The organism is Salinibacter altiplanensis (assembly GCF_002894645.1).
Classification (GTDB): domain Bacteria; phylum Bacteroidota; class Rhodothermia; order Rhodothermales; family Salinibacteraceae; genus Salinibacter; species Salinibacter altiplanensis.
The window spans coordinates 533,183-643,385 of the sequence record NZ_NCQY01000020.1 but is presented as its reverse complement, the minus strand read 5'-3'; the positions used below and the strand labels follow the sequence as shown (position 1 = coordinate 643,385).

At 64.6% G+C, this 110,203-nt stretch carries 84 protein-coding genes; 25 read left to right on the top strand and 59 right to left on the bottom strand.

Annotated features, from left to right (window positions below):
* The 4 genes from secG to B7R93_RS10075 form a co-directional block, all read right to left on the bottom strand.
* The coding region (gene secG, locus B7R93_RS10090) for a preprotein translocase subunit SecG (RefSeq protein WP_103020617.1) at nt 1–313 on the bottom strand (313 nt) is incomplete at its 3' end.
* 69 nt (nt 314–382) lie between these two features.
* On the bottom strand, nt 383–940 hold the full coding sequence (locus B7R93_RS10085) for an NUDIX domain-containing protein (protein ID WP_232798294.1): 558 nt from the start codon (nt 938–940) through the stop codon (nt 383–385).
* Between the two features lie 338 nt (nt 941–1,278).
* Nucleotides 1,279–1,998 (bottom strand): RsmE family RNA methyltransferase, encoded by a 720-nt coding sequence (locus B7R93_RS10080; protein WP_103020615.1) that lies wholly within the window; start codon nt 1,996–1,998, stop codon nt 1,279–1,281.
* An 89-nt stretch (nt 1,999–2,087) separates the two neighbouring features.
* A complete protein-coding gene (locus B7R93_RS10075) occupies nt 2,088–3,806 on the bottom strand; it encodes a BamA/TamA family outer membrane protein (RefSeq protein WP_232798293.1) in 1,719 nt (572 codons plus the stop codon).
* 67 nt (nt 3,807–3,873) lie between these two features.
* On the opposite strand from B7R93_RS10075, the gene B7R93_RS10070 reads away from it, so the two are divergent.
* Both B7R93_RS10070 and mutY read left to right on the top strand, forming a co-directional pair.
* On the top strand, nt 3,874–4,302 hold the full coding sequence (locus B7R93_RS10070; RefSeq protein WP_103020665.1) for a hypothetical protein: 429 nt from the start codon (nt 3,874–3,876) through the stop codon (nt 4,300–4,302).
* The gene (gene mutY, locus B7R93_RS10065; protein ID WP_232798292.1) at nt 4,289–5,479 is read left to right on the top strand and encodes an A/G-specific adenine glycosylase; all 1,191 of its coding nucleotides are present in this window, start codon (nt 4,289–4,291) and stop codon (nt 5,477–5,479) included. Before B7R93_RS10070 ends, mutY begins: the two co-directional genes overlap by 14 nt.
* An 11-nt stretch (nt 5,480–5,490) precedes the next feature.
* On the opposite strand, the gene B7R93_RS10060 is transcribed toward mutY, so the two are convergent.
* Both B7R93_RS10060 and B7R93_RS10055 read right to left on the bottom strand, forming a co-directional pair.
* On the bottom strand, nt 5,491–6,015 hold the full coding sequence (locus B7R93_RS10060) for a hypothetical protein (RefSeq protein WP_103020614.1): 525 nt from the start codon (nt 6,013–6,015) through the stop codon (nt 5,491–5,493).
* A gap of 120 nt (nt 6,016–6,135) precedes the next feature.
* A complete protein-coding gene (locus B7R93_RS10055) occupies nt 6,136–6,612 on the bottom strand; it encodes a DUF2085 domain-containing protein (protein WP_232798291.1) in 477 nt (158 codons plus the stop codon).
* Nucleotides 6,613–6,915: 303 nt separating this feature from the next.
* Here B7R93_RS10055 and groES point away from each other — a divergent pair, with 303 nt between their 5' ends.
* Both groES and groL read left to right on the top strand, forming a co-directional pair.
* Nucleotides 6,916–7,206, top strand: coding sequence for a co-chaperone GroES (gene groES, locus B7R93_RS10050; protein WP_103020612.1), 291 nt, complete (start codon nt 6,916–6,918; stop codon nt 7,204–7,206).
* Nucleotides 7,207–7,301: 95 nt separating this feature from the next.
* Nucleotides 7,302–8,984, top strand: a complete 1,683-nt coding sequence (gene groL, locus B7R93_RS10045) for a chaperonin GroEL (RefSeq protein WP_103020611.1) — start codon at nt 7,302–7,304, stop codon at nt 8,982–8,984.
* Nucleotides 8,985–9,149: 165 nt separating this feature from the next.
* On the opposite strand, the gene B7R93_RS10040 is transcribed toward groL, so the two are convergent.
* Nucleotides 9,150–11,900 (bottom strand): bifunctional acetate--CoA ligase family protein/GNAT family N-acetyltransferase, encoded by a 2,751-nt coding sequence (locus B7R93_RS10040; RefSeq protein ID WP_103020610.1) that lies wholly within the window; start codon nt 11,898–11,900, stop codon nt 9,150–9,152.
* Nucleotides 11,901–12,359: 459 nt separating this feature from the next.
* Between B7R93_RS10040 and B7R93_RS10035 the strand changes: the two genes are divergently transcribed.
* Nucleotides 12,360–12,572, top strand: coding sequence for a hypothetical protein (locus tag B7R93_RS10035; protein WP_103020609.1), 213 nt, complete (start codon nt 12,360–12,362; stop codon nt 12,570–12,572).
* An 86-nt stretch (nt 12,573–12,658) separates the two neighbouring features.
* Here the strand turns inward: B7R93_RS10035 and B7R93_RS10030 are convergent, their stop codons facing one another.
* The 3 genes from B7R93_RS10030 to rlmN form a co-directional block, all read right to left on the bottom strand.
* Nucleotides 12,659–14,344, bottom strand: coding sequence for a helicase HerA domain-containing protein (locus B7R93_RS10030; RefSeq protein ID WP_103020608.1), 1,686 nt, complete (start codon nt 14,342–14,344; stop codon nt 12,659–12,661).
* A gap of 116 nt (nt 14,345–14,460) precedes the next feature.
* Entirely contained in the window at nt 14,461–14,712 is a 252-nt protein-coding gene (locus B7R93_RS10025; RefSeq protein WP_103020607.1) for a hypothetical protein, read from the bottom strand.
* A 261-nt stretch (nt 14,713–14,973) separates the two neighbouring features.
* Nucleotides 14,974–16,083 carry a dual-specificity RNA methyltransferase RlmN gene (rlmN, locus tag B7R93_RS10020; RefSeq protein WP_103020606.1) on the bottom strand — a complete coding sequence of 370 codons (1,110 nt, stop codon included), beginning with the start codon at nt 16,081–16,083 and terminating at the stop codon, nt 14,974–14,976.
* Nucleotides 16,084–16,262: 179 nt separating this feature from the next.
* On the opposite strand from rlmN, the gene hisD reads away from it, so the two are divergent.
* From hisD to B7R93_RS09995, 5 genes are all read left to right on the top strand, one after another.
* Nucleotides 16,263–17,576, top strand: coding sequence for a histidinol dehydrogenase (hisD, locus tag B7R93_RS10015; RefSeq protein ID WP_103020605.1), 1,314 nt, complete (start codon nt 16,263–16,265; stop codon nt 17,574–17,576).
* Nucleotides 17,577–17,655: 79 nt separating this feature from the next.
* Nucleotides 17,656–18,780, top strand: coding sequence for a histidinol-phosphate transaminase (hisC, locus tag B7R93_RS10010; protein WP_103020604.1), 1,125 nt, complete (start codon nt 17,656–17,658; stop codon nt 18,778–18,780).
* 81 nt (nt 18,781–18,861) lie between these two features.
* Entirely contained in the window at nt 18,862–19,464 is a 603-nt protein-coding gene (locus tag B7R93_RS10005; protein ID WP_103020603.1) for a bifunctional nuclease family protein, read from the top strand.
* Nucleotides 19,465–19,625: 161 nt separating this feature from the next.
* Nucleotides 19,626–21,269, top strand: coding sequence for a bacillithiol biosynthesis cysteine-adding enzyme BshC (gene bshC, locus B7R93_RS10000; protein ID WP_103020602.1), 1,644 nt, complete (start codon nt 19,626–19,628; stop codon nt 21,267–21,269).
* A gap of 50 nt (nt 21,270–21,319) precedes the next feature.
* A complete protein-coding gene (locus B7R93_RS09995) occupies nt 21,320–21,985 on the top strand; it encodes an HD domain-containing protein (RefSeq protein ID WP_103020601.1) in 666 nt (221 codons plus the stop codon).
* A gap of 54 nt (nt 21,986–22,039) precedes the next feature.
* Here B7R93_RS09995 and B7R93_RS09990 read toward each other — a convergent pair whose 3' ends face one another.
* The 7 genes from B7R93_RS09990 to B7R93_RS09960 form a co-directional block, all read right to left on the bottom strand.
* The gene (locus B7R93_RS09990; RefSeq protein ID WP_232798290.1) at nt 22,040–22,882 is read right to left on the bottom strand and encodes a purine-nucleoside phosphorylase; all 843 of its coding nucleotides are present in this window, start codon (nt 22,880–22,882) and stop codon (nt 22,040–22,042) included.
* Nucleotides 22,883–23,002: 120 nt separating this feature from the next.
* Nucleotides 23,003–24,244, bottom strand: a complete 1,242-nt coding sequence (locus B7R93_RS09985) for an AI-2E family transporter (RefSeq protein WP_103020663.1) — start codon at nt 24,242–24,244, stop codon at nt 23,003–23,005.
* Nucleotides 24,245–24,316: 72 nt separating this feature from the next.
* Nucleotides 24,317–24,985: a RecX family transcriptional regulator gene (locus B7R93_RS09980; RefSeq protein WP_103020599.1), complete on the bottom strand. Its 669-nt coding sequence runs from the start codon at nt 24,983–24,985 to the stop codon at nt 24,317–24,319.
* A gap of 112 nt (nt 24,986–25,097) precedes the next feature.
* Complete coding sequence (locus tag B7R93_RS09975; protein ID WP_103020598.1) at nt 25,098–26,036, bottom strand: DUF4249 family protein; 939 nt, start codon at nt 26,034–26,036, stop codon at nt 25,098–25,100.
* Nucleotides 26,037–26,104: 68 nt separating this feature from the next.
* On the bottom strand, nt 26,105–28,750 hold the full coding sequence (locus tag B7R93_RS09970; RefSeq protein WP_103020597.1) for a TonB-dependent receptor: 2,646 nt from the start codon (nt 28,748–28,750) through the stop codon (nt 26,105–26,107).
* Between the two features lie 371 nt (nt 28,751–29,121).
* Nucleotides 29,122–30,324 (bottom strand): FecR family protein, encoded by a 1,203-nt coding sequence (locus B7R93_RS09965; protein ID WP_103020596.1) that lies wholly within the window; start codon nt 30,322–30,324, stop codon nt 29,122–29,124.
* A gap of 135 nt (nt 30,325–30,459) precedes the next feature.
* Nucleotides 30,460–31,014, bottom strand: coding sequence for an RNA polymerase sigma factor (locus B7R93_RS09960; RefSeq protein WP_103020595.1), 555 nt, complete (start codon nt 31,012–31,014; stop codon nt 30,460–30,462).
* Between the two features lie 292 nt (nt 31,015–31,306).
* Here B7R93_RS09960 and B7R93_RS09955 point away from each other — a divergent pair, with 292 nt between their 5' ends.
* Complete coding sequence (locus B7R93_RS09955; protein WP_103020594.1) at nt 31,307–31,591, top strand: hypothetical protein; 285 nt, start codon at nt 31,307–31,309, stop codon at nt 31,589–31,591.
* A gap of 119 nt (nt 31,592–31,710) precedes the next feature.
* Here B7R93_RS09955 and B7R93_RS09950 read toward each other — a convergent pair whose 3' ends face one another.
* Nucleotides 31,711–32,211, bottom strand: coding sequence for a septal ring lytic transglycosylase RlpA family protein (locus B7R93_RS09950; RefSeq protein WP_232798289.1), 501 nt, complete (start codon nt 32,209–32,211; stop codon nt 31,711–31,713).
* Between the two features lie 289 nt (nt 32,212–32,500).
* On the opposite strand from B7R93_RS09950, the gene B7R93_RS09945 reads away from it, so the two are divergent.
* Nucleotides 32,501–35,008, top strand: coding sequence for a heme lyase CcmF/NrfE family subunit (locus tag B7R93_RS09945; RefSeq protein WP_103020592.1), 2,508 nt, complete (start codon nt 32,501–32,503; stop codon nt 35,006–35,008).
* 21 nt (nt 35,009–35,029) lie between these two features.
* The gene (locus tag B7R93_RS09940) at nt 35,030–35,464 is read left to right on the top strand and encodes an SRPBCC family protein (protein ID WP_103020591.1); all 435 of its coding nucleotides are present in this window, start codon (nt 35,030–35,032) and stop codon (nt 35,462–35,464) included.
* 168 nt (nt 35,465–35,632) lie between these two features.
* On the opposite strand, the gene B7R93_RS09935 is transcribed toward B7R93_RS09940, so the two are convergent.
* The gene (locus B7R93_RS09935; RefSeq protein WP_232798288.1) at nt 35,633–36,106 is read right to left on the bottom strand and encodes a hypothetical protein; all 474 of its coding nucleotides are present in this window, start codon (nt 36,104–36,106) and stop codon (nt 35,633–35,635) included.
* A 100-nt stretch (nt 36,107–36,206) separates the two neighbouring features.
* On the bottom strand, nt 36,207–36,497 hold the full coding sequence (locus B7R93_RS09930) for a DUF2470 domain-containing protein (RefSeq protein WP_262507491.1): 291 nt from the start codon (nt 36,495–36,497) through the stop codon (nt 36,207–36,209).
* Between the two features lie 179 nt (nt 36,498–36,676).
* Between B7R93_RS09930 and trxA the strand changes: the two genes are divergently transcribed.
* Together trxA and B7R93_RS09920 are read left to right on the top strand one after the other, a co-directional pair.
* On the top strand, nt 36,677–37,489 hold the full coding sequence (gene trxA, locus B7R93_RS09925; RefSeq protein ID WP_103020590.1) for a thioredoxin: 813 nt from the start codon (nt 36,677–36,679) through the stop codon (nt 37,487–37,489).
* Nucleotides 37,490–37,520: 31 nt separating this feature from the next.
* Nucleotides 37,521–37,937, top strand: coding sequence for an acyl-CoA thioesterase (locus B7R93_RS09920; protein WP_103020589.1), 417 nt, complete (start codon nt 37,521–37,523; stop codon nt 37,935–37,937).
* A gap of 1 nt (nt 37,938) precedes the next feature.
* On the opposite strand, the gene B7R93_RS09915 is transcribed toward B7R93_RS09920, so the two are convergent.
* From B7R93_RS09915 to B7R93_RS09780, 28 genes are all read right to left on the bottom strand, one after another.
* A complete protein-coding gene (locus B7R93_RS09915; RefSeq protein WP_103020588.1) occupies nt 37,939–39,027 on the bottom strand; it encodes a phosphotransferase family protein in 1,089 nt (362 codons plus the stop codon).
* Nucleotides 39,028–39,079: 52 nt separating this feature from the next.
* Nucleotides 39,080–39,871 carry a phosphorylase family protein gene (locus tag B7R93_RS09910; RefSeq protein WP_103020587.1) on the bottom strand — a complete coding sequence of 264 codons (792 nt, stop codon included), beginning with the start codon at nt 39,869–39,871 and terminating at the stop codon, nt 39,080–39,082.
* Between the two features lie 64 nt (nt 39,872–39,935).
* Complete coding sequence (locus B7R93_RS09905; RefSeq protein ID WP_232798285.1) at nt 39,936–42,962, bottom strand: TonB-dependent receptor; 3,027 nt, start codon at nt 42,960–42,962, stop codon at nt 39,936–39,938.
* A 268-nt stretch (nt 42,963–43,230) separates the two neighbouring features.
* Nucleotides 43,231–43,863: a DUF2064 domain-containing protein gene (locus B7R93_RS09900; RefSeq protein WP_103020585.1), complete on the bottom strand. Its 633-nt coding sequence runs from the start codon at nt 43,861–43,863 to the stop codon at nt 43,231–43,233.
* Nucleotides 43,864–44,117: 254 nt separating this feature from the next.
* A complete protein-coding gene (locus tag B7R93_RS09895; protein ID WP_232798283.1) occupies nt 44,118–45,977 on the bottom strand; it encodes an ABC transporter ATP-binding protein in 1,860 nt (619 codons plus the stop codon).
* 114 nt (nt 45,978–46,091) lie between these two features.
* Entirely contained in the window at nt 46,092–47,057 is a 966-nt protein-coding gene (gene rnz / locus B7R93_RS09890; protein ID WP_103020583.1) for a ribonuclease Z, read from the bottom strand.
* Nucleotides 47,058–47,171: 114 nt separating this feature from the next.
* Nucleotides 47,172–48,971: an ABC transporter ATP-binding protein gene (locus tag B7R93_RS09885; RefSeq protein ID WP_103020582.1), complete on the bottom strand. Its 1,800-nt coding sequence runs from the start codon at nt 48,969–48,971 to the stop codon at nt 47,172–47,174.
* A 186-nt stretch (nt 48,972–49,157) separates the two neighbouring features.
* Nucleotides 49,158–49,757 (bottom strand): Crp/Fnr family transcriptional regulator, encoded by a 600-nt coding sequence (locus B7R93_RS09880; RefSeq protein ID WP_103020581.1) that lies wholly within the window; start codon nt 49,755–49,757, stop codon nt 49,158–49,160.
* Between the two features lie 216 nt (nt 49,758–49,973).
* The gene (locus tag B7R93_RS09875; RefSeq protein WP_232798282.1) at nt 49,974–52,547 is read right to left on the bottom strand and encodes a BamA/TamA family outer membrane protein; all 2,574 of its coding nucleotides are present in this window, start codon (nt 52,545–52,547) and stop codon (nt 49,974–49,976) included.
* A gap of 116 nt (nt 52,548–52,663) precedes the next feature.
* Nucleotides 52,664–53,671: a M23 family metallopeptidase gene (locus tag B7R93_RS09870; protein ID WP_232798280.1), complete on the bottom strand. Its 1,008-nt coding sequence runs from the start codon at nt 53,669–53,671 to the stop codon at nt 52,664–52,666.
* A gap of 346 nt (nt 53,672–54,017) precedes the next feature.
* The gene (gene hprK, locus B7R93_RS09865; protein WP_103020580.1) at nt 54,018–55,034 is read right to left on the bottom strand and encodes an HPr(Ser) kinase/phosphatase; all 1,017 of its coding nucleotides are present in this window, start codon (nt 55,032–55,034) and stop codon (nt 54,018–54,020) included.
* A gap of 37 nt (nt 55,035–55,071) precedes the next feature.
* Nucleotides 55,072–56,067 carry an AAA family ATPase gene (locus B7R93_RS09860; RefSeq protein WP_103020579.1) on the bottom strand — a complete coding sequence of 332 codons (996 nt, stop codon included), beginning with the start codon at nt 56,065–56,067 and terminating at the stop codon, nt 55,072–55,074.
* A gap of 155 nt (nt 56,068–56,222) precedes the next feature.
* Nucleotides 56,223–57,146, bottom strand: a complete 924-nt coding sequence (gene fmt, locus B7R93_RS09855) for a methionyl-tRNA formyltransferase (protein WP_103020578.1) — start codon at nt 57,144–57,146, stop codon at nt 56,223–56,225.
* A gap of 95 nt (nt 57,147–57,241) precedes the next feature.
* On the bottom strand, nt 57,242–58,216 hold the full coding sequence (gene ftsY / locus B7R93_RS09850) for a signal recognition particle-docking protein FtsY (RefSeq protein WP_103020577.1): 975 nt from the start codon (nt 58,214–58,216) through the stop codon (nt 57,242–57,244).
* A 45-nt stretch (nt 58,217–58,261) separates the two neighbouring features.
* A complete protein-coding gene (locus B7R93_RS09845; protein ID WP_103020576.1) occupies nt 58,262–58,864 on the bottom strand; it encodes a CDP-alcohol phosphatidyltransferase family protein in 603 nt (200 codons plus the stop codon).
* A gap of 247 nt (nt 58,865–59,111) precedes the next feature.
* Nucleotides 59,112–59,987: a hypothetical protein gene (locus B7R93_RS09840; protein WP_232798278.1), complete on the bottom strand. Its 876-nt coding sequence runs from the start codon at nt 59,985–59,987 to the stop codon at nt 59,112–59,114.
* A 104-nt stretch (nt 59,988–60,091) separates the two neighbouring features.
* Complete coding sequence (locus B7R93_RS09835; protein ID WP_232798277.1) at nt 60,092–62,359, bottom strand: TonB-dependent receptor; 2,268 nt, start codon at nt 62,357–62,359, stop codon at nt 60,092–60,094.
* 269 nt (nt 62,360–62,628) lie between these two features.
* Nucleotides 62,629–63,204 carry a hypothetical protein gene (locus tag B7R93_RS09830; protein WP_158666499.1) on the bottom strand — a complete coding sequence of 192 codons (576 nt, stop codon included), beginning with the start codon at nt 63,202–63,204 and terminating at the stop codon, nt 62,629–62,631.
* Nucleotides 63,205–63,458: 254 nt separating this feature from the next.
* On the bottom strand, nt 63,459–64,709 hold the full coding sequence (locus B7R93_RS09825; protein WP_103020572.1) for a fasciclin domain-containing protein: 1,251 nt from the start codon (nt 64,707–64,709) through the stop codon (nt 63,459–63,461).
* Between the two features lie 106 nt (nt 64,710–64,815).
* Nucleotides 64,816–66,453, bottom strand: a complete 1,638-nt coding sequence (locus B7R93_RS09820) for a SusD/RagB family nutrient-binding outer membrane lipoprotein (RefSeq protein ID WP_103020571.1) — start codon at nt 66,451–66,453, stop codon at nt 64,816–64,818.
* Between the two features lie 101 nt (nt 66,454–66,554).
* A complete protein-coding gene (locus B7R93_RS09815) occupies nt 66,555–69,833 on the bottom strand; it encodes a SusC/RagA family TonB-linked outer membrane protein (RefSeq protein ID WP_103020570.1) in 3,279 nt (1,092 codons plus the stop codon).
* Nucleotides 69,834–70,509: 676 nt separating this feature from the next.
* The gene (locus B7R93_RS09810; protein WP_157942265.1) at nt 70,510–70,938 is read right to left on the bottom strand and encodes a DUF6174 domain-containing protein; all 429 of its coding nucleotides are present in this window, start codon (nt 70,936–70,938) and stop codon (nt 70,510–70,512) included.
* 153 nt (nt 70,939–71,091) lie between these two features.
* Nucleotides 71,092–71,766, bottom strand: a complete 675-nt coding sequence (locus tag B7R93_RS09805; RefSeq protein ID WP_157942264.1) for a GWxTD domain-containing protein — start codon at nt 71,764–71,766, stop codon at nt 71,092–71,094.
* Between the two features lie 875 nt (nt 71,767–72,641).
* Complete coding sequence (locus B7R93_RS09800; RefSeq protein ID WP_103020567.1) at nt 72,642–74,222, bottom strand: hypothetical protein; 1,581 nt, start codon at nt 74,220–74,222, stop codon at nt 72,642–72,644.
* 95 nt (nt 74,223–74,317) lie between these two features.
* Nucleotides 74,318–77,215, bottom strand: a complete 2,898-nt coding sequence (locus B7R93_RS09795) for a carboxypeptidase-like regulatory domain-containing protein (RefSeq protein WP_103020566.1) — start codon at nt 77,213–77,215, stop codon at nt 74,318–74,320.
* A gap of 594 nt (nt 77,216–77,809) precedes the next feature.
* Nucleotides 77,810–78,178, bottom strand: coding sequence for an MGMT family protein (locus B7R93_RS09790; protein WP_103020565.1), 369 nt, complete (start codon nt 78,176–78,178; stop codon nt 77,810–77,812).
* Nucleotides 78,179–78,551: 373 nt separating this feature from the next.
* A complete protein-coding gene (locus B7R93_RS09785) occupies nt 78,552–80,108 on the bottom strand; it encodes a hypothetical protein (RefSeq protein ID WP_103020564.1) in 1,557 nt (518 codons plus the stop codon).
* 102 nt (nt 80,109–80,210) lie between these two features.
* Entirely contained in the window at nt 80,211–83,111 is a 2,901-nt protein-coding gene (locus tag B7R93_RS09780) for a carboxypeptidase-like regulatory domain-containing protein (protein WP_103020563.1), read from the bottom strand.
* A gap of 1,216 nt (nt 83,112–84,327) precedes the next feature.
* On the opposite strand from B7R93_RS09780, the gene murB reads away from it, so the two are divergent.
* Nucleotides 84,328–85,359, top strand: coding sequence for a UDP-N-acetylmuramate dehydrogenase (gene murB / locus B7R93_RS09775; protein WP_198598636.1), 1,032 nt, complete (start codon nt 84,328–84,330; stop codon nt 85,357–85,359).
* A 383-nt stretch (nt 85,360–85,742) separates the two neighbouring features.
* Here murB and B7R93_RS09770 read toward each other — a convergent pair whose 3' ends face one another.
* Nucleotides 85,743–86,720 carry an ADP-ribosylglycohydrolase family protein gene (locus tag B7R93_RS09770; protein ID WP_103020562.1) on the bottom strand — a complete coding sequence of 326 codons (978 nt, stop codon included), beginning with the start codon at nt 86,718–86,720 and terminating at the stop codon, nt 85,743–85,745.
* A gap of 74 nt (nt 86,721–86,794) precedes the next feature.
* On the opposite strand from B7R93_RS09770, the gene B7R93_RS09765 reads away from it, so the two are divergent.
* From B7R93_RS09765 to B7R93_RS09745, 5 genes are all read left to right on the top strand, one after another.
* Nucleotides 86,795–87,544, top strand: a complete 750-nt coding sequence (locus B7R93_RS09765; protein WP_232798274.1) for a heme exporter protein CcmB — start codon at nt 86,795–86,797, stop codon at nt 87,542–87,544.
* 104 nt (nt 87,545–87,648) lie between these two features.
* A complete protein-coding gene (locus tag B7R93_RS09760; RefSeq protein WP_103020561.1) occupies nt 87,649–88,401 on the top strand; it encodes a cytochrome c biogenesis protein in 753 nt (250 codons plus the stop codon).
* Nucleotides 88,402–88,464: 63 nt separating this feature from the next.
* Nucleotides 88,465–88,746: a CcmD family protein gene (locus B7R93_RS09755; RefSeq protein WP_232798272.1), complete on the top strand. Its 282-nt coding sequence runs from the start codon at nt 88,465–88,467 to the stop codon at nt 88,744–88,746.
* A 25-nt stretch (nt 88,747–88,771) separates the two neighbouring features.
* On the top strand, nt 88,772–89,206 hold the full coding sequence (locus B7R93_RS09750; protein ID WP_103020559.1) for a cytochrome c maturation protein CcmE domain-containing protein: 435 nt from the start codon (nt 88,772–88,774) through the stop codon (nt 89,204–89,206).
* An 11-nt stretch (nt 89,207–89,217) separates the two neighbouring features.
* Nucleotides 89,218–89,655 carry a DUF1499 domain-containing protein gene (locus tag B7R93_RS09745; protein ID WP_103020659.1) on the top strand — a complete coding sequence of 146 codons (438 nt, stop codon included), beginning with the start codon at nt 89,218–89,220 and terminating at the stop codon, nt 89,653–89,655.
* A 32-nt stretch (nt 89,656–89,687) separates the two neighbouring features.
* Here B7R93_RS09745 and mgtE read toward each other — a convergent pair whose 3' ends face one another.
* The 6 genes from mgtE to B7R93_RS09715 all read right to left on the bottom strand — a co-directional run bounded on the left by mgtE (nt 89,688) and on the right by B7R93_RS09715 (nt 97,229).
* Nucleotides 89,688–91,103, bottom strand: coding sequence for a magnesium transporter (gene mgtE / locus B7R93_RS09740; RefSeq protein ID WP_103020558.1), 1,416 nt, complete (start codon nt 91,101–91,103; stop codon nt 89,688–89,690).
* A gap of 68 nt (nt 91,104–91,171) precedes the next feature.
* Nucleotides 91,172–91,975 (bottom strand): 16S rRNA (adenine(1518)-N(6)/adenine(1519)-N(6))-dimethyltransferase RsmA, encoded by an 804-nt coding sequence (gene rsmA, locus B7R93_RS09735; RefSeq protein WP_103020557.1) that lies wholly within the window; start codon nt 91,973–91,975, stop codon nt 91,172–91,174.
* A 76-nt stretch (nt 91,976–92,051) separates the two neighbouring features.
* Complete coding sequence (locus B7R93_RS09730; RefSeq protein ID WP_103020556.1) at nt 92,052–93,158, bottom strand: vWA domain-containing protein; 1,107 nt, start codon at nt 93,156–93,158, stop codon at nt 92,052–92,054.
* Nucleotides 93,159–93,293: 135 nt separating this feature from the next.
* Nucleotides 93,294–94,532, bottom strand: coding sequence for a tetratricopeptide repeat protein (locus B7R93_RS09725; RefSeq protein WP_232798270.1), 1,239 nt, complete (start codon nt 94,530–94,532; stop codon nt 93,294–93,296).
* 30 nt (nt 94,533–94,562) lie between these two features.
* Entirely contained in the window at nt 94,563–95,816 is a 1,254-nt protein-coding gene (locus B7R93_RS09720; protein WP_232798269.1) for a D-alanine--D-alanine ligase family protein, read from the bottom strand.
* Between the two features lie 120 nt (nt 95,817–95,936).
* Nucleotides 95,937–97,229, bottom strand: coding sequence for a dihydroorotase (locus B7R93_RS09715; RefSeq protein ID WP_103020554.1), 1,293 nt, complete (start codon nt 97,227–97,229; stop codon nt 95,937–95,939).
* 460 nt (nt 97,230–97,689) lie between these two features.
* On the opposite strand from B7R93_RS09715, the gene gyrA reads away from it, so the two are divergent.
* Nucleotides 97,690–100,431 (top strand): DNA gyrase subunit A, encoded by a 2,742-nt coding sequence (gene gyrA / locus B7R93_RS09710; RefSeq protein WP_103020553.1) that lies wholly within the window; start codon nt 97,690–97,692, stop codon nt 100,429–100,431.
* Nucleotides 100,432–100,503: 72 nt separating this feature from the next.
* Here gyrA and B7R93_RS09705 read toward each other — a convergent pair whose 3' ends face one another.
* The 3 genes from B7R93_RS09705 to B7R93_RS09695 form a co-directional block, all read right to left on the bottom strand.
* Complete coding sequence (locus B7R93_RS09705) at nt 100,504–103,134, bottom strand: S8 family serine peptidase (RefSeq protein WP_157942263.1); 2,631 nt, start codon at nt 103,132–103,134, stop codon at nt 100,504–100,506.
* A gap of 75 nt (nt 103,135–103,209) precedes the next feature.
* Nucleotides 103,210–105,162, bottom strand: coding sequence for a T9SS type A sorting domain-containing protein (locus B7R93_RS09700; protein ID WP_103020552.1), 1,953 nt, complete (start codon nt 105,160–105,162; stop codon nt 103,210–103,212).
* Nucleotides 105,163–105,253: 91 nt separating this feature from the next.
* Nucleotides 105,254–105,919, bottom strand: a complete 666-nt coding sequence (locus tag B7R93_RS09695; protein WP_103020551.1) for an outer membrane beta-barrel protein — start codon at nt 105,917–105,919, stop codon at nt 105,254–105,256.
* Between the two features lie 187 nt (nt 105,920–106,106).
* Here B7R93_RS09695 and B7R93_RS09690 point away from each other — a divergent pair, with 187 nt between their 5' ends.
* Together B7R93_RS09690 and B7R93_RS09685 are read left to right on the top strand one after the other, a co-directional pair.
* Nucleotides 106,107–107,588 carry a phosphoglucomutase/phosphomannomutase family protein gene (locus B7R93_RS09690; RefSeq protein ID WP_232798267.1) on the top strand — a complete coding sequence of 494 codons (1,482 nt, stop codon included), beginning with the start codon at nt 106,107–106,109 and terminating at the stop codon, nt 107,586–107,588.
* A 27-nt stretch (nt 107,589–107,615) separates the two neighbouring features.
* A complete protein-coding gene (locus tag B7R93_RS09685; protein ID WP_103020550.1) occupies nt 107,616–108,593 on the top strand; it encodes a YVTN family beta-propeller repeat protein in 978 nt (325 codons plus the stop codon).
* A gap of 21 nt (nt 108,594–108,614) precedes the next feature.
* On the opposite strand, the gene B7R93_RS09680 is transcribed toward B7R93_RS09685, so the two are convergent.
* Nucleotides 108,615–109,328, bottom strand: coding sequence for an ABC transporter ATP-binding protein (locus tag B7R93_RS09680; RefSeq protein ID WP_198598635.1), 714 nt, complete (start codon nt 109,326–109,328; stop codon nt 108,615–108,617).
* 134 nt (nt 109,329–109,462) lie between these two features.
* Between B7R93_RS09680 and B7R93_RS09675 the strand changes: the two genes are divergently transcribed.
* Entirely contained in the window at nt 109,463–110,200 is a 738-nt protein-coding gene (locus B7R93_RS09675) for an arylesterase (RefSeq protein WP_103020549.1), read from the top strand.
* Nucleotides 110,201–110,203: the final 3 nt, after the last annotated feature.

Below are 110,203 nucleotides of genomic sequence, written 5' to 3'. Positions count from 1 at the left end.
CGCCACCCCCCTGGCTCGGCGGCGTTTGCCCTTGCTGAGACGGGTTGTCCTGCGCCCGCTGCTGAATCACGCTCTCCTGCTCGCCGGTGTCGATGAAGAAGTTGGTGATGACGCACAGCGAGATGAACACCGCCGCGAGGGTCCACGTCGCCTTTTCGAGCATGTCGGGGGCCTGGCGCGTCCCGAGCACCTGACGCGTGGCGCCTCCGGAGGCAATGCCCGAGAGGCCCTGGCCCTGGCCGCTTTGCATGAGGATCACCAGGATAAGAACGGCCGCGATGAGGGCAATGAGGACGACCATGAATGAAAACATGTCAACCCGTCCGCTTTGTCAAAAAGAAGTCGATGGCAGAACCGTTTAGTTGTCTAAAAAGGAAGTACGCTAGGAGGCCGCGGATGATTCGTTCAGGTGCGCCGCGGCATAGACAAGGGCCGTGACCGTCTTCATGTCCTGTAGGTCCCCGCCGCGGGCCCGGGCGAGGGCCTCTTCGAAGTCCACCGCGACGACCTCCACAAACTCACCGTCCGCAAGGGCCTGGGTGCCTCGCTCTAACCCATGGGCCGTAAAGACATGGATGCGCTCGTTGCTGTAGCCGATGCAGGGATAGGCCGTCCCCACGTGCTCGAACCGCTGCGCGCACCATCCCGTCTCCTCCTCTAACTCTCGCGCCGCCACGTCCTCGGGGGCCTCTCCCGGCGCGTCCATCTTGCCAGCCGGCACCTCCAAGAAGGTGCGACGGGGCGGGTACCGGAACTGACGTACCAGAAGCGTCTGCCCGTCCTCAAACACCGGGACAATGGCCGACGCGCCCGGATGGTCGATCCATTCACGAACCGACGTACGTTCGTCGGGCAGACGCACCTCGTCGCGAAACGCCTTCAGCAGAACTCCATCGACGAGCTGCTCGGTGGAGAGCTGGGCTTCAGTGAGATCACTCATTGGACGTGCGAAGGGGACGTTGCGTAGCATGGAACGAATGGCACACCCGCACAGGCGGCATGCCAGGGCCCAAACCGACGGGTAAGCGCAGGCGGTACACGAGCCGTCGGAAGCGATGCTCCTCTCCGGCGCAATTTTCATACAGAGTCTTCCGACGAAACGCGACGCTGCCCCTCCACGAGCGGCACCGGGCAACCGATTGGAGTCGTCTTTGCCATCGCTTACCCAGAAGGGGTCTTGAGGGACACGTCAAACTTCTCCGGCATCGGACTCCCCGAGGCTGTTCCTCACCGCCTGTTCCGTACGTGTCCTCGGAGGACGCCAGCAGGCGCGCCGGGTCAGTTGCTCTGAGCCGTGATGACAGCGTGGAGCGCCGCGAGGCCCGCCGTCTCAGCCCGGAGCCGGCGCGCCCCAAGCGACACCGGCGTGGCCCCTGCCCGGACGGCCCCCTCTACCTCCGATGGCGCGAAGCCCCCCTCCGGCCCCACGAGCACGAGGGCCGACGCGGCCGCCCCCCCCGGATCCACGACCTGCCGGATTGGCACAGACGCGTCCCCCGCGTGGCACACGAGCCGCCTCTCACTCTCCGACTCGTCGAGCAGATCCGCCGTCGACCGCGGGGCCACCAGCGCCGGCAAACGACTGCGACGACACTGTTTCATCGCAGCCACCATCACGTTGCGGAGTCGCTCTTCCCGAATCGACTCGCGCTCGGCTCGCGCCGTCCGGAGTGGCACGATGCGCCGCACGCCAAGCTCGACGGCTTTTTCCACAAACGTCTCGAAGCGGGATCGCTTCTTGAGAAGTCCGAGGGCCACGGTGACGTCCACCGCCGGCTCGCCTACCTCTTCGCGCTGCTCCACGATTGTCCCCACCACCTGTTCGGGCGCCGCGTGGGTGATTTCCACACGATACCACCCGCCTGTCCCGTCCACCACCGTCATCTCATCCCCCGTTGCGCCCCGCAGCACCGTGTGTGCATGCCGGGCCTCGTCTTCGGGCAGCACCACGCGCCCTCCCCGGATGGCGGCGGGCGGAGCGTAGAAGTTGGTGGTCATCGCGTATGGCAATTGTTTTCGTGACTCTTTCTCCTCCCGCCAACAAATGCAGCACGTTGCAGAACGGTTCGTCGTCGGGGGGCCATGGTTCAGAGCCCTACCGACAGCCCCAGGTGCACCCGCCCATCGGCCGGACTCTGCACCCCCGGATTGAGGGCGTATGTGGCCGAAATGCGTCCGAGGGCCGTCTGCAGCTTCATCCCGAGGCCGTACCCCGGATGCCAGCCCTCTGTGCCCCTCGCGGCGTCCAGCGCCGGACGCGCGGCATACCCGAGGTCGAAGAACGCGTGGGCATAGGAGGCCCGGTCCAGCTGCAGGCGGTACTCAAAAAGCCCTCGCGCCACGACATTCCCCAGGAACCGGTCTTCGTCGTACCCTCGGAGCGACGTGGCCCCGCCGAGCCGAAACAGGTCGCTCCGGTCATGGTCCCGGCTGCGGAGCACCGACCCGTCGCCCCCCACGACGAAAACTTGTCGGTCGAAGAGAGGAAGATACGCTCGCGCACGTCCATGGAGGCGCTCTTGGCGAAAGGAGTCGGCCACCCGAGTCGTATCGCCGGAGGCCGAAACGCGGCGAAGCCGACGTTCCTTGCGCCCCCGTGACAGCTGTACGTTCAGGGAGAGGCCCCGCCGCGGGTTCTGCGAACGGTCGAGCTGCCGGTAGCGCACGCCCACGCCATAGAACAAGGTCGTGGCGCGGGGAATTTGTTGTTGGGAGCCTCGGATCTGCGTGCCCGTCGGCCCGGGCCGCACACTTTCGCGGCTAAGGGTGGCCGTCAGTTCCAGCCCGTTGCCCAACCGGTACCCCCCTTCGAGCTCGTAGATTCGTTTCCCGTACGTCGAGTCTCGCTGCTCTCCCCGGAACCGGCCGGCCACTCGCAGGGGCAGGCCGAGCAGGTACGGATCGGCAATGGAGACGTTGACAATGCTGGTCTGTCCGGGGCGCCGGTCGAGAGTGAATTCGGCCGTTCGTCCGCCCCCGAACAGATGCTTCAGGAGCAGGTGGCCGCTGCCCACGAGCTGCCCCGAATCGCGGGCCCGAGACGGGGGCAGGTAGCCGAGCACGGCGTCGAAGGCCCCTGGGGACGCTTCGTCGATCGGAATGCGGAGCACAGCCCCCCCGTCGTCCACAACCCGAAGTTGGGGCGGGCCTACCTTGTCGAAAAGATCGTGCTCCTGAAGGCGACGCCGGATAACGTCCGGGTCGTAGCCCCGAAGGGACTGCCCTTCCTCCACCCCCGCTAGGTGCGCCAACAACTCCGGGGTGGTGCGGGCGTCGTCCGGCCCCTCAACACGACGGAGCCACAGCGCTGGCCCCTCATCGATCCGGAGGCCAACCCGGAGGGTCGGCGGATTGCCCTTCACAAGGCGGGTCTCCGCTACGCGGATCTGGGCAAGTGGATGGCCGGCCTCCTCGTACCGATCAAGGAGCCGCTGAATGTCCGCCTCCAACTGGTCGGGGCGGAGGAGAGCGCCCTCGTCGGTTTTCATGAGCGTGCGCAGGTCGGTCGCCGGCACGGCGCTGTCCCCTTCGAGACGAAGTGCACCAACCCGCACCCGTGGGCCCCGGCGGGCATAGAATCGGACCTTGGACCGGGCACCGCTCGTGTCGACAGACACTGAGTCGAGTGCTGCGTAGTAGTGGCCCTTCCGACGAAGGTGACGCAACAGGCGCCGGCCGACTGCCTGTACGCGACGGGGAGACGTTGTCGCAACCGTGTCCGGCCACTCCGCGCGCTTCCCATCCAGGACGAGCCGCCACTGCCCTGCACTCTCGCCGGGGCGCAGCGCCGAGGTTTGGGCGCGCACGGCTCGCGGCGGCCCAGCACACAGCAGTTCCCCCAGGACGAGCAACACCGTCCCGACGGTCGGGTATATGACGTGTCGTCGGTATCTGCTCACTGTGGGGCTCTGCATCATGACGCTCCTCCATCGCGTCCTCCTTCCCATTTTGGCGGCCGGCCTGCTGAGCGGGACGGAGCTCGGGGCTGTTTTGGATCCAGTGTTGCTCAAACCCAGTCGCAATGCACGGGTTGCATCGGCTCTCGGGCCTCCGCCCGACACGGTGCACACGTCCGCCGATGCGGGTACGCCCCTTGCTCTTGCACTTCCGGACACCCTGGACAACCGCCCCGTGGCCCGCTACTCTCTTCTCCAGGGCCCCGCCCTAAGCGGCATTGCCGGCCGCTCCTTTGCCTGGATTCCCAAAGGCACAGCCCCCGGCACGCACCACGCACTCCTTCAGGCCGAGTCGACAAACGCTCCCCCCGACACCCTCGTGGTCCAGATTCGTGTCCGGCCGTAGCAGCCGGTGTGAGCCTTCACTCGTCTTCTTCCTCGCACACCCCGCCCTCCCCCTTATTCCCACGCTTCCACTCTCCCCCACCGATCGCCAGTGCCAGGCCTTCCGCACCGACTTGCTCGACTGGTACGACGAGCACAAGCGGTCGATGCCCTGGCGCGAGACGAACGATCCGTATCGCATCTGGGTCTCGGAAATCATGCTCCAGCAGACGCGGGTCAGTACCGTGCGCGACTACTATCACCGCTTCCTGGAGGCGTTTCCCAGCGTCGAGGCGCTCGCGGCGGCCGACCGCGACACGGTGCTCAAGCACTGGGAAGGCCTCGGCTTCTACGCCCGGGCCCGCCACCTCCACGAGGCCGCCCAGCGGGTCGTCGACGAGCACGACGGCGCCGTCCCCGACACGATGGACGCCATCAAGGACCTGAAGGGCGTGGGCCCGTACACGGCGGCCGCGGTGCTCTCGATCGCGTACCAGAGGCCCCACGCCGTCCTCGACGGCAACGTGACGCGTGTGCTGAGCCGCGTGTTCGCGGTGGACGAAGATGCCACCACGAGCGCCGCGCAGGGCCACCTCCGCGACCTTGCCAACGAGCTCCTCGCCCCCGAGCGCCCCGGCGACTTCAACCAGGCGATGATGGAGCTCGGCGCGCTGGTCTGCACCCCCAGCACGCCCCACTGCGATCGATGCCGGCTCAATGCGGTGTGCCGCGCCCACGACGCCGGCACGGAAGAGAGCTACCCCATCACGCCCGAGTCGGACCCGGTGCCGCACAAGGACATCGCCGTGGGCCTCGTGTTCGGCGACCACGACCGGCTCCTCATCCAGCGCCGCCCCGACGAGGGACTGCTCGGCGGCCTCTGGGAGTTTCCCGGCGGGAAGCAGGAGGGCGAGGAATCGATGGAGGCCGCCTGCCGGCGAGAAGTCAAGGAGGAGCTCGGCGTCGGGATGACAGACGTGGAGCCTTTCTACACCCTCTCCCACGCCTACTCACACTTCAAAATCACACTCCACGCCTTCCGCGGCCGCCTCGCCGACGGGCCGCCCGAGGCCCGCGAGGACCAACCGTTCCGCTGGGTGACCGTCGACGAGCTGGACGACTACGCCTTCCCCCGAGCCAACCGGCGGCTGATCGAAGAACTGGAACGGCGGCAGACCGAACCCTCGCTCTTCGATTGAGCGGTACCGGCCTACTCGTCCATTGCTTCGGCCTCCACAACCTGCCCGGGGGCCGCTCCACCGGCGTCCTCCCCCCCAAAGAGCGTAGTCCCCAGGGCGCCCCCAATCGCCCCGAAAATGGCGAACACGACGACGTTCAACAGCAGGAGTGCGATCCCCATTGCGGACAGGAGGCCGGGCGCATCCCCCTGCATCTGCTGCATCATCTCCGGGGACATGCCCTGGCCACCCATATTCTGCATGAGCTGCTCCTGCACCGTTTGTTGGACCGACTGGGAGTCGAGACCGAGCGGGCGCAGCCCCACGTCAAACAGGGCAGAAAGTACGGCCCCGACCGCCCCCGCGGACGCCCCGAGCACCGCTCCGTCCCCGGACGCGATGGCCCCGGGGCTGTAGGCTGCGTACTGCTGCGTGGTAACGATCCCACCGACGATAACGCCGAGGCAACAGATGGTGTTGAGAAGCCCGAGGTAGGACGTGCTCAAAATTCCGGTGACGACGGCACCGACGAGGATCGACTGCTGTCGGGGAGTCATGGATGCTGGAGAGCGATGATGCATAGATGAAGAACGAACGCCCGCGAGGACGCTACACGGTCCCAAGAAAAAGCCATGCGAAAATAAGCACAAGCGGCCCGAACCGAAAGGCAGACGCGCTCACTCGGGACCACCCGTGCCGGAGGCGCGTGCCTTTCGACGGAGCAACTGGGCCGTGACGTAGCTGGCCGCCACGCATCCGAAGAGAAGTCCAGTGAGGATCCGACTCTCGGGTCCATTGTCCCAGAGACGCAACAGAGGCGCGGCCCAGTCGAGCCCCATTGGGACGAGCGCCCCGAGCATGGCATATCGGCCATACGGCCTGAGTACACTCCACAGTCCCCTCTGCCATCCCGTCCCCACGACTCCCACCACGAGCCCAAGGTAAATACCACTGCAACGATCACAGAGTGCCACCGGAACGCCCCCGACGTGGACCGAGCGCCCTGGCACTTGATGACACACCGGCGCAAAACCCTCTCGGACCAGGACCTGAAGCGCGTCCGGCAGAATGGGAGGAAGCATTGCCAGCACGAACACCCCGCCCGTAATCGCAAGCAGGCTGTACCAGACGAGATCTGTGCTGCGACCGTTCATGTCGTATCGGGGGGACTCGGAATCATTTCGAGCAGGAAAATACATACAGGCCACAGGCCCGTCGACGCACACGTTCCGTCCGCCTTGCTCTGCGTCGCGTCCGCCATGTACGTACCGGCGGAATCACACACGCCTACATGCAGTGTCGCTAAAGGATCTTCACCCTGAGGGCTGCCCCGAGGAGGAACACAAAGCAGCCCCTTGTGTTGCCCAGAGTAGAGTTATTATCACTCGCCACTGGTGAGTGATAATAATCTCCAGAGTCTCATCCACACATCCCTCACAAGGCATCCCGAACACATCATGACGAGCATTAAACCTCTCGGCGACCGCGTTGTCGTCCAGCCGAAGCCGGCCGAAGAGAAGACCGAGAGCGGTCTTTACATTCCGGACTCGGCGAAGGAGAAGCCTCAGGAGGGAACGGTCGTCGCGACTGGTCCGGGCCGCGTTGAAGACGGCACCCGGATCGAGATGACGGTGGAGGAGGACGACGATGTCCTCTACGGCAAGTATGCCGGCACCGAGGTGACGCTCGACGGTGATGAGTACCTCATCATGCGCGAGAGTGACATCTTCGGCGTCGTTGAAGGATAACGACCTGGCCGTCCCCGTGGCATCAGACGCTGCGGTTGCACGACCGACGTCCACTCCCGAACGAATTCCCCGAATGAAACCCTCTACACGCAACCATGGCGAAGCAGATTAAATTTGATTCTGACGCACGAAGCGCCCTTCAGTCGGGCGTGGACCAGCTGGCGAAGGCCGTCAAGGTCACGCTCGGCCCGAAGGGTCGCAACGTCGTGCTGGAGAAGTCCTTTGGCGCCCCGTCGATTACGAAAGACGGCGTCACTGTCGCAAAGGAAATTGAGTTGGAGGAGCGCCTCCCCAACATCGGTGCCCAGGTGCTGAAGGAAGCCGCGTCCAAGACCAACGACGACGCGGGCGACGGCACGACAACAGCCACCGTGCTGGCCCAGTCCATCATCAACGCCGGCATGAAGAGCGTGACGTCCGGCGCCAACCCGATGGACGTGAAGCGCGGCATTACCGCGGCGGCCGAGGAGGTCGTGGAGCACCTTCGCAGCCAGAGCGACCCGGTCGAGGGCAAGGACCGCATCTCGCAGGTCGCGACGATCTCGGCCAACAACGACGACGCGATTGGCGACCTCATTGCCGACGCGTTTGAGCGTGTTGGGCAGGACGGTGTGATCACCGTTGAGGAAGCCCGTGGCATCGAAACGCACCTCGACGTGGTCGAGGGCATGCAGTTCGACCGCGGCTACCTCTCGCCCTACTTCGTGACCGACTCCGAGGAGATGGAGGCGGTGCTCGAAGATGCCTACATCCTCATCTACGACGACGAGGTCGGCAACATGCAGGACCTGCTGCCGATCCTCGAGAAGGTCAGCCAGACGAGCAACCCGCTGCTGATCATCGCCGAGGACGTGGAGGGCGAAGCCCTTGCCACGCTCGTGGTGAACAAGATGCGCGGCACGCTGAAGGTGTCTGCCGTGAAGGCGCCTGGGTTTGGTGACCGTCGCCAGTCGATGCTCGAAGACATCGCCGTCCTGACCGGCGGCACGGTGATCAGTGAGGAGAAGGGCTACCGCCTCGAGAACGCCACGCTCGACTACCTCGGGCAGGCCGACCGCATCACCATCGACCAGGACAACACCACGATCGTAGGCGGCGAAGGCTCTGAGGAGGAGATCGAGGCCCGGGTCAACCAGATCCGGCAGCAGATCTCCAACTCGACCTCCGACTACGACCAGGAGAAGCTACAGGAGCGTCTCGCGAAGCTCGCCGGCGGCGTGGCGGTGCTGAACGTGGGCGCCGCGACCGAGCCGGAGATGAAGGCCCAGAAGGCGCTCGTGGAGGATGCACTCAGCGCAACCCGTGCGGCCGTCGATGAAGGCGTGCTTCCGGGTGGCGGTGTGGCCTACCTCCGTGCCCTCGACTCGATCGAAGAGGTTGAGGTTGAGAATGAGGACCAGGAGATCGGGGTCTCCATCGTACGCGAGGCCCTCGAGGCCCCGCTGCGCCAGATCGCCGAGAATGCGGGCCAGGAGGGCTCGATCGTTGTCCAGAAGGTCAAGGAGGGCGACGCCGACTTCGGCTTCAACGCCCGCTCCGAAGAGTACGGAGATCTCCTCGACGACGGAGTGCTTGACCCGACGAAGGTCACGCGGTCCGCGCTCGAGAACGCTGCGTCCGTGGGCGGCATGCTGCTGACCACCGAGGCTGTGATCGCCGACCTCGAAGACGAGGACGACGATGACGGCGGCGGCGGAGGCGGCGGCGGAATGCCTGCTGGCGGTGCCGGCGGCATGGGCGGCATGGGCGGCATGGGCGGCATGGGTGGCATGATGTAACCCCCCTGTCGCGCACGCTGCGCCCTTCCGGCGCACACTGCGCAACACGAAAAAGGCTGCCTGCCCCAAGCGATTGGGGCGGGCAGCCTTTTTTATTTGGTGTCGGTCGTTGTTTGTCCCCCCGGCGCTCCAGCTCGTTCCGACCGGTCGCGCGAGGGGCAGCCGCTAAAGGGTTTTGACGGCCTGCACCATTTCTTGCCCGTCGCCCCGCACCACCTCGAAGCCCAGCTTCTCACAGACCCGCTGCATCGCGTGGTTCTGCTGTAGAATGTCGGCCGTGATGCGGTCGAGGCCTTCATTCTCCCCCACCTCTACAAGGCGGCGCAACAGCTCGGTGCCGATGCCCTCCCCCTGGTATTCGTCAATGACGAGCATCGCGAACTCGGCCTCGTTGCGCCCGGGCTGCTGGGTGAGACGCCCCACACCAATGATGCGGTCCTCCCCATCCTCCGTGGGCCGCTCAGCGACCAGTGCCATCTCTCGGTCGTAGTCGATGAAGCAGATGCGGGCGAGTCGCTCGTGGGCCACCCGCTGCTCCAACTTCATGAGGTTGGCGTAGCGCAGGTACACACTCCGCTCGGACAGCCGCTCATGGAAGGTGACCAGCTTGGGCTCGTCCTCAGGCCGGATGGGACGAATTTTTACCTCGTCACGGTCCTCCATTGCGTGCGTACCGACGTACTGCCGCGGGTAGGGTCGGATCGCAGACGTCGGCAGCTCGTCGTCGTCCTTCGTGTACGAGTGCAGAACCACGCGGGCGTCGAGGGCAAGCAGCCCATCGTCGCCGGGCCGTGCCAGTAGCGGGTTTACATCGATCTCCTTCACGCGCGGTTGCTCCACCACCAGCTGACTGAACCGAACCAGTAGCGTCTCCAGCGCGTCGAGGTCCACCGGCTCGCGGCCCCGCACGCCCTGCAGCGCCTCGTAGATCTGGGTCTGCTCCATCATCCGGCGGGCCAGGGTGCGGTTGAGCGGGGGCAGGCCGAGGGCGCGGTCCTGGTAGACCTCTACCAGCTGGCCCCCAGAGCCGAAGAGGAGCACGGGCCCAAACTGCTCGTCCATGCTGCTGCCGATGATGAGCTCGTACCCGTCGCTCCGGTCGATCATGGGCTGCACCGTCACTCCGTCGAAGCCCTCCGCCACGTTGTCCTTAATTTGGGCGAAGGCAGCCCGGACATCCTCGTCGCTCGTGAGGCCCAGGTGCACCCCGCCCACGTCCGACTTGTGGGTGATGGAGGTCGAATGCAGCTTCACCACCACCGGATACCCAATCTTCCCGGCCGCCATGACCGCCTCGTCGGCGGTTTCGGCCACCGGCGACTCGACGGTCGGGATGCCGTAGGCCGCAAGCAGTTCCTTGGAGGCGTGCTCGGTCATCAGCACGCGGCCGGACTCGTGGGTGTCCTGCACAATGTCGGTGGCCGCCTCACGGTCGGGCAGGCCGGGCTCATCCTCCGGCAGGCTCGGCGTCTCGTAGAGGGCACGTAGGTTGTAGCTGTAGCGCCACATGTGGTTAAACACACGCGCCGCCGTGTCCGGGTACGCAAAGGTGGGCAGGCCCGACTCGTTGAGGATGTTCTCGCCGGTGGCCACGGCATCGCCCCCCATCCAACTGGCCAGGATGGGCTTGTCGTTGTCTCGAGCGTAGGGGCGAAGATGCTCGGCTGTCTTCGTGGGCTCAGTCATGGCCTGGGGCGTCAGGACGACCAGCAGCCCGTCACTGTTCTCGTCATTGGCCGCCACCTCCAGAGACTCCGCGTAGCGCTCCGGGTCGGCGTCTCCCAGGATGTCGACGGGGTTGCCGTGGCTCCATGCCCCCGGCAAGATGCCGTCGAACTCGTCCATCGCCTCCTCCGAGATCGGCGTCAGCTCACCGCCCTCGCCAATCAGGGCATCGGTTGCCAGCACGCCGGGCCCGCCCGCGTTCGTGAGGATGGTGAGGTTGCGCCCCTCCGGACGGGGCTGCTTGCTGAGCACCTCGGCCATGTAGAAGAGGTCGTTGATGTCGTCCACCCGCAGCACGCCGCTGCGTCGAAAGGCCGCGTTGAGAACGGCGTCGCTCCCAGTCAGCGTGCCGGTGTGCGAGGCCGCCGCCTCGGCCGCCGCGTCCGTGCGCCCGGCCTTGATAACGATGATGGGCTTGCTCTGCGCCACATCCCGCGCCGCGGAGAGGAACGACCGGGCGTTGCCGATGGACTCCATGTAGAGCACGATGCTCTCGGTCTTCGGGTCGTCGCCCAGATACTCGATCATATCGCCCCAGTCGACGTCGAGCATCGAGCCGATGGAGACGAACGAGCTGAAGCCCACGTTTTCGCGGAAGCTCCAGTCAAGGATCGACGTGAGGAGCGCGCCGCTCTGGCTGACGAACGCCACGTCGCCCTCGTTGGCCATCGACCCGGCGAAGGTGGCGTTGAGCCCATTGGGGGGACGCATGACCCCCAGGCAGTTGGGGCCCACGATGCGGATGTCATGCTTCCGGGCAATGTCTTTGATCTCACGCTCAAGCTCCGCCCCCTCCTCCCCCACCTCTCGAAACCCAGCGGAGACGATGACGAGCCCCTCGACCCCCGCCTCGCCGCACTGCTCCACGATGCGGGGCACGGTCGGCGCGGGCGTGGCAACCACCGCCAGGTCCACGTCCGCCTCGACCGCCCCAATGTCCGTGTACGCCTCGATGCCGAGCACGCTGTCCCGCTTCGGGTTAACCGGGAAGACGGTGCCCCCGAACGGATTGCTCACAAGGTTCCAGAGCAGGGTGCGGCCCACACTGCCGGGCGATTCGCTGGCCCCAATGACCGCTACATTTTTGGGTTCAAAAATGGCGTCGAGGGGCTGTCGACGGGACCCAACCAGGTCATAGGACGGGTCGCTCGTGGGGGTAGTACCGGAAAAGACATTCGACGGGTCAGGCATGAGATGAGGAGGACCATCGTTGGAAAAGACGTTCTCCCGTACAGGAGAAATGCGCACTACCGAAAGTACGAGGGTGGCCAAGTCGTTTCAATTGAGGGCGCATCCCCCCTTCGATTTTGCTTAAACTCCGCATCCCACAGCCTTCCTTGTTCGCGTCCTCGGACGATCTCGGTACATACCGCACGACGTGATGGGCAACGTGTGCCCCCGTTTCCAATCACCCGAAACGCCCCTGCACCGAGTTCAGGGCAGCGACGGTGCTTTTGACAGGCAACGGACGGTGGCCACTGACGTGTACTTCCGAGACGCTGCACGCCCGTCGTCCTGCGGCACAGGCCGTTTTCAGTGGCTTTGACACTTCTGGCACATTGTTTGCTCCAGAATGATGACAGAGCAAAATTTGTACAAAATCTCAGCCTCAGTGCTGCTTCTCTCTTTCTGACTCAGCCCTTTTTTCCCATGAACGACCGTCTGCCGTCCTTGCCCATCGAGGCCCGCGAGCACGCCCCCTACCGCAGCCTCTACGCTGCCGTCCTCCTGCAAAACGTGGAGGACGCCCTCCGTGAGGCACTCCCCGACGACGACTCACACAGTTCTCGGGGCGGAGAGGGCGTTCCTCGCCCGCAGCATCGCCCGTCCAGCGCCCCCACCACTCCGGCAGCGCGGGTGTAGGAACCTCCGCCACCGCCCCAGGTCGGCACGGTCGCCATGGCGCAGGGACCCAGACAAGACAGGGGCCCGGCCCACGAGATGGGCGTTTAGTAAAACAGGTCCTCCATTTCTTCATCCGGGTCGGTCTCCGCGTCGACGCTGCTCGCCGCGGGGTGGGTGCGGAGCGCGTCGTAGAACTCCTGGTCGTACATCCGCGTCTTGACGACGATGGGCATAGGCACCGCGTGTCCCAGCAGAAGGGCCTGCTGCTGCGCGTCGAGGGAGGCGAGAATTTCGCGAAGGGAGGACGCGTCGCTCGTGCCCACGAGGGCTGCGCCGATGTCCTTGTCGTCGCTCAGCTTGGCCACCATCTTGGTGCCAATCTGACTGAGCACCTCCTCGTCGATTGCGCTGGGCCGCTGGTCCACCACCAGCAGACTCACGAAGAACTTGCGCATCTCCCGCGCAATCTTGCCGAAGGGCGTCTCGTGGGCGATGTCCGGCGACAGGAATTTGTGCGCCTCCTCAATCGTGATCATGAGGGGCTGCGGCTTGTCGGCCTCGTTCTGGGTCTGCCGGTAGCGGTTCGTCTTTGTCTCGTAGGCCCGCCGGATGCGGCGCGTCAGGGCGTTGGCCACGAGCAGGTACACCCGCAGGTCGTCGTACTGTCCGAACTCCAGGACGACCGACGTGCCCGAATCCAGATTTTCAAGCAGCGCGTCGAGCACGTCATAGTCGTCCGGCGAGGGCTGGGTGGTGAAGAAGTCGTACTCCTGGAAGGGCGCGAGCTTGCGGCGCAGCGCCTCGATCGAGCCTTTGTGCGCGCCCGTCTCATCGGCCAGCCGCTCAAAGTCGTCTCCGCTCTGGGCCTCCAGGAGCGTCGTGAGCCAGCGGTCGCCGTACTGGTTCTTGAGGAGATAGCTGCTCTCGGCCGCCGTGGCGTTGAGGTTGAGCGTGTCACGGAGCGGCAGGATGTCGGCCGGCTGGATCTGATCGGCGTGCAGGTGGACCTCGTAGTCCGGCGTGTGCCCGCGGCTACGGGTCGTAGAGGGATCGAGCGAAAAGAGGCTCACGCGACTGGGAAACAGGTCGCGCAGCCCCTTCACAAACTGCGCCCGTCCATCCGTCCCTTCCGCCTGGCTTCCATAGCCGTACTCGGAATGCATGTCGAAGACCAGGTTGACGGCCCGTCCCGTCACGATCGTGCCAGCCAGGAGGAGGCGCGTGAGAAAGGTTTTTCCGGTGCCCGTCTTGCCGAAGATGGCGTTCGAGCGCTCGGCAAACTTCGCAAGGTCGATGCACACCGGGCTCTCCTCCATCCCGATGGGGTGGCCCACGTGAAAGTAGGTCCGCCCGTCGTCCCACGTCTCGTCGCCGAAGACGCGCGCTACGTCGTCGGCCTCCGCCGGCGCCACCGGCGAGAAATGGGCGGGGATGGTCTTGACGGATTTGGGCTCTTCCTCCGTTAGCTCCGGGTGATCCGTGTTCGGCATCATGAGCATCGGCTTCAGCTGCACGGTGACGTACGTGCCGGAGCCCTGCATCACCTCACGCAACAGGTCGTCGGACGGGCCGGGCGGGTTGAGCAGGATCTGCTCGTTGGCCGCCTCAATCTCAATGTCCGTGATCATGCAGAAGAAGTCGTGCTTCTCCCCCTGAATCACGACGAACGTTCCGGCCACCACGTCCTCTACGGACTCTGCCGAGTCGAGCTTCATCTCGATGCCCTCGTTCAGCGACCCGTGGGTGATGACGCCGAGTTGTTCTGCTCGAAAGCCCGTGTCGTCGAACATGGCAGCGGGGGAGGGATGGACGAGTGCTCGAAGAACCGACTGGTCCCGACGATCGGACCGACGGGGGGCAGGATCGAGGGCATAGGATCGAGGGCGTAGGACGCGCCCCCGCTCGACTACCCAGTGCGATCTCTCGTTTCCGTGGAAACGGTATCGTCGGGGCCGGGGCGATCCGTGGCCCGCCGCGTCAGGAAGAGCCCCAGCGCGACGAGCAGAATCTCGCCGATGAGCCCAACAACAAACCGGCGCGTCATGCTCTTCAGTACACGCGGCAGAAGCCGAATCGCAGCGTAGACGCCGAGGAGGCCAAGGAGGCCCTGCACGAAGCGGGTGAGCCAGTTGGGGGCGTCGGGGGAAGAAAGGGCCATCGTCAGGACAAAGTATACACGCGGAAATCCGCTTATTCGAGGGTCATTCTGAGCGACCAGAGTCACTCCGGGGAACCCGCAACCAGAGAGAGAAGCGCGACGAAGGGGGCCTGGAGCGAAAACAAGACGAGACACAGTGGGCAACGCTGCACATGGCACTCGAATGGGTCTCTGTAGCGGGCCGACCGGACGAATGAAGAAGCCATTGTGCACGCGGTCTACGAAGTCGCAGCACTGGGGACACTTCTGCGTCGCGTCGCTCTACGGTTCGTCCTCCTCGTTGGCGAGTTGCCCGCACGCCGCGTCGATGTCCTGCCCTCGGCTCTGGCGCACCGTCACGGTTACCCCCTCTTGCACGAGCACCTGCACGAAGCGGTCGAGCCGCTCTTGGGACGTCCGCTCGAAGTGGAGGCCCTCGACGGGGTTGTACATGAGCAGGTTCACCTTGCTCGGTGCCCAGCGCGTGACCTCGGCGAGGTTGCGGGCGTCCGCCTCGCTGTCGTTCACCCCCTTGAAGAGGCAGTACTCGTACGTAATCTGTCGGCCGGTTTTCTGAAAGTAGTACTGGAGGGCCTCCTTCAGCGCCGCAAGGCTCGTCTTTTCCGCCTCGTTCACCGGCATGATGCGACTGCGCGTCTCGTTGTCCGGCGCGTGGAGGGAGACGGCCAGGTTGGTGCGGAGCCGGTCGTCGGCCAGGTCTCGGATGCGGCGCGCAAGGCCGACGGTGGACACGGTAATCTTCTGGGCCGAGAGGTTGAGGCTGTCCTCGTCGGTCAGGATGGAAATGCTGTTGAGCACCGCGTCGTAGTTGAGGAGCGGTTCGCCCATGCCCATGAACACCACGTTCGTCACCGGCCGCCCGAAGTGCTCGTGGGCCACCTCGTTCATGTGCCATACCTGGTCGAAGATGGCCCCGGGCGTGAGGTTCTCCCGAAAGCCCATGAGGCCGGTGGCACAGAACTCGCACCCCATCGCACAGCCGACCTCGCTGGACACGCACACCGTAAGACGCCGCGCCTCTCCCCGCTCATCAAGGGCGGGGATGAGCACCGTCTCGGCCTCTCGGCCCGACGGCAGCTCGAAAAGTGCCTTCACGGTCTGGTCGGCGGCCTGCTGCTGCTCGACGATCTGGAGGTCCTCGACCGTCGCGTCTCGATGCAGGCCGCGACGCATCCGTTTCGGAAGGTTCGACATCCGCTCGAAGTCGGAGACGCCCTTTCCATACATCCAGTTGAAGAGCTGGTCGCCGCGGTAGCGGGGCGCGCCGTGCTCGGCCACAAACTCCTTCAGGGCCGCACGGTCCATCGTCTTAAGGTCCACCCGGTCTTCGGCGGTGCTAACAGTGTGGGACGCGGTTTTAACATCGGGCATATCGGAAGGACAAACGCCATGCAGACGCTGGACGTTTCAGCCCCGTTGGCACTTCATCCGCCCCGACGAGTTCTGCCGGCGTGCGCGTTCCAACCTTTCAACGTCCACCCCAAAACATTCCCCCGATTCGAAAATAGACGTATGTGTTCTACCAACACACTTCGTGGATCTTCACTTCTATGATTCCCCTGATCACGCCCGACGACACCGCCCGCCTCGACGCCATCATGAGCCGGGGCGGCACCTTTAGCGACGAGGTGGACGCCACCGTCGAGAACATTCTGGGGCAGGTTCGCACGGAGGGCGACGAGGCGCTAATTGAGCTGACGAAAACGTACGACGGGGTGCACCCCGACCCGGTGAAGGTTCCAGCCTCGATGCTCGACGGCGCGGTCGACGCCCTCGACGACGACCTTAAGGGCGCCCTTAAGGAGGCCGCGGCCAACATCCGCCGCTTCCACAACAAGCAGGTGGACGAGTCCTGGTTTACCGAAGACGGGGACGGAGTCATTCTCGGGCAGCGCGTGGTGCCGATGGACCGGGCCGGGCTGTATGTACCGGGCGGCACGGCCTTCTACCCGTCGAGCCTGCTGATGAACGCGATCCCCGCACAGGTCGCGGGCGTCAATGAGATCCACCTTGTCTCTCCCCCGCAGGACGACGGACGCCCCCACCCGCTCGTCCTCGCCACCGCGGCCCTTCTCAACCTGGAGCACGTCTATGCCGTTGGGGGCGCACAAGCCGTTGGGGCGCTCGCGTACGGCACCGATTCGGTGCCCGCGGTCGACACGATCGTGGGCCCCGGCAACGCGTACGTGGCCGCCGCGAAGAAAAAGGTCTTCGGGCACGTGGGCATCGACTCCGTAGCCGGCCCCAGCGAGATCGGAATACTGGCCGACGCTACGGCCGACCCGGAGTTCGTGGCCGCGGACCTTCTCTCGCAGGCCGAGCACGACGAGCGTGCCTCCGCGGTCCTCATCACGCCCCATCGCCCCCTGGCCGAGGCTGTGCAGGATCACGTAGAAGAGATGGTGCCCTCCCTCCCCCGCGCCGACGTGATTGAGCAGGCCCTGGCCGACTACGGGGCGTGTGTCGTGCCCGATACGATGGACGCGGCCGTGGCCCTGATGAACGACCTCGCCGTGGAGCACCTGGAGCTTCACGTGGCCGCCCCGTGGGACACCATGACGCGCATCCGTCACGCCGGAGCCATCTTTTTGGGCGAGTACTCGTCCGAGCCCGTGGGCGACTACTTTGCCGGGCCCAACCACGTGCTGCCCACCGGGGGCACGGCCCGCCACGCCTCGGCGCTCGGGGTCGACGACTTCGTGCGCACACAGTCCGTTCTCTCCTACAGCAAAGAGCGACTGGACGACACCGGGCCGAAGATTGCGGCCCTCGCCGAGGCGGAAGACCTGCAAGCCCACGCCGAGGCAGTCCGGGCGCGGCTCGATCGCAACGACCACGACGGGTCGGGTTCGAAAAAGCCGTGACTCCGGAGACATTGCCCTCGCTCGCTGGTACCTTTCGAGTGTTCTTCCCTTCTCCTTTTCGACACATCCCGCCGGGGCCATGGCCATCGACGCCGACTCTCCGTCTCTCGACGACGTACTCCAGCACGTTCGGCCGGCCGTACGAGCCCGAAGCGAGTACATCGTAGACATGCCGGAGGGGATTGACGTAAAGCTCAACCAGAACGAAAGCCCCTTTGACCTGCCGGCGGACCTCAAGCAGGAGCTGGTGGACGCACACACGCAGGTGGAAATGAACCGATATCCCTCCGAGCAGCCGGAGGCCCTGCGCCACGCGCTCGCCGAGTACGACGGGGTCGATCCCGACCAGATTCTCGTGGGCAACGGCTCCAACGAAATCACCTACACCTTCGGCCTCGCCTTCCTGGACCCGGGCGACCCGGTGGTTCTTCCTCGTCCGATGTTCTCGCTCTACGAGAAGGTGATGCGTCTGCAGGAGGCCGACCTTACCGTCGTGCCGCCCCAGGACGACTTTTCGTTCGACGCGGACGCCCTTGCCGCGGCCGCGGCGGAGACCGACGCCGTACTCACAATTTTGACCACCCCCAACAACCCGACGGGGCTGGCCATGACGCTCGACGACCTTGAGCAGGTCGTGACGGCGAGCTCCGGATTTGTGGTGATCGACGAGGCGTACGTCGAGTTCAATCCGGAAGGCACCGCCCTCGAGCTGCTTGAACGGCACCCAAACGTGCTGATTCTCCGTACGCTCTCGAAGGGGTTTGGGCTGGCGGGCGCACGGCTCGGGTACCTTCTCGCTCATTCCACTGTGGTGACGGAGCTGATGAAGGCCCGTCTGCCCTTTATGGTGGACCGATTCGCCGAGCAAACAGCGCTGGCCGTGCTGCGGCGCCCGGACCTGATTGCGGATCGCGTGGAGCGCATCGGAGCGTCGATCACCCATCTCACCGAGGCGCTGCAGGCCCTGGACGCGGTCGAGGTGGTGCCGTCCGAGGCGAACTTCGTCGTCTTCACCACGCCCGTGCCCGCCGACACGCTGCAGGAGCGCCTGGCCAGCCGCGGCGTGCTCGTCCGAAATATGGGCGGGTACCCGGAGCTAGAAGGGTATCTGCGCGTCAGCGCGGGCACCGAGGAAGAGAACAACGCGTTTCTGGGCGCGTTGGAGATGTCGCTTGAAGAGGCGGGTGCCGTCTCCAATGGGTAGTCTCTTTTTGCAGGTCGGCACGGGGCGCCGGCACATTGCTCTCGGGCACCGAGCACTCTCTCTGAATTCACTGAGCTCGCGATGGATTTTACTCGGGTAGATATTATCGGTCTCTCCACCAGTCCCTCCAGCGGAGGCGCCTACGCCCTTGTGCTCGGAGAGGTCGAGGGCAACCGCCGCCTGCCGATCATCATCGGGGCGTTTGAGGCCCAGGCGATCGCGCTGGAGCTGGAAAAGATTCAGCCCCCACGCCCCATGACGCACGACCTGCTGCGCGACACCTTTGAGGCGGTGGAGGTGGACGTGACGGAGGTGGTGATCGACGAACTTCGGGAGGGCACCTTCTTCGCCAAGATCCGGTACCGCCACGACGGGGAGGAACACCAGCTCGACTCCCGGCCCAGCGACGCCGTGGCGCTCGCCGTTCGCGTGGACGCGCCCATCTTCGTTGCCCCCGCAGTGCTGGACGAGGCCGGCATCGTCGCCGAAGACGACTCGGACATTTCTTCCCTCGCCGAGCAGGCGGAAGAGACGTCCGTGCCGGAAGACGAAGAGGGAACCGAGCTCGAACAGATGCAGAAACAGCTTGAGGAGGCGGTCGAGAAGGAGGACTACGAACGGGCCGCCGAGCTTCGCGACGAAATTCAGCGCCTGGAGCAGGAACAGCAGCAAAACCAGAACTGACGGTCCTCGATCGGACTCCCGATCTTGGCGAAGCCGTGCGGAATTCACGCCCGCGGCTTCGCCTTTTTTATTGCCCGTGGGCGTTAGCCACAGGCCTGTCCCTGCACCAGGAGGGTGCCTTCCGGCTTTTTCACTCCTTCCATGATTTTCGTACCGTCCGCATGTCATCTCCCCCCGAGAGCACTGTGCACCGCACCTCGCCCGCTGCCCTCGGCGCCTTTCCCGATCTATTCGTCGACTACTGCACCAACTTCAGTGCCGTGTCGGAGTTCTACGCGGGCGACTGGCAGTCGCAATCGGCACGCCGAACAGCCGCCACCGCGGCGGCCCAGCGCCCCGCGGACCGCGACGTGCTCGCCGACACGCTGCTCGACCAAAACGAGCGCTGGGGCCTCGACGAACGCACCCGGGCTCACATTGAGACCCTGCGGGACCCGGACAGCATCGCCGTGGTGACGGGCCAACAGGTGGGTCTGTTTACGGGGCCACTCTACACCCTCTACAAGACCATCACCACACTCCAGTTGATCGAGGAGTGGGCCGACCAGACCGGACGCCCCGTTGTTCCCGTCTTCTGGGTGGAGGGCGAGGACCACGACTTTGCGGAGATTGCCGCGGCGCACGTCCTTCACCGCAACGAGGTCGTGCCGCTCTCCTACGACCCCGGCGTGGCCGACAACCCCGGGGCCGTCGGGCGGCTGGCCCTCACCGACGACATCCATGAGGCGGTCGATCGCCTCGATGAGGCCCTGCCGCCCTCTGACTTCAAGCCGGCGGTGATGGAGCACGTCCGCGCCGCCTACGAGCCCGGCACCCGTCTCGAGGATGCCTTCGCCCGTCTGATGCACTCTTTCTTTGGGGACGATGGGCTCGTGTTTGTAAATCCCGACGATCCGCGCCTGAAGGCACTGGCCCGCCCTCTCTTCCGGCGTGAACTTGAGGCCCCGGAGGCCTCTGCCGCCCAGGTCAATGCGACCAGCCAGGCGCTCCGAGATCGGGACTACCACACGCAGGTCAGCGCCCGTCCGACCAACCTCTTCTGGCTCGGCGACGACAGCCGCCGGGCAATCGATTGGACAGACGACGACACCTTTCGGCTCCGCGGCACAAACCGAACCTTCTCCGAGTCCGAGCTCCTGGACCGCCTGGAGGCGGCGCCCGAGCGCTTCAGCCCCAACGTCGTCCTGCGCCCGTTGATGCAGGATCACCTCCTCCCCACGGCCGCGTATGTTGCCGGCCCGGGGGAAGTCTCTTACTTCGCCCAGTACGGGGGGGTTTACGACTGGGCGGGCCTCGACATGCCGCTCATCCATCCACGGGCGAGCGTCTCGTTGGTGGAGGGAAAGGTGCAGAAGGTGCTCGACAAGTACGACCTCACGGTGGCGAACTTCCAGGCCGACCTGGCGCCGCTCTTCCAGGACGTGGTCGTCGAGGCGATGGAGGTGGACGTGGACGCCCTCTTCTCGGAGGCCCTTCCCCAGCTCCACCAGGCCCTCAACGCGTTGAAGCCTAAGGTAGAGACTGTAGACCGGACGCTCGGCGCCTCGACCGAGGCGACACGCTCGGCAATCATGGATGAAATGGAGTCGCTGAAGCAAAAGGTCGTCCGGGCCGAGAAGCGACAGCAGGACGAGGTCCGGGCGCAGCTCCGGAAGGCCCACGTCAATCTGCGCCCAAACGGGACGCTTCAGGAACGCATGGTCAACGTGCTGTACTACCTCAACAAGTACAGTCCCGCCCTGCTCGACGACCTGCGGCACGCACTCCAGCCCGACACCTCCGCCCACCAGGTCGTGGAGATATAGACGGACGACCGCTCACCGCCTGCATCCACCAAACTCGCTGTGCCTTTCTCATGGAGGACGCCCCAGCCCCCGAGGCCCTCTTCAGTCCCCTCATCGAGCACGCCATCGAGCTGTCGTCCCAGTGGCACGACGGCACCTACCGGAAGGGCGTCTGGCGCGATCCGGCATTCGAGGTGCCCGAAGGCGAGGAGATTCAAATTCCGGTCATTGCCCACCTCGCCGCCGTGGCCTCCATCGTGCGCCGGGCAGGGTGGGGCGAGACGACTGTGGCCGCCGCCTACCTGCACGACGCGATCGAGGACATGAATCGACACGGCCAGCGGCTGCGGCGCAAGCAGCTTCGCGACGCCGTGGGGGCGGACGTGGCTCGACTCGTGGTGCACGTTTCCGAACAGAAGCTGGGCGACGACGGGCAGATGCGGCCCTGGCGCGCCCGCAAGGAGGACTACCTCGACAGCATCCGCACAGGCCGCCCGCAGGCCGCCGCCGTCAGCCTCGCCGACAAGATCCACAACCTGTGGTCCATCACCCAGAGCCTGAAGGCGGGAGAGGACATCTTCGCTGTCCTCAGCGGCGACGCCGAGGCCCAGCGGTGGTTTCACGAGGCCGTCCTGGAGGCCTCCACGCCCCACGACGACCCGCGCCTCCCTCCGATGCGCGAGCGCCTGCAGACGGAGCTCAGCCGATTCGATGCGGCCCTCGGCGACACGGAATAGGACGGACCTCTGGTGTGGACAGGGACGGACTCATCGCCTCGCCGAGGCCGTTCCCTACTCGTCGGCCACCCGCACGAGGCCGCGGACAAGCTTCATGAGCCCCCCCCGCACCCGCTCACTGACCTCCAGCACCTCGTCGTGGTCGAGCGTCCCGGCGGCCAGGCCCGCGGCCGGGTTCGTGATCGTGGAGAGGCCGAGCACCGTCATCCCGAGTTTGTGTGCCTGAAGGACCTCCGGCACCGTGCTCATCCCCACCGCGTCGGCCCCGAGGTGCTCCAGCGCCCGCACCTCTGCCTTCGTCTCGTAGTTGGGCCCCAGCGTCCAGGCGTAGGTGCCTCGCCGGGCCTCCAGCCCAAGGTCGAGCGCCACCTGCTCAGCCCGGTTCGTCCACGCCGGGTCGTAGAAGGAATCTGCGGCGTCCGCGTGCGCTCGGTCCGGCACCTCCCCTGCGCCCACCCCCGGACTGGCAAAGGCCATGTTGAGATGCCCCGTGATGAACATGAGCGTTCCGGACTCGAAGGTGCGGTTGATGCCGCCGGCCGAGTTGGTGACCAGCATGCGCTCGGCGCCAAGGGCCCGGACGAGCCGCACCGGCATCGCAATCTGCTGTACCGGGTAGCCCTCGTAGAGGTGGACCCGCCCCTGCACAAAGACGACCCGGGTGTCTTCCAAGGTCCCGAACACGAGCTTTCCGCTGTGCCCCTCCACGGTCGACTCCGGATAGCCCGGAATCTCGGCGGCGGGCACGATCGTCGTCTCGTCCGCCGCCTCCGCGAGGCGTCCCAGCCCCGACCCTAAAATAAGTGCCATCTCCGGGGCCCACCCAACACGCTCTCGAACCGCGGCCACCGCGGCATCAAGGACTTCGTCGTTGTACACGGTGGGGTCGGAACGCATAGACGCAGCGGTTCGGGGCGGCATGGGGAGAACGATGGAGAATGATGAGAACGACAGGGATCACACCTCAATAAACATTTCGGGGGCCTCCTCGATCCGCACGGGGCGGCCTCGGGCAACCTATCCCGCCCACAGGATCCGGTAGTTGCGAAGGCTCCAGAGCAGCTGCTCCACGATCACGCGCAGCGTCGTGGTGAGGGGAATGGCCACCAGCATTCCCAGGATGCCTCCCAACTGGGCGCCCGCCAGCACCACGAAGAGAATGACAAGCGGATGGGTTTGCGCGGCGCGCGAGAAGATGAGGGGCTGGAGCAGCACGTTGTCGGCCAGTTGGGTAAGGGCCATGGCGAGGGCCACCCCCGGCACGAGCGACACATCTCCCATCTGGGCAATGCCCACGAGCGTTCCGGCCAGAAAGCCCAGAAAGGGACCAAAGTAAGGGATCGTGTTGGCCAGGCCCGTGAAGATGCCGATGGCGATGGCCCCCCGCAGGCCCACGATCCACAAGAGGGTTGAGGCAATCACCGCGATGGTCGTCCCCTGGACCAGCAGGGCGCGGAAGTATCGACCAATGCTTCCCTCCACCTTCGCGAGAATGGACAGCGTAACCTCAAAATGCCGGTTCGGCACGAGGCGGAGAAGACTTCGCCGAATTCTGAGCTCGTCTTTGAGCAGGAAAAACGTGACGAAGGGGACGATGACAACAGCGTATACGATGTTCGTGAAGACGCTTACGACCGAGCCAAGGGTCTCAGCCACCTGTTGTCCCTCCACCAGGTCGCCTCGCATGAGCGATTGTGCTACCTGACGCACGTTCTCTTCCAACACCCCTTGCTCCATCGGAATCACGCCCTGGACCCGTGCCTCGATGAGGCTGGCCACGTATGCGGCCGTGTCGACGGTGATGAGCTGCGACAGGTCCTGCACCTGACGCGTAATGAACGGCACCACCGACGTGACAATCACCACAATGACCCCCAGGAAGGCCGCAAATGCCACGAGAATGGCCGGGACCCGCCCCATCCCGAGCCCCTGCATGTAATCGACAGGGGGCCGAAGCAAGTATGCCAGGATCCCCCCAACGATGAGATACACCACAATGCCGGCGAAGTACCAGAGCATTCCCCCAACGGTCACGAGGGCTACGCCCCCGAGCAGGACCCGAACAACCCAATCGAACGTGATTACACTCGGGCCTTCGTTGGGAGGACGGGACATCCGCTCTCGGGCACGGCGTCGCCGAGACGCCGGACTCGCCTGGTTCTGCGCGGACGGGGGGGACTCCGGGGACGACGGCGCTTCCGAATCGGGCACGGGGGACTCATCGGGACCAGAAGGAGACGGATCGGAGCCGTCGGGCATGCGGACAGGCGTACCGTATGGAAGGAAGGCGTCGTCGATCGGGCCGGGGGCCCGCATCGGTTCCGGAGTGGACTATGCGGGGGAGCGCCCTTCATCCTGCTCCAGTTCGTCGAGAATGGGCCGGATGGTCTCAGATGTGAAGCCGCGACGGCGGAGGTAGCGATACATTTTCTGCCGGCGCCGACGCGGGTCGTCCTCGTCGGCCAGGCGGGGCCACCGGGAGTCGGCGTGCTCCCAGGCGGCCGCGGTGGGGTCCTCGTCGGCAAAGAGCGTATCGACCGCGGTGTCGGCCAGGTGCCGGCTGATGCCCCGCTCCTCTAGCTCCCGACGGATGCGTACGGGGCCGTACTTCTTACTGGAAAAGCGGTTGTGGGCGTAGTCATGCGCGTACGCCTCGTCGTCGAGGTATTCCAGCTCGTACAGCCGAGCAATCACGTCGTCGGTCACGAATGCCGGCACGTCCTTTCGTTTGAGCTTGCGGCGCACCTCCGTCTCCGTACGCGGCTTGTGCGCAAGGTAATCGAACGCCGCCTGCTTGGCGTCGATGTACTGCTCGTCGGCCTCGATGTCGCGCACGTCCTCAGGCGTGAGGGTCGTTCCCACCGTCAGCCCATGCTTGACCACGAGGTCCTCGTGGATCCCAAACGCAAACTCTTCATCCAGAAAGACCGACACCCGGTTCTCATTGTTGACTTGGGGGTCCAGGCGCGTAATCGTTCCCTCGGGCATCTCCTCGGACATGTGGCTGCGTCGGTTTGCGATGGAGCGTGCACGTCGGGGGCAACGCCCCCCGTCTCGTTGCGGATCGTTTTATGTCTGGTCTGCGCTCTGGATTCTCCGCGGTCCGTCCCTTCTACGGAGCATAACACCGTTTTTCCCCCGACGCAACCGTGCGGCGCAACGAGTCGAGGGCGACCGCCGTAGCGATGCCGAGCCCCCCGTCCACATTCGAGATGGGCTCGCGGCGGCCCGGGTCTTCTCGGCTTCGGGCAAACGCCGCGAACGCGGTGTCCCCCCGGGCAAGCGTCACGGTGAGGTCGTGGCCGGGGAAGGCCGAGGTGCTGTCCACAACGGGCACCGCGTAGACGCCCCGCCACGTTCGTCGGCCATTTCGAACCCGAAACTGATTCTCACGCCGCACGTCCACTGGCTCCAGAAAAAAGTTGACGACGCGGGAGGAGGACTCGGTGGTGTCGGGACGGAGCTGCGGCCGCACCCAGTGGGGCGTGTCCCCCGTCGAGCGGGCTCCGGCCGGCCATTCCAACGATACGTCTACCGGATAGAGGTACTCCCGCTCCGCGGGAATGTCCAGTGAGTCGCGGCGCAGCGAGTCGACACGGATGGCCCGCACCGGGGAGGACGGCGCTTCCACACACACCTCGCCCAGGCTGATGGGGGGCGGCGTGCGGCCCTCCGCCCGTGCAGCCTCGCCTCGCCACCGAACCGTAAGGGCCCAGGGAACGCCTGCCGGGACCGCCGCAAGGTTGCTTTCAGGGACGTACCGTCCTGAGTCAGCCTCCTCGTAGGCAACAGTCTGCGCGTCCATCCTGAGCTCAACGGTTGCCCCCTGCGCCGCATTCTCATCCCGCCCCCCCGGCACGTCGAGTGGACGTGTCCGCCGGAGCATGATCGCGGGCAGCGGACGGCCGGTTTTCAAAAAGGCCTCCACCACGACCGACTGCGGCTCCGTCGGCTCTGTCAGGTCGCACCGCCCCAGCATGAGGACGAGGCCCACCAGTAGAATCCCTCCCCCGAGGGCCCGCAGCATGTGGTCTCCAGTCTCTCGTCTCATCTCATTTCGTGTCGAGATCCGTACGTTCGACGGGGGTCCCGTCCCTGAGCGCCGCCCCTGCAAACGCCTTACAGGTCCATCTCCAGCTCCACGAGGGGAAGGATCGGCAGCCCCCGCTGCCGATTGATGTTGACGCCGGTCTCGGTGGGCCGGTACGTCTGATCCAGGATGTTGTCCCGGTTGATGACGTTGAACACATCCACCGTGGCGGTCCAGTTTGCGGAGAGCACTCGAAACTGGTACCCCACGGTCAAATCCACACGGAAGTACGGAGGGAGCCGCCCGTTGTGAACCTGCGGGCGGTGCAGATAGGTCGTGGAGCGGGTCGCTGTGGGATCGCCCAGCTGGTAGCGGGCCTCCGGAGTGGTGACGGGATACCCGCTGCGCAGCTCCGCGGCCGCCGTGGCCTGCCAGTGCTCGCCCTCCCAGCCGAGCGTACTGCGGACCGAGACAGGCACGTCTAGCCCCGACGGACGCCATCGTAGGCCCGACCGGGCCGGGGCCCGAACGATCGTGCGGCCCGTGCTCACCACGAGTCGGCCCCGCCACGAACCGTGCTCGTAAAGCGTACTGAGCTCAAGGCCGACGGCCCGTTCGGCCCCGGTCACGTACTGGCCAAGCAGTGCCCCAATTTCAATGCCGGGGCCGTCGATCCCCTCCTTCTCCTGAAGCGCATCGGTCGGGACGAGGGTATGGCGGTTTTCCCGGGCGTAGGCATCGACTTCAAGGGTCCACCCGGGCCGCAGTTGTGTGTATGTCCCCAGTCCCACCTGTCCCCCGATCGCAGGCCGGACCCGATCACTCGCCGGGACCCACCGGCTCGACACCAGGTCGTACGCCAGCGAGTACCGGTCGCGGAGGCGTTGCAGGTACTGCACGTGGAGCCCCCCACTACCCTCGACGACGAGCCATCGCGGATGCACCACGTGCTGCACACTGAGGCGGGGCGCAGCGTGCACGTAGTTGCCCCCACTGAAGTAGCTCGCCCGCACCCCCGACTCCACCGTCCACCGGGGGGTGGGAGTCCAGGTGTCCTGGAGGTACCCAACCACCTTCGCGGCAGAGACTCGGCTTTCCTGGACACGCTGGGTGGCCGTCCGGCTCGACCGCTGCAGGTCACTCTCGAGCGTGCTTTCGAACTGAAGCGAAGACACCTCCAGCCCTCCCGTCAGCTCGTGGCTCACCGAGTGGTGATAGGCGGCCTGCACCCTCACCCCCGCATCGGAGAGCTGCACGCGGTAGTCGGACGTGAGCGACGCGGTCGTGGTCGGTTGCACGAAGGAGGCCTCTTGGGCCCGATACCCGGAGTAGTACCCTGTCGTGGTGACGAACACGTCGTCGCCGACGAGATAGCGGTGCTGGCCGCTGACGACGCGGTTGTCCCAGTTTTGGGACACCTCGAACAAGAGGTCGGCCGGGCGAAGCCAAGAGGAGAAGTCCAATGACAGGTCGAACGGAAGGCGGAGGTCCAGGTCGTCGCGCCCATGGTAGTAGCTAAGGGAGAACCGGTGGTTGGGCCCGAAGCGATGCGTCAGCTTCGCACTGGTGTCGAAAAAGTAATAGCCGGTGCGGAGGGTGTCGCGCCGCCCGTCTTCTCCCGTGACCGGGTGTTGCCGCCCGACGAGTTTGTCCAGGTACGAGCGCCGTCCCGACACCATGAACGAGGTCGAGTTTGTAAGGGGGGACTCGATCCGAAACCGACCGCTGAGCACGCTGAGGCCCACCACCGCCTTCGGCGCCCGTCGGCTTCCATCCTTCATCTGCGCGTCCAGTATGGCCGACAGGCGGCCTCCATGCTTTGCGGGAAAGGTCCCACGGTACAGATCGGTGGACCGGAGCGTCTGGGTCTGGAACGTCGAAATGAGGCTGAAGGCATGCCACGGGTGGTAGACCGGGGCCCCATCGAGAAGGTAAAGATTCTGATCAGGGTTGCCCCCACGCACACTGAGCCCCCCGCTCACCCCTCCCGACTTTCGGATGCCGGGCGTCCACTGGAGGGCACGGAAAAGGTCCGGTTCCCCGAAGGACGGCAGTTGGTCGAGCCGGTTCAGGGCGACCGAGCTCATGCCGGGACGGCGCTCGCTGTCGTCGAGGCGCGTGGATCCGGCCTCCACAACGACCCCCTCCGACTGGATCGAGGTGGCGGCCAGCGAAATGCGGACGGGCCCGGCGCCAGCCGTGAGCGTGGTGTCTGCGGATCGGTATCCAAGGTACGAGATTCGCACCGCATAGTCTTCAGGGGGCAGGCCGGAGAGCACAAAGTAGCCGTCCTGGTTCGTCGTCGCCCCGGCCTTTAGCTGCGTGAGGTAGACGTGCGCGCCCGGCAGTCGTTCGCCCGTCTCTGCGTCCAGCACGTACCCTTTCAGCGAGGTGCGCGGCGAGGCCTCCGCACCAATTTCCTGGTTGGACTTGGACACGAGCACGTACTGCCCCCGGCGGACCCGCTCGGCCTGGACGCCGGTGCCCTCCAGTGCACACATCAGGGCTGCATCCCGGTCGTCCCCCGTATACGAGCAGCTCGTCGTGCGGCCCTGCACGAGTCGCTCGGCGTAGACGAGCTCGAGGTTCGTCTGCACACGCACCTCCTCGAGAACCGCCGTCAGCGGGGCGTCGGTCACGCGTAGATCGATGGGGGCCTGTGCCCGAGCGGCTCCTTCCCCCATGCCCCCCCATCCCACGAGAGCAACAACGACGACATACAGGAAACGCGGCACAGTTCTCACTGACGTGGCCCCGAAGAGTGGATGCGCGTTTTCTAACTCTCAACACGAGGCCTCGTTCAGCGCCCCCCTTCCCCACATGTCTTCCAGAAGTGAGGGCCCGCATACGCTCTGTTCTGAGACTGCGCTGTGCCACGACACGCATCCCGTCCCGCAGGCCCAGTCCCGGGCTCCCATCCCCCAGACTGGACCTGGGCCCCGTCCGTTCGGCAATTGTCCCCAATCCGCTCGGCTAGTGGACCTTGAGTCGGGCTCGAAGCGACGAAGGGGCTTGTGCTGGGCAGAGAAGCCTGTTGGGCAAAGCAGGCCTTTTTCGGGACGCTGCACGCACGTTCCACTGCAGCACAAGCCGTTGTGAAGGGCATTCAGGACGCCGGCTCAAGTCGGTAGCCCTTCTCTCCCCTTCGCACATCTGCCCCCAGCGTGCGGGCAATTGTATTGAGCACCTGCTCGACCGACCGGTCTTGCCTGAACGTTCCCGTCACGGGTTCCTCCGCCAGGGCCGGCGCCACCGAAATGGACACCCTGTAGTGCTCGCGCAACCGCTCTGCAATGGTGCTCACCGGCGTGGCTCGGAAGACAAAGAGCCCAGTCCAGTCCAGCGCCGCGGAAAGATCCACAGGGGCAGGCGACGTGGGGGCCTCTCCCGTTCGGACCATACTGCGCTCGCCGGGAGCCAGCACCACCGGCTCCGCCTCGTCGCTTCCGCCGGGCCCCAGGCGCACGCGTCCGTCCACGAGCACAACCTCCGTGGTGTCGTTGCCGGCCGCAACCCCGAATTGCGTTCCGAGCACCTCGGTGCGGGCCGCAGGCGTGGTTACCACGAAGGGCGCATCGTCCTGGGCGGCCACGTCGAAGTAGGCCTGCCCGCGCGCCAGCGTGACGCGGCGCTTCTCGGCCGTGCTCATTCCTGGTGTGTAGGACAGGGTGGACACGCCTGCCAGCCGAACCGTCGAGCCGTCCTCAAATTCTACGCGACGCTGCTCCCCGGACTCCACCGTTACGGTCGTCCGCTCCGCCCCCTGCGGTCCATAGAGGACAGCCAACGCCGCAGCGCCCAGCAGAAGGGCCGCGACCGTGAGGCGCCACGCCCACTGGTGCCCAGATGTCGCGCCGTGCGGTGCCTCGGGCCGTCGAGGGGGCCGCTCGCCCCGATCCGGCCGCGAACGACGACCGGCCTCGCCCCGCACAGCACGAATCTCTTCGTGGTGCTGCGCCCACACCGTTTCGAAATCGGCCTGCTCGTTCTGGACCCGCGCCACCACCCGGCGGAGCGAGGGAACAGCGTCGATGGCCTGGGCAATGTCGTCGCGCGCCGCCTCAAGGACCTCGGCCTCCTCGGGAGTCAGAAGGTCGCCCCGGCTCGCCCGGTCCAGTGCATACAGGACGAGAAGGCGCCGGTCGGGAAGATGCGTCTGCAAGCGCTCTCGCAGCCGCACACGCACCTGTCGCCAGTTTGCCCATCCATCAGCCAGCGCCGGATCGTCATCGAGCCGCTCCTGCAGCTTTGCGCGCTGCTCAGAAGAGAGATCGTCCTCAAACAAAAGGGGCCCGTACGCGTCGTCCATGGTTCTAGTAGTCGTGTCCGGCAAGAAAGGAACCCGTTCCGGGGCCGGCCGGCCCAGATGGCGTTCCGTGCCCCGAGCGGGTACGGACAGTTGGCCGCCCCCGACGCGAAGAAAGTAACAGTCCCGGAAGCTAGGCTACAGCCCAAAGAACCACACGAGAAGAAGCAGGGCACTGAGCGCGTCCTTCATGGTTTCGAAAGCACGCTTCACCTGCATTTTGACCGCCGCCTCCGTGGTGTTGAGCATCTGGGCAATCTCGCGGTAGAGGTATCCATACTCCCGTAGCTCCATGATGCGCTGGGCCTTCGGCGTCAGGGCATCGAGGGCTTTCTCCACGTCCACCTGAGCGCTCCGGTCCTCCGGGTCCGTCGACTGTCCCAGGGGAAGGTCCGGGTCGTGTAGGTGCTCGTTCATGTCGTAGCGTCCGCGGTAGTAGTCCTGCAGCTCAAACAGGGCGGCCTTCATGGCGAACGACTTCAGGCTGCCCGGCTTCTGAAGGTCATCGAGGCTTTCGTGGACGCGCACCAGCGTATTCTGCACTAAATCATCAACATCGGTTTCGGCCCCGATGCGCTTGATAAAGTAGCCCCGCAGAATGGGCTCCAGGCGACGGAGAAGCCCGTTTCGGGCCTGCTCGTCCCCGTCTTGTGCGTCTCGAACGCGATCCGGATCAAACGCGGACTCAGGCATAACCAACAGACGACACGACGGACGAGCAGGAACGACGGCAGAGCACACCCCTTTCCCTCGGCAAGCTGGGGTCGTTCCGGCGAACCGATGGAGCTTCCCCTCGTATAAGCGATGATTCTGTCGGGATCACGGGAGTCTTCATTCCGCAGTAAATGCCTCAACGTCTGTGCAATGCTGATTGCCTGATCGTGCCGTTGCACGCTCGTCTAGAGTCGTCGCTCGGCCGGGCAGCGCGACGCTCCCACATCGCCCGCCTCGCACACACTGTCCCACCCATACTCTCTGCACGACTATGAGCCTATACGATCTGCACGACGCAACGCTTAACGACATGGACGGGGAGGGGTTCGCCTACTCGGAGAAGACCGTCTACGGCAAGGCGTACAAGGGCGTCTTCTTTGGGGAGAACGAGGAGCAAATTGAGGTCCTCGCCGACGAGGAGGACGAGGCGACCTTCGAAGGCATTCTTTACGACCGGAGTCGTGAGCGCGAGAAGAGCTTCTCAGTCGAGGTGACGGACGTGGTGAGCACTCCGTCCGGCGAGCGGGCCGACTTCGTGGCCACGGAGAAGCCCTAGCGCTCTGTCGTTCTCATTCGCCGTGCAGCGTCCATGTGAGGAGGTCGCGCCTGTCCACCGGGTCGACCTCCTTTTCTGTATATTTCGGCGACCTTCCGGCGCGTCCGGTGGGGCCAGGGCTACCAGCCCACGCTTGATGGGGCCAGCCGCGGTGGGTCCGGCGCCGGAAGCTCGGCCGCGGTGGACGCCGTCCCCGCCGGATACGAGACGACCTCCAGTCGCACCTCTGCGAGCCCGTCGCGAATCATGTTCAGGCGCTCTGCTGCCGTCTTCGTGAGGTCGATGATGCGCCCGTCTTTGAATGGCCCCCGATCATTGATGCGCACGACCACGGACGGGCGGGCGGGCGCGTCGGTGCGCGTGGTGCGCACCCGCGTCCCGAACGGCAGGCTGCGATGGGCGGCCGTACGTCCCTCGTGGTCGTAGATTTCTCCGTTGGCCGTGGTTCGGCCTACAAACTTATCCGCGTAGTAGCTGGCGATGCCTTCCGCGTCGGGAAGGCCCCGCTCCCCTACGTGCTTCGTTGTCCCGCATCCCATCAGCACCCCACACAGTAGAAGCAGGACCCAGCGGCAGCCGGAGCGGGCACTACCCGCAGCCGAGTGGAGTGGAGTCTTCACGGGACTGTGGACGGTGGGGAACCTCGGTGAAAATCGTCGCCCACCGGAAAGCAGGAACGGCCCCAAAGTTCCCCGTCATGTACGAGCCCCCGTCGGGCCGGCGCCCTTGACGCTCGGCACAACGGGCAGGGCATTTCTACCGCCCCTCGGCCTCGAACATCGTGCGTTCGTTGAAACGTTCGCGTACTAATTTGAAGCGCTCCCCCAGACGCCGCGTGAGGCGGAACCGAGCCCGACTCCGCATTTTCAAGGGCCTCCACGCTTTGGCCTGGTTTACTTGCGCGTTCCCATGCTTGGCACAATTGGCGAGGTTCTTCTTCTGAGCGCCTTCGTGGCGTGCGGCGTGTCGGCCGTTGCCTTCTTCTGGGCGGCCCGCACCGGCGAGGAAGACGTGCGCACGGCACGCACCTGGAAACAGGTGGGCCGCTGGGCTTGGGGGGCCATGGGCACGGCGGTGGGCGCCGCATCCGGGGTGCTCTGGTACATGATCCTGACCCACCAGTACCAGTACGCCTACGTTTACCAGCAGTCGTCGAACGACCTTCCAGGACACTACCTCTTCTCCACGTTCTGGGCCGGGCAGGAGGGCTCGTTCCTCTTCTGGGCCCTCATGATGTGTGCCGTGGGGGGGCTCCTCATCGCCTACGTCCAGCGGGAGTACGAGACGCCGGTGATGGCCGTCGTGGGCCTCTGTCAGCTCTTTCTCCTGTCAATGATCGTGGGGCTCCAGGGCGGCCCGGTCGAGATCGGCTCCTCGCCGTTTATGACCCTTCCGGAGAAGTTTGCCGACGCGCCCATCTTCCAGCAAAACCCTGGCTTCGTGCCGGCGGACGGGCAGGGGCTCAACGACCTGCTCCAGAATCCCTGGATGACAATCCATCCGCCAATCCTCTTCCTGGGCTTCTCGGCAATGGTGGTGCCCTTCGCCTTCGCCCTCGCGGCCCTCTGGAAGGAGCGCTACACGCAGTGGGTCCGCCCGGCCCTGCCATGGACGCTCTTTGCCGTGATGGCCTTGGGCGTGGCCATCGCAATGGGCGGGTACTGGGCCTACGTCACGCTCTCATTTGGTGGATACTGGGCGTGGGATCCCGTCGAAAACTCGTCGCTCGTGCCCTGGCTGCTGGGCGTGGCGGCCTTTCACACGATGCTGGTGCAAAAGAAAAGCGGATCGAGCCAGAAGGCCTCGCTCCTCCTCTCCATCGCGGCGTACCTGTTCGTCATCTACTCGACGTTCCTCACCCGGAGCGGCATTCTGGGAGACGTGTCGGTGCACTCGTTCGTGAGCCTCGGGCTCTACAACCAGCTGCTGCTCTGGATCGCCACCCTCGGCGTCCTGGGCATCGGGCTGTTTGCGTACCGCTACGGCGAGCTGCCCGTGCCCGAGGAGGAGCCGCGCACCCTCTCCCGCGAGTTCATGATTCTCTGCGGCGCGGTCCTTCTCACGGCCACGGCCGCCGTCATCATCCTCGGCACCAGCGCCCCCATCTTCGGCCAGATCTTCCGGGACAACCCGTCCGCCGTTCCGCAGTCGTTCTACAACCAGTGGACCCTGCCCCTGGCGCTCGGCTTCGTGTTTCTTGCCGGGCTTGGCCAGCTCTTCTGGTGGAAGAAGATGGACGTGGCGACGGTGAACCGCGTTCTGCTGAAGCCACTCGCCCTGGCGACCGTGAGCACCATTGCCGTGCTCATCCTGACGCCGTTCGCGGAGCAGGCACTCGTCATCCCGGCGGGCACTGGGGCCGCCCCTCAGACGGCCTCCGCCAGCCTCACGGGGAGCCTGGCAAACTTCTGGGCGGCGTACGGCCAGGCCCTGCAGATGCTGCTCCTGCTCTTCGTGGGCTTCTTCTCGCTGTTTGGGAATGGGGCGGTGCTCTGGCGCATTCTGCAGGGCAACCCTCGGATGGCCGGCGGGGCCCTCTCGCACGTCGGCTTTGCCCTCATCATTCTGGGCATCATCGCGTCCAACGGCTTCGATCAGGCCCTCCCCCGCATTGGCGAGCCCACGGCCGCGGACGAGGACAAGATGCCGCGCGAGAACTTCGTGGTGGCGAAGGGCCAGACCCGCGTCGTGAACGGGTACCAGGTCACCTACGAGGGCGAGACGACGACCGACCGAGGACGCGGCCAGTACATTCTCGATGTGCGCGACCCACAGGGACGCACCCACACCTTCACGCCGGTGGCCTACCAGGGCAGCAACGACCAGTGGTTCAAGCACCCGGACGTGAAGGCCTTCCTGGAAAAAGACCTCTTTGTTGCCGTGACCCCCGAAGAGGCGACGGGCATCGCCGAGGACGACGGCCCGCCCGGCGGAGAGTTTCAGCTGGCGGAGAACGACTCGACCACCCTTGGCGACCGGGAGTACGCGGTGGCCTTCCACGGATTCGAGGTCTTGAAGGGGCCGGAGGGCGCCATGGAGACAACCGCCACGGACGAGCGCGTCCCGGACGAGGCACAGATGGCCGTCGGGGCCCGGCTCCGAGTCACAAACCTTGCCACGCAGGAGACCCGGTCGCTCATGCCCATCTACCTCGTGATGAACGACAACTCGCAGCAATACATCGAAAATCGGGTTGCGGACTGGGACCTCCGGATGAGCTTTACCGAGATGGATGCAAACAACGGCGAGGCCACCTTTGCCGTGGAGGGGGTGGATGTCATGCCCGAGAACTGGGTGGTGGTACAGGCCTACACGAAGCCTTTCATCAGCATCCTTTGGGGGGGGATCATCGTTCTCACGATTGGCTTCGTCGTCTCCATCGGACGCCGCATGCAGGACGTCCGGTTCCGCCGCTAGTCGTTCCAGTCGGCCTCCCTTATGGTCAACGTCCGCGAGCACATCGATCTCTCCACACCGGTGGACCGGGTGTTTGACTTCATGGATGCCCCCGCCCACCAGGCTGCAGTCACGCCGAGTCTGTCGGAATCTACACTTCTCGAACGGCTGCCCAACGGGGGAGCCCGGGCCCGCTACACCTACCGAATCCTCGGACTGTCATTCTCCGGCGAGGTCCACGCGACCGACTACGTGCCCGAGAAACGCATCGTGTGGAGCATGACGGGCGATCTTCAGGGCACCATTCGGTGGTACTTCGAGTCCATCGACGGCGGGTGTCGCCTCACCTACGCGGCGACGTACCAGGTTCCGGGGCCGCGTCTCCTTCACCCACTGGCCCGGCCGTTCATCCGGCGCTACAACGAGCGCGAGGTCCACGCCCTTCTACACAATCTAGAGACGCGGGTCGCGTCGTAGTCTCATCCGTCATTCTAGTTGGGGCCAACGAACGACCCGTCCGTAGCAACGACAGTTTTGCCGGCTCCCACCCTGTTGGGGGCCGACCTGGGCCCCTCGCCCCCGCTACGCAGGCGTTCGTCTAGCGTTATCATATTTCCCCACAGTCGTGAATGGCGCGACACTGGGTCACGCCGGTACAGGTTCGGAGAACTCCTCCTCTGCCGCAGCGGTCAGTTCGGGAACGGACTCGCTCCTGTGGCCGTCGCCGCGGTGGTCCGCGACGGTCCGTCTCCGGACGGCCTCACGCCAGGCCGCCGTTAGCAGCTCATAGTCCCGTGCCTTCCCCGCCTCGGAGACCCCTTCTACACACTTGAATCCGTAGGCCACCGGCGAGAGGCTCGCCCGCGGAGCGCTTGACAGGCTCAGCACCTGCGAGCGGCCAAGGCCGACCCGAAACCCGCCGTGAAGCTGGCCCAACACGCATCGCTCTCCGTCCTCTAGTTCCAGCGTCTCGGCATTCACTCGACGATGCCAGCCCGGATCCATGTCGTCGAGGTAGGCGGCCCCTCGGCTCACCCGCTCCTGCACACGCTCTTCTGTAATCCGTCGGGTGCGACGGGACTGCCACCAGCCTCGGAGTTGCTCGATGAGCGCGTACATGGCATTGGATCGTGCTAAGACGACAGAACAGGATTTTTAGACGGTACCATTTCCGACATGCGGGGATCCTCTCGAACGAGACCCGACCGGAGAGATCACGTTATCGTTCCGCGGCGTCCCGGGCCGCCATCGCCATCTCCACGAGCGCCCCTCGGGCCTCGTCGACCGTGTCAAGGGGCGCGTCAAACTCGATGCGCACCGCCACCGTGGCGTGCTCCTGCTCCACCTCGAGGTCGAAGCCCTCCGCGTCGATGCTCGTCATGCGCGCGCCTTCCACTTCAGTCACGTCCGCGTACGCCTCGGCGTATCGGACCAGGTCCTCAGAGTGAGCGTCGTTCATGTGCTCCACGATGCGAGCTACATCCGCAGGCGAAAACACTCGGTTTGCCATGGTAGAGGCTGGCTGGTCACACATAGGATGCACTCATTTGACAGTGTTCGTACGAGAGTCCGCACGAGGTGTTATGTGCATCCGGTGTTCGAAACTCTCGTGGAGTCAGGAAGCATTTCCCAGCGGCGTTCGTGAAATGAAATACGTCATGCATCTTTCCACAGAATCGCGTGTCTCCCATGTCCTACGAGGTCAACGACTTCGAGACCGACGTACTCGACGCCAGTGCGGACGCCCCTGTTCTCGTCGACTTCTGGGCCCCGTGGTGCGGCCCGTGCCAACAGCTCAGCCCGGTGCTCGAGTCACTCGCGGAGGCGGCCGACGACTGGACACTGGTCAAGGTGAACGTGGATGAGAATTCGTCCGCGGCACAGGAGTACGGCGTGCGCGGCATTCCGGCGGTGAAGCTGTTCGTGGACGGGGACGTTGAAGCGGAGTTCGCCGGGGTGAAGCCCAAGCCCCAGCTCGAGAGCTGGCTCGACGAGCACCTCCCAAGCGAGGAGAAGAGCCGCCTCGAAGAGGCAAGAGAGGCCCTCGAGTCGGGCAATCATGCGGACGCCGAGCATCTCCTCTGGCCCGTGCTGGAGGACACCCCCGACCACGATGAGGCACAGGTGCTCATGGCGCGGGCCCTGGCCTTCAAGGACCCGACCCGGGCGCAGGTACTGGCCCAAGAGGCCGAGGTCGCCGATCCCACCCTTCGTCAGACACGGGACAGCGTGGAAGCCATTGCCCGTCTTCTGGAGCTCGCCGAGGACCCGTCCGCCTTGCCCGAGAATGGCGTCAAAGACACGTACGTCACGGCCCTCGACGCGCTCGCCGACCAGGACTTTGGCGCGGCGTTGGAGCGGTTCATTGACGTCGTGCGCACCGACCGCGACTACGACGACGACGGCGCACGAAAGGCGTGCATCGCCCTCTTCACGCTGCTGGGGGAGCAACACCCCATTACCCAGGAGCACCGCCGCACGTTCGACATGGCACTGTACTAGACGCGGCCGTTTCCCAATCTCTCCCCGCTTGATGACCGACACTTCGGAGTCCCTTCCCGCCGGCACCCAGCACGTGCACACGACCGACCTCGCCGTTCGGTGGGGCGATATGGACGCCGTAGGCCACATCAACAACAGCCGCTTCTTTTCTTATTTCGAGGAGGCACGGGTGGAGTGGTTAAAGGCCACGCTCGACGAAGCGACATTCTCGGAGAGCGGACCGGTGTTGGCCCACGCGTCGTGCGACTTTGAGCACCCGGTGCGCCACCCCGCGACCCTTCACCTCGACGTGTACGCCGAGTCCCCAGGACGGTCGAGCCTCGCCACCCACTACACCGCCCGGTTCGACGCTTCCAACGACGCGGTGGCGTCCGGCACTGCGGTTCTGGTGTGGGTGAGTGCGGAGACCGGCGATCCGGTGCCGGTCCCCGACCTGGGCCTGCAGTAGGCTACCGCTCGGTCCCCCCAACGGCCTTCGGGGCCCGGAGGTGCTCGGCCGCCGTCGCCACCGCGGCCTGCACCGCCGGATGATTGACGTCGAGGCCCGCGTAGACGTAGCCGGCCTGGAACGGCCCCACGGCCCGGACGAGGATCTCGGCCCCGAAGTGTATCGCGGCGTCGCGCCGCTCTTCCTCGTCCCACAAGACTTCCTCCTTGTCCCCCAGCCCCTCGGCGTAGGCCTTCAGGAACGCGTCGCGGTGTTCCGCAATGGCCTTCGCGACGGCCGGGGACGGGGCACGCTGGATCTGCATCCACAGGTGCGCACGCCAGTGGGCCACGTCCTGAAGCGGGCGTCCATAGTGGGCCAGCTCCCAGTCGATGATCCGCAGGTCATTGCCGGGCGCGACGAGTACCGAGGGCGGCCAGAGGTCGCCCATTGTGAGGCAGCGGCCCGGTTCCAGCAGGCCCCGGCCCACCGTCTCGGCGTGCCTGCCGAGCGCCTCCGCATCACGGACGCCCGCGTCCCGGAGCATGTCGGCCACCCCTTGGTACTGCACCGCGTGACGCGTCTCCTGCATGGGGCGGTTGTCGAAGGCATCCGCGCAGTGATCGTCGGCGTACGTCGTGGCGTGGAGGCGCCCCAGGAAGCGCCCCAGCCGCCGTCCCTGCATCGCGGCCGAACGGCCCTGCGGCCCTGCGTCCCGAAGCCACGCCCCGAACGACGGCACGGGGCCGACGTCTTCCATGATGAGCACGGGCACCTCGGGATGCAGATCGATCAGCGTGGGTGGGCGCACCACAGCCCCCGTGAGCTCCCCCAGCCGTCCTCCCTCTCCCAAGGCACGCAGGCACCGGGCCTCGATGAGCAGACGAGACGGATCGAGCGGCGTGTCCGGATCAGCCGCGATGTACGGGGGCGCGTACTTGACGATGAGCGACCGCTCCGCACACGACACGCGCCAGACGACATTCAAATTGCCCCCGGGCAATCGCCGCGGCGGGGCTACCGGCACCACGTCGGGGCACCGCTCCTGAACGTAGGGCAGTACGTCGTCGTCAACCACGAGCTGTCGGAGTGTCGAAGAAAGACTGGACACGAAGCAGAGTACAGCTTCCGCACGTCAACGTCTGCGCCCCGAGACGCTCCCCTCACGCCCTGAACCGGTAGATGGTGTTCGGAAAGTCGACCGGCTCGGCCTCCCACAGAAACGCCCGCACGACCCGCTCCTGCTCCTCTCGGGAACGGTCGAGCGTGGCCGACAACGCCTCCTGTTCCGGCGGGTCATGGTCCGGGATGGAGTACTTGTGCCCCACCACAAGCCCCGCACACGGAATTTCCAGCTCGTTGGCCAGCACCACCTCCGGCCCCAGCGTCATGGAGTTGACCTGCGCGCCCATCCGGGGCCACATGCGATTCTCCATCGCGGTCTTGGAGCGGGGCCCCTGCACGTAGGCAAACGTGACCGCGTCCCCGACCGGCGCCTCTGCCGCCGCGGCCTGGGCGCGTACCTGCTCAGCGAGCGGCGTCGCGAAAAGGCCGTCGTTGAGCACAAGGTGCCCGTGGGCCTCCGACGGCTCCGTGAACATGGTGCACGCGCTGCCATCCGGAAGCCGGTTGTCGGGCATGAGCAGATCATCTACGAGCAACGGTCGGTAGAGCGGCACGTCGGGATCCAACACCCCCACCGAGCTGGTCACGAGGAGCGCCCCACAGTCCACGGCCCGGAGCGCCGCGGCCTGGGCGCGGTAGTTGATCTGGTTGGGGAGCCGCCGGTGCGGCAGGCCGTGTCGAAACAGCACATAGGCCGGGCGGTCGGGGCCGCCCACCCGGTACAGCGTCTGGGTCCCCCATGCGGTCTCGATCTCTTCCGGCTCTAGGTCGAGCGCTTCCGGGAAGGACTCGGCGAAGGCGCTTCCGAGGATGGCGGCCACGGCGGGCATGTCGGAGGGAGCGTGTGGAACGAAGTCAGTGGTGGCGGTTGCCGCACGGCACAGCGTCGACGGGCTAGAACTCGTACCGCACGCCGAACTGGAATTGGCGCGGCGACCCGGCATTCTTCTCTTCGATGTCACTTCCGGGCGGCCCCACCTGAATTTGATTGCTCTGCGTGGCGCTGTTGGCGAAGCCACTCAGGTTCTCCGTGTTCAGGACGTTGAATACATCGGCCCGTGCGATGACGCGCCCCCCAGCGACGGACCAGCCGTACTGCAGGCTGAGGTCAAACTGATACGACCACGGCAGGCGGTCGGTGTTGCGGGAGGCCCCCGGGAAGCGGTCACTGTCGCCCACGTATTGCCCCCCCCGGTACGTCCCGTCCCCATTCAGGTCACGGGTGCCGAAGCAGATTTCGCCTTCTTCTCCCTCTTCCGGGTCGCACGCATTGGGCACCCGATTGATGGGCTGCCCACTCTGCAGCAGGCTCGCAAGCGTTACGCGCAGCCGGTCGGTCGGATATGCCGACCCAATGGCGCTAATGACATGCCGGCGATCGTTCACCGAGGGCCCCCACTCGGCCTCAAAATCGTTGGCGTCCTCGGCCCGAAAGTTGATGTCATCGGTGTTGTTGCGCCGGCTCGACAGTGTATAGCTGAGGCGGTACGAGTAGATATCCCCGGCTCGGTCTTTGATCAGGTTGACGTTGGCGGCCCAGTAGCGCGCCTCGCCCTTCATTTCCGTCATCGTAATACGCCGTGCGCCCCCGGGTCTCGGGGCGACCGGTCGCGCGTCGTTGGCCGCCTCCTCACTGCGCACAAGGTCCGAGGGGTCTCGGGTCGGGTCGCTCTGCACCTCTTCCAGGTCGTTTTCGGTGATCTCAAAAGACGTCGGCGCGTTCAGGTCGCGAATGCGGTAGAGGTTGAAGGTCCGCGTGTGGATAAGGTCCACGTACGCCAGCAGATCGTCGCCGAACTGTCGCTGCGCGCCCAGCGAGAACTGGTGGGTCTCTGGGTTCTCGTACCCATTCGGGTTCAGAATCTGGGCCTGACCCAGCACGTCCGTGGGCGTTCCCTCTACGTCCGAGGCCGTCGGCCCCTGCAGGTAGTTCGGGGGCGGGGTCTGGCCGAGCGTGCGATTCCCATTGAAGGTTACCTCCCCTACGGCGGTGTGGGACGGCAGGCGGTCCTTTTTGACAAGGTCACGAACCTGTGCCTGAAACCCCTCCGTGTTCGTGTTCACCTGCAGCGCGTCACTGACCACGGAGTAGACGATCTTGTCGTAGAAGATGCCGTAGCCGCCGCGCAGGGTCGTGCGCTCGTCGAGGGAGTAGTTGAGGCTGAGTCGGGGGGCGATGTTGTCCCAGTCCCCATGCTCACGTCCCAGGGTCGCCTCCGACAGGCTGTCGTAGTCCCAGCGCAGGCCCGCCGTTAGGGTCACATCCGACGCCGGAGAAAACTCGTCCTCCACATAGAGCCCGACGAGATCCTGCCGCACGCCGAACGAGGAGGGACGGAGTTCGACGCGGTAGTTGTCTACCTCGAGGGCTTGCGCATTCGCCCCCAGTACGTCGGGCAGCTCGGAGGGCGTCAGCGACGGGCCAATCTCAGCGCTTCGAAAGCGATCGAACTGCGATTGGCGAAGTCGCACCGTGTAGTTGCCGTTCGGATTGCCCCCTCCCGTGAGGCGATGGTCGGACAACAGGACGTCGGCCCCTGCCTTCAGGCTGTGATCGCCAAGCGGGTACGACACCTTCTGCTGCAGCTGGAACGTGTTCTCGACACTGTCGAACGTAAATCCGGGGTGGCCGAGGGCCGCTCGCAGGGTCCCATCGGGGCCTTCCACGTTCACCCGCGGGCTGTTCGGATTCACCGGATTCCCCGCGTCCCAGTTGAACCGGCTGTACTGGAGGTTGCTCTCGTAGACGAGCTTCTCCCCAACGTAGGTGTTCTGGAGGGCGGCGTGGACGCCATCGCGCTCCTCCGCACTGGCCGCACTGGCGAACGTGACGCCGCCGGTGAGCCCCCCGCCTTGATTGTCGAGGTGGACCCGGTTGGCGTTGAACCGCACGGTGGAGCGCCACTGGTCATTCCAACGGTGATCCACGCGGGCCGAGGCGTACGTGAGGTGATTCTGCCCATCGATTGTCTCCCGCACGCCCGGCGCGTCTAGCAGATTGTCTTTGAAATCGGTCGTGTGCTCCACATTTACGTGAAAGAAGGTCTGGTCCTCCACGATGGGCCCCCCGAGCGTCACGCCGCCCTGCTGGCGCTGAAAGCCGCTCTTTACGGTGTTGCCCGACAGATCACGCTGCGTGGGCGTCTCGTCCCCAAACGCCCCATCGAGCGGCGGGCCGGGCCGGGTGAGGTAGAAGGCCTCGCCCGTCCACTCGTTGCCCCCGGATTTCGTGGTCACGTTGAAAATGCCGTTGCCGGTGCGGCCGTACTCGGCGGAGTAGGTGCTCGTAAGCACCGTCACGTCTTTCACCACGCCCGAGGGCACATCGAACTGCGGCCCGCCCAGAAACTGCTCGTTGTTGTCCATGCCATCGACCAGGTACTGGGTGTAGAGGCCGTTCGTCCCGTTGATGGTGACGTTGGGGGCCTCGGCGAAAAAGCCCGTGGAGGGGGTCACGTTGGGGAGCCGGTAGAGGCTCTGCGTAACGTTGCGGCCCTCCACCGGCAGGTCCTCCAGGGACGCGGCCGACAGGCTCGAAGACACTTCCGCGTTCACCCGGTTGACCTCCGCCACGCTTCGCCCCCCTTCGACCACGACCTCATCGAGCTCGTACGCGGCCACGGGCCGGAGCAGAAGCGTCACGCTCCGGGTCGCGTCTGCCCGCAGCTCGATTCCGGACACCCGCGCCTCGTAAAACTGATCGCTTTCCTCAATAAACACTGAATAGGTGCCCCCCGTGGAGAGTCCCTCCCACTGGGTGGCCCCCTGGTCGTCGGTCCGGCGGGTGGCCTCAACCCCAATGCTCTCGTTCACAAGATGGACGACCGCGCCAGACACCGACGCGTTTGCTTCAACGTCGAACGCGTGCACCTCCAGGGCCGCCTGGCCATGTGATGGAGGGGGCCCGAGACCAGCAAGCACGAGGCACAGGGCCGCAGCCCATAGCCCCTTTCGGCCCCAAGAAGACAGAGAGACAGAGATCCGTAGAGTCATGGAGAACATCGAAGTCAAGTGCGAGAAGCCTACAGTTCGTGAACGGGGTCCATCCCAGGCACACCGGAGGAGGAACATCAGCCGTTCGCATACGCGTCTCCCGGCGGGGGTCTGCGATGCGCCTCGGATGGACGTAGACGGACGGGAACGACGCCCGTCTTCGGCGAGCCGCGTGCGACAAGGGGCGGTGGGCCCCTCAGCGGCCCGGCACAGAACTGTAGGGGGGCGCCCGCGACCGGCGCTCCAGGACCGGGCGGGTTGTACGTCGAGACGAAGAATCAGAGGTGTGGTGGGTGTGTCCCAGCACCCGACGGAGACGGGCCGCAAGGCCCCCGGACCGCCCCCTGCGTACCAGCGCGTGAAGCTCTGCCGGGGCGTTTACATCGTCGCGCACGGCAAGACGCACCGGCGCGGCCCCGGACGCGTCTGCGAGGTGACGGTGCAGGGCCGAAAAGAGAGCAGGGGCCTGCCACGGAAGCGCCGCGAACGCCTCGTGCTCAAACTGGTCACGAGACAGCCCAATCAGGTAGGTCCCGGCGTGGCCCGACGTGGGCCCAAGGACCGGTCGCCCGTCGTCCAGCCGCTCCGTGATCGCTGTCCAGTCGACCTCGTGGAGGGTTGGACAGTCATTGCCCACGGCAATCACGCGGTCGTACCCCGCCGCAAACGCGTCGGCGACGGCGTTGGCGAGCCGCGCCCCGAAGGTCGATCCTCGCTGCTGCGCGTCGGTGACCTCCAGCACCGGCAATCCACTCTCCGTCACGGCTTGCCGCGTGTGCTCGTAGAAGGCCTCCGCGACCCGCCGATTTTTCGCGTAGTCGTCCCGCACGAACTGCTTGTTCAGCCCCTCCCGCTCCGGACGGCGGCTGAAGAACAGAATGGCGGTGTCTGAATCGGGGATGCCGATGGCGGTCCGTCGCGGGGTGGGAAGACGACGCGGGGATCGTGGAGGCTGACGCCAACTTCGGGCGCTACGCCTCGCTGGTGTGGTATGCTTCAGAGCAAGCGCGTTACGGATTGGAGTGTGACCATCTCACGAACCGTTGTGTTCGCCCGTCCAATTTCACCACTGTTCCGTCTTGTTCACGTCTGCACGCGCTGGTCTGTCCGTGCTCTGTCGCCCCGCGGCGCTCCCTGATCCGCATACTGGAGGTCGTACAGCTTGCGGTAGAGGCCGTCCGCCGCCAGCAGCTCCTGATGCGTGCCCCGCTCCCGAATCTCGCCCTTGTGCATCACCAGAATCGTGTCGGCGTCCTGGATGGTCGAGAGGCGGTGTGCGATGGCGAGCGTGGTACGGCCCTCCGTGACCCGCTCCAGGGCCCGCTGGATAAGGGCCTCCGTCTCCGTGTCGACACTGGAGGTTGCCTCGTCGAGCACCATCACGTCAGGGTCGTACAGAAGGGCCCGCACGAACGCCAGGAGCTGCCGCTGGCCGCGCGAGAGCGACGAGCCGCGTTCTTTGACGTCTTGATCGTACCCGTCGGGGAGTCGCTCGATGAGCTGATCGGCCTGCACCGTCTCGGCGGCGCGTCGCATCGTCTCCTCGTCGATGCCGGGGTCGTCGAGCGTCAGGTTGCGCCGCACCGACCCGCTGAACAGAAAGACATCCTGGGGAATGAGGCCAATGTGCTCCCGCAGGGCCCGCAGCCGCAGGTCCCGGATGTCCTGGCCGTCCACCCGAATGTGGCCCCGCTGAATCTCGTAGAAGCGCAGCAGCAGATTCATCACCGTCGACTTGCCCGCGCCGGTCGCCCCCACCAGCGCCGCCGTTTCGCCCGGCTCCACCCGGAACGACACGTCCCTCAGCACCCAGTCCGGCGTGCCCTCGTCGTCCTCCTCGTAGGCAAACCACACGTTTTCGAACTCGATCGTCCCATCGATCTCGTCAAGCTCGGCGGGGGCGCTGGGCGTCTCGATGCCCTCGTCGGTGTCGAGCAGGCTGAAGACCCGCTCGGCCCCCGCCATCGCCTTCTGGAGGGTGTCGTACTGGTTGGACAGATCCCGGATCGGGCGGAAAAACTGCCGCGCGTACTGGATGAACGCCACGAGCACGCCCAGCGTGAGGGCGGACCCACCTAGGGCCCGGAAGCCCCCGAACCAGAGCACCGCCGCCAAGGCCACGCTCGAGATGAACTCGATGGACGGCCAGAAGACGGCGTAGTAGAAGATGGTGTGGAGGTGAGCCGCCCGGTGCTTGTCATTGATCTCCTCAAACCGCTCTTTTTCCTCCTCCTCTCGGTTGAAGAGTTGGACGATGTGGATGCCCGTCACGTGCTCCTGGATGAAGGAGTTGATCCGGGCCATTTGCTTGCGCGTCTCGCGGTATTGCTCCCGCACGTTGCGCCGAAACCAGAACGTGACCCACACCATCAGCGGCATCACCAGCAGCGTCACCGCCGCCAGCATCCAGTTGAGGGTGAACATGAAGTAGGCGATGAAGAAGAGCTTGAAAAGGTCCCCCAGCGCCGAGACGAGCCCCGAGGAAAGGGCATCGCTGAGGGCCTCCACGTCGCTGGTGGTGCGGGTGATAACGCGCCCGACGGGCGTCCGGTCGAAGTATGCGAGGGACTGGCCCTCAACGTGCCGGAAGAGGGTGGTCCGGAGGTCGTAGATGGCCTGCTGCCCGATCCACTGCGTGAGGTAGTTTTCGCCGAAGGACAAGAGCCCCTCCCCCACCAGCGCGAGCATCAAGTACAGGATGATGTACTGCAGGCCCTCCAGGTCTCCCCCCACAATGTAGTTGTCGATGCCCTTCTGCACCAGCCAGGGGCGCAGGGGCCCAAGCACCGATGCCCCAAGCGTAATGAACAGCGCCAGGACGATGTACCCGGTGTAGGGCTTCAGGTACTGACCCAGGCGACGGATGAGACGCCCGTCGAAGGTGTTGACCTCATCGACAGTGTCTTCCGGTTCGAAGTGATCGTCGGACGCGTCGTCAGCCAAGTGAAGCGGAGCGGATGGGGAAGGGAGATCAGAAAAGTGGCAGTCAGGCAACTTGGAGGACACACGCAGTGTTGCGTCCCCCGAAACGACGACACGGCATTGGTCGCCAGCGTGTTACGATTCGTCTGTTGAGTCCACCGGCGGCTCTTTCTCGCGGGGGTCGAGCTCGTAGCGTCGAAGCTCTTCGGCCACCGCCGCCGCGGAGAAAACCGATCGCGCCTCCCGCTCCAGCGGCGTGGGGTCCGGATAGCGCGCACTGAGGTGTCCCAGGAGCAGCCGACCGGCCCCTGCCTCGCGGGCGACCGTGGCCGCCTGTCGCGCCGTCGAGTGGCCCGTCTCGTGGGCCCGGGCCGCGTGATCGTCGGCAAAGGTGGCGTCGTGGTAGAGCAGGTCGGCCTCCTCGGCGAGAACACGCCCCCCGTCGCAGGGGCGCGTGTCGGTCACGTACGCCACCGCGACGCCCGGACGCGGCGGGCCCAGCACCTGCGCCGGGTTCACCGTCGTGCCGTCCGGGGTCGTCACCGGATTCCCGCGCTGCAACCGACCGAACGCCGGCCCCTCCGGCACGCCCAACGCTCCGGCCTGCTCGGGATCAAACCGCCCGGGCCGCATTCGCTCTTCCACCCGGAAGCCCATCGAGACGGCTTCGCCGTGATCCAGCCGCCGGGCATCCACGACCACCTCGTCGGCCTCGTACGCCGCGCTCGGCCCCAGCGCCGCGTCCCCCTCCACCACGTGCACCGGAAAGGACAGGCGCTCCGGCGCGACTCCGGGCACGGCCCGTAGCAGGGCCGCACCTCCGGGGGGGAGCACGAGCGTCACCGGGGCGGTCCGCTGCTGCAGGTCCATTGTTGAGAGCAGGCCCGGCAGCCCGTAGCAGTGATCCCCGTGCAGGTGGGTCACGAAGATGGCGTCGATGCGTGCCCAGCTGAGCCCAGCCTCCCGCAGCCGGTACTGCGTCCCCTCGCCACAGTCGAAAAGCAGCACCTGTCCCTTCCGCTCAATCGCCAGGGCCGAGAGGTGTCGCTCATCCGTCGGCACCGCCGAGGACGTGCCGAGCGGAATAACGTCGGTCGTCATCCAGTGCAGGAAAAGTCAGTCGAGAGGATCTGTCGGGGTGGGAAACGCACTGCGTAGTGCGTATCTCAGGCTGCTTGTCCTAAGAGAGAGGCAACACGGACTACGCAACACGAACTACAGTGCCTGAATCTCCTCCTCCAGCAGCTGCTTTTCGTAGAGGTCCGCGTAGAGACCGTCTTCGTTCACGAGCGTCTCGTGGGGGCCGCGCTGCACCACCCTGCCCTGCTCCAGTACGAGGATGAGGTCGGCCTCCTGGACAGCACTGAGGCGGTGGCTCACGATGACGAGCGTGTGGCGGCCCTGCCGCTCTCGCAGCGAGCGCAGGATGTTGCGCTCCGTCGCCGTGTCGACGGCCGAGAGCGCGTCGTCAAAGACCAAGATGCGGGGATCTCGAATCAGGGCACGGGCGATCGAGGTCCGCTGCTTCTGCCCCCCCGACAGCGTAATGCCCCGCTCGCCCACGTATGTGTCGAAGCCATCCGTGAAATTCTCGACGTTCTCCATGAGATCCGCCTCCGCGGCCGCCGCCCGGATTTCTTCACGATCGGCATCGAGGTCGCCAAACGCGATGTTGTTGGCGACGGTGTCGCTGAACAAAAACACGTCCTGCGGCACGTACCCCATGTGCTCGCGCAGTGTCCGCAGCGGAACGGTCTCGATCTCGGATCCGTCGACGGCAACCGTGCCGGCGTCCGGCTCCAGAAGGCGGGGGATCATGCGGACGAGCGTACTCTTGCCGGAGCCGGTCCGTCCGACGATGGCGAGGGTCTGGTCGGCCGGAAGATCAAAGCTGACCCCCCGCAGGGCCGGTTCGTCCTCGTCCTCGTACTGGTACCACACGTCGCGGAACGTGATGCGGCCCTCTAGGCGCTGGATCGCCGGATTGGTCTGCGGCCCGTCATCGATGTCCGGCTCCCGGTCCATGATGCTCTGCAGTCGAGAGACCGAGGCGGAGGCTCGCTGGATCATCGTGATCACGAAGCCGAGCGAGGCCACCGGCCAGGTCATCATGTTGATGTAAATGATGTACTCGGCAATATTTCCGATGGTAATGGCCCCCTCCGCCACGAGCTGCCCGCCCATCCACACCACGATCACCGTCGACACGCCCACGAGCAACAAAAAGGAGGGCCGCCACGCCGACTCTACGAGGGCAAGGGTCAGGTTGCGCGCCCGGTACTCCCGGCTCTCATCGTCGAAGGCCTCCGCCTCCGCGGCCTCCCGCGTGTAGGCCTTCAGCACCCGAATGCCCGACAGCGCCTCCTGCACGCGGCTGGTCAGCGTCGAGTACTGCCGCTGCAGCCGGTCGCTGCGGTCGTGCACCATGCGCGCCATGAAGAACACCGCCACGGCCAGCACCGGCAGCGGTGTGAGCGCGTAGAGCGTGAGGGTGGGCGAGATGACAAACATCACCGATGCCGCGACCAGCACCATCACGAGCGAGCGCGTGACGTACATGATGGCCGGGCCCACGTAGCGCCGTACCTTCTCGATGTCGTCGGTCGCCCGCGTAATCACGTCCCCTGTCGAGTACTCCTGATAGAACGTCGAGGAGAGCCGCTGCAGGTGGTCGTAGAGGGCATTCCGCAGGTCGTACTCGATGTGGCGGGACGCCACCACGACGGTCTGCCGCATCAGAAACATGAAGAGGCCGCTCGTCCCCGACAGGGCAACGATGACGAGCGCGAAGAGCACGAGCGTGACGAAGAAGTAGGCGTAGAGCTCGGTCTGCGCCGGCGTGCCGCCGTACAGCGTGTACAGGCGCACGAAGCGGGGAATGCTGTCCACGACCTGCCGCACCACCATCGGCACCGTGATCTGAAATCCGGCCGAGACCATCGTGAAAAGGAGCCCCGGCACGAAGAGGTACTTGTATTCCCAGAAAAAGTGGTTGAGACGGCCGAGGGCACCCATCCCGGAGACAGAGCTTTGGACAGAAAATACGCGCTGTTCTCAACGCAAGGGCCGAAAGGGCTGATCCCCGTGCCAGGACCGAAGCCCTCCCTTTGCCGTGCCCGCGACGTGACCGACACGATCATTACAGGCCGCCCGTCCGCGACGCCCCGTGTCTTGCCCACGAGCGACGGTGGAGCAGGGGCCTTACACTTCGGCCGGGCCCTCCTCCTCAACCGCCGCGGCCGCCTCCGCGTAGGCCCGGAGTGCCGTGCGGGCGTCCGCCTGCTCTTCGTACCGCCGAATGAGCCCCACGTGCTGAGCCGCCAAGTGCCGGGCGAGCGCCATCGTGATCTCCATGCCGGCCTTCGGAGTGCGGCGCATGACGTTCTTGAGGTCGGGCCGAAAGAAGCCCAACACCTGCGTCTCCGCGGTGGTCTCGGCCGTTTCGAGCCGCCGGAAGTCCCCAAGCAGGGACAGCCCGCCGATCATCTCCCCCGTTTCGACCACCCGGAGCTCGCGGGCAGACTCCGGCGCCCGGTCTGTCACGAGCTGCACCCGGCCGGCCTCCACAACGTACAGCCCGAGTCCGGGGTCGCCCTCGTAGTACAGCGGCTCGCCACGTCGATAGGTGCGCCGGTGTGTCACGTCGGCCATCGCATACAGGGCGCTCGACGAGAGGTGGTTGAAGGCCGGCACGTTTCGGAGACGCTCCGCGATCTCGCGCGTGCGGGAATCCAGCCGGCGCCGAAAGAGCCAGCGGTACAGTCGAGCGCCGGCCCGAAGAAGCGGACGAAAGAAAGACATGGCCGCAGAGTGCAAATCGGACGAGAAGTGTAACAAACCGTCGGGGATACGAGCGGCGGGGAAGGCCTGCACATCGCATCCGGTCTCGGGCAGTAGCACTCTGAAAGCACTTCTTCGCTGGCGCTCAGGGCGCCCCACGACAGCCCTCGACCATGCGTCGATTGTCGGCTCATCGATGCTCGCTCTCCCCATTCGATGCAAAATCAAAACAGGTTCTCAGAAGGAGTGGCCGATGCCGAAGTGCAAGAGCGGACCGCTGAAGTTGTCCCCGAACACGTCGTCGTTTCGGGGCGAGGGATCGTGCAGGCGGTAGGCAAGGTCGAGTCGGACGATGAGGTACTGCCACTCTAGGCGCAGTCCCCCCCCACCCCCAATCCCAACGTCAAGCAGTGCCTCGGGCCCCTCAAACCGGCCGTCGCGGCCGTCGCGCAGAGAGGCCGTCGCGTCCCGCTCATCTTCCACACGCCCGAAGCCACGGTTGCGTGGGCCAAACCACACGTTGCCCACATCCAGGAACGTGGCCCCCACCCATCGGGCCGCCAGTAGGCTTTGAAGGAGTGTCGTCCGCAATTCGATGCTCGACTCCAGCTTCACGTCTCCCCCCAGAATGTTCGAGGGGCTGGCCGGCACCGACGTCGTGGTGTCCACCGGCAGTCCCTCCCCCGGCCCCAGCTCGCGGAGCCGCCATCCACGGACGCTGTTTGCTCCCCCACTGAAGAAGCGTCGGTCGAACGGCACCACCGTCGGCCCCGCCGTGGGATGGGCCCACCCGCCGAAGAATTTGAGCCCAAGCGTCGTGCCCGCGCCCAAGGGCACGTACCGCCGCAGGTCTACCGACGCCCGAAGATAGGGCCGGTAGAGCAGCCGCCCCGTCGCTCCATCCGCCCCCCCGAAGAGACTGGGCAAGGAGTAGTCCAGCGTGCCGGACCCAAACACGAACCGGTCCAGCAGGAGCGGAATCGTATTCCCCACCTCTCCGGACGCCTCGTAGATGTGCCCGCTTCGCCGCCGCATCGGTCCCGCCGTAGCGTCCCGAAACGTATACCGGAGGGCGGTATTCACCTGGGGCTGCGTGTAGTCCTCCAGGATTTGCTGCCGCTGCACCGGATCCTGTAGATTCTCCCCCCTGCGCCCAAACACGCGCCGCAGGAATTTCTGGCTGAACTGGTCGAGGGTGTCTGGGTTGCTCAGGCTCAGGTCCATGACGTCGACCAGCGAGGACTGGGTCGGCGTGTGGTCCATCTCCAGCCGCAAGCGTGCGTTCACACGGCTCCGAATTCGCAGCCCGAGGTCGCTTCGGAGAGCCGTCAGGCCCGTGAGCGAGACGCGTGTGCGCGTGTCCGAGAGGTCGAGCGTCCGGTCGAGCGACTGGAACGGACGGATGAGGTACGGAAGCACAAGGGACGCACTGCCCTCGAATTGGTTCGAGCTCACGAGGAGCGAGTCGAGACCTGTCGCCACGGAGGCCGACGTGCGGAACCGGAATGTCTCTCCCCCCCCAAAGGCGTTTACGTTCTCGTACGTGCCGCTCAGTCCCACCCCAAACTCATTGAGTCGCACCCCGGCCTCGGTCGCCCCCACCGACTCACGCTGGAGCGCAAAGGTCTCCGCCTGGAGCTGGTGCCGCTGCCGGGTCTGTGCGTCGATCCGGAGGGGAAGATACGGGTTCCCCGTCGTGTCACTGCGGGCGGCGTCGTACTGGGGGGACAGATTGGTGAAGGCGAAGACCCCCGTGCCGTCGAGGCGTCGCTTCGTGGCCTGAACGGCCGACTGGTCGTAGTACGCCCCCGGCGCAAACCGGAGACTACGGCGCACGACGCCCGGATCGAGGCGTCGATCGTCTTCGATCCGGGACATCACCCGGGGCGTTTGTCCCCCGGTCGTATCCCCCGCCACCGCGAGCGTGTCGGAGCGGGGCGGAGCCTCTTCCGGCCCTGTGGCCACGAAGTGCACGTCCCCAAATCGGTAGCGCGGCCCCGTCCGCACGCGGAACGTCACATCAAACGAGTCGGGCGCCGCCCGGTACACCACCGCCCGCACGGAATCGCGGCTCACTCCGGCGTAGCCCTCGTTCTGCAGGAAGGCCAAGAGGCGCCGGCGTTCTTCGAGAAGCTTCGGCTCCCGGTAGCGCTGCCCCTGCGTCCGCAGGCGCAACGTGTCTTCCATTGAGACAGGCGCTCCCTCGAAGACCGTCTCTTCCAGGAAGCGCCGCTTCTGAACCGCCCGCAACGAATCGAGCCCCGCATACTGAACGCGTCGGAGATACGTGGCCGGGCCCGGTGTCACCTCGAAGACCACCCGCACGCGATTGTCTTGTGGCCGAGGCTCGACCCGGTACGACACCTCGGCGTCCCGAAACCCACGCTGGTGGTAAAACAACTCCAGGCGCTCGGCGTCGGCCCCCACTGTGGTCGAGTCGATGTAGGCGGGCGGTTCGCCCCCCGACCGGAGGGCCGTCCCCAGGCGCTCCCACATCCAGTCGGCGCTTCCGAGCCGGTGCACCCAGCGCCACCACGTGAGGCCCGGAACGCCCAGGATGCGTCGATTGGGCTGGGTGCGTATGTTTTCCTTCAGGGCCCCGGACGAGAACTGGTGGTTGCCCTGAATCGCGACCGCGCGGACGACCGGAGCGGTGGTATCCGCCGCCGCGCCCATGGTCTCCTCCGCCTGAGCAGCCGGGACAGACTGGGCCGTTCCGACCAGAAGCAGCCCCCCCACTAGCAATCCCCCCATGATGCTCGCGCGCGGCCCGGCGATGGTCCAAACGATCAGTGGGAAGCGCGTCTGCATGAAGCAACGGCAATCGGGAAGTCCGGGAAAAAGCCCGCGTGGGGAGGGAGACAACGCCCCAGTGCACGGACAGTGCCGGACGCGCCCGGACACGTTTCGTTTCGCCCAGTGCCCGCTCAGCGTGCCGACGCGGAGGAGGGGCCCTGGCTCGCGCTTGCCCGGTACTGCTGGGTCCGTTCTTCGAGCGTGCGGTAGCTTTCCGGACTCATGTCCGGCATCAGGAACTGCATGGGGTTGAGGGCCGCCCCATCGAGCCGATGAACTTCGTAGTGGAGATGAGGACCGGTCGACAATCCCGAGTTGCCACTGTACCCGATGGTGTCTCCCCGTTGCACCTCCGCCCCACGATAGATCTTGTCCGGAATCTCGGACAGGTGCGCGTACAGGGTCATGTGCTCCGACTCCGGGTGCTTGAGTTCGATGACCTTCCCGTAGCTCGGATTTTGTTCGGCCCGCTGCACCGTTCCTTCGGCCGTTGCCATGACGGGCGTCCCGCGCTTCAGAAGGAAGTCAATCCCCTCGTGCATCTTGCGGACCCCCAGAATGGGGTGCTCGCGCATTCCGTAGTTGGAGACGATGCGTCCGTTGGCCGGGCGGATGGCGGGAAGCTGACGGAGCCGGTCCTGACGCTCCTTCGCCACGTCGTAGAGCTCCCGATAGCTCGACTTTTGGAGGCTCATCTGACGCTCCAGCTTGTCGAGCTGCTGAGCCGTCTTCTTCAAGAGCGCCTCCGTATCCGCCCCCACGTCGTCAAACTGCCGGTACGGATCGGCGCCCCCGACTCCGACCTGCCGCACGTCCTCGGAGATCGGTTCCATCTGGAACAACCGCCGGTAGAGCGTGCGGTCCTTCCGTGCCAACGTATCGAGCCGGTCAGACAGCGTCGTCATTCGGCCATTGACGCGGTCGAGTTGTTGCTCAAGGGCCGTATTCTCAACCCGGAGCGTCTTTTCGCTGGGCGAGGCGATCCACTGCTGATCAACCCCCCAGAAAAGGAGGCCTGTAAGAACCACAGCAAGCCCTACGATCTGTCCGGCACGAGCCGCCCAGTCGGCCCAGGTCGTCTCAACCTGCTTGAAGGAGCAGGTTTCCGGGTCGTACACGTATGTTCGTTCTCGGTCCATGGCAGCGACGCTTCGTCAAGTCCGGTGGGGGAGCGGGTGCCAGGACGGCAAGGAGGCGTCCGGCCCGGGTGCCTCATCTGAGCGCAGGCACGTCCGGAGCAGGACGTGCTTTTTGTACATTTTGGCACAATCGTCTGCAAACATAGCGGGATGGAGCATGTCTGTCAACCAGAGCAGGTAGACCCATCGGATCTTGATTCGACCCAGTCACGGGCCCCCCTTTGACGGGACCCTGTGCCAGAATGGAAAAAATGGCCCAGCCCTCGCTGCGATGAGACCGGGGGAACTATAGGTGCAATGGTCATGCCGAACCCTCCTCCAAAAGAGTCTTTTTGTCGTCGCCCCTCTACTCGTAGTCTCGTTCGAAGTACTCGATGCCCCGCCGCGGGGCGGGCGGGCCCTCCTGCTGGATGCGATTTCGAAGCCGCTCGGTAAACACCTCTGCCGGATCGTGCCCGTAATGGCGCAGCAGATAGTTCGTGGCGATCACCTCGCAAATCACCGTGATGTTCTTGCCCGGCGTGATGGGCACCCGCACCATCGGCAGGTCCACCCCCAGGATCTCATGGGTATCTTTTACCATGTTGATCCGGGTGTATTCCTTCTCTTCATCCCAGAGCTCCATGTGAACGACAATCTCGATGCGCTTTTGGAAGCGGATCGACCGGATGCCAAACATGGACCGAATGTCCACGAGGCCCAGCCCCCGCACCTCCATGAAGTGTTGTACGAGGTCGGTGCCCGCCCCCATCAGAATCGATTCGTCCCGCTGGGTCGCAATCACCACGTCGTCGGCCACGAGGCGGTGCCCCCGTTCCACCAGGTCCAGGGCCACCTCGCTCTTTCCGATGCCGGGCGGGCCGATCAGGAGGAGGCCGATGCCGTAGACGTCGACGAGGGAGCCATGGACGGCCCGCTGGAGCGCAAACTGATCCGCCAGGAAGTTGCGGAGCGACGACATGAATTGCACCGTGGGCAGTGGGGTGCGGTACACGGGAATGCCCGCCTCCGTCGCCATGTCTACGAGCGACGCGTCCACCTCATTCCCATCCGTGAGCACGATGCAGGGCACTGAAAACTGCGTCAGGTGCCCGAACGCAGCCCGCCGATCGGCGGCGTCGAGCTGGCGGAGGTACCGCGTCTCGGTGTTGCCGAGAATCTGAACGCGCTGGTGAGTAAAGAGGTCAACGTACCCGGTGAGGGCGAGGCCGGGACGATGGAGGGTGCTCTCGGTCACCGACCGCTCGGCGGCGTCCACCGCGTCGTTGGCCGGTGTCACCTCCACCCCCACGGTCTCGCGCAGTTGGCGGACCATGAAGGCAACCGTGATCGACTCTTTCTGAAAGGTCCGGGGGCGGTCCATGGCGGGACAGAGGGGGCGATCGGAACGAACATCCGCGTTAGGGCACTTCCACGCTGCCCAGGATGCGGTCGACGAGGTCTGCGGCGGCGACCTGCTCGGCCTCCGCCTCATATGTAATCACGAGCCGGTGCTGCATCACGTCCGTGGCCACCGCCCGTACGTCCTCGGGGGTCACGTAGGCACGGTGGCGAAGGAACGCATGGGCCCGGGCGGCAAGGTTCAGGTTGATGCTGGCCCGCGGCGACGCCCCGTACTCCAGCAGCGGCGCCATCTCCCCGAGCCCGTGCGCCTCCGGGTCGCGGGACGCCAGGACGAGGTTCACGATGTACTGCTCCAGCCGCTCGTCGATGTAAAGGTCGTTGATCACTGCGCGCGCCCGGAGGATTTGCCGTGGGCTGGCGACGGCCTCCACGGAGGGCGACGCGTCGGTCTGCGCCATGCGCCGCATAATCTCCAGCTCCTCCTCCCCCGTCGGATACGTCACATTGATTTTGAGCATGAACCGGTCCACCTGCGCTTCGGGGAGCGGGTAGGTGCCCTCCTGCTCAATCGGGTTCTGGGTCGCGAGCACCAGAAACAGGTCGTCGAGCGGAAACGTCGTTTCGCCAATGGTAACCTGCCGCTCCTGCATGCTCTCCAGGAGCGCACTCTGCACCTTGGCGGGCGAGCGGTTGATCTCGTCGGCCAGAATGACATTGGTGAAAATCGGCCCCTTGTTGATGGAGAAGGAGCCGGTCTCCTGGTCGTAGATCTGGGTGCCGAGGAGGTCGGCCGGGAGCAGGTCCGGCGTAAACTGGATGCGTTGAAAGTCCGTCCCGATAGCGTCGGAGAGGGTGCGCACGGTGAGGGTCTTCGCGAGGCCGGGCACCCCCTCCAGCAGCACGTGCCCGTCGGCCAGAAGGCCAATCAGGAGCCGTTCGATCATGTACCGCTGCCCCACCACCACCCGGCTCATCTCCTCCAGCAGGTCTTCTACGAACGCACTCTCGGCCGCGATGCGGTCCTCGATTTCAGAAAGGTCGCGTTCGGGCATTTTCGTATGTGCGTAAGTGCGTGTGGGCGTCGGAGATGGGGGGACGCACCTGCGCTTCCCATCCCTCTCTCTTCGCGTCCCTCCATCTCTGCAATGTCGAAGCCATCCGGCGCGTTTTCCGATCCGCTACATATCGGGATTCTCTTGGGGCGGAATCACTCGCCCAGGCGGTCGCCTTCCGACAGGGAATAGCCGTTCAGGAAGTCGACAGCATCGAGGCGCTTCCGCCCGGGCTGCTGCAGCGTGACCACCTCCACCGCCCCGGAGCCGCAGGCCACGAGCAGGCGTCCGTCGGCGTCGAGCACCGTGCCGGGGGCTCCCGTGCCCTCCGCCCGCCGCGTGCGGTATAGCTTGAGGCGCGTGTCGTCGTGCAGGGTCCACGCCCCCGGGTAGGGAGACAGCCCACGGACGTGATTGTGCACGGCCTCGGCCGACCTGGGCCACGGGACCGTGCCGTCGTCGTCGTGGATCTTGGGGGCCGGCGTGGCCGCGTCGTCGTCCTGCGGGCGCGTCTCAACGGTGCCCTCGTCGATCTGACGGACCGTCGCCACCACCGCCTCGGCCCCGAGCTCAGCCATTCGGTCGTGCACCTCCCCGGCGGTCTCGGCAGGCCCAATCGACATCTTCTTCTGCAGGATAACATCGCCCGTGTCCACAGACGGCTCCAGAAAGAAGGTCGTAACGCCGGTCTCACTCTCGCCCTGCATGATGGCGTGGTTGATGGGCGCGGCGCCGCGGTACTTCGGCAGCAACGACCCGTGCAGGTTGAAGGCCCCCTCGCGGGCCGCCGTGAAGACCTCGGGCGGAAGAATCTTGTAGGCCACCACCGCGATGACGTCGGGCGCCAGCGCCGACACCTCAGCGGCAAAGTCCGGATCGGTCACGTCTTCCGGCTGGAGAATGCGGTCGATGCCCGCCGCCTCCGCCGCGGACTTTACCGGGGTTGGCGTCACCTCTTGCCCACGCCCCCGCGGCCGATCGGGCCCGGTGGCCACGGCTTCGGGGCTGTACCCGGCGTCAACGAGGGCCGTAAGCGAGGGCACCGCGAATTCCGGCGTGCCCATAAAAAGGACTCTCATGTTTGCGTTGGACCGTTGGTGCGTTTGACAATGAAATGGGCACGGGAAAAGGGATCAGACATCGGTCAGGGGCAGAACGTTCAACGTTCCAACGTTCACCCTTCAACGCCTTTGAACAGCCCCTGCACAAACCCCTTGCGGTCAAACACCTGCAGGTCGTCGATCTCTTCCCCCACCCCGATGTACTTGACCGGCACCTGAAACTGGTGCGAGACCCCGATCACAATCCCTCCCTTCGCCGTTCCGTCGAGCTTGGTCAGCGCCAGGTCCGTTACGTCTACGCTGTCGATGAACTCCTCGGCCTGTCGGAGGGCATTTTGTCCGGTCGACGCGTCGAGCACGAGCAGCACCTCGTGGGGCGCGTCCGGAATTTTGCGTCCCATCACCCGCTTCATCTTGGCGAGCTCGTCCATGAGCCCGCCCTTCGTGTGGAGCCGCCCCGCCGTGTCGACGATGGCCACGTCCGCGCCCCGTGCCTCGGCGGCCTCAATCGTGTCGTACGCCACCGCCGCCGGGTCCGCGCCATGGGCCTGCTTGATGAGGGGCACCTCCGCCCGGTCGGCCCACACCTCCAACTGCTCGATGGCGGCCGCCCGGAAGGTGTCCCCCGCCCCCATCAGCACACTCTTGCCCGCCCGGCGATATTTGTGGGCCATCTTGCCGATGGTGGTCGTCTTGCCCACCCCATTCACGCCCACCACCATGATGACATGGGGCTGGTTGGGGAGTGGCGCGGTGAAGTCGGCCGGACGCTCCTCGGCTCCCTCCAGCATGAGCTTCGCAATTTCGTCCCGGATCAGTCCGTCCAGCTCTTGGGCCGACACGTACTGGTCCCGCTCCACCCGAGCCTTAATGTGGTCGATGATGTCGAGCGTGGTGTCCACCCCCACGTCGCTGGTGATCAGGACCTCTTCGAGCTCATCGAGCACCTCGGCGTCGATCGTGTCTTTGCCCCGCACCATGCGGTCGAGCTTGCCAAAGAAGCTGTCGCGGGTCTTGTCGAGCCCCTCCTCCAGCTTTTCCTGCTCATCGTCGTCGTTCCAGTTCGTAAACGTGTCGAGAAAGCCCATGGTGTGCGAGACAAATCCAAAAAAAGCACGGCGATCCGTCGTCCGTTAGGGTCCCTGCGGAACAGAATCGGGCGCCGCCCCCTCGGCGTTCCGCGTGGCCTGCAGATAGCGGACAACGTACAGAAGAAACGAGAAGACGAACAGGCCGGTCGCCATCCAGAGGCAGACCCGAAGGACCGGCGGGTCGGCCTTTAGGATGACGCTCAGGATTGTGAGGGCCAGCCAGAGCGAGGCCGCCTTGCCGGCCCAGGCGCTCATCACGATCTGGCCCGAGCGCCGCGCAATCGCCATCCCGCCGAGCAGGATCGCGACGTCCCGGCCCACCACGAGCCCAAAGAACCAGAGCGGGAGGTGCGGCTCCGCGGGCCGAAAAGTGAGGGCCGTGACCGTCATGACGGCCGCAAACTTGTCGGCCACCGGGTCAATCACCTTCCCCCACTCCGACACGGTGCGGGTCCACCGCGCGATGCGCCCGTCAAACCAGTCGGTGAGGATGACGAGGAGGACGAGCCCGAGCAGCCAGCCCAGGGGCCCGTCCCGCCACAGGAGAACGGTGATGGGCACCACCAGTCCCAACCGACTCAGGCTGAGCACATTTGCGGCCGTCCAGAAGCGGCCCAGGGTTGGGAGTGACGGCACAAGCGACATGGAATCTGCCTAATTCCTCAAGAAGATTGGGGAATGTGCTACGAGGACTCGCGACGGGTGGTCTGCAAAAGCCCCTCCCTCCCCGGCCTCGCCCCGTGAATCCACGGGGATTTTGTGGGGTGGGCCCAACCGCCTTCTCCAATGTACCCATCTCTTCCGGACATCAAAGCGGGCTCCTTCGCCGTTTCCTGATTTTCCTCTGTCCGTGTGGGAACGAGTCGGGAAAATCGCAACCTCGAATGAGCGACTACTCCCGCCGCTGGATGGGGATCTGGATCGTGTCCGAGTAGACCCCTCCCACAAAGCCATGCCCACCCTCCACATTCGTGAAGGTGTCCGGACGAGCAATGTCGTTGAGCGACGCGTCCTGCCAATCCGGCCAGTCCGGTCCGCCCGCAGTCACGGCCACCTGGGCACGCGGCTGGACGAACTGAGACCGACCGGCACACCCCTCCCCCGCGAGGGTTCCAACGCGGAGGTCCGCCCCATAATACACGGAAATCCGGTATAGATTGACGCTCGTTCTGTACTCGGCGTCGCCATAGTGGTCGACCTGTCTGAAGGCCCCCTCGATCGGATAGCGCACCTGCACGGCCGCAAGGGACTCGACGGCACTGGCCCGAAGGGTGAACGTGTTCTCCGACTCCACGAGCTCGCGGGATCGGGTGAGGCAAGGAAGCAGAAACGGCTCGTCGTCCGTCGAGCTGGGCTCGTGCCGGAGGGTTGGGGGACGGGCCGGCGTCGTCGTGGTCGCCGTCGTTACGGGGTCCCCATCCACACGCACCGATACGCGATACCGCGTGTCGGGCTGGATGGGATGAGCCGTCTTGAGGTTGTGAAACCGGGCAGATCCCTCTCCGATGGCCTCAAAGGAGTCGGCGAGCGTCACCTGCGTTCCGGTCTCCAAGTTCTCGAGAAGAACGGTTGCGGCAAAGGCCTGCTGACTTCTCACCTGGGTTGCGTCTCCCAGCGGGTCTACCCGAATCACCTGCGTGTCGGCGGCCACGTTCAGGGTGCCGAACAGTGAGAATCGATACTGGTCGGACGGGTTGAGCACCGACACGGCGGGATCACACCCCCCCAGCATCAGGATGGCCGCGAGGACGGCCACGGCTCCTAGCACGAAAAAGGGCCGGAATGGGGAGACGGGCGGTCGCATCGAACGAAACGGAACCTCGGCAAACGACTGGAGAACGCCTGCACCTGCGTCACTGAGTGTCAGTCCTGTTACTGGATGTCAACCTGAAGGGACAGGTACGGGATGAGGGGAAGCTGGTCGACTCGGTCGAGCGTAGAGAGGTCAATGTAGAACACATTGGACCGGTTGTACGCGTTCATGGCCCCTGCCTCCACCGACAGGTCCACATCGGGTCCCAGGTCAAACGAGCGCCCCAGCGACACGTCGAGCCGGTGATAGCTCGGCAGGCGTGCACGGTATGGACGGTCGAAGAGGGCGCGCGGCACCCCCACAGCATCGGAGGGGGTGTCTCGAAGGCCCCGCACCTCAAGGAGCGTATCGTACCCGTACACCTGCGTGAACGGGCGTCCGGATCCGTACTGCCACCGCACGGAGGCCGTGCCCCAGCCCGCCTCCAGGGACGTGACGATGCCGACCTTGTGCCGCCGGTCGTGAGGGGGCGAGTATTCCACGACAGGATCGCCGACCCAGGCCCCGAGCTGGTCCCTTGAGGCCCGATACTGAACCCGCCCGTACCCGTACGTCACGTCAACCCGGAACGGCTCCCGGTCGTATTGCAGCGACAGGTCCACTCCGTACCCGGTGCCGTCTGCCCGCACCAGGTTGGTGTTAAATCGGACGAGGGGCGTCCACCGTGGTACGGGAAGATCCTGAAATCGTCGGTACCACCCTTCGGCCGAAAGGCGAATGTCGGACAGAATCTGTTGCTCCCACCCGAGCAGGGCATGGTCGGCGCGAAGGGGGCGGTTCTCAAACGGGCTGGGGGTCCAGGCCCGAAACGTGGACCCGACATCCCGCTCGTCGGTCACGGTGGTCGGGATCTGCTGATACACCCCGAGGGCCGCAGTGAGCGTCGCCGACCGGCCGGACCACGGCTGGTACGACACCTGCACGCGGGGATCGAAGGACACCCCGCCCCAATCGAAGAGCGACTGCGCCCCAACACTCGGGTTCACCATGAGCGATTCATTCACCTTCCATTCGACGTCCCCGTACAGTGACGCACTGAGCAAAAAGTCGTCCTCGCTGGTGAACCCCAAGAACGGCTCCTCCAGCCCGAATCCGTAGTCGTCGACCTGTACCTTCCCGCCCCACCGCAGCGCGCCGTCCCAGGGGGCCGGTTGGGTCAAGTCAAACTTTGTCCGGACCTTCCACGTGCCCGCGGTCCGGACCGTCCCGTCGGGCGACTGTACTCGGTTGTTGAAGTGCGTCGTCCCAAAACTGAGGTGCAGCGTCTGGGCGGACTGGGTGCTAAACAAGAGACATTCCCCCCCAACGGAGGTGTTGTCCCACCGGAAAGAGGCCTCGTTGTCGGGATCGATGCGTCCCCGATCGTAGGTGCGCACGCCAGCAAATGAACACTGGCTGGAGGCACCCTGGGTGTGCACCTTCGCGGTCACGTCGTAGAACTTGTAGGGCGCGTCCTGTCCCAGGAGGGTAGGCCCCGCCTGCTCAATAAGGGAGTGCCGGGCATGCACCAAAAAGGATTTTTGGCCGCGTTGCAGGGGGCCCTCCAGGTGCGCGGAGGCCAAAAACGGACCGGTCCCCACACTGCCCTGATACTGCTTCGTGTTGCCCGGACGAAGTTGAACGTCCATGACCGACGAGATGCGCCCAGTGTGCTCCGCACCAAACCCGCCCGCGTGAAAATTGGTGCTCGACACGAGCCGGCCCGGAAAGGCCGAGTAGAACCCGATGATGTGGAAGGGCTTGTAGATCGGGATGCCGTCCACGAGGACAAGGTTCTGAGACGGGGTCCCGCCCCGGACATACAGACGCCCGCCTCGATCCCCAGTCGTTGCCACCTCGGGGAGGGACCGCAGGTAGGAGGCAAGGTCACTTCCCGGCCCTGGGGTGGGGATGTTCTCCACGTCGGCAGGCTGGATCTTGCGGAGCCCTACCTCAGCATCCTCGACCCCTTCCCCCCCTTCGACCGTCACCTCATCCATCTGGCGGGGCGCCGCCGCCAGCTCCACCGAGAGCGTCCGACGGGCCCCCGGAGCAAGCCGGAGCGTGTCGCGGTAGGGCCGGTAGCCGACAAAGCTAATCCGAAGCCGATAACGGCCGGGACGGATCCGCGAGAGCTGATAAAAGCCCCGGTCGCCGGCGACCCCCGCCGCCTCAATCTCGCCCGACATTCGACGAACCACCACGTTTGCTCCCTGCAGGGGCCGGCCTCCCTCCTCACTCCGCACGAACCCACGCAGGACGGCCTCCTCCGCATCCGGCTGCGCCAACGCGGCCGCCGGCCCTATCGAGACGACGTACACGACCACCAGAAGCCCCCAGCCCCACACTCTCCAGCGCCTGGAGAACGGCCCTCGATGGTGATAAGCCCCGAACAAATGCATCCGCAGCATTCAACTCTACACAGGTGTGGTGCGTCCAGCCCAGGCGGAGAACCTCCGGCTCCGTCGCCGAATACATTCCCTGCTGATCACCGCTCTCCGTCGATCTCTCGGTCGTTCCGCGCGGGCCGGTCGGTGCCGGCACCAGGCCCGCAGCTCGCGATCGCACGTGCACTTCCCGCCCTGGACACGCCTGAATACCGGCGGGGGTGCCGCGGTCAATCCCTCTGCGATGGGCGTCCCCCCGACGAATCGTCTACGTCTTCTTCCAGCCGCGTCAGCAACCGGCGGATGGGCGCACGCGCCTCGTGGGAGACGGAGAAGCCTTCTCCCCCGACCGTCCCGCTGACTTCGTTCACGCCTCCGATGGTAGACAGCTGCTCGCTCGTTACCTCCACACGCGCAAACGTGCCGCTTCGAATGGTGGACGTTCGGTTCACCGAGCGGTTCTGAGGGTCTTTCCAGGTAAGGGTTTCCGTCCCAATGGTCAGGCTCACGCCCCGCCCCTCAAGCTGAACAGGCTGCGTGCCCTCCTTGATGAAGCGGAGGGCGTAGGATCGGGGCACGCAGTCCTGGCTAGCGCACGTCCCCACAACCTGCATGTAGAACCGATTTCCCGTCTCGAGGCCCTGCGTCATCTCAATTCCGGACAACGGCATTTGGCGCGTCTTGTAGGTCGTTTGGCCGGACGACGCGTCCTGGGTGATCTGAACGGGCGGAGAGGAGCTGCCGCACCCAGCGATCAAAAACACAAGAACAAAGACAAACCAGCCTTTTTGGGCATGAACGTTCATGTCAACCATTAGCCCTACTATTGTTACGCAAAATCGATTCTCCAGAAGGGGGGTCCTACGGCCTACAGTTCCGTGACGATGGTGCGGCGACGGACCTCTCAAAGGCCTTCCGGTCGCGGGGACACCGACGTGCGCGTCCTCACAGGGATGGACGGGCGTGCTCTCCTCCCCAAACAGAGAAGCCGACCGCCCCGACCGGGACAATCGGCTCCCCATATCTGGCAGAACGGTGCAAGGGCAACCCCCAAGGATTGCTAGTTGGACCCGGTAGACTCCACCGTAATCTCCACCTGATCGGTCACAGGACTTCCGCTGAGTGTGTACGGCGTGTCGTTTCCGGGGAAGTCAAGTGTCTCATCGCCCGTGGTTTCCTCGTGCGGCATGGCGACCAGGGTCACAGCGCTTTCTCCGCTGTAGTCTTTGTTCAAGTACACCTGTACGTCATTGCTAACCCCACGCCCTTCGACGTACTCTGAGCTTCCTACGACAGGCCCACCAGCAGAGCCTTCGTGAAGGACGATGTATCCACCTGCCTCCGGGAAGTAGGACCCATCGACCGTCAGGGAGTCCGTGTCCGTGACGGACGTGTCCGCCAGCGTGCGGTCCGTGAAGTCCACCAGAGCTGTCGGCGGGAAGAGCGGCTCGTTGAGCTTGTGGATCACACCGTTCGTCGCCGGAATGTTGGCCTGCGAGACCTTGTCGCCGTTCACAGTAACCTCTGGCCCCAGTACCGTCTCCCTGGTTACCGGCAGGTCGCTCGCCGTGAGGCTATCGCCCTGGATGGCGTGGTATTTTAGAAGCTGCGCACGGACGCTCGAATCGGTGTCCTCATCGTCGTCCACGGCCTGCGTGGGCGTGCCGCCGATGGCTCCTGCCTGTTCAACTTCGTCGTCCCCGTCGATGTCGGCCGCAAATGCGGCGGTAGACGGCGCGAACAATGTGAAGGACGGCCCCTCCTGACCGAGAAACTCCGCAATGCCGGAGGAGGCGGCCAGATTCGTCAGGGTTGAGAAGGCCCCGAAGCGCCCGATCTGGCCGCTGATGCTGTCGGTCACCGCCGCCGAAACATCAATCGTCTCGGCGTTGATGTCGTCGTTGCTCGCGTCCACCTGAATCGAGTTGGTGCTCGCGCTCATGCCCGCCGTGGTGGCAATGGGGTCGCCCGGCCCGTACACGACCGTGATGAATTCGCCGCCACGACTCTGCCATTCGTAGGTCTGATCGGAACTTGCCGACGTGGGAAGGTCCGACGACCCGTTCACCGTCCAGGTGTAGTCTTTGTCGACGGTGTACCCCTGCATGTAGTAGTCCACCGTATCGGGGACATTCACCACGTTTGCGTCGGAGAATGACCCGGTAGCTGCGTCTCCAGCTGAACTGCTCTGGGTGATGATGTATCGATTTGCGTTCTCCGGGCTCGCCTGCTGCGAGCTCTGATCACAGCCCGCAAGCACCAGCGCAGCGGTCGCACAAAGCAAAAGAAGTGTGTGATATCGATTTCTCATAAGTCCCGTAACTGATTCGGAGTGTCTCACGATGTAGATGACGTAGCAGAACTGCAGGAAAGGTCCCTCCGAACAAGAGCCCGGAGGGACGTGTGACAGGCGTCACCTAGTCGGAACTGTATGCGTTGCCCGACGGGGGACCGTCCACATCCCAGGCAACCCGGCAGTCCTCGTCCTCCTTCTGCGCACCGCCCTCAGAACCGCCAGAGCCCTGAAAGTCTCCACTGCACTTGTTGGCAGCCTCGGTGTAGTTTTGACCGTTCAGGTTGGCCTCCGACGCCGGGTACGGCACGCGGAGCGGGGCGTAGGAGTCGAACCCACCGGCCACACCGCCTGTGGGAGCACCAAGCACGCCTTTAAAGTCGAAGCGTCGCCAGGTGGACCACCCCTGAATGTTGTGCATGTAGAAGGAGATGTAGCGCTGCTCCCCGATCACCTGTTTCGGATCCGACCCGAAGTCGTTCTGCACCTGAGAGACGTAATTCTGCGTTGCGCTGCTCGACCCCGAGATGTCGGCGTCCGTCTGGTTCCCATAGAAGTTAACGGATGCCTCGATCGCGTCGGCGATCAGTTCCTGCGGGGTGCCAGAGATGATGCCCTCGTCGGCGGCCCAGGCCTTCGTCAGCAGCACCTCATCGTAGTACATCATCGGGGCGAATGAGTCTCCCTCACTGCTGGGACCATTCGGGAACCAGGCCTCTGGCCGTGAGAACCCACAGGTCGAATTGTCACCATACAGTCCCTGAGCATCCCCCTGCTCAAGTGCAAACGGAAACCCTTCGTACTCGCCACTTCCATCCTCACAGGGACGCCCGGAGTTCGACGTCTGCTCGAAGTACGCGTCCAGGCGGGGATCCGCCGCACCGTACTTCGTCTCCATGAAGTCGATAAAGCGTGCCGACCCGTCAAAGTCGTCTCGGAAGTCGACCTCCCGGTTCTCGTAGTAAGTATTTCGGTGAGTTGCGCTCGTGCTGAACTGGAAGTACACGTTGTCGGCGTTGCTGGTGAGCGGCTCCCCATTTACGTTCGGGTCCATGGCGTTCGAGATGATGGCGTCCGGTCCTTGAAGGTCTCCCCAATCCGCATCAAGATCGTAACCACGCAGGGCGATCCGCATCTTCAGACCGTTGGCAAACTTCTGCCACATCGCCATACTGCCCCCGTTCACTAGATCCCCAGACGGCCCTGCCGCTTCCGTGTCGATCTGATCCAGCGCTGAATTCAAGCTGTCCACGAGCGCCGGGTAGATGTTCGCCTGGGCCGTGTAGGCAGGCGACTGGTTTTCGCGCTGCTGGAGGGCCTCGGCAAAGGGAATGTCCCCGTACGCGTCAGTCAGAATCTGGAAGGCCCACGTCTGCATGATCGTGGCAACCGCCTGGAAATTACCCTGATTCTGAACCGTGCCCGGCCGCTCCTTCGCAATCTGCTTGGCCGTCTTGAGGTCGGTCAGCCGGGTATAAAAGCCTTCCCACGGGTAGTCCACCGGAGAGTAACGGCTCTCCGACGGGTAGAAGTTCTGGGTCGTGTACTGCGCCCACACGTTGGAGCGGCGCATCATGTTGGTCCCGGCGTACACCTCGCCCGCCATGTAACGCTGGGCATTGGCGAGGAGGTTATTGGGGTTGGCAGACGTGGCCTCGTTGGGGTTGTCGTTGTAGCTCGTGAGGCTGTCGCAGCCCCCCAAGGCCAGGAGGACCGAAAGCCCGCCGGCAACGAGTAGTGTCAGTGTAGCGTGGCGTCTCATAGTAGGGAGTCAATCAACTGTTGGGGAAATGATTGCAGGTCCTGTAGCCCGTTCTCGCCCCCGACAGGCCGCACCGGGGGCGAGGAACAGCAGCCCAGCGCTTAGAAGCTCAGGTTCACGCGGAAGGTGTACTGACGCTGGGGCGGAATCTGAGCCGACTCGACGCCCTGAACGTTTCCGGCCCCAAGGGTCACCGAGGGGTCGATGTTGGGCGCCTCCTTGTAAAGGAACATCAGGTTGCTCCCGGTGAGGGAGACACTGGCCCGCTGGAGCGCAAAGTCGTTAAACCAGCGCTGCGGGAGGCTGTAGGTGATCGCCAGCTCCTGCAGCTTGGCGTGCGTCGCGTCGTAGATGAACTGATCGCCTCCGCCCGCAGAGAACCAATTCTTCCAGTAGCTCGCCGCCGGAATGCGGCCCTCGGCCTCGCCGAAGTCCGTGCCCTCGACGTCGTAGTTGCCATTCTCGTTCGGGGTGCCATCATCCACCACGACGCCTTCAGGGATGACACCGGTTTCACGCTGATTGTCGGCGACTGTCGACCCCACAAGCCCGCTGTAGGTCCCGAACTTGTTGGAGAGGGAGTACACGTCTCCGCCCACTTGCCCGTCGACGACGGCACTGACCGTAACTCCCTGGTAGGATAGCGTAGTCGAGAGCCCCCCGGTCCAGTCCGGCTGGAAGTTCCCCACGACCTGCGGGCTGGATGTTGTGCGCGGAACGCCATTTCGCCGAAAGACCACATCGCCGTTCGCGTCACGACGTAGGGACGGCTGCACCATCGCACCATAGGCTTCGCCTTCCCGGGCCTGAATCGTTGGGCCGAAGATCACTCCTCCCGCGGTCAGATTGTAGGTGTCCAGTCCCTCGGCCAGGTCGACGACCTTGTTCACGTTCTTATTGAAGTTGGCCGTCACGTCCCACTGCAGATCCTCCTGCAGAACCGGAGTCACCGTCAGGCTCGCCTCCAGCCCTCGGTTCGACACCTCCCCGGCGTTAATCAGGGACGACCCGATGCCGGAGGCGCCCGACACGTCCACCGCAAGGATCTGGTCCTTCGTCACGTCGCGGTAGTAGGTCGTGCTCAGGTTGACTCGCTCGTTAAAGAAGCGCAGGTCCGCACCGAACTCGATCCCCGTCGTCCGTTCCGGCTTCAGGTCCGGATTGTTAGCCGACCGCTGCACGTTCTGGAGGGCTTGCCCCTGGAAAGGAGTGCTGCCCGGGTACGTCACGCCGAGACGATACGGATCGGTGTCCTGCCCGACGCGCGCCCAGCTCGCCCGCACCTTTCCAAACGACAGGATTTCCTGGTCCTGAAGGGCGTCTAGGCCCGTGAAGATAAAGTTTCCCGAGATCGATGGGTACAGGTACGAGTTGTTGTCGGCCGGGAGCGTGGACGACCAGTCGTTTCGGAGCGTCCCCTCCAGGAACACGATGTCCTGATAGCCCAGGCTAACAAGCCCGTATGTACTGTAGACCATACTCTCTCGAAACGTCTCTTCCACGTCGGGTCGGCCGACGGAATTTTGAAGCGTGAACACGTTCGGCGCGGCGAGCCCGTTCTGGGTCGAGCCCAAGTTTTGCTCGTAGGTCTCGTACCGCACCTTTCCGGCCACGAAAGAGGTCAGGTCCACCTGATCCGTCAGGGACCGCGAGTAGTCAAACCGGAGCGAGGAACTCGTTTCCTGCTCTTCGATCACGTCCTCACTGAAGGATCCCGGAGCCCCCGTAGAGATGTCGGAGCGGCGGTCGCTAAACCGATGCGTCCGAAAGTCGGTGGTGACCGTAGCCGTTCCGGTCAGGTTCGGCACGATGTCGTAGGCCACCTCGGCCTTTCCGAGCAGGCGCTGTTCGTCATCCTGCTGGAAGTTCGCGTACCGGTTCACGTACGGGTTGTCGGTGTACTGGAACTGAGTGACCGGTCCCTGCGCCCCCGAGACACCAGCGTAGTTCCAGCCGCGCTGTTGGCCATTCGTGCGCTGGTAGTCGCGCATGTAGCTGTCGGCCCCGTAGTCGAGCTGTCGCTGCGTAAAGGTGTTGAAGGCAGCGAAGGGATTTTCCTCGAACCCATAGCCCATTCCGGACCGCGCCTTCACGTCCTGATAGCTGTACTTCGCGAAGGTCGTCGCCTGGAGATCATCGCTCAGGTCGACCGACCCGTTGAAGTTGACCTGGTATCGGTCCATCGAGCCGTTCGGCATCACACTGCCCTGATTGCGACTGGTGAGTCCCAGCCGGTAGTTGAGCGACTCGGTCTGCTGCGACAGGGCAACGTTGTTGGTAAACACCGCGCCGGTGTCCATGAAATCCTTCACCGCGTCCGGATGAGCCTCCCAAGGCGTCGCCTGCCCCTTCAGCCCGTTCACGTCATCCCAGCTGTACCATTGCCGGACCGGGCGCCCGTCGAGGCGGGGCCCCCAGGACTCATCCACGGCGTACTGCGCGACGTACTGATCGTCGCCCGACTTCTTGAAGTCGCCATCCAGGGTCGAGAACGTGGAGCTCGGCGCGCCGCCGCCGTACTTGTTCTGGTAGTCTACGAACTCGTACGCCTGACTCATGCTGACGCTGGAGGAGAAGGAGACCCCAATCTCATCGTCGAGGTTGGACCCGTCCTTCGTCGTAATCTGAATGACCCCGTTCGCGCCTCGAGACCCGTACAGTGCGGCGGCGGAAGGACCCTTCAGAACCGAGACCGACTTGATGTTGCCCGGATCCAACCGTGAGGCGGCGTTTCCAAAGTCAAACCCACCGTTTCCCTCAACGGTCCCCCCTCCGCTCTGGCGCGACTGGTTGGAGACCACGATGCCGTCAATCACGATCAGCGGCTGGTTGTCGCCACTGATCGAACTGTAGCCGCGCAGGACGATGTTCGAGGACCCGCCCATCGTGCTGGACGACCGGATGTTCGCCCCCGAGACCTTTCCGCGGAGGGAGTTGACGAAGTTGGCATTGTCCGTGGCGTCGAGGTCTGCCCCGTCTACCTGCTGCACAGACGACGAGACGGCGCGCTCCTCGCGCTCCACGCCTAGGGCCGTCACCACGACATCCTCGAGGCCAACCGCCTGGGGCGCCAAGCGGACATTGACAGTCGTCGTTTCGCCGGCCTCCACCTCCACCGGGATGCTCTTTCGGGTGTACCCGACGAAGGACGCCTGAAGGACCTGCTCCCCCGCCGGGACGCCGGAGATCTCAAACTGCCCGTTCGGCCCGGTGGCGGCCCCAATGTTGAGGTCCTGAACCGTCACGTTGACGCCCGGGAGGGTTTCGGAGGTGGTGCTATCGACAACGGTGCCCGCAACGGTACCGGTGTCTTGGGCCAGCACAGTTGCCGGAAGCAACAGCAACAGACCTGCAAGCACAGATAGTAGCTTTCGAAACATAAGTTGGCTTGGGGATGGATGAATAACGGAGTGCGCGAGGGTTGATCGGAGGCGGCAGGGAGAGAAAATGGCTCTCTCCTGAACTCTTCTAGGCCAGCTTTATCCGGGCCAGTCTTCTCCTGAGGAAGGATGTCCGCCGCTTTCAGACGAAGTTTTGCTGTAGAACGTGTGACCTTAGCATTACGCTCTTCAAGGTCTGCCTCTCGGGGCGGAATGTCAAGAGACCACAAATTTGCAAATCACGCCGTAACATTACGAGCAGTATCGATACTCAGGAAGCTATATTTTACCTCCCAGTAATATTTTCTGGTCACACAAAATATATTCCTGTGGATGTCCCGCTTCGCTGCGCAGACGCTCCTCCATGACATGGAGCGTTTCGAAGGGACGCTGGCCCGTGAGCACCCCGCTGCGGGTCGCCACACGATGACGCAGGAGGCCGCTCCCCAGCGCGTCTTTGAGGAGCCCATCCCAGGGCCCAGGCTGCGCCCCGGCCCCCCAGGTGCTCGGCCATGTCGCCGTACCTGGTCACGCGACCCACAAGAATTTGGGCAACGACGGGCCGGACGCACTCGTAGAACGAATCTTTCGAGTCCGTACACTCGGTCATTCTAGAGAGATAGATCCCAGACAACAGAGCGAGATTTGAGAGGAACTGGAAATCGAATTGGGAGGTCTACTGAACATCCTCCACGGAGTCCACGAACTCGATCGTGATGATATCTTGGTCACGACGGTCGTCCTGAAAGCCAGCATTGTACTCCGTAGGAAAACCCTGATCCTCGTCGAAGTTTGCACCAAACTGGCTGTCCTCTTCTCCAATTCGCGGTTCGATGAGGTCAAAGAATGATTCGACCGTGCCCACGAGCAATTCCTCTTCCGGCACGTCTGCTGGAGAGGTCGCGATGGAGTCCACCGTTCCCGCCCGAACAAACACCTCGGCGGTATCCACGATGACGTCCCCACGTTGCTGAGTATATACGAACTGATAGTCCTGAATGGCCTCCTCTTGCCAGCGCTGCCGGGCCTCCTCCAACTGATCGCGGACCTGATTTTCAACATCGAAGCCGAAATCACATGCCCCGACAGCGAGTCCACCGATCACAAGAACTAGCACATGAAATTTCTTGAGAACCCGTACATCTAGCATTTCAAGGATCACCAGTCAGTTTGAAGACTACGGAGTCCACTCGCCAACTCGGAATATACTTCACTCGTTCACGCGCATTTTTCTGATCCGCCTGTTTATTTTTTCGTCTCAGTTCGCGGGCCTTCGCGCTGGGGCCTGGTTCACATTCGGATTCTCCTCCGACCGGATACCAAACTTTGCCTGATTGAGTCCAGCCTGCCTTGCGCCAACGACCTCCGAAGAGCGCAGGCCGAAGTCTTCATGGTAAGCAGCCAGTTGCCCCAGCACCCGTTGTAAGCCCGCCGGGTGGCTGAGCGTCGCGTCGAACGATCGGCCAAGCCCCATATGGACATCCGGGGGAAACAGCATGTCAACCCCACTCAACTCGAAACGCAACGTCCCATAGTTCACGAATAGAAAATGAGCTTTTGGGTCTACGTCCGGGTGCGTCCAAAAATCATTATCCCGGATCCGAACATTTGCCTGATGCGGTGCAGCTTCTTCGCCCGGTCCTAGTCGCGCCCATGTCTTCTTGCTGGGCTTCCCTAATTGAATGAATACTCTCCCCCGCTCATCAAGCCGGTCTCCTCGTGCCTCAAAATGTTCATGGGCATATGCAATACGCCGGGGGTGCTCCCGGAGTCGTTCATTCTTTTCTGTAACCGGCAGGGGATTTTGTAACCGCCACCAGCCAGCAATAATCGCCCCGGCGGAGTCCGTCGGGTTTACGGATACATCCAGTTCAAACGGGTCAACCGTGATCCCTGTGCGCCTCTGTACACCTTCAGGCAGCACAAGGGCCACCTCTCGAAAATACCGATTCAGAAGCTGTTTGGCGGACTGTCTATGGCCTGCGACTTCACGGATCTCGGGCAGAACAGGTTCTGCACTCGCCCGGTAGCGTCGCTAGAGGGCTCGTTTGGGCCCCGTCCGTGTCCGTCACCCGCTGTGTCTCGGCTTGATATCCATCCACCAAACAGCTTCTCAGCCGTTCACACTCCTCATCTGAGAAGGCTTCCCGCGCTTTACGGTCTACCTGTTCCATGAGCTGCAGATACAGTGACTCGGCACGCGACCATCCCGCAACGAGCGTTTGTCTCGCGATCGCCCGAGCATACGCGTCGGGGGACGAGTGGCCAAAATTCTCCTTGAGGATTTCTTTTCTCGAATGCCTGTTTGCCAAATTGTATAGGCTGCTCACTCTCGGCCTTTTTCGAAGTGAGCACGACCCAGCCAATACGCAACCCCTCCTTCACCAGGAAGGATACAAGGGAGGCGATCATGTCAGAAAAGGAGTGTGAGTGTCTCAGCCGCCTGGTCATGACGCCCGGCCCGAACGTAGTCGATTCCAGTCTGAAGGGTACGGAGTGTATCCGCAGCAGAAGCAACAGGCGAGGCGACGAGACGGGAAAAGGGAACCTGCCCATGTAAGCTGCCAGCCGCTTCCCCTGTCACACAGAACAGGATTGCAGGGAGAAATAACCATTTCACGAGCCGCCGCAACCACATGATTTTTGCTCGCTCTCATTGACTCTGTTCACATGTCTTTAAAGTCACAAGGGGAGAAAGTTGCTTTCGTGACGACCGATTTTTGCCATGAGAAACAAAAAACAGGGTTGCCCCTGAATGTAGGGGCAACCCTGTAATGGAACTTGAAGATGAGCGTTGGGAACCGGCAGTTAGAAGTTCGGATTGGGGTCCGTTTCAGCCTGCGTGAGTTGCAGCCACTGTGCCGTGGTTTGACCGTCCACCTCATCCTTCAGGTGCCACTCAACCACATCCATACGGCGCTGGTCCGGAAGCCGACTTCCGGTCGCGAAGAGGGTGCGGTCGCGTTCAACGGCGAGCCGCTCAAGGTCGATGTTGTTCAACTCGCTCAGGCCGTAGCTGTCCCGAACGGTGTTGACCAGTTCAAGGGCAGTCTCGCTTCCCGCGTCGTATCCACGCAGCTCAAGCTCAGCGCGGATGAGGAAGTGCTCCTGCCAACTGATGAACGGCATGTCCGTCTGCTCGGCCCATCTGCCTTGTCCGAACTCGATGACGGAAAGTCCACTGTCAGGACCAGCGTCTTCTCCAAACAGTGTGGTAAGAAGATTTGCCTCTCCATCTGGCACCCAGTCAGCAAGCACTCCGGGAAAAGCCGGTGCATCGAATGCACCAAGAGCCAAACCACTGCTGGGAAGGTTAGGGGCAAGAGCACCAAACCCAAGCAGCGACGTGCCTCCGTCATTGACAACGGTAAGCGGAATCCGACTAAACTCAGCCGGGTTGTTCGTTACCGTCTCAACGTGGCTTCGGACAACCAACTCTCCTGTGCTCTCATCAGCTACGCGGTAGCTCTGGGTCGGATCGGGACTACGAGTGGCAAGCTGGGCCAGGTTCCCATCCTGTGCAGCCAGTTGCAGGCGCCCCGCTCCCGCCTGAAAGTGATAATCATTCCCAGTATTTAAGTCATAGCGCACATCCCAACTCTCGTCCTGCTGGAGTCCTTCCTGCGCATACTGTGCGGCGGCCTGAAGGGCAGCGTCTCCCTGGAATCCTCCTGAGTCCTGAAAGTCGTGAGTCCCAGCATAGAGAGCGGCACGGGCTCGTGCAGACTGAATCTGCCGCTGGACCGCTCCATCTTCTAGCGCCTCAGCCTGAGCAAGGGCGTTCGCATATTTATCCTCCGCCTGCTGGTACAACTGAGGGGACGGAATGAACGCGGAGGTATCGATCGTGGCACCGCCGCGTCGCGGATCGTCCGGATCGCCGAAGTAAGTGGCCAAGTAATACCGTGCATTGGCTCCATGTAGGTTCGCTGCGAGACGGACCTCTTCTTCCGAAGCCGACGCCGAGGGATCGCTGAGATCGAACTCTTCCTCCTCCTCCACCCGTCGGAGGAGATCATCTGCCAGGAATCGGTACTCCTGAAGATCCGCTAGGGCGCCCGTGATGCTGTTGTTGTCGTCCGCCAAGATTCCAGCGTCAAGCTGGGCAAACGTCGGGAAGGTTGCGTCGCCGTTGATCCCGAAGCGAAACTCGTCGGACAGACCATCGGCCAGGTCTGTGACGCCGGAGTGGGTGTCGGACCACTGCGATTCGATACCGGTGATGAGGAACTCAGCTTCAGCCGGATCGCTAAACTGCTCACTTCCGGACGCGTCCTTCGGCTGATCAACGTTCGAGACGAATGAGTCACAGGCCGCAAACGTCACTGCAAGAAGCAGTACGGTACTGAGTGCAAAAATCCTTCTCAAGGTAGTTGCGTAGCTACTCATATCTCAATTCTGGCTGTGCGTTAGAAACGTAGAGGCAAATTGGGGACAGGAAAATAAGGAGTGGGGAGTCGCCTCCCACTCCTCTTGAGATGCCGTTAGATCCCAACCTCAAGCGTGAACGTATACTCCGTCGGGTTCTGCAGGGTGAGGAATTCCTGCCCACGAATCAAGCCTCTCGATCCCTCGGAGTTGACCTCTGGATCGGGACCCTGATCGTAGCTCGTGATCGTAAGGAGATTTGAGGCCGAAAATCCGACCGTGAAGCTCCGCAGCTCGCTCACTCCAGTGAGCGATCCGATCAAGTCGGACGCGTTATACCGAACCCCAATCGTGCGGAGTTTGAGAAAGTCCGCGTCCTGGAGGAAGTTATCAATTTCACCTGTTCCAGCACCCGGATTGGTTCGAGCCAGCTCATTCGCGACCCCTCTGTACTCCTCGGTGCCGGGCTCAAGTCCTCCGAGTTCTTCAGAGAGCTGATTCCGCCGCTCATGAGCACCAATTAGGGCAAGGAAGCGCGCCGTATTCGAGAAGGTCTGATGGCCAAGCTGGTACTCCGCCTGGGCATTGAACCGCAGGTTTTCGAACACAGTGGCCGAGATCCCAAATCCACCGAAGTGGTCCGGCACCGGATTCCCGAGTTCGACCCGTTCATCACTCACGTCCGGGCCGAGATAGGTACCATCCTCAGCGAAACTGGCCCCATTTACTCGGGGACCAAAGAAGCTGAACGGCGCAAATCCTTCGCGGATCACATTCCGCTGAAATCCGCCGAAGATGGACTGCCCGCCAAGCTCTTCTACCTCTCTGTCTCGGTAGCTGTAATTCGCATTGAAGCTCAGCGAATGTTGCTCGGTACGAATCGCCGTCACGTCGAGACTCGTCTCAATACCCTGAGCGAAAATCTCTCCGACATTTCGGGGCACCGTCTGATTACCGAATCCGGTTGACAGTGCGGGATCGAAGTTAACGATCGAATTCTCCGTGGACTGCCGGTAGTAGGTGATCGAGAGGGAATACCGGTTATTGATCCCCAGATCGAATCCTCCTTCCACCTCATTCACACGCTCCAGGCCAAGATCCGGATCCCCAACGTTGCCGATGGTCGCGCCAGTCCCGAAGCCGCTGGACTGCCCGTTCAGGCGAACCAGCTCACTGTCGACTAGATCAGGAAGTGAGCCGGACTGTCCCCAGGAAGCCCTGATGTTAAGTCGGCTGACTGCCTCTGGCAAAAAGTCACCAATCTGAGCAGACGCTCGCGCAGCGGGGTACCATTCGTCGTATGAACCAGTTTCTCCCGCGACAAGCCGAGTGGACCAGTCTCTCCGAATTGAAAACTCCGCGGAGTATCGATCCAGGAGCTCAAACTGTTGTCGGCCAATGATGCCTGCACTCCGCTCATTCGACAGGTTCTCCCCGATGAAATCAAGTTGCGTCCCTGCGCCAACATCGGTAATCAAGTCCGTACCAATCTGAGACGCCGTCGCATTCACCTGCCGGTCCGACTCCGTGAAGAGCTGCGTTCCCGCAGTTGTCGTAGCACTTACATCAGACGTGATATCGTAGTTGTAGGTTGCCGACAGGTCGGCGTTGAAGCGGCGCCGGTCTGAGTCAAGCGCATTTCGCTCTCCCCCAGTAGAGGTGTAAATGTCTTCGAATTGGTTGGGCAGGCTCTGATCGTTGCGCCGCGCACTGATGTCAGCCCCTCCCTGAGCGCGAAGACTCAATCCCGAAATGGCATCAGGGCTGTACGAAAGCTCAACAGACTGCTGAAACTTCCGAACGCGTTGCTGATCATCGATAGCAAAGAAGGCCGAGCTATCCCGCGCTGAGAAGGCTCCAAACGGCGCATCAAGAGCAAGGGCGCCGAGCACGCCGAAGATGTTGTTGTCCGCCTGCGGCCGGGAATAGTAGTTAAACGCGAGAGTGGATCGGCTGCTAACCGTCAAGGACTCCGACGGGCGCACCTCAACGTTGGCGTTCACGTTGTTTCGCTGTCCTTCCCCAGTCGGGAAGATGCTTTCCGTATCGCGGTAGGAGTACGAAAGATTGTAGTTTGTAATTTCTCCCGATCCAGAAATGGCCACCCGATGTCCCTGGATACTTGCATCACGGTGGATGTCGTTCAGTCGGCTTGCCGTGGGGTAAATATCGTTGTTATAGTCTTCCTGCTTCGTGGCCACCCCCAGGGTGCCCTGATATTCAACCTCAAGGTCCTGACCGCGCTCCCCAGCTTTCGTCTCAATCAGCACCACACCATCGGTTCCATCGGTACCGTACAATGACGTCGCCGATGGCCCCTTCAGCACGTTGATCGACTCGATGTTGCTCGGATCGAGGTCGGCCAACGGAGACCCCGTATCCTGCCCTCCAACATCAAATCCAGGAGCAGGGTCTTGCGCGATTCGCGTTCCGTCCACAAAGATGAGTGGCTGACCATCACTATTCAGACTCACACCGCCCCTCACGTCGAACCGCAGGCCAGACCCTACATTGCCAGAGGAGCGCGACACTGTTACACCAGATGTTCGTCCTTGTAGAAGGTCAGTTACGTTTTCGTACTCTGTCGTTTCTGTAAGTTCTCCGGCATCAATCTGAGTGACCGAGACGCTGGCCTCTCCGCGGGTTTGTTCCTGGCGACCGAAGCCAGTCACCACAACCTCCTCAAGCTGAGCCTGGGCAGTCTGGAGCTGAAAGTTCACACGAGCGGTTCCGCCTTCCGGCACGTTCACGGTCCGCTCTGCCGCCTGGTATCCCACGAAGGAAACTCGAATGGTCTGCTCTCCTGCAGGTACTCCTGCTACCCGGTACTGCCCACTGGCGTTTGCAGCAGCCCCAGTTTCCAAATCAACAACCTGGACGGTCGCTCCTGGCAGGACGTCACCAGTTTCTTCTTCCGTGACCGTTCCCGTCACGGTGCCCTGCTGCGCCCAGGTAAGTCCCGGAAGCAGCAAGAACAAGACTCCGAACGCAATGCTTGGTATCAGTCGCTTCATCGTTTTGGGCTGTCTGTGAGGAATCTATCTGAGGTCTTCGGGCACGGGGGCTCAATGTATGGCAGCATCGTGCTCCGTGCTGAGTGCCTGCGTCGACCCGAAAGGCCTGTACACCGAAAATGCATGGCCCCCGGCGGTGGAAATCACCAGCAAAGAAAACCGGCACGCTGGTTTTAACCCGGAGTACCGCAGAACTTCTCTCTGTTCTCTTCTTCTGATAACCCAATGTTAACCGCCATGGAGACAATGTCAAGAGATGCGTTGCGTCTCCACCGGTGCCCCGAGCGGGGCTGCTACGGCATTTTCCTGCTCATCCCCGCACTCACGCCCGTCCGCTGGCCTTCTCACCGGGTTCTCCTCCTGAAATGTTTTCTAAACTTTATTTATTATTCATTTAATGTGGGTAATAGAGCTTCGACTTTTGCTTTGTGTGGTGGTTGCTCCGTAGACCCTTTCGGGGAGAATTGGGGACAGATCGGGCATGCCGACGCTCGGAGGGCCACTTACTGCCTGGGGCAGGCCTGTGGGGGGAGGTGCAACGTGCCCCCTGTGCATGCACATCGTCTTGAATGCCCCAAAGCCCTACTTCTGTAGTCAGGAGCTGTTGTCGTCGTCTTGTGTGTTTGGCTCCGCAGCATCGGGCCGCCAGCGGTGCGCGTCGAGGTCTACCTGGTCGTCGCCGACGAACGTGACCCCTTCGCTGCGCAGACGCTCCTCCATCACATGGGGCGTTTCGAAGTGCTGCTTGCCCGTAAGCACCCCGTCGCGGTTCACCACGCGATGACACGGGAGGCCGCTCCCCACCGCATCCTTGAGGGCCCACCCGACGATCCGGGCCGCCCCGCGGCGCCCGAGGTGCGCGGCGATGTCGCCGTAGGTGGTGACACGACCCGCCGGAATTTGGGCAACGACGGCCTGGACGCGCTCAAAAAATGGTTCGTTCGAGTCTGAATGCTCACCCATTGGGAGTCGAGACGGAAGGACGGAGATTGGAGCCCGAAAAACACTCGGGGCACGCTGGTGCATAATCATTAGGGTCGCTCATGATACGAACACACACAACACAAATACACCCAGACCATGCCGTGCACGGTCTCCGGGCTGCGTCGGCCATTCCGAGCGTTGCGGGGCACGAAGGGTCCTTCTCCCTGCGGGCGAAAATCCCTGCGGGCGAAAAATCGTCCGGAGGGACGTGTCGGGCCGTCTCGCCGCCCTTCCCCCCACGAGAAACAGAATGGCTCTACAAAAAGAATGGCTCTATAAAAAAGGCAGGGTTGCTCCTAGATAGAAGCAACCCTGCCAGGGAACTGACGCCCATACGTTGGGGGCCCAATGCCTAGAAGTTCGGGTTGGGGTCCGTCTCCGCACGCGTGAGCGGCAGCCACTGCGCGGTCGTCTCCCCATTGACCTGATCCTTCAGGTGCCACTTCACCGCATCCATTCGGCGCTGATCCGGAAGGCGATTTCCGGTGGCAAAGAGGGTGCGGTCCCGCTCGATGGCCAGGCGATTCAGGTCTACGCTGGAAAGAGTGCCGAGGCCGTAGCTCTCCCGGACGGTGTTCACCAGTTCCAACGCCGTCTCACTTCCAGCATCGTATCCCCGCAGTTCGAGTTCGGCGCGGACGAGGAAATGCTCCTGCCAGCTGATGAACGGCATGTCCGTGCGCTCTTCCCATCGGCCCTGTCCCCACTCGATAATTGTGTCTCCCTCCTCAAAGTCGCCCACCGAGGTCGGGAGCGAATTCGCCTCCCCATCTGCCTGCCAGGCGTCGGATACCGCAGAGAAGTCCTCACGGTTGATCCCGAGGTCCGTCAGGTTTTCCGGAAGGGCCCCGAACCCACCGAGCGTCGCCCCTCGGGAGTTGATGACCGTGAGGGGGAGTCGGCGCAGCTCCTGCGGGTTGTCGGCCACCGTCTCAACGTGACTCCGTGCCGCCAGCTCTCCGGTGTTTTCGTCGGCCACGCGATAGCTCTGCGAGGGGTCCGGGCTCCGGGTCGCAAGCTGGGCCTGGCGGCCGTCCTGCACGGCCAGCTGGAGACGCCCCACTCCGGCCTGGTTGTGATAGTCGTTCACGGTGTTCAGGTCGTGGCGGACCTGCCAGGACTCGCCTTCTTGAAGGCCCTCGCGCGCATGCTCAGCGGCGGCCTCAAGCGCGGCCGTCCCCTGAAGTCCTCCGGCGTCCTCAAAATCGTGGGTGCCGGCGTAGAGGGCATTCCGGGCACGAACCGACTGCACACGCCGCAGGCGCAACTCATCGTCCATCGCTTTGGCCTGGGCCAGCGCATTCGCATACTTGTCCTCTGCCCGTTGGTACAGCTCCGGCGACGGGATGAACGCGGAGGTGTCGACCGTCGCCCCGCCCCGACGCGGATCGTCCGGGTGGCCGAAGTACGTGGCGAGGTAATACCGGGCGTTTGCCCCGTGCACGTTGGCCGCGAAGCGAATCTCGGCCGCCGACGCAGAGGCGGAGGACGCCTCGGGGTCGAATTCTTCCGATGCCTCTAGCCGCCGGAGCAGGTCGTCCGCCAGGTACCGATATTCTTGGAGGTCAGCGAGGGCGTTCGTGATACTGTTGTTGTCGTCCGCCACAATCCCGGCGTCGAGCTGGGCGAACGTCGGGAAGGTTGCGTCGTCATTGATCCCAAAGCGGAACTCGTCGGACAGGCCGTCGGCCAGGGTCGTGACGCCCGCGTGGGAGTCGGCCCACTGCGCCCGAACACCCGTGATAAGGTACTCGGCCTCGGCCGGATCGTTGAACTGCTCATCGCCGGCCGCATCCTTCGGCTGGTCAACGTTTGAGACGAACGAGTCGCAGGCCGAGAGCGACCCGGCAAGCGCCAGGACGACGCTGAGTGCCAAAATCTTCTTCAAGGGGATCGCGTAGCTACTCATGGTGTGGTTCTAGCTGTGGGTAAAAATCATCGAGGCAAGTCGAAAGGTGGGCCGGCGAGGGGGACGCCCCGAGAGTGGGACTCGCCCCTCGCCTGGAGGCCATCAGATGCCAACCTCGAGGGTGAAGGTGTATTCCCGCGGGTTTTGCAGGGTCAGGAAGTCCTGTCCGCGAATGAGGCCTCGCGACCCCTCAGAGTTGACCTCCGGATCGGGGCCCTGGTCGTACCCCGTGATCGTGAAGAGATTCGACGCCGAGAACCCGACCGTGAAGCTTCTCAGCTGGTCCGTACCGGCGAATCTCCCAATCAGCTGGGACGCATCGTACCGGACCCCCACTGAGCGGAGCTTGAGGAAGTCCGCGTCCTGGAGGAAGTTGTCAATCTCTCCGATTCCGGCCCCCGGGTTGGTTCGGGCGAGGTCGTTCGCAACCGCCCTGTACCGGTCGGTCCCAGTCTCAAGTTCATCGAGCGCCGCCTGGAGCTCTCTTCGTTGCGCGTGCCCTCCCCTCAGAGCAAGGAAGCGGGCCGTGTTCGAGTAGGTTTGATGGCCGAGCTGGTACTCCGCCTGCGCGTTCACACGCAGGTTCTCAAACAGGGTGGCCGAGAGGCCAAACCCGCCGAAGTGGTCCGGCACCGGATTCCCGAGCTCGACCCGTTCGTCGCTCACGGCGGGCCCGAGGTACTCGCCGGCGTCGTCGAAGCGAGCCCCCTCGACGCGCCGCCCGAAGAAGCTGAAGGGGGCGAGGTCTTCGCGAATGACATTTCGCTGAAAGCCTCCGAAGATGGATTGACCGCCCAGCTCTCGTACCTCTCTTTCGCGGTAGCTGTAGTTGGCGTTGAAGCTCAGTGTGTACTGCTCCGTGCGAAGCGCCGTCACGTCGAGGCTCGTCTCAATCCCCTGCGCGAAGATCTCCCCGACGTTTCGGGGGGCCGACTGGTTGCCAAACCCCGTCGACAGGGCCGGGTCGAAGTTTACGATCGAGTTGTTCGTGTTCTGGCGATAGTAGGTGAACGAGAGCGAATACCGGTTATTGATGCCCAGGTCGAATCCGCCCTCCACCTCGTTCACCCGCTCGAGGCCAAGGTCCGGATCGCCGATGTTTCCGATGGTTGCCCCGGACCCAAACCCACTGGCCTGCCCCTGAAGGCGCAGGAACTCCCCGTCCACCAGGTCGGGAAGGGAGCCGGACTGTCCCCAGGAGGCCCGCACGTTGAGGCGACTGACCGCGTCCGGAATGACCTCGAAGTCCCCAATCTGGGCCGACGCCCGTGCGGCAGGATACCACTCCTTGAACGAGTCGGTCTCCCCCGCCACGAGCCGGGTCGACCAGTCTCGCCGGACGGAGAGTTCGAGGGAGTAGCGGCCCCGGAACTCGAGCTGCTGCCGGCCAATGATGCCTGCACTCCGCTCGTTCGACAGGTTTTCGCCGATGAAGTCGAGCTGCGTCCCGGCAGAAATGTCGGTAATCAGGTCCGTACCGATCTGCGACGCCGTCGCGTTGACCTGCCGATCCGACTCCGTGAAGAGCTGCGTCCCGGCGGTGGTTGTGGCACTCAGGCTGGACGTGAGGTCGTAGTCGTAGGTCGCCGTCAGGTCGGCATTGAAGCGACGCCGATCCGAGTCGAGTGCATTTCGTTCGCCGCCACTGGACGTATAGATGTCCTCGTACTGGCTCGGCCAGGTCTGGTCGTTGCGCCGCGCACTGATGTCGGCCCCTCCCTGAGCGCGAAGGCGCAACCCAGGGATGGCTTCCGGGCGGTACGAGAGCTCGACGGACTGCTGGAATTTCCGGACCCGCTGCCGGTCCTCGACGGCAAAGGCCGCCGCGCTGTCCCGCTCCGTGAAGCCGCCGAACGGCGCGTCCAGGGCAAGGGCCCCGAGGACGCCAAAGATGTTGTTGTCCGCCAGGGGGCGGTCGTAGTAGTTGAACGCAAGGGTCGAGCGGCTACTGATCGTGAGCGACTCCGTCGGGCGTGCCTCCACGTTGGCGCTCACATTGTTCCGCTGTCCCTCCCCGGTCGGGAAGATGCTTTCCGTATCGCGGTGGGAGTACGAGAGGTTGTAGGTGGTAATGTCACCCGCCCCGGAAATCGACACCCGGTGTCCCTGGATGTTTCCCTGGCGGTGAATGTCGTTGAGCCGACCGGCCGTGGGGTAGATGTCATCGTTGTAGTCGCTCTGCTTCGTCGCGACGCCCAGGGTGCCCTGGTACTCGACCTGCAGATCTTGGTCCCGCTCCCCACTCTTTGTCTCAATCAGCACCACGCCGTCGGTCCCGTCGGTCCCGTACAGGGACGTCGCCGCCGGTCCCTTGAGCACATTGATCGAAGCAATGTTGCTCGGGTCCAGGTCCGCGAGGGGCGAGCCGGTGGGCTGTCCCCCGACGTCGAACCCGGGGGCCGGGTCCTGCGTGATGCGCGTCCCGTCGACGAAAATGAGCGGCTGTCCGTCGCTGTTGAGGCTCACGCCCCCTCGCACGTTGAACCGCAGCCCCGCGCCGACATTGCCGGACGAACGCGTGACCGTAACCCCCGAGGTGCGCCCTTGCAGGAGATCGGTCACGTTTTCGTATTCCGTGGTTTCCGTCAGCTCACTGGCGTCGATCTGTGACACCGACACGTTCGCTTCTCCACGGGTCTGCTCTCGCCCGAACCCGGTCACGACAACCTCCTCGAGCTGGGCCTGAGCGGTCTGGAGCCGAAAGTCGGCCCGGACTGTCTCCCCGTCCGCTACCTCCACGGTGCGTTCCGACGCCTGGTACCCGACAAAGGAGACGCGGATTGTCTGCTCGCCCGCAGGGACCCCCGATATTTGGTACTGGCCCTGCCCGTCCGTGGCGGCACCACTGCCTGACCCAACGACCTGTACGGTCGCACCGGGGAGGACATCACCGGTCTCGGCCTCCGTGACCGTCCCGGTAATCGCCCCCTGCTGTGCCCAAGCAAGTCCAGGGAAGGAAAGAAGTGCGATGCTGAGTACAACGCCCTGTATCCATCGGTTCATAATCTCGGTTTTGCTATGGTTCTAAAAGTTTCGGTGCGAGCCCACTCGCGGAGCCCATTGGGGAAGAGGGACGCGTTGGTCAAAACCCTCATCCACCGTCCCCCAATGGCCCATGATCGAAAGGCCCCCAAAACGCCTGGAAATGCTTCTGGTGGAGATGCTTCTGCCGCCCTCCACCGCAGAAGAGCAACGCGGTCTCCTGGCTGATTGGCCCGGTTACAGTTCGCAAAAATGGTTTCGTTTTTCTGTCACTATTGCTTACGCATTTGGGACTTCTCTAAGGGACCTCAATTTTTACGGAAACCTGTCGGGATAGTCAAACGCCCCGGTAGGCATCTCAGCACGGGCATATGCACCTCTGCTTCACAGAAAGCTCTTTTTCCGATAAAACTGTTGTTAAACGAACCACTATTCTTACTTCTTTTAAACACTATTCTATACATCTTTTTGTTCAAAACTCATTCACACTGCGCGCGGGGTTTATCACTGATCACACGAATACTTTTCTGGATACGTTTACTTTTTCTTATTCATTTATTGGTCTAAATTTTTGTCAAAAGACTGATATTAAGTAGCTCTTAACTGCTGGGCGCCCCTGCAGGGGAATCGTGTGCACGGGCTTGCCACACGACAAAAGTTCAACCGGCCCGTTGCCTGCGTCAATCACAGCAAGACGGGTCGTTCTGACGGAGCCTGCGACGGAAGAATCTTCTCGAAGAGCGCGGAATCTGCAGAAAAAGGCACGTCGTCCCGGATCTTGTCTCCGCTGACGCCAAAGAGGTCCTTCGACGTCGCTCCGCTCAGGACGACCTCTGCTCAGAATTTTTGCCGTGCGGCGTGGTGCACGGGTTGGTTCCTTGGGCCTGGGGAACAGGGAGACGCTCCGCGAATCTGAAAGCAGCCAGGGCTCAGGGCAGGCATTCAGGACAAGACGGGTCTCGATAGGCATCCCCCATCGGATGAGCTGGGGCTGCGGGCCGTGTTGCACGTTTGGCGCGTTCAGCGAACACGGGCGAACAGTCCTCGGGCGAGCGCCGGTGCTTCTCCCGGACCCCGGCACTGTGAGTCAGGAGGAGATCCGGTCGCCCCCTCACGGGGTTTACGTTCCGGGAATTTTCCGAAGATCGGCGCCGGGAATGGATCCATCGAACAGGTCCCAGTTGTATTTGCCGTCGGTTGCGAGAACAACACTTTTCACCGTCCCTCCTCCGCCCTCGTGACGCTCTCCTCGTCTTTGACGACCGCCCTCCGTGAGGCCCTCAGTCCCCGTCGGCTCCGCCGGGATGTGTCCCTCGCTCCCTTCACTACCTTTAAGCTGGGCGGCACCGCGGACTGGTACGCCGACGTACGCTCGGCCGATGAGCTCGCGACCGTGACCCGGGCCGCCCGTGCGCACGACGTGCCGTATTTTCTCCTCGGCACCGGCGCCAACGTGATCGTGGGCGACCACGGGTACCAGGGCCTCGTCATCCACAATCGAGCCCGGGGCCTGCAGGTCGATCACGACACAAATCGCATTCGGGCCGAGAGCGGGGCCCTGGTGTACCCCGACCTCATCGAGCGGGCCGTGTCGGCCGGCCTCTCGGGACTGGAGCACTACGTGGGCATCCCCTCGACCGTGGGCGGCGCCCTCTGGCAAAATCTCCACTTCTTGTCCCCCCCGCCCGACCGGGAGCGGACCGTGTTCTGGGACGAGGTCGTCCATTCCGCCGAGCTTCTGACCGAAGAGGGCGACCGAAAGACCGTGGGGCCGGGCTACTTCGACTTCGGCTACGACTACTCCATCCTCCACGACCGGGACGACGTGGTGCTAGCCACGACCTCGCAGCTCGAGCCCGGCGACCCGACGCGCATGCGTGAGATCATGGACGCGAACCTGCAGTGGCGTGCCGAGCGGCACCCCCCGCTGGACACCGAGCCGAGCGTAGGGTCGATCTTCAAGAAAATTGAGGGGGTCGGCGCCGGGCGCCTCATCGACGAGTGCGGCCTGAAGGGCGCGCGGATCGGAGGCGCCATGATCACGCACCGTCACGCCAACATCTTCGTGAACGTAGAGGACGCCCGGGCCGCGGACGTCTGCGCCCTGATTGAGCTGGCCCGGGACACGGTAGCGCGCGAGACGGGCCACCGGCTGGAGACGGAGATTGACTTCGTCGGCGAGTTTGCCCCCCCGACCGACGCGGAGCCTACCTTCGTCCCGAAAGACCCCGACCTCGTGACGGCGGCCGACCGGGCGAAGGCATCTTAGAACCGGGTTCAACTTCTGTCTCGGGGCTCCGAGCGGCAGTAAGGGCCTGCACATCGCCTCCGGTCTCGGGCGGTAGTCCCACTACAGACCTCGTTCAGGATGCGATTTTCGCTCCGTCAATTTTCGCTCTCGCGATCCGACACAAAATCAGAACAGACTCTTGGTGGTCGGGCACTCCCCTCTTTGCCTTGCCGGTGCACACTTCTTCTCCAACTCCCACACAGCAGGGCGCTCTGGGTGTCCGTGAAGAGCCTCCTCGACACGCCGGGGTCCCCAGAGTGAACTTCTCGCCCGCGGCACTGCCCCGGAGGGATAGCAGAAATCGGGGTGTGCATCCCCCTTCCCCACCGCCCAGCCCCACACGTTTCAGCCCATACGCCTCCCTACAGGACGGCGTCGGCGAAGGCCTCTGCCTCTGTCGTCAACCGATCCGAGGCCTCCAACCCGTCGCCCCACTCGTCCGGAAACGCGGCCCAGCCGTGCAGTGCGCCGAGCATGGCCCCCATCATGGCCCCGGTGGTGTCGGCATCGCCGCCCACGTTGATGCCGGAGAGGAGTGTGTTTTCGAGAAGATGGGCACGGCGGGCCACCATGGCAGACGCGAACGGCCAGGCCTCGTCTGCCCACACCCCGACTCCGTCGCACGCGTCCCCGAGGTTGAGCGGGAAGGCGTCGAGCTGATCCGAGAGGGCTCTCAGGCGCCCCGAGACGCGGTCGTCTCCGTCGAGGTGCTCTTCCGCCCACGATGTGGCATCGACCAGCCGGTCCCAAAACGCTGCGCGGTCGACCGTATCGGGCGTCCATTCCAGCAGCGTGCGGACGGCCACGACCTGTCCCCACCCGGCCGCCAGGGCGGCGGGGTGGCGGTGCGTAACCGACAGCACCGGGCGCACCGCCTCGAAGGCCGCGGTCCGATCCAGATCGTGGGCTGCCCACCAGGCCCCGAGCGGAGCCGCCCGCATGGCGGCACCGTCCGTGGGGCGGTCGGGCACGCCGGACTCAGCGGGAGGGCTCCCCTTCGCCAGACGATCGATGGCCGTCGTGGTCGTCTCGCCCCAGCGTCGCGCCTCGGCCCGAAGGGCAACGTACTCGTCCGCGACGGCGGTCGGCCACGCGTCCGGCGCCTCAGGGTGAGCGGCGAGGGCCCGCACGAGGGCAAACGTCATTTGCGTGTCGTCCGTCCACTGCCCGGCGTCCAGGTCCCCCCGCTGATCGTCGTCCCGGTATTCTTTGATGCCTTTGTAGTAGGTGCGCACGTTCGCGTGGCTGAGCCCCTCGACGGGCATGCCCAACGCGTCGCCGACGGCGGTGCCGAGGAGCGCCCCGGCGATCGAATCAGGAGTCAAAGACACAGTGCTCATCAGACGGGCGGTGCAATCCAGTGAGTGGGACCGAGAGACGACTCCAGGGGTAGCGGATGGGGAGTCGATTTTCGATGTCCGCATCGCTATTTTTCGATGCGTCCCTCGAAATGAGGGAGCACGGTCGCGTTCCGCTTCTCGCCTCTATTCTTCTGATGAATTGGCTCACCGGCGCCTGGGCCGTCTTTCGGAAAGACCTTCGCGTCGAGCTGCGCAGTCAGTACGCAGCGAACACGCTTCTGCTGTTTGCCCTTGCGGCCCTCTTTTTGGTGGCGTTCGCGGTCGGGCCGCAGCCGCTGAGCGCCCGGGTGCGGGCCGCGCTCCTGTGGATCGTGCTTCTGTTCGCGGCCTCCATCGGGCTTGGGCGGTCGTTCGTGGCGGAGTACGAGGGCGGCACCGCGCTCCTGCTTCGCCTCCACACGCGGGCAAGCATGGTGTTCGCCGGCAAGCTGCTCTTCAACTTCGGCCTCGTAGTGCTTCTGACCCTCGTCGCCACCAGCGTCTTCCTGCTGCTGCTCGGCGTCTCCGTCGGCACCCCCGGGCTGTTCGCGGGCACCCTCGCCCTCGGGGCCCTCGGGCTGACCAGCGCCACCACATTGCTCTCGGCCCTCGTGGCCCGCGCCTCCCGCGGTGGGCCGCTCCTGCCGGTGCTCCTCTTGCCGGTGCTGGTCCCAGTGTTGGTGTCGGGGGTCGGGGCCACGCGGAAGGCGCTGCTCGGCCAGGGATGGGGGGCGGCGCAGGACGAGCTCTTAACCCTGGTGGGCTTCGCCGGGGCGACCCTCTCCGCGGCCGTGGTGCTGTTCGACTACGTGTGGGTGGACTGACCCACCGCCTTGAACGTTGAGCGAATTCAGAGGCGCCCCGGAAAGCCGCCACTCGGGGCGGCGTACCAATTTGTGCATTGTTTTGTAAGTTCACCTGCTGCGTTATGCCTTCCCAAGTGCAGACCCAGGGGCTGGTCAGCCGCCGACTGTACCGCGTGGTGCGGGGCACCGTCGTGGTGGTGCTGACCGGGATCCTCATCGCCGGCCTGTTGGGCAAAATTCCGCAGCTGGACATCCTCGAGCAGTCGGCGCGCAACCTGTATTTCCACGTGCCGATGTGGTTTGCGCTCATGGCGGCCACGATCGTCTCGGCCTACCACTCGGCCCAGCACCTCCGACACGGCGACCGCATTCGGGACCTTCGCGCCCGGGAGGCGGCCCGGCTCGGCCTCATTTTCGGCGGGCTCGGCATCGTGACCGGAATGGTGTGGGCCCGCTTTACGTGGTACGAGGGCACCGGGGTGTGGTGGAACTTCGACCCCAAGCAGTCGATGGCGGCGGTCCTCCTGCTCATCTACGGCGGGTACTTCGTTCTGCGTGACGCCATCGATGCCCCCCGAACGCGGGGCCGCATCGCGGCGGTCTACAACCTATTCGCAGTTGTCACCATGCCGTTTCTCCTCTACATCCTGCCCCGCCAGATGCCGAGCCTCCACCCCGGCGGGGAGGGCAGCCCAGCCTTCAGCCAAACGGACCTCGCCCCCGCCATGCGCTGGGTCTTCTACCCGTCTGTACTGGCCTTCCTCGGGCTCTGCTGGCTGCTGTACACGCAGCGGGTTCGTCTGGCCTGGCTCCGGGAGGTCCTGCGCCAGAAGGCCCTCGGCAATGCCCACGGCGACGGGGACGCCGCACACTGATGTCCGTGGCCAATTTCGTGTCGCCGCTGCTCCTCGACTGACCCCTGCCGCCCCCGCTGCCTCATGACCATCCATCCCCTCCGGCCCTCCGATTCTGCCGCCCTCCGGCCGGGGCAGGAGCGCCCGGACACGACGACGGCCTACGACAGCACGTGGACGGAACAGCCCGCCCATTCTGCCCCGGAGGGGCTCGACCGCATCATGGGCCAGGATGGCAAGATCTACGTCGTGCTCGCCGTGGTGCTCCTGATCTGGATCGGGGTGGTCGCGCTCCTCTTCCGGACCGACCGGCAGATCGACGAGCTGGAACGGCGCGTCGACCGGTCCATTTCAGAAAATGAGTAGTTTTGCCCTTTCCTCCCCTGCTTCCATGAAGTGGAAAACCATTCTCGGCGTGGCCGCCATGATCGGCTTCGGCACGCTTCTGTTCGTCAACTTCGGCAGTCAGGTGGGCGGGTACATGAACTTTGACCAGGCGGCCCGCACAGGGGCTACGGCCCATGTGGTGGGCACGTGGGCGGAGGACCGGCCCACGAGCTACGACCGCATGCAAAATGTCTTCACCTTCCACATGGAGGACGAGGACGGGACGGTGCGGAAGGTGCGGTACAACAATCCGAAGCCGGCCAACTTTGAGGAGGCCGAGCAGGTGGTTGTGGAGGGGCGGAACCAAGACGGCATGTTCGTGGCCGAAAACATCCTCGTAAAGTGCCCTTCGAAGTACAACGACGCGAAGGGCCTGCAGCAGAAGGCCAGCCGCTCTGCCCAGGGAGAAACGCCCGCAACCGCTTCTTCTCCCCAGTAGCTGCCCCTTTGGTGTCCACCGCCCAAATTGGTGTCGTCCTGCTCACCCTGACCCTCCTGCCCGTGGCCGAGGCCCAGTCGCTGCCCGACAATCCGCTCGCTCTCTGTCCCGACACGCCCAACTGTGAGCGTGTGGCCAAGGGCTACGAGGTTCCACCGGACACGCTGTACGGGGCCGCCGAGCGAGCCCTTGAATCACTGGGTCCCGTTACGCTCCGCCAGCCCAGCGGCTCGGCCTCTCGTCGACTGGAGGCGGTATACCGGGTAGCCCTCGTTTTCAAAGACGACGTGGACGTGGTCGTCCGGGCGCGGGAACACGGCGGCAGTGCCCTGTACGTCCGCAGCGCCAGCCGGGTGGGGCACAGTGACCTCGGCGTCAACCGGCGCCGGGTCGACCGCTTCTTAGAGGCGGTCGGGGCCGCCCTCCGGAAGGAAACCTCTCCCGAGTAGCCTGCCCCTTCACGCCTCTACAGGGACAGCCCTCACAGGTACAGCGCCGTAGCGATCAGGAAATAGAGGGCCAGGCCCAGGATGTCGTTGAGGGTCGTCACGAACGGCCCCATCGCGCTGGCGGGGTCGATTCCCAGCCACGTCAGCAGAAACGGGATGAGTGCCCCGTTGGTGGTCGCGACCAGGCTCACGGACAGCATCGTGAGAGCGAGGGTCGACACGAGCGTCATCACGTTGCCCATCCCGAGCGCGGCCACCGTTCCACAAAGCAGGGCCGCCACGACGAGTCCGTTGAGCAGGGCCACGAGCATTTCTTTCCCGATGCGCTCGAAGGCGTCGGACAGCCAGAGCTCGCCCGCCCCGAGCCCCTGCACGGCGATGGCCGCGCTCTGGACGGCGGCGTTGCCGCCCATGGCCGTCACGACGGGAATAAACGTGGCGAGGACCACGGCCTGCTGAAGCGTCGCCTCGAACACACCGATGACGGTCCCGGAGAGCCCCGACCCCACGAGCCCCACGATCAGCCACGGCAGGCGCCCCCGGCTCACTTGCACCGCCGAGTCGACGGTCTCCTCCTCCCCGGTGAGGCCGCTCATGAGCTGCATGTCCTCCTCCGCCTCGTCGCGGATGACGTCCACCACGTCGTCAATCGTGATCCGCCCCATCATCCGCCCCGCCTCGTTCACCACCGGGAGGGACACGAGGTCGTACCGCTGCACCACACGCCCCACCTCCTCCTGGTCCACCTGGGGGGGAACCGAGATAACGTCAGCGTCCATCACGTCGCGCACCTTCACCGCCCCCGCCGAGAGCAGCAACTGCTTGAGCGAGAGGGTGCCCAGGAGCGTCCCTGCTTCGTCGACGACGTAGGCGGTGTAGACCTCATCGATGTCGGTGGCGCTCTGCCGAACCGCCTCGGTGGCCTCTTGCAGGGTCTGATCCGGGGCGATAACCACGTACTCGCGCGCCATGATGCCGCCGGCCGTCTCCTCCCCGTACTCCAGCAGCTCGGTCAGGTCCTCCGCGGCCTCCAGGTCGGGCAGCACCTGCAGGACCCCCTCGTCCGGCAGGTCCGCGAGCACGTCCGCCGCGTCGTCGGTGTCGAGCGCATCGACCAGGCCCACGATCGCGTCCGGCGGCATCTCTTCCAGGAGCGCGGCCCGCACCGTGTCCTCCATTTCCGCGAGCACGTCCGCGCCCATCTCCGGGGGGAGCCACCGGAAGAGCCGACGGGCCTCCGCGTTCGGCAGGCGCCGAAGCAGCAGGGCCACGTCGGCCGGATAGAGGTCGGCGACCAGATTGAGCACCATGCCCCGCTGCCGCTCCGCCAACAAGGTGACGAGGTCATCCACGACCGACTCGTCAACCTCCAGCAGGCCGCTGTAGGGCGGGCCATCGGAGGCGGGCGGCGGCCGGGACGAGGACGACGACGTATCGGAGGCGGGCATAGAGCGACGGGGACTGGGCGGGATTCAAGGCCGGTCCGTTCCGCGAACAGATTGGTCCCAGAGGGGCGCTAGGCTTCGGGGACCGGGTCGGCGTGGGCATTCAGGTGGCGCGCGAGCGTCGCAAACTCCTCGGGCGTGAGCGCCTCGGCCCGCTTGCGGCCCCAATCGTTTGGAAAGCCGACGTCCTGCTCCTTCGTCCACGCGCTCAGGCTGTTGCGGAGCATCTTGCGGCGCTGATTGAACGCGGCCCGCACGTAGCGACGCACGTCGTCGAATGGAAGATCGGCGGGCGCCGCATCGGTTCCGAACCGGACCCGGACCACCGCACTCGTCACGTCGGGCTGCGGAGAAAAGACCTGCGGGGGCACCGTGAAGAGCTTCTCCGGCGCGGCAAAGAGCTGCAGCAGAACGCTGAGAATGCCGTACGCCTTGGTGCTCGGCTCCGCAACGATCCGCTCGGCCACCTCCCGCTGCATGGTGAGCACCGCCTCGGCGAGGGACTGCCGCTGCCCCAACAGAGAGAACAGAATCGGGCTCGTGAGGTAGTACGGCGTGTTGCTAATGACGTGGAGCGGCCCGCCCTTCGCATCGGCGAGGGCGGCCCAATCCGTCTCCCGCACGTCTTCCTGCCGCACGTCCACGTCGGGCACTCGCTCGCGGAGCACGTCCACGGCCCGCTCGTCGATCTCGATGGCGGTCAAGGTCTCATGCCGTTGGGCCAGGCGCTCGGTGAGCACGCCGGTGCCGGCCCCCACCTCCACGACGTGGGCGTCCAGCGGGGCCGTCAGTGTCCCGACGATCTTCTCGGCCATGTTGGGGTCCTGCAGGAAGTTCTGGCCGAGGCTCTGCTTCGGGCGAAACGGAATGCGCACGGGACGGGCGGGTCGAGGAGGAAGGGATACACGAGTCCACACGCCTCTCGGGCCTCAACGTTCAGCGGACCTCTCCCTAGCCCAGGTGCTTCCGCCGGTTTCGGACGTAGTCTTCGAAGAGGAACGAGCCGAGGTCATCGAGCTCCGAGTAGTAGGCACGTCCCTGATTCGCCTCCGTCAGCTCGCGGACAAAGTCCCGCAGGCCCGGGTCGCGGGCGATCATAAAGGTCGTGATCGTGATGTCCTCCCGCCGGCAGACCGTGGCCTCGTCGAGCACCTTGTTCACGACCTTCCGGTCCAGGCCGTACGCGTTGCGGTACATCTCCCCGTCCTCGATGTGGCAGGACGGCTTGCCGTCGGTGATCATGAAGATCTGCTTGTTGCGGTTGTTGCGGCGGTGCAGGATGTCGCGCGCCCGCCGCAGTCCCGCCCGTGTGTTTGTGTAGTACGGCCCCACGTCGAGGTACGGCAGGTCCTCCACGTCGACCTCCCAGGCGTCGTTGCCAAAGGCCACGATGTCGAGCGAGTCCTTCGGGTACTGCGTCATGATGAGCTCCGAGAGGGCCAGCGCCACCCGCCGGGCCGGCGTAATCCGGTCTTCTCCATAGAGCACCATCGAATGGGAGAGGTCAATCATGAGCACCGTCGCCATCGAGGCGTGGTGGTCCGTTTTGTGGACCTGGAAATCATCCTCTGCGAGGGTCCAGTCGTCCCCCACGCCCGAGCGCTTGAACGAGTTGGAGAGGGTGCCGGTGACATCGAGGTTCGAGAGGTCATCCCCAAACTGCCAGTCCTTGGTCTCGGGGAGCCGCTCGTCGCCCTGCCCGGTGTACGGGGTGCGGTGCCCGCCCATGCCGCCCTTCTTCAGGTCATTGAAGATTTCCTCCAGGGCCGACTGTCGGAGCGAGCGCTCGGTGCGGGCCGTAATCTCAACCGTCTCGCCGTCTTCGCCGTCCTCCAGGTAGCCGCGCTTCTTCAGCTCCTCGATGAAGTCATCGAGGTCCTTGTCCGAACCTTCGGTCAACCCGTACTTGTCGTCGAGCTGTTCCATCCAGTCGAGGGCCTCCTCCGCGTCCCCAGCCGTGTGTTCGAGCAGCTCCTGGAAGAGGTCGAGGAGCTCCTCGAAGAGCGGCTTCTGACTGCCGTGGCGGACGGGATCCCAGTCGGTATACCGAAAACGCATGGCGGAGTGGCTGGTCTGAAGAAAAGTACTACACGAGAGGTATGCCGGACCCCCACTGTTTGTTTGTTCTTCACGGACGCATCGCGGGCATCCTTACACGGATGGGACATTCATTTCTCTCCCGTAGACCTCCGATCATCCCGAATAGGGCTCATCAAGGTACTTTTCTGCGCGCTCGTGTGCTCCGGACGCATCCTCCATGTTAAGCACCGTCCGGTAACGGTTGACGGCCATGTCGCGGCGGCCGAGGGCGTCGTACACCATGCCCTGATACAAATATCCGAGCATTCGGTAGCGCGTGTCTTCGACGGTCGTGCGGGCGGTCAACTGCTCCAGCGCCGCCAGGTGTTGGAGGGCCTCTTGATAGGCGTCCTGGTAGAGCCGGTCGCGGGCCAGGTACAGCCGGGCAATCTCTTCCATGTGGGCGTTGTAGCCCGCCCGTCCGGCCTCGGCGCGCTCCAGCACCGTCCTGAAGATGCGCCGCGCCTGCCGCCAGCGTCCCCAGCGCGCATACACCCGTCCTTCGAAGGTGTGGAAGAACGGATTGTCCGAGTGCCGCTCGCGCAGCCGGTCGGTCCACTTCCGCGTCGTTCGAAAATCATCCTCGTACAGGTAGTGGATCTTCGCGAGGAAGTAGATCGCCTCGGTCCGCACGTAGTGGCCGTTTGTGGCTGTCTCGCGGAGCCGTTCAAGGCCCTGCTCCTTGTCCCCATCGGGCAGCATCCACATGATGGCCTTCGACACCGAATACTCCTCCGGCAGAATGGCCGCGTAGTAGTCGTACATCCCTGAGCCAAAAACATAGTCGCCCCGCTCCGGGGCCCCCTCTTCCACCGTCTGGACGTTGCTGATGGCCTTTTGTGCGTTTCGGATCGTCTTCCACCAGCGATGCCGGTTGGAGTGGAGCCGCGCCAGAAAGCCGTGGGCCGCCGCCTTGAAGAGGGCCGCGTCAAAGTGGTCCGGGTCCTCTGCCAGCAGCGCGTCGCACCGCTCAACGACGGTGTTCATCTGCTCGATGAACGCCTCGTCGTGAGAGGTATCCGTGAGGTCGAGCATGATGGTCCACCACAGGTTGAGCCCCTGCAGGAACGGCCCGATGGGATGGTCGGGGTAGCGTGCATCGATCGCGTTGAACCGGGCCTTCGCCTTCTCAAACTCCATGCCGTAGAGCCGGTCGAGCCCCTCGGTGCCCGTCGTCCGCACAAACCCGTCGGTGAGCACGGAGGAGGCCTGCGCCACGGTCGTGGTCTCGGCGGCCGCCGCGGCCGGACGCACCTGGCCATGGGCACACACGGGGCCCACGGTGAGCAGCGCCCCGAACAACGCGGCGAGGCCCCAGATCGGCAATGGACGGCGGGATGAGGGGCGAGCCATGAGTGGGACAGGCCAAGCGTGGCCTCTTTGTTAGGACGCCTCGTCCGTCTTGACCCCTTGCAGGCTTTTTTCGGCGAGGAGGTTGACGGCGTGGGTCTGAACCCGCCCGTTCCGATCGCGGTGGCGGCGGCGGGCGATGGTCACCAGCCGGTCCACCAGCTCGTCGAAGGAGACGCCGGACGGCTCCCACAGGTAGAACGAAAACGAGCCCGGGATGGTGTTTATTTCGTTGAAGTAAAGCTGCCCGGTGGCCGCGTCGATCATGAAGTCGATACGGACGACGCCGGCGCACTCGAACTGGTGGAAGATGCGGACCGCCAGGTCTTGGATCTCCTCGGTCCGTTCCTCGGAGAGATTCGCCGGCACAATGCGGTCCTGCGCGGCCATGCCCTCCGGGCTCGCCTCGGCCCTTTTGGTGCCCCCCGCCTTCGTGGCTTCTTCGTCCTCCCGCATGTACTTGTCTTGGAAGGTGAGCACCTCGTCGTCCTCCCCCGCCACCGGCTCCTCCAGCACGCTGGGCGTGGCCTCGTGCACGTCCCCGAGCACCGAGCAGTTGATTTCCCGCAGTGCCTCCACGGCCCGCTCCACGATCACCTTGTCGTCGTACCGAAAGGCATCCTCGATGGCCGCGTCGAGTGCGGGGCGCGTGTCCACCTGCGCGATGCCGATGGACGACCCGCAGCGGGCCGGCTTCACGACGAGCGGATAGTCGAGGGCGGCCTCGCATTCGTCCAGGGCCGCCTCTTCCCGGTACGCCCACTCGTCCTCGCGGAACGCCACCCAATCGACCACCGGGATGCCGGCCTGTTGGCACACCTGCTTCGACAGTGCCTTGTCCATGCCGAGGGCGGAGCCGAGCACCCCGGCGCTGGTGTAGGGCACGTTGACCGTTTCGCAGAGGCCCTGCACTCCCCCACTCTCCCCGGGCCCGCCGTGCAGTCCCAGAAGCATCACATCCACCCGACGCCGCAGCCGGGGGCGCTGGAGGTGCTTCAGTACGCCCGGCGGGCGGTCCTCGATCAGCTCAAGGTGCCCGTGCGGCGTGGGCGCGAGGGAGACCGGCATCGCCGTCTCGCGCAGGGCTTCAAGGTCCCGGTACGTTTCCACCTCCAGCAGGGCATCGCCAGTGTACCACGTGCCGTCCTTCGCCACGTAGATGGGCACGGGCGTGTACCGGGTGCGGTCGAGCGCCGCGGCGGCCTGCAACGTGGAGATCACCGACACCTCGTGCTCGGGCGCCACCCCGCCGAGGACGACGCCGACCTGTAACGACTCGGAAGACACAGTGGGTCCGGGGTGGGACAAGAGACAGAACGACGCAGAGACAAGAGACCGATACGGGGAGGAGCGCCCGGACGATCCCCCAAGTGCCGAGTGCGTTTTCATCGGGCGAAGGCATCCCCCTTACGCCGCCCCACACTCCACGAACTGCCCGTCGCTGTAGACTGCCCAGGGGCGCCCCACCATCTCGGCGTCCGTGAACGGGGTGTTTTCGCTCTTCGACCGGAGGTCGTCCTCCATGAAGGTCCACTCGGTCGACGCGTCGAAGACCGTGAGCCGCGCCGGGGCGCCCTCCGCGAGCTGCGGCGCGTCGAGGCGCAGGATGCGACGCGGGGCCACGGTCAGCTTTCGCACCGCCTCCGCGACGGAGAGCACGCCGGGCTCGATCAGCTCACGCCCGATGAGGCCCCACGCCGTTTCGAGGCCGAGGATGCCGAAGGGGGCGTGGGCAAACTCGACCTGCTTTTCGTAGGACGCGTGGGGGGCGTGGTCGGTACAGATCGCGTCGATGGTGCCGTCGGCGAGACCCTCCTTCAGCGCGTCCACGTCCGCCGCCGAGCGGAGGGGCGGGTGCATCTTCGTGTTCGTGTCGAACCCAGTCCGCTCCACCGCCGCGTCAGTGAGCGTCAGGTGGTGGGTGCACACCTCCGCCGTGACGGGCAGGCCACGCGCCTTGGCCCGCCGCACCAGCTCCACGCCGCGAGCGGTGGAGATGTGGGCCACGTGGAGGGCCCCTCCAGTGAGGGCCGCCAGCTCAATATCACGGGCAATCATGACGTCTTCGGACGCCGCCGGAATGCCGTCCAGTCCGAGCCGCGCCGAGACCGCCCCCTCGTGCATCTGCCCGCTCGGGTTCAGCGTCTCCTCCTCCATGTGGTTGATGATGGGCCGGTCCAGCATGCTGCTGTACTCCAGGGCCCGCCGCATCAGTTCCGCCGTCGGCACGGGCGCCCCGTCGTCACTGAAGGCGACGGCCCCACCGTCCCGCAGGTCGGCCATCTCGGCGATCTCATTGCCGGCCCGCTCTTTCGACACGCAGGCAATGGGGTGGACGCCCACCGGTGTGTCTTCGGCCCGTTCCCGCACGAACTCCACCACGTCGCGCGTGTGGAGGGGCGGATCGGTGTTGGGCATGCAGGCCACGTCGGTAAACCCGCCCGCGAGCGCCGCGCGGCTTCCAGTCGCAACGGTTTCTTTGTGCTCGTAGCCGGGCTCGCGGAGGTGGACGTGCATGTCCATCCATCCCGGCGAGATGAGCATTCCCGAGGCGTCGTACACGGGGAGGTCGTCGTCCACGTCCGGAACGTCTCCGATGGCCGCGATCGTGCCGTCTCGAATCAGCAGGTCGGCGTCCTGGGTCGTTTGGGGGCGGGGCCGAAGCAGGGTGCCGCCGCGGAGGAGAAGGTGGGGAGTCATGCGAAAAATGCGCGTCGTGGAGAAATGCGATCCACCCAGAAGGTACGGTCTCGACGCTCCTCCGTCAACGGCCCCGGCCCCCTTGTCAAAAGCCGGTGGAGGCGGTCTCTGTGGGCCGTTTTGGTGGCACTTCCGGCCCCAATTTTGTACACTTAATAGTCTAGAATCCTGCTTGAAAATAGACATCGAGCCGAGACACAGCGGGCGGCACGCACAAGCGGGGTCTGCACGCCCCCGGAGCCGCCGCCACAGGACTCCTGCGGGCCCCACTGCGCGAGACCCGCAAAGTCACAGCGCTGGGAGCACAGCGACCAAGTACTTTCAGAGTGCGCTGGGAGCACAGTACCCAAGTCCTCTGGGGGCCACAGACAGTCCACCCAGCAGGTTCTGACACCCTGTCATCTAAGTTCTGGGCTCGTCTCTCCGTCACCACCCTCTAAATTAGCCTCTCTTCCGCACTATGGAAGCCGACGACAGCCGCGTAATCCCGATCAACATCGAGGAGGAGATGAAGTCCTCCTACATCGACTACTCGATGTCGGTGATCGTGAGCCGTGCGCTCCCGGACGTCCGCGACGGCCTGAAGCCGGTGCACCGCCGCGTCCTGTACGGCATGCACGAGCTCGGCCTCACCCAGGGCGCGAACTACAAGAAGAGCGCCCGCATCGTGGGAGAGGTCCTCGGAAAGTATCACCCACACGGCGACTCGTCGGTCTACGACACGCTGGTGCGCATGGCCCAGCACTTCTCGATGCGCTACCCGCTGGCCGACGGGCAGGGCAACTTCGGCTCCGTCGACGGCGACTCGGCCGCGGCCATGCGGTACACGGAGGCCCGCATGACGCGGATCGCCGAGCAGATGCTGACCGACATCGGGAAGGAGACCGTCGACACGCAGGAAAACTTCGACGGGACGCTGGAGGAGCCGACGGTGCTCCCGGCGGCCTTCCCCAACATGCTCGTGAACGGGGCCGACGGCATCGCGGTCGGCATGGCCACGAAAATTCCGCCGCACAACCTGGGGGAGACGATCGATGCGACGGTGGCCTACGTCGACGATCCGGACATCGCGATCGACGACTTGATGGAGCACCTTCCGGCGCCGGACTTCCCCACCGGCGGCATCATCTACGGCTACGCTGGCGTCTACGAGGCGTACCATACGGGCCGGGGCCGCGTCGTCATGCGTGCCAAGATGCACGAGGAGGAGGTGCGCAGTGGGCGCGACGCCCTCGTGGTCACCGAGCTGCCGTACCAGGTGAACAAGAGCCGCGAGGTGGAGCGAATCGCCGACCGCGTGCGCCAGGAACGCATCGAGGGGATCGCCGACCTGCGCGACGAGAGCGACCGAAACGGCCTCCGCATCGTGATCGAGCTGAAGCAGGGGGCCAACGCCGAAATCGTCAAGAATCAGGTCTACAAGCACTCCCGCCTGCAGGACACGTTCGGGGTGAACATGGTGGCGCTGGTGAACGGGCGGCCGAAGGTGGTCACCCTGAAGGACGCGATCCGGCACTACGTGGACCACCGCCACGAGATCGTCGTCCGCCGCACGGAGTACGACCTGGAGCAGGCCCAGGACCGCGCCCACATCCTGGAGGGCCTCACCCTGGCGCTCGACCACCTCGACGCGGTCATCGCCATCATCCGCCACTCGCCCGACACCGGCACGGCCCGCCAGAACCTACGCCAGGGCCGCTATCCGGATGCGCTCAGCGACGCCGACCTGGACGAGATCAACGTGCCGCACGCCCCCCCCGTGGAGGCCGACGAAGGGCAGGACACCGTGCAGAAGCTGCTGGGGGACGAGTACGCGGAGCTGGTCGATCAGCCCGAGGCGGGCCACTGGCTGACCGAGGCCCAGGCCAACGCCATCCTGCGCCTGCGCCTGAGCCGCCTGACCGGGCTGGAGCGCGAGAAGATTATCGGCGAGTACGAGGACATCATCGAGAAAATTCGGGAGTTCCAGCGGATCTTAAACAGCCGCGACCGCCGGATGGAGCTCATCAAGGAGGAGCTGCTCAAGGTCAAGGACCGATTCGACGACGAGCGCCGCACCGAGATCGACTACACCGGCGGCGACGACATCATCATCGAGGACCTGATCGAGCGGGAGCACGTCGTCGTGACGATTACAAACCAGGGCTTGACGAAGCGAACCCCCATCGACACGTATCGCACGCAGGGGCGGGGGGGCGTCGGCATGCGGGGCACCGGCAAGCGGGAGGACGACCTCATCGAGCACCTCTACGTGTGCCACTCGCACGACGTGCTGCTCCTCTTCACCGACAAGGGCCAGTGCTTCTGGCTCCGCCCGTTCGAAATTCCGGAGGGCGGCCGCACGGCGAAAGGCCGCTCGATCCGGCAGCTCCTCGACCTCGACCCGGACGACCGCGTGCGGGCTGTCATCAGCGTGGGCAAGGAGGAGTTCGAGGACGAGGACTTCCTCAACAGCCACTACGTCCTCGCCGCCACACGGCAGGGCCAGGTCAAAAAGACCGCGCTCGAAGCGTACAGTCGCCCCCGCTCCAACGGCATCATCGGCATCAAGATCGACGAGGGCGACCAGCTCATCGAGGCGTCCCTCACCGGCGGCGACAACACGGTCGTGGTGGCCTCCTCCGGCGGCCGGGCCGTGCACTTCGACGAGGGCGACGCCCGTCCCATGGGCCGCAACACGCGCGGCGTGCGGGGCATGAAGCTGCCCGGCGACCAGGAGCTGGTGGGCATGATCTCGGTGCCCCCAGAGATGCACGACGACCTCGACGTGCTGGCCCTCACGGAGCACGGCTACGGCAAGCGCACGGCCCTGTCCGACTACCGCGTGCAGGGGCGGGGCGGCAAGGGCCTCATCACCCTGAACCGCACCGACCGCACGGGCGACCTCGTGTCGATCAAGGGCGTGCTCGGGGCCGAAGACCTGATGGTCATCACCGAGGGCGGCATCATGATTCGCACCCGGGTCGGGGAGATCAGCACGATGGGCCGCAACACGCAGGGCGTGCAGGTGATCGACCTGAAGGACGGCGACGCGATTGCCGACGTCACCCGGGTGGCCGACACAGACGAGCCGGAGGTCGAGGACGAGCCCCCTGCCGACGAAACCCTCGACGGTGAGTCCCCCAGCGACGCCGCGGCCGCCACGAACGGCGCGATGGACGACGATGCCGCCAGCGACGCAGTGGACGACGCCTCCTCGTAGCCCGTCCCCCTATCGGGATGGGCTCCCGTGAGGAGACTTGCTTCCTCAGGGGCGCTGCCCATCTCGCCTGGGCTAGCGAACGTGAACGGCCTTCGTGGTGGCGGCAAAGTCTTCGTTCCAGACACGGAAGAAGTATGTGCCGCTGCTGAGCGACGCCGGCAATTCTCCCCCGAGGTCGAGCGACTCGGCATCTCCAATCTCTCGGCTTAGGATCGGAGTCGCCACGCGACGACCGAGGAGATCATAGACATCCACCCGGACGGCCTGACGGGTGTCCTGCGCCTCGGGAAATGTGACGGAAAGATTCAGGTCATTCCGGAATGGGTTCGGGTAGGCCGTCACGTTCACCTCGGACGTTCGCAACGCAACCTGCGCGCTGCCTCTCGTGACGAGACTGTCCGCCCCGGTGCTCGTTTCTGTGACTCCCTGTATACGGAAGCGATGCGTGCCCACGGGCAGATTTTCGATTGTCTGGCTGTACTCCCCAGCCCCCTTCGACTCGATTCGGACCCGGTCCTCAAAGCCCTCCCCAAAGTAGCCTTGCTGAACCACGAAGGCGTCCAGGGTCACGTCTTCCTCTCCACCCACCTGTCGCCATGTCAGGTCCACGGCCCCGTCCCCGCCCCCCATTGCGCGTCCCTCTCCACTCGCGTTGGTAATGGCCACGTCCACCGCCGGTACGGCCGGCTCGGCCTGCACGAAGCCGTGGCCGCTCCACAGGTCTATGCCCTCTCCATTGGCAAACTCGACAAAATCACCGTCTCGCCGTTGGCGCGAGGTCACGTCGGCCGCGGTATTCTCCAGGCGGCCGTAGACCTCCGACGGGGTAAGACCGGGCCGCGCCTGTTGAATGAGCGCCCCAATGGCCGCGATGTTCGGCGCCGCCGCTGAGGTGCCGAAGAAATTGGGATGGGGGTCCGGGTCAACGTTCGACGTATTCGGGAAGTCGGTGGGCAAGTCCTGACCGAAGAAGGTATTGTCAATGCCGTCGGTGCCGGTCACATCCGGCTTTTCTCGGTTTTCCGGCGCAGAGAGACGGCTGCCGTCCTGATCAAACCGAATCTGGAGCCCTCCTTTCGAGGAAAACGCCTCTAGCGTCGCCGGATCGGCGTTCGGGTTGTAGGCGGCGGTGTTGAAAAATGGCGCCGCGGCCACCGCCATCGCCCCCTCCGCCATCGGGTGGCCGTACAGCGTCGGGCCGAGCGTGTCGTACTCCTCGATCGTGACGTCGCTGTCGGTGAACGGCCCGCTGCCGCTGTACACGTACTTGATCCGATCTGGATCGGGCCCGCCGGCCTTCTCGATTACCAAAAACAGCGTCTCGGCGGTGCTTCCATCATTGGTGTACTCCATTGTCTCGGACGGCACGCCCGTGGAGATATTGTCGCGGGCCGACTGGGCCACGACAGCCCCGGCCTCATCAACCAGGGCAATGTCGAGGTCTGTGTCCGGACCCCCCGAGCCCACCCGTGCGGACGGATCCGTCCACTGAAACGAAAAGACCTGAAAGGTCCCCCCAGGCTGAATCGTGATCTCCTGGCGCGTATCAGTATTGAGCGCCGAATCGTTAAAGTCGTGGCGCACGGAGCTGGCGCTGATCACGCCCGGCTCTCCAGAATCGCGGAACGAGGCTTCGTAGGAATTTTGGCCGTCGTTGCCGGCCGAGGAGAAGTAGGTAACCCCGTCGTTGGTCACGACGTCATCGACGGCATTGGCCACCAGTCCATCCTGGTAAAACGGTTCTGAGCTGTAGCGGATGTCGTCGACAATTACGGTACAGCCCGCACTCGCCAGCTCCCGAATCCCATTCGCGAACGCAGCTACTCCTCCAATTGCGGTATGAAAGCCCAGTTCGGCCCCGGGTGCAATGTCGTGAATCAGTTGGAGCATTGCTCGTCCCTCGTCACTATCGTCGCTTCCCCCATCATCAAGCACGTCGACGGGCGTTGTCCGTCCCTCTGGGTTGTCCGCGCCGGGAAGGTCCCCAGAGCTGACGTCGTCGCTTGCCGTGACCGGGGCATCCGAGGTGTCATAGCTGTCGGACAAGGCGCACACCTTTTGTCCGCTTCCGTTGGCCCCTGTATTCAGGCGGGCCGCGTCCGCACCGTGGGCCGTATCGGCCTCCGAGCCGACGCTCCCGGCCGTCGTGCGGGCGTAGGCCGGCACCATGCCCCGGAGGGACGAAAGCGCGGCGGCCTCTTCAATCGAGGCAATCGGCAGGCGTCCCGACACGACGTTTCCGGCGCGCGCGCCCCCCTCTAGCTCTAGTTCTCGCAAGTCTTCCAGGAGGCGAGACGGATCACCAGACGCGACGGCGTCGACGGTCACGAGCCGACCGTCCGACGAGACGGGCGATACAACGCGTCCCGACTCTGTGCGCGGCTGTCCATCGCTTGTGCGTGTCTTTCGGCGCTGCCGGGACGCTTCACTGAGGGCCTGGATTCCCGCCGCGCCCTCTGTCTGCTGTTGGTGGTAGAGAAGGGCCAGCTCCATGCCTACTGCGGCCAGCGGTCCATCCTTCGCAGTTCCGTCCGGCCCGCTGACCGCCGCTCGGGCGGCCGTCAGGGCGGCCGAATTTGCCCGATCCACGGTGAGCATCCCCAGACTCTGGGGAGCTCTTCCATCCTGCCCAAACGCTCCGGGCGGAACGAGCCCCAACAGTCCCCCCACGAGCACGACGATGACAGTGGTGGTGCGATGCATGACGAGGACGCGGTTGGTCGAGTGCCATCGAAAGAGCAATGCCGTACCGGCCGGACGTCGCCGGGCCCACAGACGCTACTGCACGACGATCATCTTTTTGGTCTGCCCAACGCTCGTTTCCCCTCGCAGGCGCAGGAAGTACACACCACTGGCCCACTGACTGGCGTCGATGGAGAGGAACGTGGGCTCCTGTGCACGCACCTCTCGCTGTTCGGCGTAGATCTGTTCCCCGAGCGTATTGTACACCTCCACCTGGACGCTCTGGGGCTGCCGGGCCGTCAGGTCGAACGAGGCTGTTTCCCGCACGGGGTTCGGGTACGGCCCCAGGGCGTACACGTCGCCCTCGAAGTCGATCTGAGACTCGCGATTCGCGCTGGTAACCGCGTTCCCCGCTCCGTCCTGGGCCCGCACGCGATACTCGTACCGCCCCGGGGTCTGCTGCTCCGCCGTGTACTGCTTGGTCTGGTCGTTCCCCGCAGCCCCCTCCTGCGGAATGGTGGCCACCGGTTCGAACGCGCCGTCCCGCCCCACCCGTCGTTCCACCCGGTAGACGAAATCGCCCCTCGTTCCAGAGGGCACGGTCCACGACAGATCGATCGTTCCGCGCCCCTGCTCGTCCCGGTCCCGAATGCTTGTGGTCACCTCCTGTACATTCACGGTGTCGCGCACCTCCTCCGGCGACGCGGCGGTCGACCCGTCTGCGGTTTTCCAGCGCAGGCGGAAGGCAAAGGCGCCAAGCCCCAGATCCTCTACGGTCAGGCTCGTGCCCGAGACCTCGGACGCGTCCACCCGCTTGACCTCTTCGAAAGCCCCGCCGAAGTACTGGCGGTCGACGATGTACTCTTGGATATTCGCGTCGTCCGCCTCACTCCACGAGAGGGTCCGGCTGCCGTTGCGCCCGTCGGTCGGCTGCACCTCCACGGCAAAGAGTGCTCGGAAGTACTGCTCGCACCCGACCCCAAGCGGCCAGCCCATGTCCTGAAGCTGGCCACACATGACCGGGCCGGGCTGGCGATTCGTCTCGGCGGCCCCGATTTGGGGGGTCATGAGCGCATTCGGGGACTCCTCGGAGTACGTCCTCTCGTCCAGGTGGGCAATGCTCGATCCTTCTTCGAAAGGAGAAGGCGCGTACATCCGTGGCGGAACAGGGCCGTCCCCCAACTCAGCCGCCACGCTTGCCCCCTCATCCGCAAAAAAGAGCTGCTCGCTCGTCAGTGCATCGCCGAGGTTTTCCGACGGATTGGAGAAATTGGTCAGCGATGCAAGCGACCCATCGGACTCTTTTTCCGCCAACCGACGTCCAAACGGGCCGGGCGACCGCTCATTGCCGGTCACTTGACCGTCCCTATTGAAGTCGACTCCGTAACTGCCGGTCCCGTTGCTGTGGCTGAATACATCGGTGTAATTCAGGCCGTGTCCAATCTCGTGGAGCACAACGCTCGTAAAGTCAATCATCCCTGACGGGGCCGGGCTCTCCTCGAAGTGCCAATCGGTCCGCTGGTCGTTGAACTGCGCGAAGACGTCTGGGTCGCCGGGAAACTGATCCGTCTCGGTGATAGCGTCGAACAGGGGGAAGCCGACAATCGTGTCCCCATCGTCGTCGCCGTTTGCGTCTACCAGCGCAAGACTGGGTCCCGCAGCCCCCAACGTTCTTTCTCCAAGGGACTCCCACCGAGCATCAATCCGAATCGTGACCGAAGAGGAAATATGCATTTCCCAGATCTCTACCGCCCGTTGAAACGCCTCCTGGGCTTCGGCCGGGAAGTCATTGCTGTAACTTACCTCGATGGTAGCCATCTGCTTTGCGGGGGCCTTCGCGCGCATCCCGTCCGGATACTGCTCCACGAACAGGTCCCGGTCGATCTTGCGCAGTCCGCAGTCCTGGTACGTGACAGCCGCCTGCCCAAATGACATTCGGTCTACGACCTCCCACGACGAAGATTGGGCGACGGTCGTCGCGGGAGTGCAGAGCAGAACCAATGCCCCAATGCAGACCCCCATCCCGACAGGTCGTAGAGAAAGCATCATAGACACAAGGATCGTCAGTAAAAAGCAAACGGGGACACGGCGCCCATCCAGTGCACAGTCTCAGTGCCCACGACGGACCGCGGCGTGGACACTACAGACGCCCAAGGTAATAGGCGAGCCCCAACGTAAACGGAAACGTCGTGACGGCATTTTCTTTGCCGCCCGGCAGGCTCCCGGTCACGCGCGTCTCCGCAGTGAGCGACAGCCCGCCGGCAAGCCGCAGGGCCGCCCCGAAGCCCACGTCGCCGCCGGCGTCCGTCACGTCGGCCTCCGCGAGCTGGAATTCGTCCCCGGCCGCCTCAATGCGAGTGCCATCAATAGTCGTCCGCACCACCCCGAGGCCAACCAGGAAGTACGGGGTGATGCGCCCGATCGAGGTGAGAGAAAGTTGCCCTTCGAATGACAGTGACCGAAGACGCCCGTCCGGACACGAATTTACACAGCGATCAACGGAAGGCGAAATATCATCACTTCCCACACGCAACTGGGACTGCTGCGCGCGGAGACGCCCCTCCAGCGAGAAGTTATCCGTGAGCGTCCACACGAGCCCCACCGCGGCGTACCCGCTCGGCCCGGATCCAGGATCGATCTCAGCGGTCTCGTCCTGTCCCTGCACCGAGACGTCCACCTCCGTCGACGGAAGGGCCCATCCACCCCCGGCCTCCACCCGCACGGCCTGCGCCTCGGCCCGCCCGCCCCCGAGCAGCACAAAGACGACGATCAACAGCGACGCTGCGGGGAAGAAACGGAGGTGCATAGAGAGAATTGGGCGGTTGCAGAACAGGATGATGGGAATATGTCAGCGACCCCAACGCAGACTCTTTCGGCTCGTTCTCTCGGGATTTGCTTTTCCTTCAACAGCCGTTCGTCTGTCCGCCCCCCGCGTCCCGGTCCCTACCTGCTTCGAACGGTGGCTTTTTCCCCCGCGGCTTCTTTTCTTTGGAATGCTCCTCTCCTCTTGGGAGCGTTCCTTCATTGCCCTTCCTACCGACCTCACCTCCAACATGGCCAACACGCCGATCGAATTTGGGACCGACGGCTGGCGGGCCGTCATTGCCGACGACTACACCTTCGCCAACCTCGAACGTGTGGCCCAGGCCACTGCGGACTGGCTGCACGACGACTACGGCGACGCGCCGTCGGTCGTCCTTGGACACGACACCCGCTTTCTCGGAACTGAGTTTGCCGAACGGGCCGCTCGTGTGCTCGCGGAGGCGGGTGTCGACGTGACGCTGGCCGACTCGGTCGTCTCTACCCCGGCCGTCAGCTGGGCCACCCAGGCCGCCGGGCACGACGCCGGCGTGGTGATTACCGCCAGCCACAACCCGCCCACCTATAGCGGCTACAAGATCAAGGCGCACTTCGGCGGCCCCGCGCCCCCCGACATGATCGCCTCTGTCGAGGCAGCCGTGCCGGACCACGACGTGGACACCACGTCCCTCTCAGCCTTCGGCGCCCTTGCCGCCGACGGCACGATCGGCACCAACGACGTTCGGGGCGGGTACCTCGATGCCCTCCGAGACGCCCTCGACGTGGCGGCGATTCAGGACGCCGACCTCACAATCGCCCACGATGCCATGTTCGGCGCGGCCCAGGGGCTCGTGGAGGCCCTGATTGGGGACGGCGTGGTGCCTCTCCGCCACGACCTCAACCCCGGGTTCTACGGCGTGGCCCCGGAGCCCATCGCGGACCGACTGGGCGAGCTGTCCGACACCGTGGCCAACAGCGACGCTCAGGTCGGCCTCGCCAACGACGGCGACGGCGACCGCATTGGCATGGTGGACGAGCACGGCACCTACGTGAGCTCCCACCGCATCCTCGCCCTGCTGGTGAAGTACCTCCACGAGGAGCGGGGCCTCACCGGCTCGATCGTGAAGACGTTCTCCACCACCCACCTGCTTGACAAGATGGGCGCCCACTACGGGCTCGACGTGGAGACCACACCCATCGGGTTCAAGCACATCGCCCCCAAGATGGCCGAGGGCGACGTGCTCGTGGGCGGCGAAGAGTCGGGCGGCATCGCAGCGGCCGGCCACATCCCGGAGCGCGACGGCGTCTACATCGGCCTCCTCCTCGTGGAAATGATGGTGGAGCGCGGGATGCTATTGTCAGAGCTCGTCGACGAGCTGCTGGAAGAGTTCGGCCCGCACTACAACTACCGCGACGACATCCACATCCGCGAAGACCAGAAGGCGGACGTACTGGACCGGCTCAACACCCAGGGCGGCCTCGACACGGTGAACGGCCACGCGGTGCAGGAGGTGCAGACGCTCGACGGCTTCAAGCACCTCACCGACGACGGCTGGCTCCTCATCCGCCCCTCCGGCACCGAGCCCGTGCTGCGCGTCTACTCGGAGGCCGAATCGCCCGAGGCGGCCGAGGCACTGGTCAAAGACGCCTCCCGACAGCTCGGGCTCAACGAGTAGGACCTCCCGTCCAGATCCCACGCGGTCATGCCCCGGGCGCCTTTTACCCTCACCATTGTCGCCGTGCTCGTGGCCGGCGTCGCCCTGGCGCTGTACGGGCCGGGCACGGGCGAGCCGGCCCTGCTCATCGCGAACAAGAACGGGGCGTCGCTCTACGTCGTGGATCCGGCCTCGGGACAGGTGACCGATAGTGTGTCGACGGGGGCAGGCCCGCACGAGGTGGCCGCGGCCCCGAAAACGCGCCGTGCCTTCGTGGCCAATTACGGCGACGGCACGATCTCGGCAATCGACGTCGACGGCCCGACCGAGACGGCCCGGTGGCAGCTGCCGGCAACCCAGCGGCCGCACGGAATCGGGGTGGGCCCCAACGAGGAGCGCGTCTACGTTACGGCCGAAGACCGGCAGGCCGTCCTCGAGCTCGACGCGGCGTCCGGAACGGTGCGGCGCACGTTTGAGACCGGACGAGACGTGACCCATATGCTGGCGCTTGCCCCCAATGCCCCTGCGCTCTACGCGACGAGCATTGGCAGCGGCACGCTGTCGAAAGTCGACCTAGAGACGGGAGACGTGGGCCCGCATGTCGCGACGGGCGCGGGCGCGGAGGGCCTCGGGGTAACGCCCGATGGCGAAGAGGTGTGGGTCACGAACCGGGCCGACGATACGGTCTCGATTTTGCACGCCGCCTCCACGTCGGAGAGAGACACCCTTTCCGTGGACGGCTTTCCAATCCGCGTGGACGTGTCCCCGGACGGCCGTCATGCGCTCGTTTCGGCCCCGCGGGCCGGAGAGGTGGCGCTGTACAACGCACAGAGCCGCCGCCTAATGACGCGCCTTGAAGTGGGCAGCAAGCCGATCGGTGTGCTCGCCCCCACCGACGATCGGGCATACGTGGCCAACGCCGGATCGGGCACTGTGAGCATTGTTGACCTGAACGCTCGTGCCGTCACGGACACCATCCCCGCAGGCCGAGGCCCGGACGGCATGGCGTACGTGCCTGCCCTGTAGTGCCCGCTCCGCGACGGCCCTCTACGCGACGGCCGACTCGGCCGGGCTTGGGTTCTGTTCGTCCTCCACAATCTCGCCCCCGCGGAGGTGCAGGATGCGCTCCGTGCGGGCGGCCAGCTCCTGGTCGTGGCTGACCAGCACAAGCGTCGTCCCCGTCGTCTCGTTGAGGTCAAAGAGCAGGTCTTCGATTCGGCCGGCCGTCTCAGCATCGAGGTTGCCGGTGGGCTCGTCCGCAAAGAGCACGCGGGGCCGGTTGATGAAGGCACGGGCCATGGCCACCCGTTGGCGCTCGCCCCCCGAGAGCTGCGACGGGTAGTGGCCGAGCCGATCGCCCAGTCCCGTTTTGGCGAGCAGGTCCGCCGCCCGGTCGTGCGGGTCGGCGTCACCCCGCAATTCTGCCGGGACCATCACGTTCTCCACCGCCGTGAGCGTCGGGAGCAGGCGGAAGGTCTGGAAGACGAACCCGACGTTCTGGTTGCGCACCTCGGCCCGCTGGTCCTCGTCGAGCGGACGCAGCCCAACACCACAAAGCTCTACGCGGCCCGTCGTGGGCTGGTCGAGGCCGGCGCAGAGTCCCAGCAGAGTCGTCTTGCCGCTGCCCGACGGGCCGACAATGGAGCAGGTATCGCCCTCGTCTACCGAGAAGCTCACGTCGTCAATGACGGTTAGGGTACGCCCCCCGCTGGGAAACGTCTTCGTCAGGGACTCGACCTGAAGCACGGATGCCTCGCTCATAGGCACTCGGGAAGGATCGGTGGGAAAGGGATGGAGGGAAGGCTGCTGGCCAACCGGCCCCGGAAACCCTGTCGCGTCGGTTTCGGTTCGGCGGGCCAGATGGTTCGACTCTTGCCGACAGTTTTGCCTCACTCATGTCAAGCGTCCGCCTATACCTGTTTCTGCTCGTCGGGGTTCTGGGCCTGGTGGGCTGTGGGCAGGATCGTTCCACTTCGTCGCCTGCTGCCTCATCGGACGACACGACCGCATCTGCTGCCGCGTCCGCCCCGGATCCGGCGGACACGTCCCGCACGGAAGCCCGCGTGCTCGTCCTCGGCAACAGCATTGCCGCCGGCGCCGGCGTGTCGCCCCAGGAGGCCTTCCCGGCCCTGCTTCAGCGGAAGGCCGACTCGCTCGGGTGGGACGTGCAGGTCCAGAACGCGGGCGTGAGCGGCGAGACGACAGCCGGGGGCCTGGAGCGCATCGGGTGGGTCCTGCAGGACTCGGTGGACGTGCTCGTGCTGGAGCTCGGGGGCAACGACGGCCTGCGCGGCATCGATCCCGGCGTCACCCGCAAAAACCTGCGGGGCATCATCGATACGACCCTGAGCACATACCCGGGGGCACACGTCCTTCTGGCAGGGATGCAAGTTCCCCCGAATCTCGGCCAGGGGTACGCCCGGCAGTTCCGCCAGGTCTACCCGACGGTCGCCGAGGCGTACGGCCGCGTCACACTGATCCCGTTCATCCTCAACGACATCGCCGGATCCGACTCCCTAATGCAGGACGACGGCATCCATCCTGCCGCCGCCGGCCACCGCCTCATGGCCCAGACCGTGTGGAAGAAGCTGCGACCGCTCCTGGAGCAAATACGCACCCAAGAACCAGCATAATCC

What these genes read in the sequence shown, in the direction of transcription:
- B7R93_RS09825 (WP_103020572.1), bottom strand. Translation starts at nt 64,709, where the DNA reads ATGAGAAATCGATATCACACACTTCTTTTGCTTTGTGCGACCGCTGCG.
- B7R93_RS09760 (WP_103020561.1), top strand. Translation starts at nt 87,649, where the DNA reads ATGCCTTCCCAAGTGCAGACCCAGGGGCTGGTCAGCCGCCGACTGTAC.
- B7R93_RS09830 (WP_158666499.1), bottom strand. Translation starts at nt 63,204, where the DNA reads ATGAACGTTCATGCCCAAAAAGGCTGGTTTGTCTTTGTTCTTGTGTTT.
- B7R93_RS09795 (WP_103020566.1), bottom strand. Translation starts at nt 77,215, where the DNA reads ATGAAGCGACTGATACCAAGCATTGCGTTCGGAGTCTTGTTCTTGCTG.
- B7R93_RS09945 (WP_103020592.1), top strand. Translation starts at nt 32,501, where the DNA reads ATGCTTGGCACAATTGGCGAGGTTCTTCTTCTGAGCGCCTTCGTGGCG.
- B7R93_RS09875 (WP_232798282.1), bottom strand. Translation starts at nt 52,547, where the DNA reads ATGCAGACGCGCTTCCCACTGATCGTTTGGACCATCGCCGGGCCGCGC.
- B7R93_RS09715 (WP_103020554.1), bottom strand. Translation starts at nt 97,229, where the DNA reads ATGACTCCCCACCTTCTCCTCCGCGGCGGCACCCTGCTTCGGCCCCGC.
- B7R93_RS09920 (WP_103020589.1), top strand. Translation starts at nt 37,521, where the DNA reads ATGACCGACACTTCGGAGTCCCTTCCCGCCGGCACCCAGCACGTGCAC.
- hisD (WP_103020605.1), top strand. Translation starts at nt 16,263, where the DNA reads ATGATTCCCCTGATCACGCCCGACGACACCGCCCGCCTCGACGCCATC.
- B7R93_RS09785 (WP_103020564.1), bottom strand. Translation starts at nt 80,108, where the DNA reads ATGAGTAGCTACGCGATCCCCTTGAAGAAGATTTTGGCACTCAGCGTC.
- gyrA (WP_103020553.1), top strand. Translation starts at nt 97,690, where the DNA reads ATGGAAGCCGACGACAGCCGCGTAATCCCGATCAACATCGAGGAGGAG.
- B7R93_RS09975 (WP_103020598.1), bottom strand. Translation starts at nt 26,036, where the DNA reads ATGAGACGAGAGACTGGAGACCACATGCTGCGGGCCCTCGGGGGAGGG.
- B7R93_RS09700 (WP_103020552.1), bottom strand. Translation starts at nt 105,162, where the DNA reads ATGATGCTTTCTCTACGACCTGTCGGGATGGGGGTCTGCATTGGGGCA.
- B7R93_RS10055 (WP_232798291.1), bottom strand. Translation starts at nt 6,612, where the DNA reads ATGAACGGTCGCAGCACAGATCTCGTCTGGTACAGCCTGCTTGCGATT.
- B7R93_RS09990 (WP_232798290.1), bottom strand. Translation starts at nt 22,882, where the DNA reads ATGCGTTCCGACCCCACCGTGTACAACGACGAAGTCCTTGATGCCGCG.
- B7R93_RS10085 (WP_232798294.1), bottom strand. Translation starts at nt 940, where the DNA reads ATGAGTGATCTCACTGAAGCCCAGCTCTCCACCGAGCAGCTCGTCGAT.
- B7R93_RS10080 (WP_103020615.1), bottom strand. Translation starts at nt 1,998, where the DNA reads ATGACCACCAACTTCTACGCTCCGCCCGCCGCCATCCGGGGAGGGCGC.
- B7R93_RS09675 (WP_103020549.1), top strand. Translation starts at nt 109,463, where the DNA reads ATGTCAAGCGTCCGCCTATACCTGTTTCTGCTCGTCGGGGTTCTGGGC.
- B7R93_RS09820 (WP_103020571.1), bottom strand. Translation starts at nt 66,453, where the DNA reads ATGAGACGCCACGCTACACTGACACTACTCGTTGCCGGCGGGCTTTCG.
- B7R93_RS09930 (WP_262507491.1), bottom strand. Translation starts at nt 36,497, where the DNA reads ATGGCAAACCGAGTGTTTTCGCCTGCGGATGTAGCTCGCATCGTGGAG.
- B7R93_RS09860 (WP_103020579.1), bottom strand. Translation starts at nt 56,067, where the DNA reads ATGCCCGAACGCGACCTTTCTGAAATCGAGGACCGCATCGCGGCCGAG.
- B7R93_RS09755 (WP_232798272.1), top strand. Translation starts at nt 88,465, where the DNA reads ATGACCATCCATCCCCTCCGGCCCTCCGATTCTGCCGCCCTCCGGCCG.
- B7R93_RS10040 (WP_103020610.1), bottom strand. Translation starts at nt 11,900, where the DNA reads ATGCCTGACCCGTCGAATGTCTTTTCCGGTACTACCCCCACGAGCGAC.
- B7R93_RS09885 (WP_103020582.1), bottom strand. Translation starts at nt 48,971, where the DNA reads ATGGGTGCCCTCGGCCGTCTCAACCACTTTTTCTGGGAATACAAGTAC.
- B7R93_RS09770 (WP_103020562.1), bottom strand. Translation starts at nt 86,720, where the DNA reads ATGAGCACTGTGTCTTTGACTCCTGATTCGATCGCCGGGGCGCTCCTC.
- B7R93_RS09695 (WP_103020551.1), bottom strand. Translation starts at nt 105,919, where the DNA reads ATGCACCTCCGTTTCTTCCCCGCAGCGTCGCTGTTGATCGTCGTCTTT.
- B7R93_RS09765 (WP_232798274.1), top strand. Translation starts at nt 86,795, where the DNA reads ATGTCCGCATCGCTATTTTTCGATGCGTCCCTCGAAATGAGGGAGCAC.
- B7R93_RS09985 (WP_103020663.1), bottom strand. Translation starts at nt 24,244, where the DNA reads ATGCCCGACGGCTCCGATCCGTCTCCTTCTGGTCCCGATGAGTCCCCC.
- bshC (WP_103020602.1), top strand. Translation starts at nt 19,626, where the DNA reads ATGTCATCTCCCCCCGAGAGCACTGTGCACCGCACCTCGCCCGCTGCC.
- B7R93_RS10035 (WP_103020609.1), top strand. Translation starts at nt 12,360, where the DNA reads ATGAACGACCGTCTGCCGTCCTTGCCCATCGAGGCCCGCGAGCACGCC.
- B7R93_RS10005 (WP_103020603.1), top strand. Translation starts at nt 18,862, where the DNA reads ATGGATTTTACTCGGGTAGATATTATCGGTCTCTCCACCAGTCCCTCC.
- B7R93_RS09690 (WP_232798267.1), top strand. Translation starts at nt 106,107, where the DNA reads ATGCTCCTCTCCTCTTGGGAGCGTTCCTTCATTGCCCTTCCTACCGAC.
- B7R93_RS09815 (WP_103020570.1), bottom strand. Translation starts at nt 69,833, where the DNA reads ATGTTTCGAAAGCTACTATCTGTGCTTGCAGGTCTGTTGCTGTTGCTT.
- groES (WP_103020612.1), top strand. Translation starts at nt 6,916, where the DNA reads ATGACGAGCATTAAACCTCTCGGCGACCGCGTTGTCGTCCAGCCGAAG.
- B7R93_RS09730 (WP_103020556.1), bottom strand. Translation starts at nt 93,158, where the DNA reads ATGCGTTTTCGGTATACCGACTGGGATCCCGTCCGCCACGGCAGTCAG.
- hprK (WP_103020580.1), bottom strand. Translation starts at nt 55,034, where the DNA reads ATGGACCGCCCCCGGACCTTTCAGAAAGAGTCGATCACGGTTGCCTTC.
- B7R93_RS09980 (WP_103020599.1), bottom strand. Translation starts at nt 24,985, where the DNA reads ATGTCCGAGGAGATGCCCGAGGGAACGATTACGCGCCTGGACCCCCAA.
- B7R93_RS09845 (WP_103020576.1), bottom strand. Translation starts at nt 58,864, where the DNA reads ATGTCGCTTGTGCCGTCACTCCCAACCCTGGGCCGCTTCTGGACGGCC.
- B7R93_RS09685 (WP_103020550.1), top strand. Translation starts at nt 107,616, where the DNA reads ATGCCCCGGGCGCCTTTTACCCTCACCATTGTCGCCGTGCTCGTGGCC.
- trxA (WP_103020590.1), top strand. Translation starts at nt 36,677, where the DNA reads ATGTCCTACGAGGTCAACGACTTCGAGACCGACGTACTCGACGCCAGT.
- B7R93_RS09965 (WP_103020596.1), bottom strand. Translation starts at nt 30,324, where the DNA reads ATGGACGACGCGTACGGGCCCCTTTTGTTTGAGGACGATCTCTCTTCT.
- B7R93_RS09880 (WP_103020581.1), bottom strand. Translation starts at nt 49,757, where the DNA reads ATGTCTTTCTTTCGTCCGCTTCTTCGGGCCGGCGCTCGACTGTACCGC.
- B7R93_RS10070 (WP_103020665.1), top strand. Translation starts at nt 3,874, where the DNA reads ATGACGTGTCGTCGGTATCTGCTCACTGTGGGGCTCTGCATCATGACG.
- B7R93_RS09800 (WP_103020567.1), bottom strand. Translation starts at nt 74,222, where the DNA reads ATGAGTAGCTACGCAACTACCTTGAGAAGGATTTTTGCACTCAGTACC.
- ftsY (WP_103020577.1), bottom strand. Translation starts at nt 58,216, where the DNA reads ATGGGCTTTCTCGACACGTTTACGAACTGGAACGACGACGATGAGCAG.
- B7R93_RS10025 (WP_103020607.1), bottom strand. Translation starts at nt 14,712, where the DNA reads ATGGCCCTTTCTTCCCCCGACGCCCCCAACTGGCTCACCCGCTTCGTG.
- rnz (WP_103020583.1), bottom strand. Translation starts at nt 47,057, where the DNA reads ATGACGACCGACGTTATTCCGCTCGGCACGTCCTCGGCGGTGCCGACG.
- B7R93_RS09940 (WP_103020591.1), top strand. Translation starts at nt 35,030, where the DNA reads ATGGTCAACGTCCGCGAGCACATCGATCTCTCCACACCGGTGGACCGG.
- B7R93_RS09910 (WP_103020587.1), bottom strand. Translation starts at nt 39,871, where the DNA reads ATGCCCGCCGTGGCCGCCATCCTCGGAAGCGCCTTCGCCGAGTCCTTC.
- B7R93_RS09780 (WP_103020563.1), bottom strand. Translation starts at nt 83,111, where the DNA reads ATGAACCGATGGATACAGGGCGTTGTACTCAGCATCGCACTTCTTTCC.
- B7R93_RS09790 (WP_103020565.1), bottom strand. Translation starts at nt 78,178, where the DNA reads ATGGGTGAGCATTCAGACTCGAACGAACCATTTTTTGAGCGCGTCCAG.
- B7R93_RS10030 (WP_103020608.1), bottom strand. Translation starts at nt 14,344, where the DNA reads ATGTTCGACGACACGGGCTTTCGAGCAGAACAACTCGGCGTCATCACC.
- B7R93_RS09680 (WP_198598635.1), bottom strand. Translation starts at nt 109,328, where the DNA reads ATGAGCGAGGCATCCGTGCTTCAGGTCGAGTCCCTGACGAAGACGTTT.
- B7R93_RS09870 (WP_232798280.1), bottom strand. Translation starts at nt 53,671, where the DNA reads ATGGACCGAGAACGAACATACGTGTACGACCCGGAAACCTGCTCCTTC.
- fmt (WP_103020578.1), bottom strand. Translation starts at nt 57,146, where the DNA reads ATGAGAGTCCTTTTTATGGGCACGCCGGAATTCGCGGTGCCCTCGCTT.
- B7R93_RS09750 (WP_103020559.1), top strand. Translation starts at nt 88,772, where the DNA reads ATGAAGTGGAAAACCATTCTCGGCGTGGCCGCCATGATCGGCTTCGGC.
- B7R93_RS09960 (WP_103020595.1), bottom strand. Translation starts at nt 31,014, where the DNA reads ATGCCTGAGTCCGCGTTTGATCCGGATCGCGTTCGAGACGCACAAGAC.
- rlmN (WP_103020606.1), bottom strand. Translation starts at nt 16,083, where the DNA reads ATGCCCGATGTTAAAACCGCGTCCCACACTGTTAGCACCGCCGAAGAC.
- B7R93_RS09935 (WP_232798288.1), bottom strand. Translation starts at nt 36,106, where the DNA reads ATGTACGCGCTCATCGAGCAACTCCGAGGCTGGTGGCAGTCCCGTCGC.
- B7R93_RS09705 (WP_157942263.1), bottom strand. Translation starts at nt 103,134, where the DNA reads ATGCATCGCACCACCACTGTCATCGTCGTGCTCGTGGGGGGACTGTTG.
- hisC (WP_103020604.1), top strand. Translation starts at nt 17,656, where the DNA reads ATGGCCATCGACGCCGACTCTCCGTCTCTCGACGACGTACTCCAGCAC.
- groL (WP_103020611.1), top strand. Translation starts at nt 7,302, where the DNA reads ATGGCGAAGCAGATTAAATTTGATTCTGACGCACGAAGCGCCCTTCAG.
- B7R93_RS09725 (WP_232798270.1), bottom strand. Translation starts at nt 94,532, where the DNA reads ATGGCTCGCCCCTCATCCCGCCGTCCATTGCCGATCTGGGGCCTCGCC.
- B7R93_RS09955 (WP_103020594.1), top strand. Translation starts at nt 31,307, where the DNA reads ATGAGCCTATACGATCTGCACGACGCAACGCTTAACGACATGGACGGG.
- B7R93_RS10060 (WP_103020614.1), bottom strand. Translation starts at nt 6,015, where the DNA reads ATGACTCCCCGACAGCAGTCGATCCTCGTCGGTGCCGTCGTCACCGGA.
- B7R93_RS09995 (WP_103020601.1), top strand. Translation starts at nt 21,320, where the DNA reads ATGGAGGACGCCCCAGCCCCCGAGGCCCTCTTCAGTCCCCTCATCGAG.
- mgtE (WP_103020558.1), bottom strand. Translation starts at nt 91,103, where the DNA reads ATGCCCGCCTCCGATACGTCGTCGTCCTCGTCCCGGCCGCCGCCCGCC.